Here is a 115,343-nt window from a genome sequence, read left to right as displayed (position 1 = left end):
TGCTCAAACATGAAAATCTCGGCAGTGCGCTAAGCTATATGCTGGCGAATAAACTCGCTTCTCCAATCATGCCCGCCATTGCGATTCGCGAAGTCGTGGAAGAGGCCTATGCCGCCGATCCTGAAATGATTGCCTCAGCGGCCTGTGATATTCAGGCGGTACGTACGCGTGACCCGGCTGTCGATAAATATTCCACCCCACTTCTGTACCTGAAGGGTTTTCATGCGCTTCAGGCCTACCGTATCGGTCACTGGCTGTGGCATCAGGGGCGTCAGGCGCTGGCGATCTTCCTGCAAAATCAGGTGTCCGTTACCTTCCAGGTAGACATTCATCCGGCGGCAAAAATTGGCCGTGGGATTATGCTCGATCACGCAACCGGCATTGTGGTCGGTGAAACGGCAGTGATTGAAAATGATGTCTCTATTCTGCAATCCGTCACGCTCGGCGGGACCGGTAAAGCCGGCGGCGATCGTCATCCGAAAATTCGTGAAGGTGTAATGATTGGCGCGGGAGCAAAAATTCTCGGCAACATTGAAGTCGGGCGCGGCGCGAAGATTGGCGCAGGTTCCGTGGTTTTACAACCGGTACCCCCGCATACCACTGCGGCAGGCGTACCTGCACGCATCGTCGGTAAGCCTGACAGCGATAAACCGTCTATGGATATGGATCAGCATTTCAACGGGATACATCATACTTTCGAATACGGCGATGGCATCTGATTTCGAGCTATGCCCGGCGGCGCAGTGCTTACCGGGCCTACAAATCTCGTAGGTCGGATAAGGCGTCAGCCGCCATCCGACAAAAATCAACTACGCAATACCGCGCCAGGATAACCTAACTGGCGCCAGGCCTCATACACCACCACCGACACCGCATTTGACAGGTTCATGCTGCGGCTGTCCGGCATCATCGGAATTCGAATTTTTTGTTCGGCTGGCAGCGCGTCGAGGATGCTGGATGGCAGACCGCGAGTTTCCGGGCCAAACATCAGATAATCCCCATCCTGATAGCTTACCGCGCTATGCGCTGGCGTACCTTTGGTGGTCAGGGCAAACAGACGTTGCGGGTTTTCTGCGGCGACGAAGCTGGCGTAATCAGGGTGGCGCAGCACGGCGGTAAACTCATGGTAATCCAGCCCCGCGCGACGCAGGCGCTTGTCGTCCCAGGTAAAGCCCATTGGCTCAATAATATGCAGACGAAAGCCGGTGTTGGCGCAAAGACGGATAATATTGCCGGTATTTGGCGGGATTTCTGGTTCGAATAAAACGATGTTAAGCATACTGCCCCCTTGATAACGGGGGGCAGAATAGCAGAAAGAGCGGGTACTATGCGACGGTCAGCGCGTGCGGTTTATAGCGTTGCAGTTTGTAAATCGTTGCGGCAGCCGCAATCAGCGCCGGAAGGCTGAGGAACATTAATATACTGTCTGCCTGCCATTGCAGGGAAAGCAACTGGGCGCTCATCATCGTTCCGGCTACGCCACCGAAGCGGCCCACGCCCTGCATCCAGGCAATGCCCGTCGCGCGACAGTGGGTCGGATAAAAAGTGGCGGCCAGCGTCTGCAGCCCGGACTGCGCGCCGTTCATGGTAATCCCCATCAGGAAGATCAGTGCGCCGAACAGGATGATATGGTTATGTTCAAACCCGAGAGCGAGGGCAAACAGCATCGTCAGAATAAAGCCGAGTGACACCACTTTATGCGCTTCCCAACGGTCCATTAACCAACCGGCCAGCAGGATCCCTGCGGTACCGCCGAAGGTAAACAGTGACGTCAGCCAGGCGGATTCAGCCAGCGGATAGCCCATTCCCAGCATCAGCGTTGGCATCCAGCTCAACAGCACGTAGTAGATAACCAATCCCATAAAGTAGGTCATCCAGAGCATCAGCGTGCCCGGCAGCCAGGGCATACTGAATAGCTGTGCCACGCTGCCTTTTTTGACCGTGACGCGGTCTTCATCCAGATAAAACTGGGTAACCTGTTCCAGACTTCCCGACATAAAGCGTTGAGCAATGCGTTTAACCTGTGCAACCCCTTTACCGCGGTGAACCAGATACTTCACCGACTCCGGCAGGAACAGCACCAACAATACGGTGAGGGCCAGCGGGGCGATCGCACCGGCAAGCAGGACGCTGTGCCAGCCGTAGTTGGGGATAAGCCAGGAGGAGATCACCCCGCCGCCTGCAGCCCCTAACGGAAAGCCGCAGTACATGGTGTTAATCGCCATTGAACGACAGCGTTTTGGTGCAAATTCTGACACCAGGGTGATGGCATTGGGCATTGCCGCGCCAAGACCCAGCCCGGTGAGAAAGCGCCAAAATGTGAGCATATTCAGCGTCTGGGCATAGGCTGTTCCCAGACTGGCGAGGCCAAAAAACAGACAGGAAAAGACCAGCACGCGTTTACGGCCCATACGATCGGAAATCGGCCCGGCCAGCAGTGCACCAAATGACAGGCCCAATAGCGCGGCGCTTAACACCGGTCCGAGATCCTGTTTCTTGATGCCCCAGTCGGCTGAGAGCGTGGGCGCAATATAGCCCATCGCCGCCGTATCGAAGCCGTCGATGGCCAGGACCAGAAAACCCAGGACAATAATGACCCAGTGGAAGCGCGAAAAAGGACTGTCATCTATCGCCTGCTGGATATTCACTTTTCCGGAATAAGCCATGTTACCCTCGCCCGTTATGATGGTTGTTATCTGTATATTTCGCCCTTGTATTAGCTTGTATATACATCTGACAGGTGGATAAAAAGTTGTCAAATATATTGGTTATAAATGTTAACTGGTCGTTATTTTTGGATAAAAAATGGTCGGGCTGAGAACAGACCGACCATGCAGAAAGTGGGTTTTATGGGGATATTGTTACGCCGCGCTACCCTGAACCAGAGGTGCCAGCGCAGCAGGCAGGCTTTTTCCCAGTTCTTGTACCAGCGAATCATGACTGATTTCGCTAATCGATTTTGCACCGGTCAGGGTCATTGCCACCTTCATCTCTTTCTCGATCAGATTCAGCAGATTCGCTACCCCGGCCTGACCGTGGGTTGCCAGCGCGTACAGATAAGCACGTCCCAGCAGAACACTATCCGCGCCCAGCGCAATCATGCGTACGACGTCCAGACCGTTGCGGATCCCGCTGTCTGCCAGAATGGTGATATCGCCTTTTACCGCATCGGCAATAGCGGGTAACGCGCGAGCTGAAGACAGCACGCCGTCTAACTGGCGACCACCGTGGTTAGAGACAACAATGCCATCAGCGCCGAAGCGTACGGCGTCGCGAGCATCTTCAGGATCGAGGATCCCTTTGATCACCATCGGACCATCCCAAAATTCGCGGATCCACTCGAGGTCTTTCCAGGAAATCGACGGATCGAAATTATTCGCCAGCCAGCCGATGTAGTCTTCAAGGCCGGTGGGTTTGCCAAGATAGGTCGAGATATTGCCTAAATCATGCGGGCGACCGTTCAGGCCAACGTCCCATGCCCATTGTGGATGGGTGACTGCCTGCCAGTAGCGGCGCAGTGCCGCATTTGGGCCGCTCATCCCGGAATGGGCGTCACGGTAGCGTGCGCCAGGTGTTGGCATATCGACGGTAAAGACCAGCGTGGAGCAACCTGCCGCTTTGGCTCGTTCCAGGGCGTTACGCATAAAGCCGCGATCGCGCAGAACATACAGCTGAAACCACATCGGACGCTTGATAGTCGGGGCGACTTCTTCAATCGGGCATACGGATACTGTGGAAAGCGTAAACGGAATGCCTTTGGCATCAGCGGCGGCGGCGGCCTGAACTTCGCCCCGACGCGCATACATGCCGCACAGACCGACAGGTGCAAGGGCCACCGGCATGGAGAGCGTTTCGTTGAACAGTTTTGTCTCCAGGCTCAGGTCGGACATATTCTTCAGCACGCGCTGGCGAAGGGCCACCTCCGACAGGTCTGCCACGTTACGGCGCAAAGTGTGCTCTGCATACGCCCCACCGTCAATATAGTGGAACAAGAAGGGGGGTAGGATGCGCTGGGCTGCGGCGCGATAGTCGCTGGCTGCTGAAATAATCATGTGTTGTTCTCCCTGCTATTCTCACCAGGGTCACCGGGCAGGCGGGTGATTCGCGCCTGGCGGGCCTGATCTTCATCAAATCGTTTAATCGTGGTGTGGACAAAACTGAGGTGCGCCATCATCGCTTTACGCGCGCCGTCGGCATCTCCGGTAACAATCGCATCCAGTACGGCCTGATGCTGTGCCGTTAGCTGTGAAAATACGGGCGGCACGAGGTACATTCGCTGGCGGCTCTGTTTCACCGAAGACTGCAATACGTCGAAGAAACCGCGCATGGTCTGTAACAGCACCACGTTGTGTGAGGCCTCCGCAATGGCGAGATGAAAGCGAACGTCTGCCTGCGAGGCGAGATCTGGATCTTCGCTTTGTGTGGCCTCGAAACAGAGCCTGATCTTCTCTTTGTCGGCAGCAGTGGCACGCATAGCTGCGTGCCAGGCGGTGCTGGCTTCGATGGCGTGGCGGGCTTCCAGAATATCGAAACTGTAATCAGGATCGTCCGCCAGCAGGGTTTTCAGCGGCTGCACGATGTTTTGTTCAGACCATGCCTCATGCTGCCAGCGAATAAACGTCCCACCGCCACGACGGCTAATCAGTACGCCTTCACTCACCAGTTTTGCTAACGCCTCGCGCAGCGAGTTGCGCGATACGCCGAGCTGTACGGCCAACTGACGCTCAGCGGGCAACTTCATGCCCGCTTCCAGCTGTTGTTCTTCAATCAGCGCCCGCACACGAGATGCGACTTCGTCTGACAGGCGTCTGGGCATCACTATCATGGAATCATCCAGGTTAAGACATAGGCCTGCAGTGTGGTAATCACACCCACCATGCAGGTGAAAATCAGACTGTGCTTCACGGTAAAGCGGAACAGGTCAGACTCTTTTCCCACTAATCCCACTGCCGCACAGGCGATAGCGATAGATTGCGGAGAGATCATCTTTCCGGTCACGCCGCCGGTGGTATTTGCAGCCACCATCAATACATCCGAAACACCGATTTGCTGAGCGGCCGTAGCCTGTAGGGCGGCAAACAGTGCGTTTGATGAGGTGTCGGATCCAGTCAGGAATACCCCCAGCCAGCCAAGGAACGGCGAGAAGAAGGTAAATGCGCTGCCGGTGTGAGCCAGGGCCAATGCCAGGGTGGATGAAAGCCCGGAGTAGTTAGAGATAAACGCGAATGCCAGCACCATCCCGATGGAGTAGATAGGTAGCGCCAGATCTTTCAGCGTGCTACCAAAGGTCTGAAGCGCAGCAGACGGCTTCATCTTCAGCCAGACGATGGACAGCAGGGCGGCAAACAGTATTGCGGTACCGGTCGCGGAGAACCAGTCAAATTTGTACACCGCCGCGTAGGCTGTGGCTTCGTGTACGACCGGCGGCATACGGGCAACCAGCTTGTCGAGGAACGGAACCGGAATATTGACCACCCAGTGGTACATCGCGCCGCCTGGTGCAAACAGCGCTTTAAACGGCGGTATGCTCCACAGCGTGACGGTAGCTGTCAGGAACAGGAACGGCGACCAGGCTCGGATGATTTGCCCGGCGGTGTAGCGGGTGCGCGACAGATCCATATCGACCTGCGAAGCGCCCATATCACCAAAGCGGAAGATGCGTACCGGCTGCCAGCGCTTCAGGAACAGCGTCAGACAGACCAGGGAAACCAGAGAAGAGATGATGTCCGGCAGTTCCGGTCCGATAAAGTTAGAGCTGAGATACTGCGCGATAGCAAACGAGCCGCCAGCGACCATCACCGCAGGCCAGGTTTCTTTCACGCCACGCCAGCCATCCATAATCGCCATAATCCAGAACAGCACGATAATGGTCAGGAACGGCAGTTGACGGCCCACCATCTGGCCAATCTCGAAGCTGTCCAGCCCGGTAACCTGACCGGCAACCAGAATCGGAATGCCCATTGCCCCAAAAGCGACTGGAGCGGTGTTTACGATTAAGCACAAGCCTGCCGCATACAGTGGGTTAAAGCCAAGGCCAACCAGCAGCGCGGCGGTAATCGCTACCGGAGCACCGAAGCCTGCCGCCCCTTCGAGGAATGCCCCAAAGGAGAAACCGACAATCAGCATTTGCAGACGCTGGTCTGGGGTAATCGAGAGTATCGAGGAGCGGATAATGTCGAACTGCCCAGTCTTCACCGAGATTTTATAGACGAATACCGCAGCGATAATGATCCAGGCAATTGGCCACAGACCGTAGAAGAAACCGTACACTACGGATGCCAGAGCGTGATCGACCGGCATTTTGTAAAACAGCAAGGCGACCGACAAAGCGATCACCACCGTCCATGACGCCGCAACGTAGCCTTTCAGCTTGAGCTTAATCAGGGCGAAGAAAAAGAACAGGATGGGGAGCGATGCGATCAGACTGGAAAGCCAGATGTTACCGGCCGGGTCGTAGTTCTGTTGCCAGAGATTCATTGCAGGTCTCCTGGGGGCCGCCGACATAATGGAATGAGTCTTTGCTCAAATCTTCGTCACATTATGTGTAAAAGTGGCCCTGCCAATATTGTTGTGTAGGGGTAATGACAATGAATGGTTAATCAAATGTTATTTATTGGCAACGGTATTGTACTCACATTTTAATGAAATGTGAGGTACTGGTATGATCTGGCTAAAATTGGTAGGGCCAATTGCGAGGGGAAGTGAAGGACCGGGCAAGCGGATGTTGCCCGGTGGGAGATCAGAACTCGCTCTTCGCGAAGCCTGTCATTTCTTTCAGGCCCATTTCACGGCCAAGCTCGGTCATCGGGTGAACGACAATCAGGCCGCGTACGCTCTTCTTCAGCTTGCCCATGTCGGCCTGTTCTTTTTTGGTGATGGTACGACGGAAAGGGAGTTTCGTCAGCTTTTGCGCTTCTTTGCTCAGCTTCTGACCATGGACTTCACGCAGACGCGCAATCTCGTTTTCCAGAGTTTCTTTCTCTTGCTCTAGCTCGGCATATTTGTCGGCGGCTTCAACCAGAGACAGGTCAGCCTGCTGGTGGCGGATAGCGTCCAGACGATCGCTCAGGCGTTTAATTTCGTTTTTTTCGACTTCTTTCATAGGATAGCTTCTGATAAAAATAGGATGAATATCCTATAGTATGCGCGCAGAGCGGGATTATTCACAACTAATCGAAGATAAATAATCAAATGTTGCAAGTATTATTCAGCTAATGAAAATATTACTATTTTGATTAATAAGGAATTTTAAGCGATAAGATCGACCATGGCGCATTTTGTTGGCGGGTTCATAGTGAAGCACGTTTTCCTTAATGTAATTGCCAAACCGATCCTAAACTTAAATGATCAACCGCGCAGGCTGAGCGCGGTTAATACATGGAGGAGGGAAGATTATGGCGAAAATAGGTGAGAACGTTTCGGCTCTAATTGATAAGACGGTCGATTTTATGGCTTCAAGCCAGGCTTTTCGCGAGTATCTGAATAAAACACCGCCACGCAACGTTGTCCCTTCTGAAATACCGCAGGAGAATGCGCAGTTGTATCTGCAACGTCTGGCGTACTATCGGCAGCTTTATCGACCGCAGCAGGAAGAGAAATAAGCAAGCATCGTCTTATTTTTGAAAGGCTTTTTTTAAGCTGATTTTAGAAATCAGCTCGGTCAGGGAAAGTACCATCGTGGAGCGCACCATCTGCTGGTAGCGCTGGATCTGCATCGCGTGCAGACCTGAGTCTGAGGTATCAAACTGCGGTGGCGGCGGGAGTGCCGTCACGCAGTGGAGTTCGCCAAACGGACCAAGAATTTCATCGTCGGTGAACGCATATTCATTGCCGTCATGGTTTAACTCTTCCCGCAGCGCCATCAGAAGCTCGGCGTCTTCATACTCCGGCCGGCTGAGTACGCCCAGACCGTAGATGAGCTTCAGGCGAACGGAAAGATCGCCCAGCGGACCGTCGCCGTCAAGCAGTGGTTCTACAGCATATTTCACCGCATAGTCGTCTTTGCGAAATACCTGAAGCACAAGAATATTCACCGCCTCGGTGAGCAGTTCTACGGCGGTGATGAGGAAGCTGCGTACGGTTTTGCCAGCATTCAGACGCTCAAGCACACGATTTTCAAAGGCCTGCGTTTGTTCCATTATTGCCTGCATATCTGACAATCTATTATTCAGGCGCAGGATATCCTGCGCCAGGTCCTGCATCATTTCTTTGCGTTATACGCGTTAACAGCCTCAAGCACGACATCGCTGTTGGCATCCAGCCCGGAAACTTGCGCCAGCGCGGCCTGCGGACCTTTTTCGTCAATCAACGCGGCCAGTTCCTGTGCCTGCGGATCTTCTTCGCTGCGATAGTGCATCGCTGCCGCAATGCCGATAACCAGATTTGCATGCGGCAAACCATACTCCAGCGTACCCAGCAGCGGTTTAATCAGACGATCTCCCGCGCTCAGCTTACGCAGCGGCTGACGACCCACGCGCTCAACGTCATCTTTCAGATACGGGTTTTCAAAGCGACCGAGGATTTTCTGAATGTATGCCGCATGTTTTGCTGCATCAAAACCATAGCGTTTGATCAGTACCGCGCCGCTCTCTTCCATCGCACCTTTTACCACTGCGCGGATTTTCTCGTCGAGAATCGCGTCACGGATGGTCTGATGACCGGTCAATTTTCCGAGGTACGCGGTTATAGCATGCCCGGTGTTCAGCGTGAAGAGTTTACGTTCGACAAATGCCATTAGGTTATCAGTTAATTCCATTCCTGGGATATTTGGTAGTTCACCTTTGAACTGTGTTTTGTCGACAATCCACTCACTGAAGGTTTCTACGGTAACTTCCAGCGGGTCATTGGTTGCTGAAGCCGAAGGCGGAACAATGCGGTCCACGGCGGAATCGACGAAGCCAACATGTTCTTCAACCCAGGCTTTGTCTTCATCTGCCAGCGCGTTCATTACATGGCCTTTCAACTGGGTCGTTCCGCGCACCATGTTTTCACAGGCGATGATATTCAGCGGAGTAGCTATGCCCTGTGCCTTGCGTTTAACCAGCCCTTTGGCGATGGCCGGAGCGATACGCTCAAGCACGACCGGACCGACGGCGGTAGTGACTAAATCTACATGGGCAATCAGGTCGACGACATCATCGCCGATGCTGCTCACGGCGTTGACGCCGGAGACGGTATCAACCTGTTCGTTTTCACCTACGACATGAACCTGATAGCTATGACGGGCATTCAGGGCATCGAGCACGACCTGATTTACATCCGCGAACGTCAGCTGTATCCCCGCGTCCGCCAGCAGTTTGCCGATAAAGCCACGACCGATATTACCTGCGCCAAAATGTAATGCTTTCATAGTATTAACCTTCATCAATGTTTTTACCCAAGAGGGCTGGGGTGAGGCTTTTCCCTCAACCTAACCCTCTCCACAAGGGAGAGGATATCGCCTTCATATTTCGAACTGCAGATGCGTTGGCTCTCCTCGCTCACCCCAGTCACGTACTTATGTACGCTCCTGGGGATTCACTGCGTTGCCGCCTTCCTGCAGCTCGAACTATTTTGGAGATACTTAACCGTTAAGCTTTTTTACCCGCCAGCAGCTCCAGAACTTCATCCACGCTGGTGGTATGGGCCAGACGTTCGATCACGGATTCGTCATCCAGCGCGTTGGTCAGGCTGGTAATCACCTGGATGTGCTCGTTGTTACGTGCTGCGATACCAATCACCAGGCGGGCAATATCGTCTTCTTCTTCACCGAAGCGAACGCCTTCCGGGTACTGGCAGAACACCACACCGGTTTTCAGCACACGGTCTTTGGCTTCAACCGTCCCGTGCGGTACTGCGATGGACTCGCCGAGGTAAGTCGGAGTCAGTTTTTCGCGGTCCAGCATCGCCTCGACGTATTCTGGCTCAACGTAACCGCCTTTCACCAGTTGCTCACCAGCAAAGCGAATTGCTTCCTCTTTGTTAGTGGCTTTACGACCGAGGAAGATATTCTCCGCACCCAGTTTGAACAGGTGGGTATCACCCTCTTCAAAGCTGTCTTTCAGGTGATCGCGGACTATCTCTTCGTTCACGTTGTGGCGCTGTGCAGCGACCAGACGTTCGGTCAGGTTGGAGTACAGGCCGCTGTCGAGGAAGTTGGTCAGCGAAATGTGCTGTGCCTGAGGCACCTGGCGCATCGCGCGTTCGGTCAGGTCACGGTGGGTAATGACCAGATCCACATCCGGCGGCAGATTGTTAATCGCGCTGTTAGTGACGGAAATCTGAGACAGACCTGCATCCTGCACTTTCTTACGCAGTACGCCCGCACCCATGGCGCTGGAACCCATACCGGCATCGCAGGCAACAATGATTTTACGCACATGGCTCAGGTCGTTGGTCACGTCGCCAGCCGCCAGCGGAGATGCGCCTTTGGATTCCGCTTTCATGTCGTGCATACGACGGGTTGCGGCATCAATGTCATCATCTTCTTTCACTTTGCTGGTTTTCAGCAGAATGGCTGAAACCACAAAGGAGACTGCCATAGCAGCACAGATAGCAGCGATGTTAGCGAAGTAAGCGCCCTTCGGCGTCATGGCCAGCACGGCCAGGATAGAACCCGGAGAGGCCGGAGAAACCAGACCGCCGTTCAGGATAGTCAGGGTAAATACGCCAGTCATACCGCCGAGGATAACCGCCAGGATCAGACGTGGGTTCATCAGCACGTACGGGAAGTAAATTTCGTGGATACCACCCAGGAAGTGGATGATTGCCGCACCACCCGCAGACTGCTTAGCGCTGCCGCGACCGAAGAACATGTATGCCAGCAGAACGCCCATACCCGGACCCGGGTTAGCTTCAATCAGGAAGAAGATGGATTTGCCCATCTCATGGGACTGCTGAATACCCAGCGGTGAGAAAATACCGTGGTTGATGGCGTTGTTGAGGAACAGGATTTTCGCCGGTTCAACGAAGATAGACGCCAACGGCAGCATGTCATGGACAACCATGAAGTTAACGCCTGCCGCCAGGATTTTGGACAGTGCTTCAACCAATGGGCCAATGCCAAGGAATGCCAGAATGGCGAGGATCATCCCGATGATGCCTGCGGAGAAGTTATTCACCAGCATCTCAAAACCGGACTTGATCTTACCGTCTACCCAGTTGTCGAAATGTTTGATAGCCCAGCCGCCCAGCGGACCTGCGATCATCGCGCCGAGGAACATTGGCATATCTGCACCGACGATAACGCCCATGGTGGTGATAGCACCAACCACGCCGCCACGTTCGCCGCCAACCAGCTTACCACCGGTATAACCGATCAGCAGCGGCAGCAGATAGGTGATCATAGGACCGACAAGCTTCGCCAGCGTTTCGTTCGGCAACCACCCTGTCGGAATGAATAATGCGGTGATAATACCCCACGCGATAAACGCGCCGATATTTGGCATCACCATGTTGCTGAGGAATCGACCAAAGCTTTGCACCTTGATCTTAATATCGGATGACATAAAAACACCCCTTCTTATGTTTGCTATCGCGCAGGCTGAAAGCCCGAGGTTTGTTAATGTAGCGGCAGGAGGTAGCCGGACCCTGTAGATACTGCGAAATCTGGCACTGAATCGTTCAACTGTCCAGTCGACGACCTTTTATGTGATATTTGTCACGTAAATATAGGGTGTATGGCGTTAGTTAATGTGATCTTAATCACAAAATATCGGTACAAAAAAACATCACTGGATCAGGATTCGCCAAAAATGGGGGGTAAATGTGAACTGGTTCACATTTTATTCTTTGCTATTTGTTGAATCTTTGTGATGTAGATCGCAAAGTATTTTCATCTGCATTTACTCGGATGTGATCTACAGCAGGTTCTACCCCCCGATATTTTTATTGCAAAAGAAAGCAACTTCTCACCAGAAAAAATATTTATTTTGTGGTATGGCGAAAACCCCAAACTGCAGTTATGTTCAAAACATCAGCCTGGGTGCATGCGGCTGCCGGCATAAAAAAACTCTAATTAGCGTGAATTCGAGGCAGGTATGTTTCTAAATTATTTCGCACTGGGCGTGCTGATCTTCGTCTTTCTGGTTCTGTTTTACGGAATCATCGCCATTCACGATATTCCCTATAATATGGCTAAAAAACGCAACCATCCTCATGCTGATGCCATTCATACGGCGGGTTGGATTAGCCTGTTTACACTCCATGCAATATGGCCGTTCCTGTGGATTTGGGCGACGCTCTACCAGCCTGAACGTGGGTGGGGCATGCAATCACACATCATGTCGAACGGAAAGGACCCAGACCCCGAGATTGCCGCACTGGCAGCGCGCATCACCCAGTTGGAAAAAAGACTGGATGGGGAGAAGAAAACAGATTACTCCACCTTTCCGGAGATTTAATCATGGATTTGTTGATAGTCCTGACCTATGTGGCCTTTGCCTGGGCCATCTTTAAAATATTCCGTATTCCGGTAAACCAATGGACGCTCGCTACTGCTGCATTAGGTGGGGTATTCATTGTTGCGGGACTGATCTTATTAATGAACTATAACCACCCGTATACCTTTACGGCGCAAAAAGCGGTTATTTCAATTCCGATCACTCCGCAAGTCACAGGAATTGTTAGTGAGGTAACGGATAAAAATAATCAGTTGATTAAAAAAGGCGAAGTGTTATTTAAACTCGATCCAGGCCGCTATCAGGCACGTGTTGACAGACTGCAGGCTGATCTTGTTACCGCCACACACAACATCGACAATCTGAAAGCCCAACTTTCTGAAGCCGTCGCCAACACTACCCGCGTTTCCGCTGAACGCGATCGTCTGTATAAAGATTATCAACGCTATTTGAAGGGCAGCCAGGCGAAGGTTAATCCCTTCTCTGAAAGCGATATCGACAACGCCCGGCAGAACTATCTGGCACAGGACGCGCTGGTAAAAGGTTCCGTTGCCGAACAGACGCAGATTCAGAGTCAGTTAGACAGTATGGTCAACGGGGAGCAATCTCAGGTTGCGTCTTTGCGTGCTCAGCTCGCTGAAGCCAAATACAATCTTGAGCAGACTATTGTCCGTGCCCCCAGCAACGGCTATGTTACGCAGGTGCTTATTCGGCCCGGGACCTACGCCGCCGCACTACCTCTGCGCCCGGTGATGGTATTTATTCCGGAACAGAAACGGCAAATTGTGGCGCAATTCCGCCAGAACTCGTTGCTGCGTCTTAAACCGGGTGATGAAGCGGAAGTGGTCTTCAACGCGCTGCCTGGTCAGGTTTTCTCCGGTAAGTTGACCTCCATTCTTCCGGTTGTGCCGGGCGGTTCTTATCAGGCGCAGGGGGCATTACAGTCCTTAACGGTGGTGCCGGGTACCGATGGCGTGCTGGCTACGATTGAGTTGGATCCTAATGCCGATGTGGATGCGCTGCCGGACGGTATCTATGCTCAGGTGGCGGTCTATTCCGACCATTTCGCTCACGTGTCAGTGATGCGTAAAGTGCTGCTGCGCATGACCAGCTGGATGCATTATCTTTATTTGGATCATTGAGATCGTCATCACCTGCCATTTACGGCGACCTGAGCCATACTGATATTTTTGTTGGCAAAAAGGACCCGGCATGAAACTCATTGGCAGCTATACCAGCCCTTTTGTGCGTAAAATTTCTATTCTGTTACTGGAAAAGGGCATCACCTTCGAATTTGTTAATGAACTTCCCTATAGCGCGGATAGCGGCGTGGCGCGTTATAACCCGCTAGGAAAAGTACCCGCGTTGGTCACCGATGAGGGTGAGTACTGGTTTGACTCTCCGATCATCGCAGAATACATCGAGCTGCTGGATATTGCGCCAGCCATGCTACCGGGGGAACCGTTAGCGGCACTCAAAGTTCGTCAACTGGAAGCGTTGGCCGACGGTATTATGGATGCGGGATTAGTCTCGGTGCGCGAGCAGGCTCGCCCCGCCGCGCAGCAGTCAGAAACCGAACTGTTACGCCAGCGGGAGAAGATCACCCGCAGTCTGGATATGCTGGAAGGCTATCTGGCGGACGGTACGCTGAAAACGGATACGGTTAACCTGGCTACCATCGCGATTGCCTGTGCCGTCGGTTATCTCAATTTCCGTCGGGTCGCGCCCGGCTGGTGTGTGGACCGCCCACGTCTGGTCAAACTGGTGGAAACGCTTTTTCAACGCGAAAGTTTTGCCCGCACAGAACCGCCAAAGGCTTGATGCAGATAATACCTGCCTGAGCAAAGTCACGGTACAATCCTTCCTATATCGATAGCCCTTTCCGCGGTGGAGAGGGCCACCAACAGCCAGGCCTTTTCATGACAACCGACATGCGTTCACTCTACAGCCAGCTTCCCGCTATCGATCGTTTATTGCGCGATAGCGCCTTCCCAGCCTTACGTGAATCTCACGGTCATACCCGGGTGGTTGACCTGCTGCGTCATATGCTTGACGAAGCCAGAGATGCGATTCGCGACACGCACGCGCTCCCGGCATGGTGTGAGGACTGGGCGCAAGAAGCCAGCGCCCGGCTGGAACGAGAATCGCAAAGCGCGCTGCGTCCGGTGATTAACCTGACCGGAACGGTGCTGCATACCAACCTTGGGCGAGCGTCGCAGGCCGAAGAAGCGATCGAGGCGGTGGTGCAAGCAATGCGCACGCCAGTGACGCTGGAATACAGCCTGGATGATGCCGGACGTGGACATCGGGATCGGGCGCTGGCGGATTTACTCTGCCGTCTGACGGGAGCGGAGGACGCCTGTATCGTCAATAACAATGCGGCAGCGGTTTTACTGATGCTGGCCGCCACGGCCAACGGCAAAGAGGTGGTCGTTTCGCGCGGTGAGCTGGTGGAAATTGGCGGCGCGTTTCGTATTCCGGACGTGATGTGCCAGGCCGGATGTGTTCTGCGCGAAGTCGGTACCACCAACCGGACCCATGCGAAAGATTACCGTCAGGCGGTGAATGAAAATACCGCTCTGCTGATGAAAGTCCATACCAGTAATTACAGTATTGAAGGCTTTACGAAGTCGGTGGATGAGGCTGAGCTGGCCGCTATTGGCAAGGAAGTGGATGTGCCAGTGGTGGCGGATCTCGGCAGCGGCTCACTGGTCGATCTCAGCCAGTATGGATTACCGCAGGAGCCGATGCCGCAACAGCTGATTGCCGCTGGCGTCAGTCTGGTGAGCTTCTCTGGCGATAAATTACTGGGTGGGCCGCAGGCCGGGATTATCGTCGGTACAAAAGAGATGATCGCTCGCTTACAGAGCCATCCGCTGAAACGCGCATTACGGGCTGATAAAATGACACTGGCTGCGCTGGAAGCGACGCTGCGGCTCTACCTGCACCCGGAAGCGCTGGCGCAGAAGTTGCCGACGTTACGCCAGCTCACTCGCTCGCAGGAGGCTGTCCACGCGCAGGCCCAACACTTACAGGCACGGCTTGCCGAGCATTACGGTGACGAATTCGCCCTGAACGTCATGCCTTGCCTGTCGCAAATTGGCAGCGGCTCGCTACCGGTTGATAGGCTGCCCAGCGCGGCATTAACCTTTACCCCCCATGACGGGCGCGGTAGCCGCCTCGAAGCACTGGCCGCCCGTTGGCGTGCACTGCCCGTGCCGATCATTGGCCGGATTTATGATGGCCGCATGTGGCTGGATCTGCGCTGCCTTGAAGACGAGACCCGGTTTATGGAGATGATGCTGAAATGATTATTGCAACCGCCGGACACGTTGACCACGGAAAAACAACGTTATTACAGGCGATTACTGGCGTGAATGCCGACCGTCTGCCGGAAGAAAAAAAGCGCGGCATGACCATCGATCTCGGCTATGCCTACTGGCCGCAGCCGGACGGGCGGATACTGGGATTTATCGATGTACCCGGACACGAAAAGTTTCTGTCTAACATGCTGGCGGGTGTTGGCGGGATTGATCACGCGCTGCTGGTGGTGGCATGTGATGACGGCGTGATGGCGCAAACGCGTGAGCATTTGCAAATTCTGCAACTGACGGGTAATCCGCAGATCACCGTGGCGCTTACGAAAGCCGACCGCGTGGACGAAGCAAGAATTGAAGAGGTGCGTGCGGAGATTAAGGCCACGCTGGGGAATTATGGTTTCGCGGAGTCGGTGCTTTTCGTCACTGCCGCCAGTGAAGGCCGTGGCATCGAGGAACTGCGCGAACATTTGCTGCAATTAACGTCGCGCGAGCATGCCCGCGATCACAGCTTCCGCCTGGCGATTGACCGTGCCTTTACGGTCAAAGGCGCGGGACTGGTGGTGACCGGGACGGCGCTCAGCGGTGAAGTGAATGTCGGTGACACACTGTGGCTCACGGGCGTCAACAAACCGATGCGCGTACGTAGCCTGCATGCACAAAATCAGGCCACCGATCGCGCGCAGGCGGGACAACGTATTGCGCTAAATATTGCCGGTGATGCGCAAAAAGAAGAACTTAACCGCGGCGACTGGCTGCTTGCTGATGCGCCGCCAGAGGCGTTTACCCGCGTGATTGTTTCTTTAGAACATGCCGCGCCGCTGATGCAGTGGCAACCTCTGCATATTCACCACGCTGCCAGCCACGTTACCGGGAGAATCTCGCTGCTTGAAGGGACGCTGGCGGAACTGGTGTTTGATACGCCGCTCTGGCTCGCCGATAACGATCGTCTGGTGCTGCGCGATATTTCGGCTCGCACGACGCTGGCCGGTGCGCGCGTGGTCACGCTCAATCCGCCGCGTCGCGGGAAGCGTAAGCCGGAATATTTGCAGTGGCTGTCGGCGTTGGAAAACGCACAGAGTGATGGTGACGCTCTGGCGTTGCACCTGACGCGTGGAGCGGTAAATATTCCCGACTTCGCCTGGGCGCGTCAGCTCAACGGTAACGGCATGCGTCCGTTGATCGAGCAGCATGGTTTTATTCAGGCAGGATACAGTCTGTTGGATGCCACTGTTGCAGCGCGCTGGCAGCGCAAAATCCTCGATACGCTGGCGACTTACCACGACCAGCACCGCGATGAGCCTGGACCTGGGCGCGAACGCCTGCGCCGGATGGCTTTGCCGATGGAAGATGAAGCGCTGGTCCTGCTGCTGATTGAAAAGATGCGCGAGAGCGGCGTCATCCATAGTCATCATGGCTGGCTGCATTTGCCCGATCACAAGGCCGGTTTCAGCGATGAGCAGCAGGCTATCTGGCAAAAAGCAGAACCGCTTTTTGGCGATGAGCCGTGGTGGGTGCGCGACCTGGCAAAACAGACGGGCACGGATGAGCAAATGATGCGTGTGGTGTTACGACAAGCGGCGCAGCAAGGCATCATCACCGCGATCGTGAAAGATCGTTATTACCGTAACGATCGGATAGTGGCCTTTGCCAATATGATCCGCGAACTGGATCAGGAAAGGGGATCGACATGTGCCGCTGATTTTCGCGACAGGCTTAACATCGGGCGCAAATTGGCTATTCAGATTCTGGAATATTTTGACCGCATTGGTTTTACTCGCCGTCGGGGAAATGATCATTTATTACGCGATGCATTGCTGTTCCCCGAAAAGTAATGAAACAATTAATTCAGGAATTAAATGAATTAATACAAAATAGATATTGATTGAAATAAGCACATTAGATTATGAACCTAATGTGCTTTTTAATTGTGGTTGTTATTAAAATAACAACCATGATCATATTCTGTTGGATATTTCACTCGTATGCTTCCTGACTCTTTTAGAGTAATTAAGGATCGTACAATGGCTGCTTCAACATTTTTTATTCCTTCCGTGAATGTAATCGGCGCTGATTCATTAAAAGACGCAATGAATACAATGGCGGAATATGGTTTTCGCCGTACGCTGATTGTCACGGATGCCATGCTGACGAAATTAGGTATGGCTGGCGAGATTCAAAAGGCATTACAGGAACGTGATATATTCAGCGTAATTTACGATGGTACGCATCCTAATCCCACAACCAGCAACGTTGCCGCTGGCCTGCAAATGTTGACTGAAAACGACTGTGATAGCGTTATTTCTCTCGGTGGCGGTTCTCCACACGATTGTGCAAAAGGTATTGCGCTGGTGGCGGCTAACGGTGGCGATATTCGCGATTACGAAGGTGTAGACCGTTCTGCAAAACCGCAGCTGCCGATGATCGCCATCAACACCACGGCGGGTACAGCATCTGAAATGACCCGCTTCTGCATCATCACCGATGAAGTACGCCACATTAAAATGGCGATTGTCGATAAGCACGTTACGCCGCTGCTGTCGGTTAACGACTCCTCGCTGATGGTCGGCATGCCGAAGTCTCTGACGGCGGCTACCGGTATGGATGCGTTAACCCACGCTATCGAAGCCTACGTGTCGATTGCTGCCACGCCGATTACCGATGCATGTGCGCTGAAAGCGGTCACCATGATTGCGCAAAACCTGCCGGTCGCCGTTGAAGAGGGCAGTAATGCTCAGGCGCGCGAAGCCATGGCCTATGCGCAGTTCCTCGCAGGTATGGCCTTTAACAATGCCTCTCTTGGCTACGTGCATGCAATGGCGCACCAGCTGGGTGGCTTCTACGATCTGCCACACGGAGTATGTAATGCCGTACTGCTGCCGCATGTACAGGTATTTAATAGTAAAGTTGCTGCCGCCCGCCTGAGCGATTGCGCCTCGGCAATGGGTGTGAACGTTGCTGGTCTGAGCGAAGAGCAAGGGGCAGAAGCCTGCATCGCGGCGATCCGCGAACTGGCGCAGAAAGTGAATATTCCGGCCGGTCTGCGTGAGCTGAACGTGAAGGAAGAAGATTTTGCCGTTCTGGCGACTAATGCCCTGAAAGATGCCTGTGGTTTCACTAACCCGATTCAGGCGACACATGAAGAAATCATGGCGATTTATCGTGCTGCCATGTAATTCGTGATACCTGTCGTAAAGCAGTAAAAGGCTGGCGAATAATTCGCCAGTCCCGTCTACCCTTGTAGTACCCCTACAGCAAGGAGACGGTCATGACCAATAACCCCCCTTCAACGCGTATTTACCCCGGCGAGTATGGTTACCCCCTGAAGTTAAAAGCCCGATACGATAACTTTATCGGTGGTGACTGGGTCGCCCCGGTGGACGGCGAGTATTACCAAAACCTGACGCCGGTAACCGGGCAATTACTGTGCGAAGTGGCCTCTTCCGGCAAAAAGGACATCGATCTGGCACTGGATGCCGCGCATAAAGTAAAAGATAAATGGGCGCAGACTTCCGTGCAGGACAGGGCGGCGATTTTGTTCAAAATTGCCGATCGTATGGAGCAAAATCTGGAGCTGCTGGCAACGGCTGAAACCTGGGATAACGGTAAACCCATCCGCGAAACCAGCGCGGCCGATGTGCCGCTGGCAATTGACCATTTCCGCTATTTTGCCTCCTGTATTCGTGCGCAGGAAGGGGGAATCAGCGAGGTTGATAGCGAAACCGTGGCTTATCACTTCCATGAACCTCTTGGCGTGGTAGGGCAAATTATCCCGTGGAACTTCCCGCTGCTGATGGCCAGCTGGAAGATGGCACCCGCGCTGGCGGCGGGTAACTGCGTGGTGCTGAAACCCGCGCGCCTGACGCCGCTGTCCGTGCTGTTGCTGATGGAAGTCATCGGCGATCTGCTCCCGCCTGGCGTGGTGAACGTGGTAAACGGCGCGGGTGGGGAGATCGGTGAGTATCTGGCGACGTCAAAACGTATTGCGAAAGTGGCGTTTACCGGCTCAACGGAAGTTGGGCAGCAGATCATGCAGTACGCCACGCAGAACATTATTCCTGTCACGCTGGAACTGGGCGGGAAATCACCCAATATCTTCTTCGCGGACGTGATGGATGAAGAAGATGCGTTCTTTGACAAAGCGCTGGAAGGTTTTGCATTGTTTGCCTTCAACCAGGGCGAAGTGTGTACCTGTCCGAGTCGTGCGCTGGTTCAGGAATCCATTTATGAACGTTTTATGGAAAGAGCCATTCGTCGGGTGGAAAGTATCCGTAGCGGCAACCCGTTAGACAGCGTGACGCAAATGGGCGCGCAGGTGTCGCATGGTCAACTGGAAACTATTCTGAATTACATCGACATTGGTAAGAAAGAAGGAGCAGATGTTCTCACCGGCGGGCGGCGCAAGCAGCTGGATGGCGAGTTAAAAGAGGGGTACTACCTCGAACCAACCATTCTGTTTGGTAAGAACAACATGCGGGTTTTCCAGGAGGAGATCTTCGGGCCGGTGCTGGCTGTCACAACGTTTAAAACCATGGAAGAGGCGCTGGAAATCGCTAATGACACCCAATATGGGCTTGGCGCTGGTGTCTGGAGTCGTAATGGAAATCTGGCGTACAAAATGGGACGTGGGATTCAGGCGGGGCGAGTTTGGACCAACTGTTACCATGCGTATCCGGCACATGCGGCGTTTGGTGGCTATAAGCAGTCGGGCATCGGGCGCGAGACGCATAAGATGATGCTTGAACATTATCAGCAAACCAAGTGCCTGTTGGTGAGCTACTCTGATAAACCACTGGGGCTGTTTTAATATAGTATAAATAGGCAGTATTAATACTGCCTATTATCTATTAGTTATATAATGCAGCTGTAGCTTGTAGCTCAGTGCTGAATTTATAAATGTCATCCAATGATTCAATTGGATGGCGAGTTTCATTTTTCTCTAGATCGAATATTCCAATGTATTTTTGATTTCGATTAAAATGAAGTCGACAAAGTGGTTTTCTATTATTATCATCTATTAAGATACCAAAATAGCTTTTTGTATCTCTGTGCATTATCCTAGGTGCATCAATTACTGTCCGAGTTATTGCTTTAACAATGTGGGTAATGACTCCAACTTATTGATAGTGTTTTATGTTCAGATAATGCCCGATGACTTTGTCATGCAGCTCCACCGATTTTGAGAACGACAGCGACTTCCGTCCCAGCCGTCCCAGCCGTGCCAGGTGCTGCCTCAGATTCAGGTTATGCCGCTCAATTCGCTGCGTATATCGCTTGCTGATTACGTGCAGCTTTCCCTTCAGGCGGGATTCATACAGCGGCCAGCCATCCGTCATCCATATCACCACGTCAAAGGGTGACAGCAGGCTCATAAGACGCCCCAGCGTCGCCATAGTGCGTTCACCGAATACGTGCGCAACAACCGTCTTCCGGAGCCTGTCATACGCGTAAAACAGCCAGCGCTGGCGCGATTTAGCCCCGACGTATCCCCACTGTTCGTCCATTTCCGCGCAGACGATGACGTCACTGCCCGGCTGTATGCGCGAGGTTACCGACTGCGGCCTGAGTTTTTTAAATGGCGGAAAATCGTGTTGAGGCCAACGCCCATAATGCGGGCGGTTGCCCGGCATCCAACGCCATTCATGGCCATATCAATGATTTTCTGGTGCGTACCGGGTTGAGAAGCGGTGTAAGTGAACTGCAGTTGCCATGTTTTACGGCAGTGAGAGCAGAGATAGCGCTGATGTCCGGCGGTGCTTTTGCCGTTACGCACCACCCCGTCAGTAGCTGAACAGGAGGGACAGCTGATAGAAACAGAAGCCACTGGAGCACCTCAAAAACACCATCATACACTAAATCAGTAAGTTGGCAGCATCACCAACAATGTGAAACCCTTCAAGTTCGTCCATTGTTGTAATAATATCACTCTCATCTTTTATAATGTTAGTAGGAGTGTCAGTCTCGTTCGTCGGATTTGTTGATTCCTGAACCTGAATTACATTTCCACCAATGGCTGATTTTAATCTTTCATTTACCTGAGCATTGATATATTGAGTCGCCGCTTTTTTGGTTAGTATCGTAAATGTTTCTCTAACCTTCTGTGTCAACATTCCTTCATATATTCTTGATGCAAAGAATTTTACGAAATCCTCTTCAGGATTATTCAGTTGCGTATGAAGGTGTTTTTTTATTAAACTCACATACTTTAATTCACCAGCGGCATTCAGTATCGACTCGAGGTCAAATGCTGATTTGGTTAGTTTCTTTATTTCAGGGATGACCATTTCATCTAAATCAAGAAGATTGATCTCGAGAAATGGTTTTTCATCCATTTTATTCGGAGCATCTAAGTCAGTGAAAAACTTATACTCCTGCCCATTCGTTAGTATTGAAATTCTGGCGTTAGTTACATGAAAGTAGCGAAAAAGTTGTGAGGCATGATTTATGTTGAGAGGTTCTCCAATTTTCTTGCACTCAATTAGAATTTGAACTTCACCATTTTTTAGGATGGCATAGTCTATTTTTTCGCCTTTTTTAGTACCAACGTCACATACGAATTCTGGAATGACTTCCGTAGGGTCAAAAACATCGTAGCCAAGTACATTATTAATAAATGGCATAACAAAAGCATTCTTTGTTGCTTCCTCAGTTTCAGTAGCTCCAGATTGCTGTTTTATTTTTGAAGCTAGTTGATTTAACTTTTCCATAAACTCAACGGACATAACAAACTCCTTGTACCTATTTGCCGTAAAAAGTAGATAAAACATTGTAGAAAGGTAAGTAGTCTTATATTTGTTATCATGCAAGAACATAAATGTTGAAGGTTTGAAGTTTGTCACATTATTGGTGTAAATGCAGCAAAATATGGAATTAAACATTTTTGATTCTTAATGAAAAAGAAATCATCACTTACATAAATAGTAATATTATATTATTAAATGTTATTTTTATGGTTAAGCCATTTAGATGGATAAATACATTTTAATGGGGAAAAGGTGGAGTAACTTTTATCATTTGAAATATAAATGAAGGGGTTATGTAACACATCAAAAGAGTAAAAAATAGCAGTCATTGCAAGTAAATATAGTTAGTGTGCACATTATTGCTTTGGTTAATAAGATGTGAGTAATGCCGACATTTTTGTTACAAATGAGTTGGTTTCAGGTATAGAAACCAACATTTAGTAAGGTATATCCGTAGAGTAGTTTTGTGCCAAGGGTAGCTGGTCAGGTATTAACGTGCTCTATTCCAGGAAAACATCATCATACTATCAGGCTTTAGATGTTATATATAGAAACCCATATATCGTTATATAAATAAGAAAATTGCATCCAGTCTGGTCATTCCAATACTATTATCAACTCTATTGTTTAAATCAAATTGCATCTGAATTCCTTAATTTAAATCCCTGAGGCAAATATGTTCCTTAATTATTTTGCATTAGGAGTGCTTATTTTTGTATTCCTGGTCATTTTTTACGGGATTATTATTCTGCATGATATTCCCTATCTAATTGCAAAGAAACGTAACCATCCTCATGCCGACGCAATACATGTTGCGGGTTGGGTTAGTTTGTTTACCTTACATGTTATTTGGCCCTTTTTATGGATCTGGGCAACGCTTTATCGTCCGGAGCGCGGATGGGGTATGCAGAGCGCGGATTCTTCCCTGATCCAGCTTCAGGCAAGGGTTGCGGATCTGGAAAAGAAACTGGGTGAGGCCAAGACCTCTCCGGCGGAGTAATATCGATGGATTTACTAATTGTTCTGACCTATGTGGCGTGTGCATGGTCAATATTTAAAATTTTTAAAATTCCTGTAAATAAATGGACAGTTCCTACCGCAGCATTAGGCGGTATATTCATTGTTTGCGGGCTTATATTACTGATGAATTATAACCATCCGTATACATTTAAGGCACAAAAGGCGGTAATTTCTATTCCCGTGGTGCCGCAGGTAACGGGTGTAGTGACAGAAGTGACGGATAAGAAGAATACGCTAATCAAAAAAGGCGAGGTTCTGTTTAAGCTTAATCCAGGGCGTTATCAGGCACGGGTCGATCGCCTGAAAGCTGATATTGTCACCGCACAGCATAAAGAGCAGGCTCTGGTTGCGCAGTTAGACGAAATGATAGCCAACACGCAGCGGGCAAAGGCCACGCGTGACAAACTGGCAAAAGATTACCAGCGCTATGTACAGGGTAGTCAGGCGAAGGTGAATCCTTTTTCTGAACGCGATATCGATGCGGCGCGGCAAAACTATCTGGCGCAGGAAGCGTCGGTGAAATCTTCCGTCGCGGAGCAGCAGCAAATCCAGAGTCAGTTAGACAGCCTGATACTGGGCGAGAATTCGCAAATTGCCAGCCTGAAAGCGCAGTTAGCCGAAGCGGAGTTCAACCTGGACCAGACGGTGGTTCGCGCGCCCAGCGATGGCTATGTGACGCAGGTGCTGATGCGCCCGGGAACCTATGCCGCCGCGCTGCCGATGCGTCCGGTGATGGTATTCATCCCGGATCAAAAAAGGCAAATTATCGCCCAGTTCCGTCAGAACTCGCTGCTGCGTCTGGAACCTGGCGATGAAGCGGAAGTGGTATTTAACGCGCTGCCGGGTAAGGTATTCAGCGGTAAACTGGCTGCAATTAGTCCGGCAGTGCCGGGCGGGACATACCAGTCGAATGGAGCGCTGCAATCCTTAAATTCTACGCCCGGTTCGGAAGGGGTAATCGCCACGATTGAGCTGAATGATAATGCGGAGGTTAGCGCGTTACCTGATGGGATCTACGCGCAGGTCGCGGTTTATTCTGACCACTTCGAACATGTGTCCGTCATGCGCAAAGTCTTGTTGCGCATGACCAGTTGGGTGCATTACCTGTATCTCGATCATTAAACTCAGGCTATTTTGCTTGCTCAGTCTGCTGATCCAGCGACTGAGCAAGTTGCCGGCGAATCTCCGCCAACATCTCATCAAGAATAAACTGTACCCGCCATGGCTGATATTCACGTTTGCGGAAAATCGCCACCAGATCCAGCCACCATTCATGCTGTCCGGAGAAACACGGAACCAGCCCGTTAGGCTGACTTTCTTTTTGTACGCTCGCCTTGGGTGCAAAAACAATGCCCAGATGGTTTCGCGCCAACGACAGCGCAGATTGCGTATTGTCGCAAACATAATTACCCGTTACGCGATAGTCATGCATCTCTTTACCTCCGGGGGAGGAGAATCGCCAAATGTTAGCATCATCAATCATCATGGAATCAATCAGAATACAGGAGTGATGCTCAAGTTCTTCAGGAGTGCTGATGGGATGTTGGGCCAGATATTGATTACTGGCGAAAGCGGTAACTACATATTTGGTAATAAAACTGGCGACCAAAGATTCATCTTTTGGATGTGCATAAGTAATTAAAACATCACAGTCATCAGGAAATTCGACTCCTTCATAAAAGGCTTTACGTTCCAGGTTATAGGTTTTTAGCACCAGACTGATATCGCCAATATCCATAATTTTTGCAATAACATGTTGCGATAAGTAAGCGATAATTCCGGTTGGTGCATATACCGTTACTTTTCCACGTTTCTCGTGCTTATAATCAGCAATGAAATTATTTAACTGCTCGTTTCTGTCTAACATGTCATTGATGTAAGGAAGTAACGCTATACCAAACGGCGTGAGGGTCAGTTGCCGGGTGGTGCGGTCAAACACCTTTAATCCAACTTTTGATTCAAAATCAGCAAGATATTTACTGACGTTGGCCTGTGCGATGCCGAGAACAGTCGCGGCATGACTGATATTTTCACTGGCAGCGATTACCGAAATAATCTTCAGCTCCCGGTGTTTAAGTTGTAATTTATTCATCGCCAAGCCCAATATATATAATTTTTTATATATTACTATATAAATATGAACCTTGCATCGATGAAATTGTAAGCATTATTATGCACCAGTTTTGTAGCTTATTTTAAAATGGAATGTTGGCATGTTAATTAAACACAATATTGTGGCGCTGCTCGCCTTTTCTTTTATGGCGAGTGCAACTGCCGCAGAGTTTTCAATTGGCGCTGGTGCTGTATATAATGAATCACCTTATCGTGGGTATAATGATAATGTTCACGCAGTACCGCTAGTCAGTTACGAAAGTGAATCATTTTATTTTAGGCAAACAACGCTAGGTTATATTTTGTCTAAGAGTGAAAGTAATGAATTTAGTATTACTGCCTCTTATATGCCGCTTGAGTTTGATCCCGGCGATAATGACGATCATGCGATGAAAAAGCTGGATAAGCGTGACGCAACTGCAATGGCGGGTGCCGCGTGGTATCACCATGAAAGATGGGGTAGCGTGAAAGTCTCCGCCGCTGCGGATGTGCTGGACAACAGTAATGGCTGGGTAGGGGAAGTTTCACTGTTCCGTCCAATGCCGATGGGCAAGCTGACGCTGACGCCATCGATTGGCGTGCTCTACTATGACGAAAACTTCAATGAATACTACTACGGCATATCGGGTAATGAGTCCCGTCGTAGTGGCTTATCAAGCTATTCCCCAGGCGATAGCTGGACACCGTATGTTGGCCTGTCCGCTAAATACGCATTGACCACTAACCTGACGCTGCTGGCAAGCGCCAATTATAGCGCACTGCCGGATGACATTAAAAATAGCCCGATGGTTGATCGCGATGACAGCTTTACCTTTATGTCCGGTCTGACCTGGCGTTTCTGATTTAAATACGTGCCTGATGGCGCTTCGCTTATCAGGCCTACGTGGATAGGTGTTGTAGGCCGGATAAGACGTGAAGCGTCGCCATCCGGCACGGTTTAATTACTGCTCGTTTATCCAGATACGCATTTCGCCTTCACCACGGTTTGCCCAGCTAAACCACGGAATAAACGTCAATGTATGCGCCTGACGCGAAGTTGGGGAAACATCGTAGTGCCACAACGATTGTTGTGCTGCATCGGCTGCACTTTGCTTCACACCTTCAGCCTGAATTAACATTTTATGGCTGAACAATCCCTTACCTTCGAATACTCTGAACTCACTCTCTTTTGGCAACCACAGATTATGCAATTCCTCGCCGTTGTCGGCCTGCTCCAGGCAATATACCAGTGGCCCACGCTGAATGGCGACCTTACCGGCGACATGACGCACTAATGGATTTCCGTATACCCGACGCACCGGCATTGGCAGGGTCAAACTGAGCGTATCGCCTTCCTGCCAGGTTCGACTGATGTGCAAATAGCCTTTGCGAATATCCTGCTCAACCGGCTGACCATTCAACAAAACCTGCGGCGCGGAGCACCAGTCTGGCAGGCGCAGAGCCAGAGTGTGATAAACCGACCGCGGTGATTCGATGGTGATTTTTACCTGCTCATGCCATGGGTAATCTCCGCTAATACGCAGTTTAAGCGAGCCGTTTACAACAGGGACCTCCATGCTATTGCCCACGTACATATTGATATACAGCGCGTCCTGACGCGGTGTATAGATGTAGTGGCCAATTGAGGTTAACACGCGGGCGATATTCGGCGGGCAACAGGCGCAGCCAAACCAGCGCTGACGAACGGGTTTCACGTGGTCATAAATATGATTGAATTTTAATGATTTAGGATGTACTTCCAGCGGGTTCACATAGAAGAAGTGCTTGCCATCGAGCGCCATCCCGCCCAATACGGTATTATACAGGGCGCGCTCCATCACGTCGGCATACTGGCTGTCGGCTTCCATTTCCAGCATTCTGCGGGCGAACATCATCAGGCCGATAGAGGCGCAGCTTTCCGCATACACGGAGTCGTTGGGCAGATCGTAATCGCTGCTAAACGCCTCGCCGCTGCTTTGTGAACCGATCCCGCCGGTAATGTACAACTGGCGCTGGGCCATGTTTTTCCACAGACGCAGGCAATCCTGACGCTTGCCTTCGTCCTGGCTTAAGCGTGCCAGATGAGCGACGCCGGTCATCAGGTAGACAAAGCGCACCGCATGCCCGATCGCCGTTTGCTGTTCTGAAATGGGCTGATGAGCCTGGCTATAGGGTTTATCCTTCACCATCCATGCCGGACCGTAAGTATGCCAGTAAGAGGTTTGGCCGCGCTTTTCGTACTCTTCGTCATAGAAATGGGGCTGTGCGCCGCGCTGTTCCACAAAGTAATTTACCAGCGCCATATAGCGTGGTTGCTGGGTCACTTCGTATAAGCGCATTAACGCCAGCTCGATTTCCGGGTGTCCTGGGTAGCCGCGCAGTTGATTCTCCCCGAGTCCAAACACGCTGTCGATGTGATCTGCCAGGCGACACACCACCTCTAACAGACGGCGTTTACCCGTCGCCTGAAAGAACGCGACGCCTGCTTCGATCAAATGACCTGCACAGTACAACTCATGACACTCGGCGAGGTTGCTCCAGCGTTCATCCGGTGCTTTCACTGTGAAGTACGTATTGAGATAGCCATCTTCGCACTGGGCGGCCGCCACCAGTTCAATGACTTCATCGGCCGTTTTTTCAAGTTCCGCATCGGGTTTCTGGCACAGGGACCAGGCAACGGCCTCCAGCCACTTTGCTACGTCGCTATCCTGAAAAACCATGCCGTAAAATTCGCCATCCTGCAGGCCCGCGGCGATACGGAAATTCTCTATCGCATGACTTGGTTCCGCCTCTGCAATGCGGTCATTGAGCGCATCCCATTGATAGGGGATCACCACGTCACGCACCAACTGCTGATATTGTCCGAGGAACGGATCGCTGACGGTGAGCTTATGCAGGTCGACTTCCAGTACGTTCATTTCGTGCTCCTTAAGGCTGTACATGACGCTGACGCAGATCGGTGGCAATGCGCGACATCATCGGATTATTGAGTTTGCAGATGCGGATGGACAGCGCCAACAGCAGGTGGAACAGTGCGGGAAGCAGCGTCTCCATCGCGGTAATTCCTTGCAGCGAGCTGGCGGTTTGGTTACCAGCGCCTGGCTGATAGGCGACAAAAATAAACAGCAGGCTGATGATCCCCGCACTTGAGGCCCAGGCCAGCTTGATGAAAAACAGATTGAAGGCGAAATTCATGCCGGAGGAACGTACGCCGGTTTTCCACTCGCCGTAATCGTCGGCGAAGGCCATCAGTGAGAAGTGCAACGGCAGCGTGAAGCCTAAAATAATGCCGTTACCGAGGATGACTGCCAGCCACAGCGTCTGATAAGCCGGGCCGGTTGGCAGGAACCACATCAGTATCGCCAGGGCCGTCAGCACCAGATTGGTGTAGTAATAGAGTTTGACGGTATCGATGCGGCGGGTCAGGGGGCTGACAATCACTGAACCGATGATGGACGCGAAAGTGACCATGGTGAAAAACAGCGACGTATAGGCGGTGCTGCCTTCCAGCACGTAGGTAATAAAATACATGTACCCGCCGCCGCGAATATTAAAGACGTTGATCAGCAGGAAAGACATTACCAGCATCAACAATAGCTGATCGTTTTTGCGCAGCCCTCCAATGTGTTCACGCAGGGTAAATTTCCCCATCATCGCCAGCGGTACACGCTCGCGAACCCAGAAGAAACAGCACAGGAACATCACCACCGCGATGGCACACAGGATGCCCACGCCAAACTGATAACCCTGTGCGGCATTGCCCTGACCCAGAATATCCACCATCCACGGCAGACCAACGGAAACCAGGAATCCCGCCACGCCGCACAGCACAAAGCGCCAGGACTGACAGGCGATCACCTCGTTATGGCGGGTCGTCATGGTGTTGATCAGCGCACAATACGGTACGTTGATGGCGGTATAGCCGACAGAGAGCAGGAGATAGGTGCCGAATGCCCAGGCGATCTTGACCCCCATACTGGCGTCCGGGACGGTAAAAGTGAGCACGCCAATAATACCGATCGGAATCGCAACCCACAGTTGCCACGGGCGAAAGCGCCCCCAGCGGCTTTGCGTACGGTCGGCTAGCACACCCATGATGGGGTCGGAAATGGCGTCAAATACACGCAGGGCAATAAATAATGTGCCGACCAGCGCAGGCGTTAACCCGAAGACATCGGTGTAGAAAAATGTCAGGAAGTTCATGATCAGGCAGGTAATTACTGTCCCGCCAGCATCGCCTAGTCCATAACCAATTTTTTCACGCAGGGATAATTTGTCGTCTTGGGCACGCTGTGCCAAATCAGATGTTGTAATCGGAGCCGAAGTCATAAATAACTCCCGGAGAGGATGTTCAGAAAGTATCCCGCTACGTTGCGGGTTATTTGTTTGTAATTTGCAAAATACGTTATTTATTCTGCACGAAATGTTTGGGTCAACAAGGGAAGAGAAAAGTATAAAAAGATGACAATTCCGACTTCATTATAAAAATGTGATTTCGATCCGGCGGAAAGCAGGTTTATCGTGAATAATCAATGATAAAGATCGGTTTAAATAATGTAGAAAGCGGGAATTTGAATATATATGCTCGAATTATCCATGTCTCTTCCGATTAAAGTGCAAAATGGTGGGCTATTTATTTCCCGGGGCGTGGGCAGTCATCCTGCGCGACGATTGCAATCCTGGGAAATTATCTTTGTTGAAAAAGGGACATTAACGATTCGCGAAGGCCAGACAGTTTTTTGCGTGAATGCCGGAGAAAGTTTGCTGCTGTGGCCGCAGCGCTTGCATATTGGCGTTGGGCAATTTCCGGCTGATTTGAAATTTTACTGGCTACATTTTGAGGTGACGGCAGAAAACGACGCATCAATAACGGAACCGTTACTTGCTATCCCTCAACATACCCGGGTGGGCGAGCCCCAATATATTATTTCGCTGTTTCGCCAGTTCTTACGCGAGCAGGAAAATATTCATCGCAGCATGGCGCTGGAACTGATCCTGCTGCTGATTTTGCAGCAAATATCCGCAGCCGCCAGCGAGCAACCTGTCGACAGCCCCGGGAATGCGTTGGCCTGGAAAGCGCAGCAAATCATTCACACCCGGTTCCACCTGCCGATTTCCGCCTCAACGTTGGCGAAAGAGCTGCATTGCAATGCGGATTATCTGGGGCGCGTTTTCCGTGGCGCTTTCCGGCTGACGCTAACCGAAGCGTTGCACCGTCAGCGGGTAAGGGCGGCAGAAAAACTGTTAATCAGCGATTCGCTGTCGCTAACCGAGGTGGCGATGAAATGTGGATTTAATGATGTGGGTTATTTTCGCAAAATATTCCACAAGCACACCAGCCTGACGCCCGCGGCGTGGAAACGGCGCTATTGCAAAGAACATATCAATAGCGCCTGACCCGTTATTGTCCGTAATACGCATTCGCCCCGTGTTTGCGCAGATAATGTTTATCCAGCAACTCAGACTGCATATCCGGCAACTGCGGGGCTAACTGGCGAGAGAACAACCCCATGTAGGCGCACTCTTCGAGCACCACCGCGTTATGCACCGCGTCTGCGGCGTCTTTACCCCAGGCGAACGGTCCGTGGGAGTGCACCAAGACCGCCGGAACCTGCAGCGGATTGAGATCGCGCTGCTCGAAGGTCTGAATGATCACCTCTCCGGTTTGATATTCATATTCGCCGTTGATCTCTTCAGCGGTCATCAGACGCGTACACGGAATAGAACCATAGAAATAATCGGCATGCGTGGTGCCCCATGCCGGGAGATCCAGACCCGCCTGCGACCAGATCGTCGCGTGGCGAGAATGGGTATGGACGATCCCGCCGATCTGTGGATAACGACGATACAGCGCCAGATGGGTTGGCGTGTCGGACGACGGTTTTTTGTTGCCTTCCACTACGTTGCCGCTGGCAATATCCACTACCACCATGTCGTCGGCGGTCATCACCTCATATTCCACGCCGGATGGCTTAATCACCATCAGTTTACGTGTTTCATCCACTGCGCTGACGTTGCCCCAGGTAAAGGTGACTAAGCCATGAGCCGGGAGCGCCAGGTTTGCCGCCAGCACCTCGGCTTTCAGTTGTTCTAACATGGAAATCCTCCTTCCTGCATGCGTGCTTCTATCCAGCGCCGTGCCTGGATAATTTCCAGTACCGGCTCTTTCGCTTTTTCAGTCCACATTTCAATCAGAAACGACCCGCGATAGTTCAGCTGATGAAGCGTTTTGAAGATGCCAACAAAGTCCACGCACCCTTCGCCAAACGGCACATCGCGAAACTGGCCCGGGTGAGTTTCGGTTACCGGCAGCGTGTCTTTCAGATGGATAGCAGCGATGCGGTCAATGCCCAGCGTCAATTCGGCAGTGACGTCATTCCCCCATGCGCTGAGGTTGCCCACGTCCGGATAAACGGTGAACCACGGCGATGACAGCATTTCATCCCACTTTTTCCACTTGCTGATCGAGTTCATAAACGCGGTATCCATGATTTCTACCGCCAGCATCACCTGCGCGGCGGCGGCTTGCTCGACTGCCCATGCCAGTCCTTCGGCAAAGCGCTGCTGCGTTCCTGCGTCATGTTCTTCGTAATAGACGTCGTAACCGGCTAACTGAATGGTGCGAATACCCAGGTCGCGCGCCAGACGAATGGCTTTGCTCATTATTTCTCGCGCCCGCTCACGCACGGCTTCATCGCGGCTGCCAAAGGGAAAACGACGGTGGGCGGACAAGCACATTGACGGGATCGCTACGCCGGTTTCCAGCATCGCGCTCACCAGCGATGCGCGCTGAGCCGGACTCCAGTCGAGACGCGACAGACGTTCATCGGTTTCATCCACCGACATCTCGACGAAATCAAAACCGCAGCTTTTTGCCAGCACCAGCCGTTCCGGCCAGGAGAGGTCTTTCGCCAGCGCTTTTTCATAGATACCTAATGGATGATTACGCATGCAGTGTTCCCCAGATGGCGTCGATTTGCGCATGGAATTCGCCAGCAACCTGCGCTGGGTTTTGCGCTCCCGCCAGCGCGCGCCCGGCAATAAAAGCTTTGACGTTAATTTCGCGAAACAACGGCAGATCGGCGGGCGTGATCCCACCGGTAATCGACAGTTCCAGACCAATATCAGAAAGCGCCTTCATGCGCGCCAGGTCTGCTTCTCCCCACTGTTGTCCGCTGGCCTGAGCATCGCGGCCACGATGGTAAATCGCCTGGCGAACGCCAACGCGATACCAGTCGCGGGCATCATCCAGCGTCCAGTTACCGAACAGCTCCATCTGAATTTCGCCGCCGCAGGACTGCGCGACGCCATGACCTTTCTCTACCGTCGCCAGCGGCGCAGCACAGATGATGGTCATCCAGTTGGCACCTGCTCCAAAGGCTTGCTGCGCGAGGGTTTCGCCCGCATCGGCCACTTTCCAGTCGGCGACGATGATTTTATTCGGGCACTGGGCACGCAGTGCTTTCACGGCGCTCAGCCCTTCGGTTAAGCAGAGAATCGTCCCCGCTTCAACGATATCGACGTTCTCTTGTAGCAGCGCGACGTCGCGTTGTGCGGCTTCAAGGCTGGTGTGGTCGAGCGCCAGTTGCAGTAATGGTCGACTCATCATTCGTGCTCCTTAATGCGGGCGTGGTAGCCCTGTAGTGCGGTAATTAAATCCAGGTATTGGCGGTATTTACGCTGGTAGCTCGCCTGCGCGGCGGCGTCCGGCAATAGCGTGCGTACCGGGTGCTGTTGGCTGCGCTGGGCGTCGCTGAAGTTGGAATAAACGCCGGTGCCGACGCGGGCGGCGAGCGCAGCGCCAAAGCAACCGGTCTCTTCAATCTGCGGCAATTCGATACGTAAACCGCTGACGTCTGCCAGCATTTGCATCCAGATGTCGGAGTGCGCCGGACCGCCGGTGACGCGCAGGGTATGCGCCTTCGTAAAACGTTCGCGCATGCGGTTGAGGTGGGTCATGTGGCTAAAAACCACGCCTTCGTAGATGGCCTGTAATAAGTGGGCGCGAGTGTGTATTGCCTGCATGCCATAAAAGCCGCTGGTCATCTCCAGCCCGGCGTTGCTGCCGTACAAAAAGGGCAGGAAGAAAAGCTCGCTACCGGCTTTCGGTAAGCTGGCGACGGCCTGATTGATCTCAGCAAAAGAGAGTTCGCCCCACTGGGCGGTAAACCATTCCAGATTGCCGGAAGAGGTCGGGCTGGCTTCGTGAACGATGTACTGCCCGTCGTTGACATAGCGCCCATAAACATAGGGATGGGCCTCGTGGTCGCGCAGACCGTGAGCGATCCCGCTGGTGACGGCCCAAGTACCCATCACCGCGTTGAGGGTGTATTCATCTTCGATACCGGCGCAGAGTGCGGTGGAAACCACATCAAACAGTCCGCCGACGACGGGCGTGCCCGCCGCCAGACCGGTTATGGCGGCTGTCTGAGCGGTGATTTCCCCGCATATTTCTGCTGAACCGACAATCGGTGGTAGCGCATTGTCGATCTCACTGATGCCCAGCCACTGGGTCAGGCGCGAGTCGTACTGACCCGAAGTCATGTTGTAGAGGTTCGACTCGGAGATATTGCTCTCTTCACAGCCTTTGACGCCGGTTAAGCACCAGCGCAGATAGTCATGGCCCATCATGACGCAGCCAATTTGCGCGTAACGGTGAGGTTGATTCTCTTTCACCCAGCGCAGCAATGATGCCGGATGCCCGGTCCACAATGTCTGGCGGGTGACCGGGTAGAGCTGCTCAGGGATCCCATCCTGCTGCCAGCGCTGAACGATATCCATCGCCCGGCGGTCGGAAGAGAGGATGGCATTGCCCAGCGGTTTATCCTGCTTATCGAGAAGGAACAGGCCTTTGCCCTGAGCGGAAATACCGACGCCTTTGATTTGATCGCCGCAGACGCCGGTGCGCGCTAACAGCCCGGCGATCGTGGCTACACACTGTTGCCACAACTGGTGCATATCGCGTTCGGCGTAACCGGGCAATGGCGATGCGGTCTGCAACGATTGCCGGTTAATGCCATGTTCATGACCTTTGGCGTCATACAACCCGGCTTTCAGATACGTACCGCCACAATCAATACCCAGCCAGAAGGTCTCTTTCTCACTCATCTTGTTATCTCATTTTTGCCGGATGGCGCTGCGCTTATCCGGCCTGGGACGGTTGCTACCTGTAGGCCCGGTAAGCGAAGCGCCACCGGGCATTGTTTTACGCTGTACGTTTATGTGGATTCAGTGTCTTTAGCGGAGCGGCACCGGCGTCGCATTTGGCTGGCAGCAGCAGCGCCATCAGCGCGGCCAGAGCCAGTGAGATAGCCAGGCAGTAAACCCCCGCATCTTTGCTATACAGGGTGATGAGTACGCCGACCGCATAAGGACCGCAGAAGCCGCCGAGGTTGCCCAGCGCGTTGATGACTCCACGCGCGCCACCGGCCATTTCCGCACTGAACAAACGCGCCGGAATGGTCCAGAACACGCCCGCTGCCGATTGCAGGAAGAAGCCGCAGCCGACCAGCGCGGCATAAGCCAGCCAGACGTTATTTTTCAGCGCCACGGAAAGGAACATGCACAGGGCAAAGCCAATCAACGGCAGGCAGACGAACAGCTTACGTTTACCGGTGCGGTCAGAGAGAGAAGAGAACAGGAACATCCCGGCAATGGCCCCGACGTACGGCAGAATGGCGAGCATACCGACCTGTCCCATGCTGCTGTGCGTCAACTCTTTGAGGATGGTCGGCAGCCACAGGGTGTAACCGTAAATCCCGGTCTGATAGAAGAAGTTCAGCGCGATGAGCTGCCACATGGTTTTATCGGAAAGCACCGCGCCCAGAGAGGCATTTTTGACTTCCGTTCCAGCAATGGCTTTTTGCTCGGCGGCCAGCGTTTCGACCAGGTAATTTTTCTCGGCCTCAGAGATCCAGCGCGCCTCCTGCGGACGGTCGTAAACGGTATAGGCCCACAACACCAGTACAACGACGGAAAGCAAACCTTCAATGATGAACAGCCAGCGCCAGTCGAGAACGGTGATAATCCAGCCCGAGAGCGGAGCGGTAATGATCCCGGCAATCGGCACAAACATAATCACAATCGCATTGGCGCGACCACGCTCGGCGTCGGGGAACCAGTTACTGATCATCGTCAGCACCACCGGCAGCATGCCGCCTTCGGCAACGCCGAGTAAAAAGCGCAGAACCAGCAGTTGGTACTGATTAGTGATTAACCCCGTGAGGACGGAAATAACCGCCCAGGCAACCAGCGACCAGCCGATAAATTTCTTGCCGCTGCCGTGAACGGCAATTTTTCCGCCGGGAACCTGTAAAAACAGATAACCGATAAAGAAAATACCGCCAGCCAGTCCTGCCATGGTGGCGGAAATACCTAATTCCTCATCCATTCCGCCCGGCATCGCGAAAGCGATATTGACGCGGTCCATATAAGAAATAATACAGGCGATGAGAATAGGTGGAATAATCCGCAGCCAGCGCTGACGGGGTATATCTTTGAGTGTAGGGCGAGAGGTCATGTTCATATTAATATTCTCGTAGAGTAGTATTTTATTTTTATAGTTTTGCTTTATTTAATGCGGCGATACCGTCGCGCAATATTGCTACGCGATGGTTCACATCTGCATTGGCGTTTATTTCCAGCAATTTAATACCGGCAAATTGCAGTGGTTCGGCTTCTGCGCAGGCGAATAATTCGCGGGCATGGTCGGTGGTCATCAGGCTTTGTGGGCAGAATGGGGCAAACGGCGCGTGTAAGTCCTGCCACTCGCCGTATTCCCCCGCAAGCGTGGTACCGGAGAACATCAGCGCGCCCAGTTTTCCAGCCCGTTTGGCCTGCTGCGTGTGGGCCAGCGCCAGGGCGGGATTCTGCCCTTCAATGGTCGATCGCGCCCAGTTAATGCACACGCTGATGTCATACCCGGCAATGACCTCCAGCACATTGTCTAACGGCAGAAAGCCTTTGCGCGGCGCAATGCCGGTCATGGCATCGCAATGTTCCAGCACCAGATCGCAGGACCAGTCCCAGGAGGTAATCTCTTTCAGCGAACGGGCAAACGCGTCGGTGGCCTGTGCAACATTTGGGTTGCTGGCATTGGGGGCGGCATGCAGTTCCAGCGCAATCACTTTTCCGGCGTGTGCCGTATTGATATGGTTTATTTTCTGCTGCAGATGACGGTAATACGCCACGCAGGCTTTACGCTGTTCTTCGTCGCTGGAGGCCAGCCCAAAAGCGCTGTTTGCGCCGCGACGGCGCATGGTTTCCATAATGGCGGTGACCACGATTTGCCAGTCGCCCGGCGTATGACGTAATAACCATTCGTCGCCTAACGGGTGAAGATGTTCAAGGCAGGGCTGCTCCAGACCGCGAATATCCGGAGTATCGGCGAGCTGTCGCCAGAATTCCTTCTCTTCCTCTTCACTCTTTTGGTGAAATGAGGGTGCACAGGGGTACGCACCGATAATATAACCGGCATTATTAACGCTCATGTTGTGCTCCTTTTATAAAACTGAAATAGCAACCTTCACAACTATTTTGCGGATCGCCGTGGCGACAGTTTTATGACATGCAGGACGGTGAACATCCTGCGGGAAAAATATGGCGTAGCTTCCCGGAATCATTTCAATGAAAGATTCATGTTCGCTGGCGTGATAAAAAATAATATCGCGCTGTTCTAATAACGATTCGCTGATTTGGTTATTCCCGGTATCAATCGCGATCCCGATTTTCTCTTCGCCCCAGGCCAGAAATTGAATATCCAGGTAGCGGCGATGCACCTCCGGGCGATTTTCGGCAACGTCACGCGTGGTTAAATCGATAACCTGCGCGAAGATATTTTTACCGTCGATTTCTACCACGCCCGGTTCCAGATTGCGGAAGTCTGTGCTGCGCAGAAAGTCGAGTGCCCTTTCAATCGCCGCGGGTAAACGACATGGGTTAGGCTGAGCGATATGTCCAAAGATCATACACTGACTCCTTACAACGCCTGAATTTTGGCCCAGACGCTGTCATCAACGGTGATACCGTTGCGGCGGTTTTCTTCCAGCAGCTTTGTAAACTCGTGGCCCGGCAGGCGGACAGGTGTGTTTTCATCGGCGCGTTCGGCGGAGGTGATGAAATCCATAATGCGCTGCAGTTTGGCGTCGCGGGTGGCGCCGTCGATAAGCTTATCCACTTCAATGGCGATGAAAATCTGTGAAACGCCATATTCATCGCTGTTGTCCTGGGTGACCTCGGCCACGGAAGAACCGTCTGAAAGCAGGGTGGCGATCATATCCAGCACAATCGACAGACCTGAACCTTTCCAGTAACCCATTGGCAAAATACGGCGGTTTTTTTCGATAACGCCCGGCTCTTTAGTGAGATTGCCTTCATCATCAAAACCACCATCTACCGGCAGTTCGCGACCGGCCAGGCGATTCACTTCCAGCATGCCGTAGGAGAACATCGACATCGACATATCAACCATGGTGATTGGCGATGAGGGGATCGCGACGATCAACGGGTTAGTACCAATGCGGCACTCTTTCGAACCCCACGGCGGCATGACGGCAATCGAGTTAGTCCAGCAGATACCGATGTAACCTTTCTCCGCCGCCTGCCAGCCATGGCTGCCGCCGCGCATCCAGTGGTTGGCGTTACGCAGTGCGACCAGGCCAATACCGTGATCGGAGGCCAGCTCAATGGCTCTGTCCATCATCTTTTTCGCCGTCAGATTTCCGATCGAACGCTGGGCATCCCATTGTTCAATCGCTCCCAGGCTAGTAATGCGTTGCGGTTTGGCCTCAGGAATGATGTCGCCGTTATCTAATTGCTGAATAAAACGAGGAAAACGATTCACGCCGTGTGAATACACGCCGGACTCGGTGGTGCGCGCAAACATTTCGGCACAGGCATCGGCGGTTTCAACGGCGATACCGCGTGCCAGCAGTACCCGATTGAACGCATCTTTCAACTGCTCAAAAGTGACTTTCATTCCTGTTTCCTTGTTTAAATTTGATCGCTTTTTTATCTCTAAATTTCACTATGCGAAATCTGATTTCAAATATAGCGATCAAATTTTGACAGATCAACGGGGTGGTCTATTTTTTAAAATCATCAAAATCAAATAGTTGTGTTTTTTCGGTTCAGATCGTGAACTGAAACACACTTTGCGCTACCATCAGAGCGCGACGAAAAGGGGAGCGGAAGCGATGGGCACAAAAGAGAGTGAAATGACGCAAGACAAAGAGAGGCCAGCCGGAAGTCAGAGCCTGTTCCGTGGTTTGATGTTGATTGAGATTCTGAGTAACTATCCGAATGGGTGCCCGTTGGCGCATTTGTCTGAACTGGCAGGGCTGAACAAAAGTACTGTGCATCGACTGCTGCAAGGGCTGCAATCCTGTGGGTATGTCACCCCCGCGCCAGCGGCAGGGAGTTATCGCCTGACCACCAAATTTATTGCCGTGGGTCAGAAGGTGTTGTCGTCACTGAACATCATCCATGTTGCTGCGCCGCACCTCGAAGCGCTGAATATCGCCACCGGTGAAACCATCAACTTCTCAAGCCGTGAAGATGACCACGCGATTCTGATTTATAAGCTGGAACCGACGACGGGCATGCTGCGTACCCGCGCTTATATCGGCCAACATATGCCGCTGTATTGCTCGGCGATGGGTAAAATCTACATGGCGTTTGGGCATGCGGATTATGTGGAAGCCTACTGGGAGAGCCATCAGGATCTTATTCAGCCCCTGACCCGCAATACCATTACCGGTTTACCGGCGATGTACGACGAATTGGCGCAGATCCGCGAAAGCAGTATGGCGATGGATCGGGAAGAGAACGAACTGGGCGTTTCCTGTATTGCCGTGCCGGTGTTTGATATTCATGGTCGGGTGCCGTACGCGGTGTCAATTTCACTCTCTACCTCGCGACTTAAGCAGATAGGGGAAAAAAATCTACTCAAGCCACTACGGGAAACCGCGCAGGCGATTTCAAATGAGCTGGGTTTTACCGTTCGCGATTAGGCAGAGATCCATAGTTATTCAGGCACCTGACAAAATTTAACCGTTTCCCCTGTCCGATCAAAGCGACAAGGGCGACCTCTCTGGCACTCTGTGGTTTTTAACGGCGACGGAGAAGGCAATGAACGGGTTTATTATGGCGGATGCGGCGGAATGTATTGGGTGTCGTACCTGCGAAGTTGCCTGCGTCGTCGCGCACCAGCAAAACCAGGACTGTGCGTCAGTCTCTTCTTCTGCGTTTATACCGCGGATTCGGGTAATCAAAGATGACGCCTTTACAACGGCAGTCGCCTGCCATCAATGCGAAGACGCTCCCTGTGCGAATGTTTGCCCAACGCACGCCATTCGTCGTGAACATGGGCATATCTTCGTTGAACAGACACGTTGTATTGGTTGTAAAAGCTGTATGCTGGCCTGCCCGTTTGGGGCAATGAATGTCGTTGCCCGTTCGTCGCGGGTGCAGGCGATAAAATGCGATTTGTGCTGGCATCGTGAGACGGGGCCAGCGTGTGTAGAAGCCTGCCCGACCAGCGCGTTGCAGTGTATTGATGCCGTCAGTATTCAGCGACAGCGTCTGCGTTCACAACCGCTGTGAAGTGAGCCCGACCCGCACTTGGGTCGGGTTTGCGTTAGCCTTCCAGCCAGGCGCGTTCGATCTCTTCAGCCAGAATCTTCACACCAGCTTCGATTTTCTCTGGTTCTGGCACGTAGTTCATCCGCATGCACTGATGGGTATGCGGCCAGGGTTTATCCAGCCCCGGGAAGAAGTAGTCACCGGGAACCATCAGCACTCCACGCGCTTTCAGGCGCTGATACAGCAGTTCAGTCGTGATGGGCAAATCTTTGAACCACAGCCAAAGAAAAATCGCGCCCTCTGGTTTATGGATAAGGCAGCGATCTTCTGACAAGTAGCGGCGAATAATCGCAATCGCCTCCTGAACGCGCTGATAGTAAAACGGTTTAATTACCGTTTCGGACAGGCGCAGTAGATCGTTACGTTTAATCATCTCGCACATCATCGCCGGTCCCATCCCGCCAGGGGCAAGGCTGATGATGCCGTTCATATTGGTAATCGCAGTGATGATTTTTTCATTGGCGATAATGATGCCGCAGCGGGAACCTGGCAGACCCAGTTTGGAAAGGCTCATGCACAGCACAATGTTGGGGTTCCACAGCGGACGCGCTTCGCTAAAGATGATGCCAGGGAATGGTACGCCATAGGCGTTATCAATCACCAGCGGGATCCCATGCTGGTTGGCCAGCCGGTCCAGCTTCATCAGCTCGTCGTCTGTGATCACATTGCCTGTCGGGTTAGTCGGGCGTGACACGCAGATCATCCCCGTCTCTTCACCGATGTGCAGGTGTTCAAAATCAACGTGATACTTAAACTGGCCTTCCGGTAACAGTTCGATGTTCGGACGTGCGGATACGAAAAGATCTTCTTCTAGCCCGGAATCGGCATAGCCAATGTATTCCGGGGCTAATGGGAATAACACTTTTTGCGTTGTTCCGTCAGCGCGGCGTCCGGCGAACAGATTGAATAAGTAGAAAAACGCGCTCTGACTGCCATTTGTCAGTGCAATATTTTGTGGCTCGATATCCCAACCCTGCTTCTCACGTAGCAGTTTCGCCAGCTCAGACAGGAGCTCGGTTTTCCCTTGCGGACCGTCATAATTGCAAAGCGCATCAGTGGCTTTGCCGTTTGCCAGCATATCTGTTAGCAGAGACTGGAAGTAATTTTGCATCTCTGGAATTTGCGCCGGATTACCACCGCCGAGCATGATGGCGCCTGGGGTGCGTAAACCGTCGTTGAGGTCCTCCATCAGGCGGGTGATGCCTGAATGGCGGGTAAATTTGTCGCCAAAAAGTGAGAATGTCATAGCAGGGGGTCTGTCGAACTGAGTAGTAAAGTGGCTAACCATAGCGCTACCCATGGCAGGGTGCAAATCAGGGGAAGCGGACCGGATTGATGTTTTGTGCTGCAGATGTTTGCCTGGCTGGTTTTTTATTTTGTGTTGGGTTTCCCGCCGTATGCACAGCGGGAAGCCTGTTGGGATCAGGGCTGGCCGGCCCACACCACCATCACCTTATCGTCGTCATGCTCGCGGATAAATCCGTATCCCTGCTTCAGGGTAAGCGTAGTCTGTTTACCGGCGCCGATGGCGGGATGTCTGGCTCGGAACTGACTGATGCGCTGCCAGTGTGCGACGCTGGCAGCAGATTTCCCGCTCACATCCTGCCAGTTCATTTCTGAGCGCGTGCCCTGCAATGGGTCTGAACCTGTTGGTCCAAAGGGTCGGGCCGACTCGTCGCCGTAAAAGAGTTGTACCGCGCCAGGCGCCAGCAGCAATAGCTCGGCGGCTTTGTCTCCACCTTCGCGAAACAGACGCGTATCGTGTGAGGAGAGATAGCTCAGGACGTTGAAATCCTGCAGTTTTTCAGCCATTTGTTGCCAGGTGACATCCATATTTGCCAGACAATCGACGGCCTTTGCCGCCTGCTCCTGATAGTCGAAATTGATCATCGCATCAAAGCCGTGTGGGTAATAGTCGCTTTGCATTACGCCGTGACCCCAGGCCTCGCCGGTCATCCAGAAAGGTTTATCATCCAGCGCTTTATCCGGGTTGGCTTTCTTCCATTCAGCCAGCGCTGCGCTGGCCTGTGTTTTTAATTGCTGCCAGGCGGGAAGCTCGACGTGTTTGGCGGTATCAACCCGAAAGCCGTCAATCCCGTAATCACGCACCCACTGGCTGAGCCAGTGCGTCAGATAATCGCGGGGCGTGTAACCGGCAATAGCTTTAGCGTGCGTATCTGGTTTGTGCTGATAAAAGTTTGGCAGCCCGGAAGGTGTGGTGGATTCGGTTTTCAGATCGGGCAGGAAGGCCAGTGACATGGTCAGGTCGTCAAAGCCAGGATTGTCGTAATCGCCAATATCGGTACGGATCCAGTTTTTCCCCCACCATTTTTCCCAACCTGCTTTATCGCTGAAGTTGATGTAATCATTAAAGCTGTGCCAGCTTTGCCCGGCGGCTGGCTTCCAGTCCGTCCAGCGTTCACCGAGCGTGTTTTTCAGTTCATCGCCCGACAAGTACAGCGCTCCAAACTGATACTCCTGCATATCCGCCAGCGTGGCGTAGCCGGTATGATTCATGACGACATCGAACAGGATACGAATGCCGCGCTGGTGCGCACCGTCAACCAGGGCACGCAGGTCAGCTTCATTACCCATATTCGCATCGAGCGTGGTCCAGTCCTGAGTGTAATAGCCGTGATAAGCGTAGTGGGGGAAATCGCCTTTGGTGCCGCCGCCGACCCAACCGTGAATTTGCTCAAACGGTGCGCTGATCCACAAGGCGTTGACGCCCAACTGTTGCAGGTAGTCGAGTTTACTGGTGAGTCCGCGCAAATCGCCACCGTGGAAAGTGCCAATTTCCTGCATGCCGTCGTTGCGACGTCCGTAGCTGTGGTCGTTGCCTGGGTCACCATTTACAAAGCGATCCGTCAGAACGAAATACACCGTAGCGTTATGCCAGTCGAAAGCAGCCGGGGCATCGGTTTCTGCCCGTTCCAGCAGCAACAGCCCGTTACTGGCTGCGGCAGGCTGTAGGGTAATCGACCCATTCTTTACCGTTGCCGTTTGTTTGCTGTAGTAATCGCGCACCACGGCACCTTCCGGAAAGGTCTGGCTCACATCCAGTGTTAACGGCGAACCATCCCATTTCGGGCACTGGCGAATCTGGGTCGTGACAGGGTCTGCGGCGCTTTTTACCGAGAGCATCAACGTTGGCGTTCCGGAGCGGGTATCGACTTCCAGCGTGTAATCGCCGTCTTTGAATAAACGCCACTGCGGCGGCGCGCCTTCACACGGTTTTAGCGATAGCATCTGGTTGAGTTTTATCGCATCAGCAGGCTGCCAGCACTGTTGGTCAAAATTCAGGATTAAAGGACGAGTACCCTTCGTCAACGCTGCATGGCTGACGAATTTACCCGTACCTTCCGCTTCGAAGTTGGGGAGTCCCTGAGAAGTCCATGATGAGGCGATGGCAATGCCGGGTATGAGCGCCAGCGCAACGGCGGCAAGTTTCATAATGCTGTCCTTGGTGCTGCTGTTTTCGCCAGTTTGCCAGTGAAATCAGGCTGGAAACTCATCCTTTGAGTCGATTCCGCCAGGAGGAGAAGTGAGGGTGAGCGATCGCGTTCAAAAAATGAACTAATTTTGCGATAACCTCCACATTTTCTTCGAATTAATGGCACCCTGAACTGTTAATGCGTGACATAGTTTCAGAATTGGACTATTCCTTTGGGTGCTCTTGACGGCTATTTTTGATATGATTTGAGATTCATCTCTCATTTTTGTGAAAAATATAAGGTGTTGGAATGTATAAATCCGACCAGGAGACCTAATGATATTGACTCCCATTCGACGATATGGGGCAATGATTCTTATGTTACTCACCGTTGCATTTTCGGGTGAGGTGCTGGCAAAGACACACACGGCGACAACGAGTCACAAGCCCCAGATAACCAAGGCAAGTAATAAACAGGTTAGCAGTAAACAAGAGTATTCTCGCAATAGTGCAAAGAGTAGTTCACTTCCTGATTTGCGAAAATACCCTTCCGGAACACCAAGGAAAAAAGCGTTTCTCCGGACGGTTATGCCTTATATTACCAGTCAAAATGCTGCCATTACTGCGGACCGTAACTGGCTGATTTCAAAACAGTACCAGAACCGCTGGTCACCGACTGAGCGTACGCGTATGAAAGACATCGCGAAGCGCTACAAGGTGAGCTGGTCTGGCAACACGCGTAAAATTCCGTGGAATACGCTGCTTGAGCGCGTAGACATTATCCCGACCAGTATGGTGGCAACCATGGCTGCGGCCGAAAGCGGCTGGGGTACGTCGAAGCTGGCGCGTAGCAACAACAACCTGTTTGGCATGAAATGTGGCAAAGGTCGTTGTAACAATGCCCCTGGTAAGGTGAAAGGCTACTCACAGTTTGAATCGGTGAAAGAGTCGGTGAATGCTTACGTCATCAACCTGAACACGCACCCGGCTTACTCTTCTTTCCGTAAATCACGTGCGCAGCTGCGTAAAGCCGATCAGGAAGTCACCGCTACCGCGATGATCCATAAGCTGAAGGGTTATTCCACTAAAGGACAGAGCTACAACAACTATCTGTTCGCAATGTATCAGGATAACCAGCGTTTAATCGCCGCGCATATGTAATTCTGTGTGCCGGATGGCGGCTTCGCCGTATCCGGCAATAATCCTCACAGCAACACTTCGCTGTTCACCTCGCGATACTCTTTTGGCGTCGTGTCGTACTCTTTCTTGAAGACCGAATAGAAATACTGCAGAGACGGATAGCCGCACATCTGTGAAATTTCGTTGATTGAAAGCGTGGTAGAAATCAACAGACTGCGCGCTTTTTCCAGCTTTTCGGCATGAATCACGGCGTGGATAGTCTCTCCGACCTCTTCTTTAAAACGCTTCTCCAGATTTGAACGTGAAATCCCTACTGAATCAAGAACTTGCTCAACCTTAATCCCTTTGCAGGCATGATTGCGGATAAAGTGCATCGCCTGAATGACGGCAGGATCGGTCAAGGAGCGGTAATCGGTTGAGCGCCGCTCAACCACGCGCACCGGAGGAACCAGAATGCGTTGCAGCGGCAGCGCCTCATTCGCCAGCAAGCGGTGCAGAAGTTTTGCGGCCTGGTAGCCCATCTGCCGGGCTCCCTGAGCCACGGATGACAGCGCTACCCGTGATAAGTAACGGGTCAGTTCTTCGTTATCTATTCCTATCACGCATAGCTTTTCCGGTACCGGGATATGTAGGTGCTCGCAGACCTGCAGGACGTGTCGTGCCCGCGCGTCGGTGACCGCGATAATGCCGGTTTGCGGCGGCAACGTTTGTAGCCAGTCTGCCAGACGATTTTGCGCGTGCTGCCAGTTTTCCGGCGCAGTTTCCAGCCCCTGGTAGACTACGCCTCGGTACTTTTCTTTAGCCACCAACTGGCAAAAGGCATATTCACGTTCTGCGGCCCAGCGTTTACCGCTTGAGGAAGGCAGGCCGTAAAACGCAAAACGGTTAACCCCTTTCTCTTTCAGATGCAGAAAAGCGCTTTCTACCAGCGCGTGGTTGTCGGTAGCAATGTAATGTACCGGGGGATAATCTTGCTCCCGATGGTAGGAACCCCCAACGCCGATGATCGGAACATCGACATCGGCAAGTAATTGCGCAATGTCATCATCGTCATAATCGGCAATAACGCCATCGCCTAGCCAGTCTTTAATATTATCGATACGGGCGCGGAAATCTTCCTCAATGAATATATCCCACTCGGATTGCGATGCCTGTAAATATTCACCCACTCCTTCTACCACCTGACGGTCATAGGCTTTATTGGCATTGAATAACAGAGTGATGCGGTGACGTTTATCAAACATAAGAACCTGTCCTGGAAAGGTTAACGTGGGCCTGTCGATACTAGCAAAACCGCCGGTACGACTGCTTGATGAAGCGTGACAAATTTCCTGATTGCCTGAGGCCAGGCAAAATTTACATACTGTCAGCGGGATGACAATTGTCATTTTTCATCTGCGCATTACGGTTTTTTGTTTAATGGCTAACCTTCGATCGCGATCGCTTTTTTATTTCGTTTTTCAGCGTGTTTTTTTGGGAGCCAGCGCACGTTTGGGTATTCTCTTAATAGCGGTGTGAAATAACGTAATTGAGCAATAAATCAGGAAATTCCAGTATAGCCATATCGCAGTTTACTTACCGTATTACCTGATTATGGAGCTTATTATGCCGGCTTATTTTGACCAACTCGATCGTGTTCGTTTTGAAGGTACTCAATCCACCAACCCGCTCGCATTTCGCCATTACAATCCTGACGAAATCGTGTTGGGCAAACGTATGGAAGATCATCTGCGTTTTGCTGCCTGCTACTGGCATACCTTCTGCTGGAACGGTGCGGATATGTTCGGTATGGGCGCTTTCGATCGTCCGTGGCAGCAGCCTGGTGAAGCACTGGCGCTGGCGAAACGCAAAGCGGACGTGGCATTTGAGTTCTTCCACAAGCTGAACGTGCCTTACTACTGCTTCCATGATGTGGATGTCTCGCCTGAAGGGGCTTCACTGAAAGAGTACAAAAACAACTTTGCGCAGATGGTTGATGTGCTGGCAGCAAAACAGGAACAGAGCGGCGTGAAGCTGCTGTGGGGAACAGCAAACTGCTTTACCAACCCACGCTACGGCGCGGGTGCGGCAACAAACCCGGATCCAGAAGTGTTCAGCTGGGCCGCCACGCAGGTGGTTACGGCCATGGATGCCACGCACAAGTTAGGCGGTGAAAACTACGTTCTGTGGGGTGGTCGTGAAGGCTATGAGACGCTGCTGAATACCGATCTGCGTCAGGAACGTGAGCAAATTGGTCGCTTCATGCAACTGGTGGTGGAACACAAACACAAAACCGGTTTCCAGGGCACTTTGCTTATCGAGCCGAAACCGCAGGAACCGACCAAGCACCAGTACGACTACGATGCGGCGACCGTCTACGGCTTCCTCAAGCAGTTCGGTCTGGAAAAAGAGATCAAACTGAATATCGAAGCTAACCATGCCACGCTGGCGGGCCACTCGTTCCATCACGAAATCGCCACCGCTATCGCGCTGGGTCTGTTTGGCTCTGTCGATGCCAACCGTGGTGACGCGCAACTGGGCTGGGACACTGATCAGTTCCCGAACAGCGTAGAAGAGAACGCGCTGGTGATGTACGAAATCCTGAAAGCGGGCGGTTTCACCACCGGTGGCCTGAACTTCGATGCCAAAGTGCGTCGTCAGAGTACCGATAAATATGATCTGTTCTATGGTCATATTGGCGCGATGGATACCATGGCACTGTCGTTGAAAATTGCGGCCCGTATGATTGAAGACGGTGGTCTGGATCAGCGCGTGGCAAAACGTTATGCCGGTTGGAATGGTGAGCTGGGCCAGCAAATTCTGAAAGGGCAGATGACGCTGACGGAAATTGCGCAGTACGCTGAACAACATAACCTGGCGCCGGTGCACCAGAGCGGTCATCAGGAATTGCTGGAAAATCTGGTGAACCATTATTTGTTCGACAAATAACGGGGTTCTGAGAACGTCCGTAAGCCCGGTCAGCTCGCGCTACCGGGCCTTTCTTTAAGGAACGATGCCTTATGTATATCGGGATAGATCTTGGCACATCAGGCGTAAAGGCCATCCTGCTCAACGAGCAGGGGGATGTGGTCGCTTCGCACACGGAGAAACTCACCGTCTCGCGCCCGCATCCGTTATGGTCTGAACAAGACCCTGAGCAGTGGTGGTCGGCAACGGATCGGGCTGTGAAAGCATTGGGCCAGCAGCATTCGCTTCGCGAGGTGAAAGCGCTGGGGATTGCCGGACAGATGCACGGCGCGACGCTACTGGATGAGCAACAGAAGGTATTGCGTCCGGCTATTCTGTGGAACGATGGTCGCTGTGGTGAAGAGTGCGTGATGCTGGAGAATCAGGTTCCGCAGTCTCGTGCGATCACCGGCAACCTGATGATGCCTGGCTTTACCGCGCCAAAACTGCTGTGGGTGCAACGCCACGAGCCGGAGATTTTCAACCAGATTGATAAAGTTCTGCTGCCGAAAGATTACCTGCGTTTGCGCATGACCGGTGATTTTGCCAGCGATATGTCTGATGCGGCAGGGACAATGTGGCTGGATGTCGCGAAGCGTGACTGGAGCGATGTCATGCTGGCTGCCTGTAAACTGACTCGCGCACATATGCCTGCGCTCTATGAAGGCAGCGAGATTACCGGAACCTTGTTGCCAGACGTCGCTAAAGCCTGGGGAATGCAGGAGATTGCGGTTGTTGCCGGAGGTGGTGATAACGCGGCGGGAGCGGTTGGCGTAGGCATGATGAATGCCGGTCAGGCGATGCTTTCGCTGGGGACATCCGGTGTCTATTTTGCGGTGAGTGATGGTTTCCTTAGCAAACCGGAAAGTGCGGTTCACAGTTTTTGCCATGCTTTGCCTGAGCGATGGCATCTGATGTCTGTGATGTTAAGTGCGGCATCGTGTCTGGACTGGGCGGCAAAATTAACCGGACTGGCGAGCGTTCCTGCATTGATTGACGCTGCGCAGCAGGCCGATGAACACGCGGAGCCGGTCTGGTTTTTACCTTATCTTTCCGGTGAACGTACGCCGCATAACAATCCGCAGGCCAAGGGCGTATTTTTCGGTCTGACGCATCAGCATGGTCCGGCAGAACTGGCGCAGGCGGTGCTGGAAGGTGTGGGGTTTGCGCTGGCTGACGGTATGGACGTGGTACATGCCTGCGGCGTGCAGCCCGCCAGCATTACGTTGATTGGCGGCGGGGCGCGCAGTGAATACTGGCGTCAGATGCTATCTGACATCAGCGGATTGCAGCTGGATTATCGTACCGGCGGTGATGTCGGCCCTGCACTTGGTGCGGCGCGACTGGCGCAAATTGCCATGAATCCGCAGCGGCCTTTATCAGACCTTCTGCCTCAGCTTACGCTGGAACAAGCGCATTATCCTGACGCCGGGCGCCACGCGCTTTACCAACATCGTCGGGAAACCTTCCGCCGAATCTACCAGCAGTTGCAACCGCTGATGTCCTGATCCTCGTTCCCCTCTGGTAAACAGAGGGGATTTATCAAATGTATATTTCAATCCAATAAATAGTTAGTACGCATGGATTTATTCTGAAAGTCCGGCGTAGTGCCATTTTTCTGTGTTGTCTTTAGCGGGTTATTCATATTGTATCCATGATGGATAAGGAGATCCCAATGAAGACGACAAGGCTGTTGCTATAGATGTTATTCCTCTCTGGCGCACTGATTTACGTTATTGGTTTTTGGCGGGCATGCCCGTTATTGAGTGGCAAAGGCTATTTTTTCGGCGTGCTGATGACGGGAATGTTTGTGACATATGTTTATCAGCGTGCTGAAAATCTCGATCAGAGCGACGAGCGCTTAACCTCTGTATGTCAAATGGTCACACTCATCACGGTAGGGTTGCTGCTGGTGGGCGTCTGGAACGCCCCATTATCGCCCCTTGAAAAGGGGCTTTACCCGATGGCATTCATCGTATGTTTACTGGGGCAAGCTTTATTGCTGCGCCTGCAAAATACGGGGGATTAACTCACCAGCCTGCGCGTATCGATGCGTTGCAGCAGCATGGATAGCAGCAGGCTTCCCGCCAGCGTGGCGCTGAAAATCCACAGCATATCGAGCGGCGGCCAGTTCTTGAGTTCGATGCCATTGGTGCGCAGCGCGTGAATGATCAGCGCATGAAAACCATAAATGCCCAATGAATGGCGAGAAATAAGGCCCAGTAGCGGCAGAGTACGTGTGCTGAGCGTATTTTTGACCAGCGTCAGGAGTGAGACGGCGCAAATAAATACCGCAGGGCCGCAGTAGAGGTACCAGGTGTCGGCAAAATTACCTCGCCAGCGCAGTTCATGCAATGTGCCACGAGAAATAATAAATACTGCGGTAATGAATAACGCCGCACAGAGCCAGCTGAGCGCGCGCTTTTGCGTATCCATCATGCCAATCGCCCGGCCCAGCATGCCGTACAGGATGTAATAGAAGGTGTCGCCGCTGATGTACAGGTTAATGGGTAGCCATTCAAAACCGCCAATTTTTTGCGAGACGGTATTGGGATTGGCAATCACGCCTATCACCACCATCAACGCCAGCAGCATCTTGCCGCTGATATTTTTCACCTGTATCAGCGGAGAAACCAGGTAGATGACGGCGATCGCGAAGAAAAACCACAGATGATAGAACACCGGCTTTTGCAGCAGGTTCTTCAGCGACAGCTCAGCGTTGATCGAGGTAAACAGCAGGATATAGGCCAGCGCCACGCTGCTGTAAAACAGAATGCAGAGCGTGATGCGCAGGAAATGGCGCGGTTTGGCGCTACGCTCGCCAAAAAACAGATAACCCGAAATCATAAAGAACAGCGGGACGCTGACGCGAGAGGCTGAATTGAGCACGTTAGCCAGATCCCAATTCAACGGGCTGACGCTTTGCGCATTGGTGATGTACCAGGTCGTGGTGTGGATCATCACGACCATTAAACAGGCTATCCCGCGCAGGTTATCAATCCAGAAAATTTTGGGCTGCATCAGTTCCTCTGTGTCCATTAAAAAAAGTCTGACCGATATTTTGCGAACGTAGCTCACTGGAATAATCCGAGTTCTTACGCTAAAGCTTGAGATGGTCTGATGAGATTCTCAAAATAGGATCTGTTTCCAGACACTAATAATAAGACTGACCAGCAAACCAGGTGGTAATAAAATGATGATGAAGTATTTCTTTCCCACAATCGCTACCCTTTTGCTGGTAGCGTGCGCTGACACACAACCGTCTGCACCCGCGCAGAAAGCGCAAAAGGTTAAGGTCAGTGCCACACGTTCGCTGGATATGGAGTCATTGTGCAAAAATGAGGCGGCGCAACGCTACAACACTGGCGCGCAGAAAATTGATATCTCCGGCCTGGAGCAATTCCAGGGCAGCTATGAGATGCGTGGTTCTACCTTCCGTAAAGAGAGTTTTGTCTGTTCTTTTGATGCAGACGGGCAGTTTTTGCACCTTTCCATGCGCTAAGTTCCCCCTTTTTCCCGTTTCGTACTGTATATCTTGCAGCCAGCGGGTATACTGATCGCTTCCTTTAAATCCACACGTATCCAGCACGAAATAATATGCAAAAGTTTGATACCAGGACCTTCCAGGGCTTGATCCTGACCTTACAGGATTACTGGGCTCGCCAGGGCTGCACCATTGTTCAACCATTGGACATGGAAGTCGGCGCGGGAACATCTCACCCAATGACCTGCCTGCGTGCGCTGGGGCCGGAACCGATGGCGACTGCTTATGTGCAGCCTTCCCGTCGTCCGACCGATGGCCGCTATGGCGAAAACCCGAACCGCTTACAGCACTACTATCAGTTCCAGGTAGTGATTAAGCCGTCACCGGACAACATTCAGGAGCTGTACCTGGGTTCTCTGAAAGAGCTGGGTATGGACCCGACCATTCACGATATTCGTTTCGTGGAAGATAACTGGGAAAACCCGACGCTGGGTGCCTGGGGTCTGGGTTGGGAAGTGTGGCTGAACGGCATGGAAGTGACTCAGTTCACCTACTTCCAGCAGGTTGGTGGTCTGGAATGTAAACCAGTAACCGGGGAAATTACCTACGGTCTGGAACGTCTGGCCATGTACATTCAGGGCGTAGACAGCGTTTACGACCTGGTCTGGAGCGACGGCCCGCTGGGTAAAACCACTTACGGTGACGTGTTCCATCAGAACGAAGTGGAGCAATCCACCTACAACTTTGAATACGCCGACGTGGACTTCCTGTTCACCTGCTTCGAGCAGTACGAGAAAGAAGCGCAGCAGCTGCTGGCGCTGGAAAATCCGCTGCCGCTGCCTGCGTATGAACGTATTCTGAAAGCCGCCCATAGCTTCAACCTGCTGGATGCGCGTAAAGCCATCTCCGTCACCGAGCGTCAGCGCTATATCCTGCGCATTCGCACCCTGACCAAAGCAGTGGCAGAAGCTTACTACGCTTCCCGTGAAGCCCTTGGCTTCCCGATGTGCAACAAAGACAAATAAGAGGCGGCCATGTCTGAGAAAACTTTTCTGGTGGAAATCGGCACTGAAGAGCTGCCACCAAAAGCACTGCGCAGCCTGGCTGAGTCCTTTGCTGCAAACTTTACCGCGGAGCTGGACAACGCTGGCATCGCGCACGGCAACGTTGAGTGGTTTGCTGCACCGCGTCGCCTGGCGCTGAAAGTCGCGAATCTGGCGGAATCTCAACCCGATCGTGAAGTTGAAAAACGTGGTCCGGCCATTGCCCAGGCGTTTGACGCTGAAGGCAAACCGAGCAAAGCGGCAGAAGGTTGGGCACGTGGCTGCGGCATCACGGTTGATCAGGCTGAGCGTCTGACTACCGACAAAGGCGAATGGCTGCTGTATCGCGCGCATGTGAAAGGCGAAAGCGCTGAAACGCTGCTGCCAAACATGATTGCCACTTCGCTGGCGAAGCTGCCGATCCCGAAACTGATGCGCTGGGGCGCGTCTGACGTTCACTTCGTGCGTCCGGTTCACACCGTGACTCTGCTGCTGGGCGACAAAGTTATTCCGGCAACGATTCTGGGCATTCAGTCCGATCGCGTGATCCGTGGACACCGCTTTATGGGCGAGCCGGAATTCACTATCGATTCTGCCGATCAGTATCCGGAAATCCTGCGTGAGCACGGCAAAGTCATTGCGGATTACGCTGAGCGTAAAGCGAAAATCAAAGCCGATGCTGAAGAAGCGGCCCGTAAGATTGGCGGTAACGCTGACCTGAGCGAAAGCCTGCTGGAAGAAGTCACCTCGCTGGTAGAATGGCCGGTAGTGCTTACCGCTAAATTCGAAGAGAAATTCCTCGCTGTTCCGTCTGAAGCGCTGGTACACACCATGAAAGGTGACCAGAAGTACTTCCCGGTATACGCGAATGACGGCAAACTGCTGCCGAACTTTATCTTCGTTGCCAACATCGAATCGAAAGATCCGACCCAGATTATCTCCGGTAACGAGAAAGTCGTTCGTCCGCGTCTTGCGGATGCTGAGTTCTTCTTCAATACCGACCGTAAAAAACGCCTTGAAGACCATCTGCCGCGTCTGCAAACCGTGCTGTTCCAACAGCAACTGGGTACGCTGCGCGACAAGACTGACCGTATCCAGGCGCTGGCGGGCTGGATTGCTGGTCAAATTGGCGCTGACGTTAACCACGCAACGCGTGCTGGCCTGCTGTCCAAGTGCGATCTGATGACCAACATGGTCTTCGAGTTCACCGACACCCAGGGCGTGATGGGAATGCACTACGCGCGTCACGATGGCGAAGCGGAAGATGTCGCGGTGGCGCTGAACGAGCAGTATCAGCCGCGTTTTGCCGGTGATGACCTGCCGTCTAACCCGGTGGCTTGTGCCGTGGCGATTGCTGACAAGATGGACACCCTGGCGGGTATCTTCGGTATTGGTCAGCATCCGAAAGGCGATAAAGACCCGTTTGCGCTGCGTCGTGCTGCGCTGGGCGTGCTGCGTATCATTGTTGAGAAGAACCTGAATCTGGATCTGCAAACGCTGACGGAAGAGGCTGTTCGTCTGTATGGCGACAAGCTGACCAACGCCAACGTGGTGGATGACGTTATCGACTTTATGCTTGGTCGCTTCCGCGCCTGGTATCAGGACGAAGGTTATACCGTCGATACCATTCAGGCCGTGCTGGCGCGTCGTCCGACTCGTCCGGCTGATTTCGACGCACGTATGAAGGCGGTTTCGCACTTCCGTACACTGGAGGCCGCGTCCGCGCTGGCTGCCGCGAACAAACGTGTATCGAACATCCTGGCGAAGTCTGAAGAAACGCTGAATGACCGTGTGAATGCGGCAACGCTGAAAGAGCCGGAAGAAATTGCGCTGGCGATGCAGGTTGTGGTGCTGCGCGATAAGCTGGAGCCAGTTTTCGCCGCTGGCCATTACCAGGAAGCGCTGGTTGAGTTAGCGGAACTGCGTGAGCCAGTTGATGCGTTCTTCGAGAAAGTGATGGTCAACGTAGAAGATAAAGATCTGCGTATCAACCGTCTCTCCATGCTCGAAAAACTGCGCGAACTGTTCCTGCGCGTGGCGGATATTTCGCTGCTGCAGTAACGGTCCTGAGCTGACTTAGAAAATGCCGGATGGCGGCTTCGCCTTATCCGGCCTACGAGATAAACACCAGTAGGCCGGATAAGCATTGCGCCATCCGGCATTTTTTTATGTTGTTAGCGCAGCTGTAATTTAGTCAGACAGGTCTGGCTGTCTTCCATGGTCTTAATGGGATACTCCGCTTTTTTGCCGTTGTAGCTTACTGCGATGGTGCCTGCCATATTGCGCGGTAGCCAAACCCCGACGAAGCCATTTCGACCGCTCTTCATCTCTTTTTGTAGCACAACATCACCCTTGTTATCCGTCACTTTGACATTGAATGTCTTCTCCGGCATTTCGCCCTGGCAACCGGAAAGGCTGTGGTTGAAGCAAGGATGTGTTTGCCATTCATAAGGGGCAAATGACAGATAGAACTTGTCACCGAGCGGCAGGGTATAGATCTGATCGCCTGAAGAGAGCTTCAGTTCAGTGCTGGTGACGGATGCCGAGTAGGGCAGTGGGCGGCTCTGGGGAGACTGGTCAATGGCCTCGACGATTTGCTCGACGGATTTTCCGCTGAGCCCGTGTTCCGCCAAAAAAGTGGCTTCAGGGGTTGCGGCGAACGCGCTACCGGTGGTGAGTAAACCTAAAACCAGCAGCAATGAGGATTTCGACATAGCTTCAATTCCTTGTGAACATTGTGGAATACAGACTGGCTCACTATAAAGCTTGCCCTTAGGGAAAGGTCAAAGGGGCGGCGGGTAAAGTAATGCAAAGAAGCGTGTGGCCGGGGCGTTTTAAGAAGTACAGATAAAAAAAATCCCCGCCGTTTGGCAGGGATTCAGAATCTTGAGCTTTTTAAGCTTACAGGCTGGTTACGTTGCCAGCTGCCGGGCCTTTAGCGCCGCTTTCGATGGTGAAGGAAACTTTCTGACCTTCGTCCAGAGATTTGTAGCCATCGTTCTGGATAGCAGAGAAGTGTACGAACACGTCTTTAGAGCCATCGTCAGGAGTGATGAAGCCGAAACCTTTGTCAGCGTTGAACCATTTTACGATACCAGTCATTTTACCGGACATAGTGTATTACCTTTTAAAAAATAAGTGTGCCTTTCGGCGATATGGCGTGCTTTACAGATTTTTTAACAGTAAAGGAAATGCTCACTACGAAGGGTATCAACGATAACTCTTGAAGGGACTTGCCTTACTAACTGCTGTAATGGTCTGTACGTCAAACCGTTGAGGGCATTAACTCATTTTACGCATGTGGATGCAACTACTATTTTCTTTTTTGTGGATAACCTTCGTAAGGGAACGGCCCCGTTACAGGACCGTTCTTAAGCAAAATTGAAAAATAGTTCAATCCATCAGTTGCTTACTTAATCTTGGATCTGCCTGGATCAGGCGCATTAACTTCAATTCGGTAGTGGAAGGCTTTACGCGTTTAGACTCCCATTCATGAACCATCGCGACTGTCACGCCCATTACTCGGGCAAAATCATCTGTTTTTAAACCCGTCCCTCGTCGTAACTGTTCAAATTCGGTGAAAGGGTTGGTTTTTTGCGTCAGAGTGACCGTCTGCGATACATCTTTAAAAACAATCTGCTCCAGACTGCTCAGCAGTTCAAACATAGGATCTTTGTATTCCATTGAGAACTCCTACAAATCACACAGCGGGATCGTGAATTTCTTCGAAGCTCATTAAGAGTAGTCGGAAAAAATGAAGTCGGATTCGGGGTTTGAGAGATGGATTCGTTTCAGCAAACGGTGGGCAACAATCTTTCGCAGGCTAACAAACTGATAAAGGTCGGGATCTCCGAACGATCGATTCCGATTGTAAAGATGACTAAAATATGACGCCGAGTAGTAAATGCAGCATTGTTTAGCAAAACGAACGGTGGTGGGAACGGTTATTTTCCCCCACAAGATTATGCGGAAAGGGTATCTTGCGGGGCTGACCTGGACTATCCTTGTTAACGTCAGGCACGCGGGTGTCGTTGTGCGCATTTTTGGGTGAAAGGAGTATTAAAATGGCGACAGGTAAGTCCTGCTCTCGCTGGTTTGCGCCTGTTTTGGCGCTCTTAATGGTAGTTGGCCTGAGTGGGTGTTTTGATAAAGAAGGCGATCAACGCAAAGCGTTTATCGATTTTCTGCAGAATACTGCAATGCGTAGCGGAGAGCGTTTACCAACGCTGACCGCCGATCAGAAAAAACAGTTTGGCCCGTTTGTGTCCGATTACGCGATTCTGTATGGCTATTCGCAGCAGGTTAATCAGGCGATGGACTCCGGTCTGCGTCCGGTGGTTGATAGCGTAAATGCGATTCGTGTTCCTCAGGATTATGTGACTCAGCGTGAGCCGCTGCGTCAGGCAAATGGTGCGCTAGGTGTATTAGGGCAACAGTTGCAGAATGCGAAACTACAGGCAGATGCTGCGCATGGCGCGCTGAAGCAGGGCGAAGATCTGAAGCCGGTCTTTGACCAGGTTTACAATAAAGTCGTCACTGTACCTGCAGAGGCGTTACAGCCGCTGATCCCTGCAGCGCAAATCTTCACGCAGCAGTTAGTGCAGGTTGGTGATTTTGTGGCGCAGCAGGATACGCAGGTGAGCTTTGTCGCCAACGGTATCCAGTTCCCAACGTCACAGCAGGCAAGTCAGTACAACACGCTGATTGGCCCGTTGGCTTCTCAACATCAGGCATTTAACCAGGCCTGGACTGCTGCGGTGAATGCCGCTCAGTAATTAAGCCGCTGTAAGATATGAAGGGCCGGGTGAGCGTAAGCGCTACCCGGCCTTTTGTTTATCGCGCGACCTGCGGGTTTACGCAGTTCTTCTCAACGCGTCCTTGCAGCGCATCGATTAAGTTATCCACCGCACAGGCCGCCATGTTATAGCGTGTTTCGTGCGTGGCTGAACCAATGTGCGGCACAGCAACCACGTTTGGCAGCGACAGCAGCGGTGAGTCTGCCGGTAATGGCTCCTGCTCAAACACATCCAGGCCAGCGGCATGAATTTCGCCGTTTTGCAGGGCGGCAATCAGTGCTTTTTCATCGACCACCGGCCCACGTCCGGCGTTAATGAAAATGGCGGAAGACTTCATTTTGGCAAACTGTTCGGTGCTGAACAGATGATGCGTTTCGTCGGTTAACGGCAGGATCAGGCAGACAAAATCGGATTCTTGTAACAGCGTATCAAGATCGCAGTAGCGCGCGTTGAAACGTTCTTCTGCTTCCTGATGATGACGGCGCGCATTATAGAGAATCGGCATGCTAAAGCCGAAATGCGCACGTTGTGCCAGCGCCAGCCCAATGCGGCCCATGCCGACAATCCCCAGCGTTTTGTGGTGCACATCCGTACCGAACCAGTCCGGCCCGATACTTTTGGTCCATTCACCGACCTTCACCCGTTCAGCCACTTCTACCACGCGGCGAGCGGTGCTTAACACCAGCGCCATCACCGTATCGGCGACGGTTTCTGTCAGTACGGTTGGCGTGTGCATCAACAGTACCTTACGCGCGTTAAGGGCATCGACGTCGAAGTTGTCATAGCCGACGGAAATCGTGGAGGTCGCACGCAGTTTCGGCATTTTCTCCAGTAGAGCGGTATTGACGGCTTCACTGGAGCCCAGCAGACCTTCCGCATTGGCAAACGCTTCGGCGTGCTGTGCGACCGTTTCCGGGCGCAGGTTAGGCACACGAGTCACAGTAAAATGCTCTTCCAAGCGATGCAGTAAATCGTCAGGTAACGCTTTATAGAGAATAATGGACGGCTTCATGCGAATCTCCGTAAGTTAAAATTTAAGCGTGGCGTGCGCCAATAGGTAGCTGTTGATTATTAGCAGGCTCAGGCCGAGTCCTGCCGTTGCACACGCACGTCGCTGGCGGTTATTTTTGCCCAGTGCAAGGCACGAGCAGAGAAGTTTGGTGAACCAAACGAGCTGGGAGTAACGCCGCAATGGGCAAAAATAGCCCCAGCCCTTCGGGACACGCGTCAGAACCACGAACTCTTCGTTGTCTGGCTTGGGCATAGTTCACTATGCCCAGCGCCCTCCGCCTTGATTACGCGGTTCTGCCACAGTGTCGACGGTGTGTTCAATGGCAGGACTCGGCCTCACAATGAGAGTTAGCCATACTGAGACAAAAAGCGCTACCCCCATAAAAATGTACGAGGCGGACGGGCTGCCGGTAGCGCCATTGAGGTAGCCGACAAACCATGAACCAAAGAATGAGCCTAGCGCGCCCATACTGTTAATCAGCGCCATTGCACCCCCGGCAACGTTACGCGGCAGCATTTCCGGAATGATGGCAAAGAAAGGACCATAAGGGGCATACATTGCCGCACCCGCAATAACCAACAGCGTGTAAGAAATCCAGAAGTGGTCTGCGCCCACGGCCCAGGAGCCGATAAAAGCGAAAGCAGCTATCAGTAACAGTGGCCAGACAAACAGCTTACGATTTTGCAGTTTATCGGAGGCCCAGGAAACGAGGATCATCGCCGCAGTCGCCGCCAGATAAGGTACGGATGACAGCCAGCCAACCTCAACCATCCCCAGATTTGCACCGCCGTTGCGGATAATCGACGGCAGCCACAGGACAAAACCATAGACGCCAATACTCCAGGTGAAATACTGCATACACAGCAGGATGACGTTACGTGAGCGGAAAGCCTCGCTATAGTTCCGTACGGCTTTGATTCCTTGCTGCTCTTTTTCCAGTTGTGCCTGAAGGGCGGCTTTTTCAGATTCTGACAGCCAACCGACCTGAGACGGTTTGTCTTTTACCAGCACCCACCAGCAGAACGCCCAGATGATGGCCGGGAAGCCCTCGATGATGAACATTTCCCGCCAGCCCAGCGCCTGGATCAGATACCCGGAAACCACGGACATCCACAGCACGGTGACCGGGTTGCCAAGGATCAGGAAGGTGTTGGCGCGTGAACGTTCGGATTTGGTAAACCAGTTGCTGATATAAATCAGCATTGCGGGCATCACGGCAGCTTCAACGACACCGAGAATAAAGCGAATGGCGGCGAGCATGGGAATGTTACTGACCATGCCGGTCAGTGATGCGCATCCACCCCAGAGGATCAGACAGACAAAAATCAGTTTTCTTACGCTGCGACGCTCGGCGTAAATCGCGCCTGGGATCTGGAAGAAGAAATAACCGAGGAAAAACAGCGCGCCCAGCAGGGAAGAGATCCCTTTAGTAATGCCGAGATCCTCGTTGATACCGGCGGCGGAGGCGAAGCTGAAGTTCGCGCGGTCGAGATACGCCAGGCTGTACGTGATAAACACGATTGGCATGATGTACCACCAGCGTTTTGCTGCATTTGTTGAGCTATTCATAGACTGCCCTCTGATTATGCTGTTACGCCGCCTCTGAATGTAGGGTACAGAGACAGAGTTGACCGGGAATTTATTCCCCTAATTGTTCACGTGTGGGTAATCCTTCGCTGTCGCCCTGAACCTGAATGGCCAGAGCGCCAATTTTATTGCCGCGGGTCACCGCCTGATGCAGCGAGCGACCTTCCAGCAGGGCGCTGATAACGCCGACCGCAAAGCCATCGCCTGCGCCGACGGTGTCGACCACGTTGTCGACTTTTACCGGTGCGACGCAGCCCTGCTCGCCGTTGGCGGCTTTATACCAGGCGCCATCGGCCCCGGTTTTGATGATCACGGCCTTCACCCCGTGGCGCAGATAAAAGTCGGCGATGGCTTCAGGCGTCTGCTGACCGGTTAAAATCATGCCCTCTTTTAATCCAGGCAAAACCCAGTCGGCCTGGAATGCCAAACGGTTCAGTTTTTCCACCATCTCGGCTTCGCTTTTCCACAGCACAGGGCGTAAATTCGGGTCGAACGAGATGGTCTTCCCTTGTGCTTTCAGTGTGCGGGCGGTATGGGCTAACAGTTCATAAGAGCTGGCAGAAAGTGCCGCCGCTACGCCGCTCAGGTGCAGGTGGCGCGCGCTGGCGAAGTAGGCTTCGTGATAATCCTCAATGCTGAGGTGGCTGGCAGCGGAACCTTTGCGGAAGTATTCCACAATGGGATCGGTTCCATTTTCGACCTTAGATTTAAGCTGAAAGCCGGTAGCGTAACGCTCGTCCTGGGTGACTCCCTGCGCATCAATCCCTTCTTTTTCCAGCGACTTAACGATAAAACGGCCAAAACTGTCGTTGCCTACACGGCTTACCCAACCGACCTTCAGGCCCAGCCGGGCAAGACCGGTCGCCACATTGAGTTCAGCGCCAGCAACGCGCTTGATAAACTGCTCCACATCCGCCAGTTCGCCGGTTTGCGTGGCGACAAACATCGCCATCGCTTCACCAATCGTTACCACATCCAGTGACTTTTTCATGCGTTACTCCTCGCGTAACAACTCGACGTAACGGCGGGTAACCGCCGCCAAATCCTGCCCTTCCAGGGGAAACTCAATGCCGCGTGGAACATCGCCCGGCAGCGTTTTCAACAGCGTCAGCCAGCGCGGATCGGCTGCATCAGGCGGTACGGCACGGTAGCTGTCGCGATGTGCAACGGCGGCTTTGACATGGATATACCCAACGGTTGACGCCAGTTTCTGCGCCGCCTGTTCCGGGGAGTCGCCCACCCACAGCCAGTTGCCCATATCGAAGGTCAGAGATATCGGCAGATTTTGCGTCTGGCAGGCTTCGTTAAAGCGCTGCATCGGCTTCAGGCGTCCGCAGGCGGTCTGATCGTTTTCGACAACCAGTTCCATTCCGCTGTTGTCCAGCCATTCACGTAACACGTTGAACTGTTCTGTATGGGAGAAATGGCCGAGGGAGACTTTTAGCCATAGCGCCTGCAGGGCCTGTGCTTCTTCAAGTAGCGCAGGAAGTCGGGGATTGAGGCTACCGTCCTCAAGGAACAACGGCTCAGGCGCTGAGTAACAGGCCAGCAGGCCGAAGATTTCGATAGCAGATGCCACCGTGGACAGCGTGTGCAGCTCGGCGTCGGTCAGCAATTCGCGGCGGATTTCGACGCCGTCAGCACCGGCTTCAGCGATAATGGGCAGCATTGCCGTTTGCCCGCCAGCGGCCCGTACCTGGTCGTGGCCGTAAGCGGCGGTGACCACCATAATTTTTCTTTTCATGGAAACTCCAGACTAGCGTTCTTGCTATAACGCTAGATGGAACCGGTTCCAAAGAAAAGCTTATGATGTTGAATTTATGATCACCATCACGAAGGAAATTTAACGGGCGGTAGAGCCGCGAACGATCAGTTCGCCGGAGAAGACCTGTTCCTGAATGGCAGCAGAGCCGCCATCGATCCGGCGTACAACCTGCTCAACGGCGGTGTAGCCAATCTGCCAGGTAGGTTGTTTCAACGTGGTAATACCAACGCCCGCCAGTTCGGCCCATTCCAGTTCGTCAAAACCGAGCAGGCCGATATCGCTGCCCCAGTTAAGGCCAATGCGTTTCAGGGCGCGGGCAACCTGTAGTGTGAGAGCGCCATTGGCTGAGATAACGGCTTTGCGCATTCCCCGGTGCTGCTGGTGGAACTGGCGCAGGGTTTCGTCCAACTGCGTATTGTCCGTGAGCGGGACTTCGGCATTTTGTGCGATAACGCCGGGGTACTGTGCGAGGGTGGCGCGAAAAGCGCTCAGGCGTTCGCGGCGGGTATTCACCATGCCGAGCGGTTCGCTGAGGAACAGGATGGCTTCAAAACCTTGTTCGACCAGATGTTCCGTGGCAACCGTTGCCGCCTGGGTGTTATCCAGCCCGACCATATCACAGGCGAAATCGGGAATTTTACGGTCAATCAGCACCATCGGCAGCGCAGACTGCTGCAGGCGGTTCAGCCCCTCTTCGCGCATCCCGACGGCGTTGACCACAATCCCTTCGACCTGGTAGCTGCGCAGCAGGTCAAGATAATGCAGTTCCTGATCCACTTCGTTGTTGGTGTTACACACCAGCGGGGTAAAGCCTTTATCGCGGCAGGCGGCTTCAATGCCGCTTAACACGTTGACGGAGTAGGGATTGGTAATATCGGCGATGATCAGGCCAATCAGGCGGGTACGACCGTGTTTCAGTCCTCTTGCCATCAGGCTGGGACGGTAGTCGAGATCGGCAATGGCTTGTTCAATGCGGGCCAGTAGCGCGTCGGAAAGCAGGTGCTTTTCACCGTTGAGATAGCGTGAAATGCTGGTCTTGCCGGTTTTTGCGGCTTTCGCCACATCGCTGATGGTTGCCCGTGTTGATTTGCTCATCGCTGATTTCCCTGAATTTCGTGTGAATACCTTAGCGGGAAAATCTGACGAAGCAAGTAATTTGCCCGGTGGCGCTGCGCTTACCGGGCCTACTTGTCGAACGTAGGCCGGGTAAGGCGAAGCCGCCACCCGGCTCAACGATTACTGCATAGGACTCAACGTAATCTCTACGCGACGGTTCTGCGCTTTACCTTCCGCCGTGCTGTTGCTGGCGATCGGATTTGACGGACCCATGCCCTGAGTGCGGATACGATTAGCGGCAACCCCTTGCGTGATTAAGGCGCTGGCCACGGAGTCCGCGCGTTGCTGAGACAGACGCATATTCAGATCCTGGCTGCCGGTGCTGTCGGTGAAGCCCAGCACGTTGACGGCGGTTTTATTGTACTCTTTCAGTACCATTGCCACGCCGGTCAGGGTGTTGGCACCAGCAGGTTTCAGGTTGGCGCTACTGCTGTCGAAGGTGACGTTATTCGGCATATTCAGAATGATGTTATCGCCACTACGCGTCACGCTGACGCCCGTTCCCTGCATTTTGTCGCGCAGTTTGGCTTCCTGCACGTCCATGTAATAACCGACACCGCCGCCAACGGCCGCACCCGCCGCTGCGCCAATCAGTGCACCTTTACCGCGATCTTTCTTCGAAGAAGAGAGTGCGCCAATGCCCGCGCCGACCAGAGAGCCAATACCCGCGCCAATGCCGGATTTACCTGCTTCGCGTTCGCCGGTGTAAGGGTTTGTTGTGCAGCCAGAAACCGCCAGGGCGCCGCTCACAATGGCAGCAATAACAAAAACACGTTTCTTCATCTTAATTCCTTAATGACTTTTTCTTCTTTGCCACAGCGACCGTGGCGGTTGATTATGACGTGTGAACATGAAGAAAATTCCAGGGAAGACTCTGAAATTTGTAAGTAACATTGAACGGCATAATAAATAAGCCGTCACATCGCATTCAGGAGCGCCATCTTGGCTAATTCACCCGCACATTACTCGGTGTTAACCGCCGCCCACTGGGGACCAATTCTCGTCGACACCGATGGTGAGACGGTTTTCTCCTCGCGTGGCGCGCTGCCCACTTCCCATCCCAACTCTTTGCAAACCGTGGTGCGCGACCAGGTTCACAGTAAAACGCGGGTACGTTTTCCAATGGTGCGTAAAGGCTTTCTCGCCTCGCCGGAGAATCCCCAGGGCGTGCGTGGGCAGGATGAATTTGTTCGCGTAAGTTGGGACGACGCGCTGAATCTTATCCATACGCAGCATAAACGCATCCGTGACAGCAACGGCCCGGCCTCGATTTTTGCCGGTTCCTACGGCTGGCGCTCTAACGGCGTGTTACACAAAGCGGCAACCCTGCTACAACGCTATATGGCGCTGGCAGGCGGTTATACCGGGCATCTGGGAGATTATTCGACGGGGGCTGCGCAGGCGATCATGCCGTACGTGGTGGGCGGTAACGAAGTTTACCAGCAGCAAACCAGCTGGCCAGTGGTGCTTGAGAACAGCGAGGTGGTGGTGTTATGGAGCGCTAATCCGCTGAATACACTGAAGATTGCCTGGAACGCGTCCGATGAGCAGGGGCTTGCTTACTTTGAGGCTTTGCGCGACAGCGGTAAACGGTTGATCTGTATCGATCCGATGCGATCGGAAAGCGTCGAATTCTTTGGCGAAAAGATGGAATGGATTGCCCCGCATATGGGGACCGACGTGGCGCTGATGCTGGGCATCGCGCATACGCTGGTGGAAAACGGCTGGCATGACGAGGATTTTCTCGCGCGGTGTACCACCGGCTATGACCGTTTTGCAAACTATCTGTTGGGTAAATCTGATGATGTTGTGAAAACGGCAGAGTGGGCTGCGGAGATTTGCGGTATACCCGCAACAAAAATACGCGAACTTGCGGCGATATTTCACCAAAATACCACCATGCTGATGGCCGGATGGGGGATGCAGCGCCAACAGTATGGTGAGCAGAAACACTGGATGATCGTCACCCTGGCCGCCATGCTCGGGCAAATCGGGACGCCAGGCGGCGGTTTTGGGCTGTCGTACCATTTTGCCAACGGTGGCAACCCAACGCGCCGGGCTGCGGTGCTGGCTTCAATGCAGGGCAGCGTTAAAGGTGGTACCGACGCAGTAGATAAAATCCCGGTGGCGCGAATTGTTGAAGCGCTGGAAAATCCCGGTGGTTTTTACCAGCACAACGGCATGGACCGCCATTTCCCGGACATCCGCATGTTGTGGTGGGCTGGTGGCGCTAACTTCACCCATCATCAGGACACTAACCGTTTAATTCGCGCCTGGCAAAAACCGGAGCTGGTGGTTATCTCGGAGTGTTTCTGGACCGCCGCAGCGAAGCATGCCGATATCGTACTGCCGGCGACCACCTCCTTTGAGCGCAATGATTTGACCATGACCGGCGACTACAGCAACCAGCACCTGGTGCCGATGAAGCAGGTTGTGCCGCCGCAGGACGAAGCGCGAAATGATTATGATGTTTTTGCCGAGCTGAGTGAACGCTGGGAAGAGGGCGGTTACGAGCGATTCACCGAAGGCAAAAGCGAGCTGGAATGGCTGGAGACGTTTTACAATATTGCCGGGCAACGTGGGGCCAGTCAGCAGGTGACATTGCCGCCTTTCGCCGAGTTTTGGCAGCGCAACGCCCTGATCGAAATGCCGGAAAATGCCGCCAGCGCGCAGTTTATCCGTTTTGCGGATTTTCGCCGCGACCCGCAGGCTCATCCGCTGAAAACGGACAGCGGAAAAATTGAAATCTACTCCGCGAGGATTGCTGGTTACGGCTACGCGGACTGTGCGGGGCACCCGATGTGGCTGGAGCCGGATGAGTGGTTCGGTAACGCCGAACCGGACCAGCTACAGCTGCTTTCCGCCCATCCGGCGCACCGTTTGCATAGTCAGCTTAACTACAGTGCGCTACGTGAGCAGTACGCGGTAGCGGATCGTGAGCCGGTAACGATTCATCCGCAGGATGCCCACGCACGCGGCATTGCGGATGGCGATACGGTCAGGGTGTGGAACCAGCGTGGTCAAGTTCTGGCGGGCGCGGTGGTGACGGCGGGTATTAAACCCGGCGTTATCTGTATTCATGAAGGCGCCTGGCCTGATTTGGATCTCGCAGCGAACGGTATTTGTAAAAATGGCGCCGTCAACGTGCTGACCAAAGATCTCCCCAGCTCGAAGCTGGGGAATGGCTGCGCGGGCAACACCGCGCTGGCGTGGCTTGAAAAATACAGCGGACCCACGTTGACGCTTACGGCGTTTGATCCGCCTGCCAGCCCATAATCCACGTGGGATGGTGAGTCTCTTCCTGCCATGCGCCGTCTTCAATGCGAAAACCCAGCGCATGGTAGAAGTTCACCGCGGATTGATTCTTCTGGTAGACCTCCAGGCTGAGTAACGAAAAGCGCTGCTGCACATGCTGCACCAGCGCTTTGCCGATCCCGCTTCTGATGGCGGCAGGCGCGACAAACAGCGCGCCGAGGAAGCGGTCATCAATGACGCTGACAAAACCTTTGAGCTCGCCTTCTTCTTCCCACACCCAGGTTTGCGCGGCTGGCAGATAAACATCCCGCACCACTGATTCACTTTCGCGCCAGTAGCGCTCTTCGATAAACGGATGGGCATGGATTGTGCTTTCCATCCACAGCGTCAGAATCGCTGGTAGATCTTCAGCCTTTGATTCACGAATCATGTTGTTCTCCCGGATAACAGATGCAACTGGTGACATGATCGTTGACCAGGCCGCATGCCTGCATAAAGGAGTAACAAATGGTGGTGCCGACAAACTTAAAACCGCGTTTTTTTAACGCTTTAGACAGCGCGTCTGACGCAGGCGTGGAGGTGGGAATATCGCTCAGGTTGGCGGCGCAGGTCACTTGTGGTTGGTTATCAACAAATGACCAGACGAACTCGCTAAACGACTCTCCGTTTTGTGCCATCGTCAGAAAGGCACGAGCGTTGCCGATAATGGCCTGAATTTTTCCGCGATGGCGAATTATGCCGGCATCCAGTACCAGCCTTTCCACATCCTCTTCGGTCATGGTCGCCACTTTTTCCGGGTCAAAATGGTGGAAAGCGTGGCGATAATTTTCCCGTTTCTTGAGTACGGTAATCCACGATAACCCGGCCTGCTGGCCTTCGAGGCAGATCATTTCGAACAGCTTTTTGCCATCGGTTTCGGGGACGCCCCATTCCTTGTCGTGGTAGGCAATGTAAAGTGGATCCTGACTGACCCATCCGCAACGCTGCATATTCTTCCTCGCTGTTTTTACTGGCGTAAAAATTTCATTCGGCCCGCCTTGACGCGCCAGCTAAAAAGACAATATTTAATACAAGGCCTGCTGGCCCAAATACTTCACACAATGACAATAATATCGCCGAATACGGCTCTTTTCTGGAGTCGCGTTGATGCTTATAAGAAACAGTAGTGGTCGCCAAAGGTTAACTCTGGCGAGCGTCATAGTTTGTGCGCTGTCCATCAATACAGCATATGGCTGGCAACAAGAATATATCGTTGATGCGCTGTCAGGGCATACGGCTGAACGTTATACATGGGACAGCGATCACCAACCACGTTATAACGACATTCTGGAAGAACGTATTCGTTCCACTCAGAACGTGGCGGGGCCCGTGGTGAATCTGGCGGATGAGACGCCAATGGATGCCACCAGCGGCATGAGTATGGGCTGGAACTTCCCGCTTTCAAGGCAGGTGACAACCGGTCCGGTTGCCGCGCTGCATTATGACGGTTCCACCACATCTACTTACAACGAATTTGGCGATAGCGCGACGTCGGTAACGCAGAACGATCCGCTGTGGCATGCCAGCGTGAGCTCGTTGGGCTGGCGAGTCAATTCGCAGTTCGGTGATGTGCGACCGTGGGCGCAAATCAGCTATAACCAGCAGTTTGGCGAAAATATCTGGAAGGCGCAGTCGGGTCTCAGTCGCATGACGGCGGCGGGTCAGGATGGTAACTGGGTAGATGTTACCATCGGTGCGGATATGCTGTTGAACCCGCACATGGCGGCTTATGCGGCGCTGTCGCAGGCGGAAAATAGCACCAACAACAGCGACTATATGTACACCATGGGAGTGAGCGCCAAATTTTAACGTAAACAATCATCACATAAACATCTTGATTACATGTTGAGATCAACAATCACACGCACTCCAGCGATAGCGTGTACTAACTCATGCGATAAAATTCAGTAACCCGACTTTTTGTCTCGTCATTCATTCCGCATTCCAGGCATTTCATTCCGTCCTGGCGGCATTTCATGCCGTTTTCCCCTGCTCATAAAAACGCTTCGGTATGGTTGTTGGCAGAGAATTTCCCCTTTTGTTTATGCAGGAAGACTGCCATGAAAACTTCTGATTATCAGCGTACCCGCTGGCTGACACTGATCGGCACCATCATTACCCAATTTGCTTTAGGTTCTGTTTATACCTGGAGCCTGTTTAACGGTGCGCTTTCTTCTAAGCTTGATGCGCCGGTGAGTCAGGTTGCCTTTTCCTTTGGCCTGCTGAGCCTCGGGCTGGCAATTTCTTCTTCCGTCGCCGGGAAACTGCAGGAACGTTTTGGCGTGAAACGCGTCACCATGGCCTCCGGTATTTTACTCGGTGTGGGCTTCTTCTTAACCGCCCACTCTGACAGCCTGATTATGCTGTGGCTGAGCGCTGGTGTGTTGGTTGGTCTGGCGGATGGCGCAGGCTACCTGTTAACACTTTCCAACTGTGTAAAATGGTTCCCGGAGCGTAAAGGGCTGATTTCCGCCTTCGCTATCGGTTCTTACGGTCTTGGCAGCCTCGGTTTTAAATTCATCGATAGCCAACTGTTGAGCACCGTGGGTCTGGAAAAAACCTTCATGATCTGGGGCGCGATTGTGCTGGTAATGATCGTTTTTGGCTCCACGCTGATGAAAGACGCGCCGAATCAGGAAGTGAAAACGAAAAATGGCGTGGTTGAGAATGACTACACCCTGGCGCAGTCCATGCGTAAACCGCAGTACTGGATGCTGGCGGTCATGTTCCTGACGGCATGTATGAGCGGGCTGTACGTAATTGGCGTGGCGAAAGATATCGCACAAAGTCTGGCACATATGGATGTGGCAACGGCGGCAAACGCGGTGACCGTGATTTCTATCGCTAACCTGTCCGGTCGTCTGGTTCTGGGGATTCTGTCCGACAAAATCTCTCGTATTCGCGTTATCACCATTGGTCAGGTCGTTTCGCTGGTGGGTATGGCCGCACTGCTGTTCGCGCCGTTGAATGATGTGACCTTCTTTACGGCGATTGCCTGTGTGGCATTTAACTTTGGCGGCACCATCACCGTGTTCCCGTCACTGGTGAGTGAGTTCTTCGGTTTGAACAACCTGGCTAAAAACTACGGTGTCATTTACTTAGGTTTCGGTATCGGCAGCATTTGTGGTTCCATTATCGCCTCGCTGTTCGGCGGATTCTATGTGACCTTCTGCGTTATCTTTGCGCTGTTAATTATCTCGCTGGCGCTTTCTACCACTATTCGTCAGCCGCAGCGTAGCGTCTATACCGAGGCACACGCCTGAATCTATTAGTGGTCTGATTAATGCCCGGCGCATATATTTACAAAAATATATGCGCCGTTTGCATTCTCTATAAGCACTTTTCTTCCCTCCTGTGGTCTACTTACCTGCGCTGTAGAATTTTCTTATTATCTGCACTTGTCGCACTTTTCCCCTGTATGGCCTGACAGGCTTTTGCGCAGGGTGTTTTTATCCCTTCCTCCAGGGTTTGTTTGCATGAGATATATCAAATCGATGACGCAGCAGAAGCTGAGTTTCTTGCTGGCGATCTATATCGGTCTTTTTATGAATTGCGCTGTGTTTTTCCGTCGCTTTAGCGGATATGCGCACGAGTTTACCGTCTGGAAAGGACTCTCTGCGGTTGTTGAATTAGCTGGCACTGTGCTGGTGACCTTCTTTTTACTCCGTGTTCTCTCTTTATTTGGCCGACGCGCCTGGCGTGTACTGGCAACGTTTGTGGTGCTCTGTTCTGCCGGCGCCAGCTATTACATGACCTTCCTGAACGTGGTCATTGGCTACGGTATTATTGCCTCGGTCATGACCACCGATATTGATTTATCAAAAGAAGTCGTCGGCTGGCATTTTATCGTTTGGCTGGTTTCAGTCAGTATTATCCCATTGGTGTTGATTTGGAGTAACCGCTGTCGTTATACCCTGATGAAACAGATTCGTACGCCTGGCATGAGATGGCGTAGCGTAGCGGCGGTTTTATTGGCTGGCCTGATGGTGTGGGCGCCCATTCGTCTGCTCAGCATGCAACAAAAAAGCGTTGAGCGTGAAACAGGGATTGATTTACCCAGCTACGGCGGAGTCGTTGCGAACTCCTATTTGCCGTCAAACTGGCTCTCTGCGCTGGGTTTATACGCCTGGGCGCAGGTGGATGAATCTTCAGACAACAAATCGCTGATGAACCCGGCGAAGAAGTTCACCTACGTTGCCCCCAACAATCTCGACGACACCTATGTCGTGTTTATTATCGGTGAAACCACGCGCTGGGATCATATGGGGATTTTTGGCTATGAGCGAAACACCACGCCAAGGCTGGCTCAGGAGAAAAACCTGGCGGCTTTCCGTGGATATTCCTGTGATACCGCGACCAAGCTTTCGCTACGCTGCATGTTCGTTCGTGAAGGTGGGGCAGAGGAAAACCCACAGCGTACGCTGAAAGAACAAAACGTCTTTTCTGTGCTCGGCCAGTTAGGATTTAAAACCGATCTGTACGCGATGCAAAGCGAGATGTGGTTCTACAGCAATACCATGGCGGAAAACATTGCCTATCGTGAACAGATTGGCGCAGAGCCGCGTAACCGTGGCAAAAACGTTGACGATATGCTGCTGATTAATGAGATGCAGCAATCTTTACAGAAGACTGATGATGGCGAAAAGCGTCTGATTATTCTGCACACCAAGGGCTCGCATTTTAACTACACCCAGCGCTACACCCGCGAATATGCACAGTGGAAGCCGGAGTGTGTCAATGTTGATAGTGGCTGCTCGAAAGCTGAGATGATTAATTCATTTGATAATTCGGTAACCTACGTTGATCACTTTATTACCCAGGTGTTTGATCAGCTGCGCGATAAGAAAGCGATCGTGTTTTACGCCGCCGATCACGGTGAGTCAATTAACGAACGTGAGCACTTGCACGGTACGCCGCGTAAAATGGCGCCGCCTGAGCAGTTCCGCGTTCCTATGATGGTGTGGATGTCAGACAAATATCTGGAAGACCCTGACCATGCGAAGGCATTTGCGCACCTGAAGCAAGAAGCTGAGATGAAGGTGCCGCGTCGTCATGTGGAACTGTACGATACCGTTCTGGGTTGCCTTGGTTATACCTCGCCAAATGGGGGGATTAACGAGAATAACAACTGGTGTCGTATCCCGGACGCGAAGAAGGTTACAGCCCAGTAACAGAGCTGCTGACTTTCTCGCCGATCAAATGGCATTTTGATACTAAGGGATTGACGGGCGCGCGGCTGAGCAGTAAGATGCGCCCCGCATTCGGTGATTGGCGCAGCCTGGTAGCGCACTTCGTTCGGGACGAAGGGGTCGGAGGTTCGAATCCTCTATCACCGACCAAATTTAAAACCCTGCTCAACGAGCAGGGTTTTTTGTTTTGTAGGCCTGATAAGCGAAGCGCCATCAGGCAATATTGGAGACATTGCCGGATGGCGGCGCAAGCGCCTTATGCGGCCTACAGACTCAGTTTCATCCCGGCGTGTATGGCGTTATTCCAACCCCACCTTTGACCTTCCTTTTATCTGCAAAAATTGTGCATCACTTCCCACTGACAGTTAACGATTCTGTGACATATTCCATTGCCTTTTTTTATGTTTGCTTGAAACTTTTTTTGCGCTACTTATGGCTGGCGCTGGCATTTTCCGCTGTGCGTTTTAACGTTCATGGCATTAATCGCTCAGATATGCAGCATTCATTGGGAAAATTTGAATAAATTGCATAAATGTTAATCTCCAAATGTTGCGAAGTATGAAGATGTTTATTCTGGCATAGTGCGCGTAGCACAAATTTCCCTGCTGAAAATACCCGCTTGCACTTTTTTTAATCTTTGTTTGCCAATTCTCACCGTTGGTGTAAATCGCGGTTACCTGTATTGACGTTTTCACATTCTGTTGACAGATTGTAGGGTATGAGGGGCATTTCATGGAGAATCCGCACTGCAACTCAGTCGCTTATGTGAACGGAATCCCCATCCTCTTAACGCTGACCCGGCCGGGTAAAAAACAAAAAAGGCCAGGCGGTGCAAACCCATTGCAAAGGGTAAAACAACAAACATCACATTTGGAGCAGAAGAATGAGTATTTCCTTGAAGAAGTCAGGGATGCTGAAGCTTGGTCTGAGCCTGGTGGCTATGACCGTCGCAGCAAGCGTACAGGCTAAAACTCTGGTTTATTGTTCAGAAGGATCTCCTGAAGGCTTTAACCCGCAGCTTTTCACCTCTGGTACCACCTATGATGCCAGCTCCGTGCCGATCTATAACCGCCTGGTCGAGTTCAAAACCGGCACAACTGAAGTGATCCCGGGACTTGCTGAGAAGTGGGAAATCAGCGAAGACGGTAAAACCTATACCTTCCACCTTCGCCCTGGCGTGAAGTGGCAGGACAACAAAGATTTCAAACCGACGCGCGATTTAAACGCCGATGACGTGGTGTTCTCTTTCGATCGTCAGAAAAATGCCCAGAACCCGTACCATAAAGTTTCTGGCGGCAGCTATGAATACTTCGAAGGGATGGGTCTGCCAGACCTGATCTCCGAAGTGAAAAAAGTGGATGATAAAACCGTTCAGTTCGTGCTGACTCGCCCGGAAGCACCGTTCCTGGCTGACCTGGCGATGGACTTCGCTTCTATTCTTTCCAAAGAATATGCGGACAACATGCTGAAAGCCGGTTCCCCGGAGAAAGTGGATCTGAACCCAATCGGTACCGGTCCGTTCCAGCTGCAGCAGTACCAGAAAGACTCTCGTATTCTGTATAAAGCATTCGAAGGTTACTGGGGCACTAAGCCGCAGATCGACCGTCTGGTCTTCTCCATTACGCCTGACGCTTCTGTGCGTTACGCCAAACTGCAGAAGAACGAGTGCCAGGTGATGCCGTACCCGAACCCGGCTGACATCGCACGCATGAAGCAGGATAAAAATATCAACCTGATGGAGCAGGCCGGTCTGAACGTTGGCTACCTCTCTTTCAACACCGAGAAGAAACCGTTTGATGATGTGAAAGTCCGTCAGGCGCTGACCTACGCGGTAAACAAAGAAGCGATCATCAAAGCGGTTTATCAGGGTGCTGGCGTTGCCGCGAAAAACCTGATCCCACCGACCATGTGGGGCTATAACGACGACGTTAAAGACTACACCTACGATCCTGAGAAGGCCAAAGCGCTGTTGAAGGAAGCCGGTCAGGACAAAGGCTTTACCGTTGAACTGTGGGCCATGCCGGTACAGCGTCCTTACAACCCGAACGCTCGTCGTATGGCGGAAATGGTTCAGGCTGACTGGGCGAAAATTGGCGTTCAGGCCAAGATTGTGACCTACGAGTGGGGCGAGTATCTGAAACGCGCCAAAGCGGGTGAACATCAGGCGGTGATGATGGGTTGGACCGGTGACAACGGGGATCCGGACAACTTCTTCGCCACCCTGTTCAGCTGTGCGGCAGCGAAAGACGGCTCCAACTACTCTCGCTGGTGCTACAAGCCGTTTGAAGACCTGATCCAACCGGCGCGTGCGACCGACGATCACAACAAACGTATTGAACTGTACAAGCAAGCTCAGGTTGTTATGCACGATCAGGCCCCGGCTCTGATTGTTGCTCACTCCACCGTGTATGAACCAGTGCGTAAAGAAGTAAAAGGCTATGTGGTTGATCCATTAGGCAAACACCACTTCGAAAACGTCTCTGTCGAATAATTAAAAGCAATCAAGGAAGCGCTGCGCCCCGGTATTGTGTAGGCCGGATAAGCGCAGCGCCATCCGGCGTAATGCTTTACCCACGATGCAGTTTGCGTGGGATAAGATTTGTGAGCAATGCAGACTCACGGTTCCAGGCCGTGCGTCATTAGAGAGAATCCGGGTTATGTTGCAGTTCATTCTCCGACGTTTGGGACTCGTCATCCCCACGTTTATCGGTATCACTCTTCTCACCTTTGCCTTCGTCCATATGATCCCCGGCGATCCGGTTATGATCATGGCAGGTGAACGTGGGATCTCCCCTGAGCGTCATGCTCAACTGCTGGCTGAACTCGGTCTGGATAAGCCTATGTGGCAGCAGTACCTCCACTATATCTGGGGGGTTATGCATGGCGATTTAGGTATCTCACTGAAAAGCCGCTTACCGGTGTGGGAAGAGTTCGTACCTCGATTCAAAGCCACGCTGGAACTCGGCGTCTGCGCGATGATTTTCGCCGTCGCAGTGGGTATCCCGGTGGGTGTACTTGCTGCCGTTAAGCGCGGCTCCATTTTCGATCACACCGCCGTTGGCCTGGCGCTGACCGGTTACTCCATGCCGATTTTCTGGTGGGGCATGATGCTGATCATGCTGGTTTCCGTGCAGTGGAACCTGACGCCAGTTTCTGGGCGGGTGAGCGACATGGTGTTCCTTGATGATTCCAATCCGCTGACCGGTTTTATGTTGATAGACACCGCCATCTGGGGTGAAGAGGGCAACTTTATCGATGCGTTGGCGCATATGGTCTTGCCTGCGATGGTGCTGGGTACCATTCCTCTGGCGGTCATTGTGCGTATGACACGTTCGTCGATGCTGGAAGTACTGGGCGAGGATTACATTCGTACCGCGCGCGCTAAAGGTTTGACCCGTATGCGCGTCATCATCATTCACGCTCTGCGTAACGCGATGCTGCCCGTTGTAACCGTTATCGGCCTGCAGGTTGGTACGTTGCTGGCTGGGGCAATCCTGACCGAGACTATCTTCTCGTGGCCGGGGCTGGGACGCTGGCTGATCGATGCGCTGCAACGCCGTGATTATCCGGTAGTGCAGGGCGGGGTACTGCTGGTCGCGACGATGATTATCCTCGTCAACTTGCTGGTAGACCTGCTGTATGGCGTGGTGAACCCGCGTATTCGGCATAAGAAGTAAGGGGCCATCATGTCACAGGTTACTGAAAACAAAGTTATTGCTGCACCGGTGCCGATGACGCCGCTGCAGGAGTTCTGGCACTATTTTAAACGCAACAAAGGCGCGGTTGTTGGGCTGGTGTATGTGGTGGTAATGATCCTGATTGCGGTCTTTGCCAACGTCCTTGCACCCTACAACCCGGCAGACCAGTTCCGCGATACGCTACTAGCTCCTCCTGCGTGGCAGGAAGGCGGTTCCATGGCGCATCTGTTTGGTACTGATGATGTGGGCCGCGACGTGCTGTCCCGCCTGATGTACGGTGCGCGTCTGTCGCTGTTGGTTGGCTGTCTGGTGGTTGTACTCTCCCTGCTGATGGGCGTGGTTCTTGGGCTGATCGCCGGCTACTTTGGTGGAATTGTCGATAACGTCATCATGCGTGTGGTCGATATCATGCTGGCATTGCCGAGCCTGTTACTGGCGCTGGTGCTGGTGGCGGTATTTGGCCCCTCGATAGGCAACGCTGCGCTGGCGCTGACGTTTGTGGCATTGCCGCACTATGTGCGTCTGACGCGCGCCGCTGTGTTGGTGGAAGTTAACCGCGACTACGTCACCGCATCCCGCGTGGCGGGAGCCGGCGCGATGCGCCAGATGTTCGTCAATATTCTGCCTAACTGTCTTGCGCCGCTGATTGTTCAGGCGTCGCTTGGCTTCTCTAACGCCATTCTCGATATGGCTGCCCTCGGCTTCCTGGGGATGGGCGCACAGCCGCCTACGCCGGAATGGGGCACCATGCTCTCTGACGTTCTGCAGTTTGCCCAAAGCGCCTGGTGGGTTGTGACCTTCCCGGGGCTGGCGATCCTGTTGACGGTGCTGGCATTTAACCTGATGGGTGACGGTCTGCGTGACGCGCTCGATCCCAAACTGAAGCAGTAAGAGGTTCGAGATGGCGTTATTAAATGTAGATAAATTATCGGTGCATTTCGGCGACGTAGGTTCCGAATTCCGCGCCGTAGACCGCATTAGCTACAGTGTGAATCAGGGTGAGGTGGTTGGCATTGTTGGGGAGTCTGGTTCTGGTAAGTCCGTCAGCTCGCTGGCGATTATGGGACTGATTGACTACCCTGGCCGCGTTATGGCCGAAAATCTGGAGTTTAATGGTCGCGACCTGAAGCGCATCTCTGAGAAAGAGCGTCGCCAACTGGTGGGTGCGGAAGTGGCAATGATCTTTCAGGACCCGATGACCAGCCTTAACCCCTGCTACACCGTCGGCTACCAGATTATGGAAGCCATCAAGGTGCACCAGGGCGGCAACAAAAAAACGCGTATTCAGCGGGCAATTGACCTGCTGACGCTGGTGGGGATCCCCGATCCGGCCTCGCGTCTGGATGTCTATCCGCACCAGTTGTCCGGTGGGATGAGTCAGCGCGTGATGATCGCGATGGCGATTGCCTGTCGTCCGAAGCTGCTGATTGCCGATGAACCGACAACGGCGCTGGATGTGACCATTCAGGCGCAGATCATCGAGCTACTGCTGGAATTGCAGCAAAAAGAGAACATGGCGCTGGTCTTAATTACGCACGATCTGGCGCTGGTGGCTGAAGCGGCGCACAAAATCATCGTGATGTACGCTGGGCAGGTAGTGGAAACCGGGGCCGCGCAGGATATCTTCCGCGCGCCGCGTCATCCTTACACCCAGGCGTTGCTGCGCGCGCTGCCGGAGTTTGCTCAGGACAAAGCGCGTCTGGCCTCACTGCCGGGCGTGGTTCCCGGTAAATATGACCGCCCGAGCGGCTGTTTGCTGAATCCACGCTGCCCCTATGCGACCGACAAATGCCGCACTGAAGAACCTGAACTGAACCTGCTGGAAGGCGGTCGTCAGTCGAAATGCCACTACCCACTTGATGATGCCGGGAGGCCTGGGCTATGAGTACGCAAAAGGCCGCCGCGCAACAGCCGCTGTTGCAGGCAATTGACTTGAAAAAACACTACCCGGTGAAGAAGGGCATGTTCGCCCCGGAACGCCTGGTGAAAGCGCTGGATGGCGTTTCCTTTACTCTGGAGCGCGGTAAAACGCTGGCGGTGGTAGGTGAGTCGGGCTGTGGGAAATCCACCCTTGGCCGTCTGCTGACGATGATTGAAATCCCGACTGGCGGTGAGCTGTATTACCATGGACAGGATTTACTCAAGCATGACCCGCAGGCGCAGAAGCTGCGTCGGCAGAAAATCCAGATAGTGTTCCAGAACCCCTATGGTTCCCTGAACCCGCGTAAAAAAGTAGGGCAGATTCTGGAAGAGCCGTTGCTAATCAACTCCACGCTAAGCAAAGAGGAGCGTCGTGAAAAAGCGCTGGCGATGATGGCGAAAGTGGGGCTGAAAACCGAGCACTACGACCGCTATCCGCATATGTTCTCCGGCGGCCAGCGTCAGCGTATCGCCATTGCCCGCGGTCTGATGCTTGACCCGGATGTGGTGATTGCTGACGAACCGGTCTCGGCGCTGGACGTTTCCGTACGTGCGCAGGTGCTGAACCTGATGATGGACTTGCAACAGGAACTGGGGCTGTCATACGTCTTTATCTCGCACGACCTGTCGGTGGTAGAGCACATTGCCGATGAAGTGATGGTGATGTATTTAGGCCGCTGTGTGGAAAAAGGAACCAAGGATCAGATCTTCAATAATCCACGGCATCCGTACACTCAGGCGCTGCTCTCCGCAACGCCGCGCCTGAACCCGGACGATCGCCGCGAGCGTATCAAGCTGACCGGTGAGCTGCCAAGCCCGCTGAATCCGCCACCAGGCTGCGCATTCAACGCCCGTTGCCGTCGTCGATTTGGTCCGTGTACTCAGCTTCAGCCACAGTTAAAAGACTATGGCGGTCAGCTGGTGGCCTGTTTCGCCGTTGACCAGGACGAAAACCCACAGCAATAAACGTGGGTTATGACCCGATAACCGGAGCCTTGTGCTCCGGTTTTTTTATATTTTGTTTTTCCGTCCACAATGTGAGTCCTCTGGCAGAACATTATTCCACAGCGTCTAAAATGTAGTCAGGTTTCCTCTCGCCACAGAAATATCTATTTCGCAGTTGCTAACTATCAGGAGCAAATGTGGTCACGATACGCTGGGATATTAAAACAATTGATCGTCTGTCGATGGTTGAGGATGTCCTGAAGGAATTTTCCTGCTGCGATATCAATATCATCTCCATGAAAGTCACACCTGGACGGATCCTGATTAAATCCTGGTGCCGCCAGCTACAGGATATTTCCTGTGTGCAATCCTGTTTAAGCCAGCGCGCCGATATTATTAATGTCGCCTACCTCTGTGAGGAGATAAGCGAGCTGTCAACGCCGGAGCCGGAACGCCCGCGTTATTTCTCTGACATTATTTGCAGCAGCCAGAGCATGCACGCGCTTATCGAAAAGGCGATAAAAATTGCTGACAGCAAATATACCGTTCTGATCCGTGGCGATACGGGTACCGGCAAAGAGCTGCTGGCCCGGGCTATCCATAATTCCGGGCAGCGACGTTTTTATCCGTTTATTCCGGTCAACTGCTCTGCACTACCTGAGTCGCTTATGGAGAGTGAATTCTTTGGCTATGAGAAAGGGGCTTTTAGCGGCGCGGATTGTAAAGGCAAAAAAGGGCTGTTTGAAATGGCCGATAAAGGCACCCTTTTTCTCGATGAATTTGGTGAAATGTCGCTGGGCTTACAGGCTAAATTATTGCGCGTCCTGCAGGATGGCGGGATCCGTCGCGTTGGTGGGGCGCAAATTATTCCGGTTAATGTACGCATTATTGTGGCAACCAACGCCAATCTGGAAGATATGGTGGAACAACGTCTGTTGCGCGCCGATCTCTATTACCGCATCAATGTACTTTCCCTGACTATTCCGCCTTTGCGGGAGCGTCCGCAGGATATCAGTCTGTTGATTCGCCACTTTGTGCAGAAATACGCAAAGGAATTCCAGCGGCGGATCATTCTGGATAAAGCTTGTTTTGATGCCTTGCACCATCACAGCTGGCCGGGAAACGTGCGCGAACTGGAAAATACCATTATTCGTCTGATGCTAATGGCGGAATCCGATGTCATTACGCCCGAAGAATTAGGGATGGTGAATTTGCCCGCCGCTGAGCAAGGCCCGACAGAACGTCCTTTTAAAGAGCAGGTTTTGTATGCGGAACGCCAGCTTATTGAACAAATGATGGAAGAGAATGTGTCGTCGCGGCATATCGCCAAAGCGCTGGGGGTATCACATACCACGGTACTGAATAAAATTCGCAGCTATCAACTGGAGAGTGTGAGCTAAGCGCCGCCAGGAGCTGACGGCGCAGTTTACGCGGGTTATTCAATCAGCTTCAGTAATGGCGACAGGCACAGCAGGATCCCGTACAGCAGGATTAGCCAGGTTTTCAGCCCGCGTAGTTTTTCCAGTTGTGTGACTTTATAGATCAGGAAAAACGGAATAATACACGACACAATCCCGTACAGCGGGCTGCCTAACTGGAAGAACACCAGTACTGATACGCGAAACGATACCCAAATCACCAGGGTGATAACAATAAAGGTACAAATACCCAGCGTAAGCACCAGAGGATTAATTTTTTCCACGTCAATAACGCGGCTCAGTACGTTAAGAATAATTCCTTTGATCGCCTCGTGGAATCCCAAATAAATACCAAAGAACGCGGTTAATACGGCGAAGATATTTAATACCGTTGAGGTGATATGAATAATCTGTCCCGGAATGACCTGTGCCGCCAGCGCCAGTGCGGAAATATTTTGTTCGAAGGCCGAAACGGCTTCTTCATGGCTAATGGAAAAGGTAAAAGAAAAAGAGAAAAACAGGATGACCGCAATCAGCGTAATGTAACTGATCCGATGCGTGCGTATAGCCATACGTGTGGCCAGTACCCGGTCCGCCACCCGTTTGCGGTAAGCGATGTTCATAGGGTTCAACACCTGAATAAACACCGCGGAGAAGAAGCAGAACGGGATAGTCAGCAGCACATCGCGAAAGAACACCGAGGCTTCAGGGAAGGCGCTGATATTAGCGAAGTTCCAGTGCGGAACCATCGCAAAACCAAATACGATGATGATACCCACTTTGACCACTACCATCGGGCCGGAGATTTTGAACAGCAGTTTTTCTCCCCCGGAAGCAATGGCGACCAGCACGGCAAAAATGGCCACTTTGTAGATTATCGACTGTGAAAGATCGGTCTCGGTCAAGCCGAAGGTTTTGATGTATGAGGCGCTGTCAAAAACTACGGATAAGGAATAAATAAATATGCCGTGAATAATCATCAGAAAATAGATGACGCCAAGAAATACGCCCCAGTTTTTTCCCAGATAATGACTTATAATATCCGTGTAGTCATTACAGGTTTCACTTTCTGATAATGTTTTTAAATAAATATCCTGCACAATATAAGTTGCCGGATAAGCAATAATAAAGGCGACAATAAATACCCAAATTCCGGTTAAGCCAATTTGTACCGGCATCAGTACCGTTCCGGCACCAATGGCCATGCCTATACACAGTAATACCCAGCCAAAATCGTATTTCGTAAACGGTATTTTTTTTGAGAATGGTACGGCGGTTGCTGTATTGTTGCTTAATTGTAATGTGTTGTCCTGCATAGAACCCCCTGCCCAAAATACACGTTCTCCCCGAAAGAGGATTGCGCGTATTGCCAGACTGTTGTGCCTTGATTCTCAACAACCTGAACCGAACGGCGTCGGTTCAGGCCATATTGGTCAGAATGTTGCCTTTCTGATGGCGTGTTCAAGGTCGTTAATAATATCTTCTGGATCTTCAAGACCCACAGAAAGACGGATAAGCCCGTCGGTAATACCTGCTTTAAGCCGTTCCTCTGGCGCAACGGGCGAATGTGTCATAGACGCTGGGTGCTGAATGAGGGTTTCGGTATCACCGAGACTGACCGCGAGGAGGCATAATTCTACAGAATTGATCATCCGTCTGCCAGCCTCGAGGCCGCCGGCGATTTCGAAGCTGATAATTCCACCTGGCAGGCTCATTTGTCGCTGGCCCAGCTCATACTGCGGATGCGATGACAGGCCTGGATAATACACCCGAGTAATGGACGGATGCCCTTCGAGGAAGCGGGCGATTTTCAGCGCATTTTCACAGTGACGCTCCATACGAATGCCCAGCGTTTTAACGCCGCGCAGCGTCAACCACGCATTGAAAGGACTCATGCAGCCGCCGGTGATATCTTTCAGGCCAACAAACCGCGCCTGGTCGATAAACTCCTGCTTACCAACAATGATGCCGCCAATCACATCCCCGTGACCGTTGATATATTTGGTGACGCTGTGCACCACAATATCCGCGCCCAGTTGCAAAGGCTGCTGACAGTACGGCGACATAAAGGTGTTATCCACTACCAGCAATGCGCCTTGCTGATGGGCGATACCGGCTACCGTTTCAATGTCGACCAGCGACAGCGTCGGGTTAGCGGGCGTTTCGATATATACAACTTTGGTTTCCGGGCGCATGGCGGCGCGGATTTCTTCAGGCTTTGCCGCGTCGACAAAGCTGACGTTAATCCCAAACTTTGGCATGCTGTGCGACAAAAACGCGTGGGTACAACCGTAAATCGCGCTGGCGGAAACGATATGGTCACCCTGCTGACAAAGCGTCAACAGCGTTGTGGTGATAGCTGAAATACCGGACGCGGTTGCCAGTCCGGCTTCACCTCGTTCCAGTACCGCCAGCTTTTTCTCCAGCGCATCGGTGGTGGGGTTACCCAAACGGGTGTAAATGTACCCGGACTCTTCGAGCGCAAAGCGGGCGGCACCTTGTTCGGCGCTGTCAAAAACAAACGTTGAAGTCTGGAAAATAGGCGTACTGAGCGCGCCAGTTGAAGGGTCGGGTTGTTGCCCCGCGTGAACGATCTGGGTGTTGAATCCGTAAGTACGACAGTCAGACATGATATCTCCTTTGATTCGGAACAGAACAGCTCACAGTCATATAGCAATCGCTGTGCCAGAAAATAAACCAATAGATATCAATGCGTTAGTGGTTTTATCGTGCGGGTAGCCGTCAGGAAAGTTGCCAGTTGGCAAGAAACTTTCCAGCGCTTGGCGGATTTATTAAGCCGTAATTGCGAGGCTTTACGCAGACTGGATCACTCCGGGGTGATGAGACGGAAGTGTTACCGTAGAATCAGCGGCAAGCCGGGTTTACCCGGTGAGGCGCGATGTTGCGGGGGCTTGATCCCCGGCGGCATAGGTTGCTGGAAAGAGAAAACCCCCGCACGTTGTTCGGTATAAACCTGGCAACAAAACGGGGGCTAACCTTAATCCTCAACAGTTCAAGAATAGCCGCGAACAGTTGCCATTGCAACACAGGCGGCTATATGACGCTCGCACAGTTAGGCGTGGCTTTCTGGCACGATTTAGCGGCTCCAATTATCGCTGGCATTATTGCCAGCTTGATTGTGAACTGGCTGCGTAACAGGAAGTAATGCACTTTGCGGGCGTCTGCCTGCCGTAATGGCAACATGCGCCCGAACCAGGCCGCAGGGGGTAACCTTGCGGCCTTTTTCGGCTTAAATGCAGATAAATCTCGTCGCCAGGTATCTATCCTGTCGCGATAATGCACGCTGGGAAGTTTTCAGATACCGCCTCTCTTAATACCGCTACGATCGGGTATACTCTGACGGCAGTTTCGTCTATCCGTGGAGAGTCAGTTTGCGTGTCAGTCGCTCGTTAACAATTAAGCAGATGGCAATGGTTGCGGCCGTTGTTATGGTGTTCGTTTTTATTTTTTGCACCGTTTTGTTGTTCCATCTGGTCCAGCAAAACCGCTATAACACGGCTACGCAACTGGAAAGTATCGCTCGCTCCGTTCGTGAACCTCTGTCGAACACTATCCTGAAAGGGGATATTCCCGAAGCGGAAGCTATTTTAAGAAGTATTCGGCCAGCAGGCGTGGTAAGTCGCGCCGATGTGGTGCTGCCTAATCAGTTTCAGGCGCTGCGGATGAGCTTTATACCTGAACGTCCGGTTCCGGTTACGGTGACTCGCCTGTTTGAGCTTCCGGTACAAATTTCGCTGCCTATCTATTCTCTTGAACGTTCCGCTAACCCACAACCGCTGGCGTATCTGGTGCTGCAGGCGGATTCGTACCGCATGTACAAATTCGTGATGAGTACGCTCTCGACGTTAGTGACCATTTACTTACTTTTGTCGCTAATACTGACCGTCGCTATCTCCTGGTGCATTAACCGCTTGATTGTGCACCCCTTACGTAAAATTGCCCGTGAGCTGAACGACATTCAACAGCAGGACCTGATTGGTTATCAACTGGCATTGCCGCGTCTACATCAGGATGATGAGATTGGTATGCTGGTGCGTAGCTACAATCTTAATCAGCAGTTGATTCAGCGACATAGCGAAGATCAAAGCGACTTAGCAATGCGTTTCCCGGTTTCCGAACTACCCAATAAGTCGTTTTTAATGGGGCTGCTGGAGCAGGTTGTTACCCGCCAACAGACGACGGCGCTGATGATTGTCACCTGCGAAACCCTACGTGACACCGCGGGTGTGTTAACCGAAACCCAGCGAGAAATCCTGTTACTTACGCTGGTCGAAAAACTGAAGTCTGTATTGTCTCCCAGGATGGTGCTTACCCAGGTGAGTGGCTATGACTTTGCCATTATCGCCCATGGTGTAAAAGAACCCTGGCACGCTATTACGCTAGGTCAGCAAGTACTCACTATCGTTAATGAGCGGTTACCGATTCAGGGTATTCAACTACGTCCTACCTGCAACATTGGGGTGGCGATGTTTTATGGTGATTTAACCGCAGAGCAGCTCTACCGCCGCGCCCTGTCAGCCGTGTTAACGTCGCGTCATAAAGGTAAAAACCAAATTCAGTTCTTTGATCCGTTGCAGATGGAAGAGGCGCAGCAGCGTTTAACCCAAGAGAACGATATTTTAACCGCCATGGATAACCGGCAATTTGCGCTCTGGATGCAGCCCCAGGTTGAGATGTCCAGCGGCAAGGTATTGAGCGCAGAAGCATTGTTGCGGATGCAGCAGCCGGACGGTAGCTGGGAGCTGCCGGAAGGGTTAATCGACAGAATTGAGTCTTGTGGTCTGATGGTGACCGTCGGTTATTGGGTGCTGGAAGAAACATGCCGCCAGCTGTCAGCCTGGCAAGAACGCGGTCTCATGCTGCCGCTCTCGGTGAATTTATCCGCTCTCCAGTTGATGCACCCAAGTATGGTGTCTGATCTGCTGGAGTTGTTAACGCGCTATCGCATTAAGCCTGGCACATTGATTCTGGAAGTGACTGAAAGCCGGCATATTGACGATCCCCACGCCGCAGTGGCCATTTTGCGACCGCTGCGCAACGCGGGCGTGCGCATCGCCCTGGATGACTTTGGCATGGGGTATGCGGGTCTGCGACAGCTACAGCATATGAAGTCGCTGCCGGTGGATGTACTCAAAATCGATAAGATGTTTGTCGATGGCGTGCCCGAAGATTGCAGCATGATCTCCGCCATCATTCAGCTGGCACATAGCCTCAACTTGCAGATGATCGCCGAAGGCGTTGAAACCGAAGCGCAACGCGAATGGTTATCAAAAGCCGGGGTGGAAGTGGCGCAAGGATTCCTGTTTGCTCGACCCGTTCCGGCAAATATCTTTGAAGAACGTTATCTGGCACCGGAAAGCGCTGATTACAAAAGTTAAAAAAGGTCTCGCTTGTGCGAGCCAGCTCAAAATTTTTAACATTTTTGTATCAATTATGATCCAGGTGCATTTCTGTCATGTTGAGTGGGTGTTACTTTAAGGCCGCAGGTTAAACAAAACCTTACAAGACCTGTGGTTTTTACTTTAAGGACACCCTATGAAGACCTCTATATTCAAAAGCCTTTACTTTCAGGTCCTGACAGCAATTGCCATTGGTATTCTCCTTGGCCATTACTACCCTGAATTAGGCGCCCAAATGAAGCCGCTTGGTGATGCTTTCGTTAAGCTCATCAAGATGGTCATCGCACCTGTCATCTTCTGTACTGTCGTGACCGGCATTGCAGGCATGGAAAGTATGAAAGCAGTAGGCCGCACCGGTGCGGTTGCACTGCTCTATTTTGAAATTGTCAGTACGATTGCGCTGATCATCGGCCTTATCATCGTCAACGTGGTGCAACCCGGTGCCGGAATGAACGTCGATCCGGCGACGCTGGACGCTAAAGCGGTTGCCATTTACGCTGAACAGGCAAAAGACCAGGGGATCGTAGGCTTCCTGATGGATATTATCCCGGGTAGCGTCATTGGCGCGTTCGCCAGTGGTAACATCCTGCAGGTATTACTGTTTGCGGTAATGTTTGGTTTTGCGCTGCACCGTCTGGGCAGCAAAGGCCAGATGATTTTCAACGTGATTGAAAGCTTCTCGCAGGTTATTTTCGGCATCATCAATATGATCATGCGCCTTGCGCCGATCGGTGCTTTCGGTGCCATGGCCTTTACCATCGGTAAATATGGCGTCGGAACGCTGGTGCAACTGGGTCAGCTGATAATCTGTTTCTACATCACCTGTATTCTGTTTGTGGTTGTGGTTCTGGGCTCCATTGCTCGCGCAACCGGCTTCAGCATTTTCAAATTCATCCGCTATATCCGTGAAGAACTGCTGATCGTACTGGGTACGTCTTCTTCTGAATCCGCGCTGCCGCGTATGCTCGATAAGATGGAAAAACTGGGCTGCCGGAAGTCGGTTGTCGGGTTGGTTATACCCACGGGCTACTCGTTTAACCTTGATGGGACATCAATCTATCTGACGATGGCGGCGGTGTTTATCGCTCAGGCAACCAACAGCCATATGGATATCTTCCATCAGATAACCCTGTTGGTGGTGCTCCTGCTCTCCTCAAAAGGTGCAGCGGGTGTGACCGGCAGTGGCTTCATTGTTCTGGCCGCGACGATCTCTGCTGTGGGCCATTTGCCGGTTGCGGGTCTGGCACTGATTCTTGGTATTGACCGCTTTATGTCTGAAGCACGTGCGCTGACTAACCTGGTCGGCAACGGTGTGGCAACTGTCGTCGTCGCTAAATGGGTCAAAGAACTGGACCATAAAAAGTTGGACGATGTGCTGAATAATCGTGCGCCGGATGGCAAAACGCACGATTTATCCTCTTAATCTCGTCACTTATGCCCGTAGTCCCTTCCAGGACTGCGGGCGTTTGCGCATAATTACCCCCTGTGCCTGAAACCGTCGATTCGGCGGCTCGGGATTTTTTCACTTCTTCCGTGACATTTTTATGTTCTCGCGGTCTAACACGAAGTGTTTTTAACGTCATATTCAGAGAGTCCTTTCGAGGGCTGTCTTTTTATTTCCAGGATAGTTGATCAGGGGTTCACATGCAGGGCACAAAAATTCGACTTTTAGCGGGCGGCTTGCTGATGATGGCCACTGCCGGCTATGTGCAGGCAGATGCGCTCCAGCCTGACCCGGCGTGGCAACAGGGCACGCTGGCAAATGGTCTACAGTGGCAAGTGTTAGCCACTCCCCAGCGCCCCAGCGACCGTATTGAGGTCCGCCTGCTGGTTAATACCGGTTCACTCACCGAAAGTACGCAACAGAGTGGTTTCAGCCATGCGATCCCACGTATCGCGCTGACGCAAAGCGGTGGCCTCGATGCCACGCAAGCCCGTTCATTGTGGCAGCAGGGGTTCGATCCCAAACGTCCCATGCCGCCGGTTATCGTTTCCTATGATTCCACGTTGTATAACCTTAGTCTGCCAAACAGCCGTAACGATCTACTGAAAGAGTCACTTTCTTACCTGGCGAATATCTCCGGCAATCTGAGCATCACCTCTGAAACGGTCAATCATGCGCTGAGCAGCGAAGATATGGTTGCAACCTGGCCGTCAGATACCAAAGAAGGGTGGTGGCGTTACCGTCTGAAGGGATCGACTCTGCTGGGACACGATCCCGCCGATCCGCTGAAAACGCCTGTAGATGCGGCGAAAATTCAGTCTTTCTACCAGAAATGGTATACCCCGGACGCGATGACGCTGATCATCGTCGGTAACGTTGATGCACGCAGCGTAGCTGAGCAAATCAATAAAACCTTTGGCGAGTTAAAAGGAAAACGCGAAACGCCTGCACCGGTACCTACGCTCTCTCCGCTGCGAGCAGAAGCCGTAAGCATTATGACCGATGCGGTACGCCAGGATCGCCTGTCTATTATGTGGGATACGCCGTGGCAACCGATCCGTGAATCTGCCGCGTTGTTACGATACTGGCGCGCTGATTTAGCTCGTGAGGCGCTGTTCTGGCACATTCAGCAAGAGCTAACCAAAAACAATGCCAAAGACATTGGCCTCGGATTTGACTGCCGGGTGCTGTTCCTGCGCGCGCAGTGTGCGATTAACGTTGAGTCGCCAAACGATAAGCTGAACGCCAATCTGGGTACGGTTGCGCGTGAACTGGCGAAAGTGCGTGATAAGGGACTTCCGGAAGAAGAGTTCAATGCGCTGGTCGCGCAAAAGAATCTGGAACTGCAGAAGCTGTTTGCCACCTATGGTCGTACTGATACCGATATTTTGATCAGCCAGCGTTTGCGCTCGCTGCAAAATCAGGTGGTGGATATTGCGCCTGAACAGTATCAGCGTTTACGCCAGAGCTTCCTCAACAGCCTGAGTGTTGAGATGCTGAATCAGGACCTGCGACAGCAGCTGTCGCAAGATATGGCGTTAATTCTGCTGCAACCGAAGGGTGAACCTGAATTCAATATGAAGGATCTGCAGGCGACGTGGGATAGCATTATGGCGCCCGTTACCGCAGCGGCAACATCTGTTGAAACGGATGAATCACACCCTGAAGTGACGGATATCCCGCCGGTACAATAACCTGTAGGCCGGATAAGACGATTACGCCGCCATCCGGCATTGGAGATGCCGGGGGCGCTTCGCTTGCCCGGCCTACGGTATGCAGACCGGATAATCGACGTTATTGCGGCATAGCGTCGCGTGGGATAATCGCCCCGCGATGCTGAATCACGGTGCTTGCTGTCAGGTGGCCGCGTTTTGCGGCCTCAGCAGCATCGCCACCGGTCAGACGTACCGCCAGATATCCGGCGCTGAAGGAGTCTCCGGCCGCAGTGGTATCGATCACCTTCTCTTTCGGCAATTTAACGGCCGGAACGTCGATGAGCGCTTCGCCCGCGATGGAAACCAGGCAAGAGTCTGCGCCACGCTTCACAACCACTTCCTGTACACCAGCTGCGTGAGTACGGGCAATCACCTCAGCAACGGGTTTTTCACCCCACAGCGCGTCTTCATCGTCCAGCGTCAGGAATGCGATATTGGTGCATTCCAGCATCTGCTGATACACCTGCTGGGTTTCTTCTTTGCTGCTCCACAGACGTGGGCGGTAGTTATTATCAAAAATGACCTTTCCACCGTTGGCACGGCATTCACGCAGCAACGACAGCAGCTTGTCACGACTTGCCGGGCTTAAAATCGCCAGGCTGATTCCGCTCAGATACAAGTAATCAAATGTCGCCAGCTCTTCGCAAATCGCGGCAGACTGCTCGCTCTCCAGCCAGAATTTTGCGGCGGCTTCATTACGCCAGTAATAGAAGGTGCGCTCGCCAGTGCTGTCGGTCTCAATGTAGTAGAGACCCGGCAGGCGGTTTTCCATGCGCTGGGTTAATGAGGTATCCACGTTTTCACCCTGCCAGGACTCCAGCATTTGTTGGCTAAAACTGTCGGTACCCAGTGCAGTCACATAGTGTACGGAAAGTGCCGTAGCATCGACCTGACGGGCGATATAAACGGATGTATTCAACGTGTCGCCACCGAATCCGCGCTGAACGTCAGCGCCTTTCTGTGACAGCTCAATCATGCATTCGCCAATCACGGCAATCTTTCTGGACATAGTCGTAACCTGCTCTGAAAAAAATTAGCGTTAGTGTGCGCTGTGGGTGTTAAGTGGTCAACTATATTAAAACAACGTTCCATTATTTTTTTGAGCCAGCACGTGTTCTGCGTTGTTTTTGCCGCTTAGTTTTTATTTTTGCGCACAGCTGAACGTAAAGTTCTGCGTCTGAGCGCCGATAACCTTTGACGAGTCCGGTCAGTCACACTCTTATTTACAGGACATCTCAGATGATAAAGCAGGTTACCCAGCAGCTCATTACGCTCGATGCGAGTATTGAAAACTTGCAGGAGAGACGCTATTGGCTGCAGTGCGAGCGTGCTTACACCTACCAGCCAATTTACCAGACCAACGGACGACTGATGGCCGTTGAACTGCTGACTGTCGTGAGCCATCCTGATAATCCATCCCAACGTATTGCGCCAGACCGCTATTTTGCCGAAGTAACCGTCCGACATCGTGTTGATGTGGTGATAGAGCAACTTCTTCAACTTGAGCTGAAAGGGGACTTTTTCAGAGCCAACAACCTGCTGGCTTCCGTGAACGTCGACGGACCAACGCTCATAGCGATGCGCCAGGATCCCGAAATCCTGAAAATCATTGAAGGCCTGCCGTGGCTGCGTTTTGAGCTAGTGGAACATATCCGCTTACCGAAGGGGTCGTCCTTCGCCTCAATGTGCGAGTTTGGCCCGCTCTGGCTGGATGATTTTGGTACCGGAATGGCGAACTTCTCGGCGCTTAGTGAAGTGAATTATGACTATATCAAAGTGGCGCGAGACCTGTTCGTCATGCTGCGCAAGACGCCGGAGGGACGTAATCTCTTCACACTACTATTACAGCTGATGAACCGCTATTGCCGCGGCGTGATTGTCGAAGGCGTTGAAACGCTGGAAGAGTGGCGTGATGTGCAAAACTCACCGGCTTTTGCCGCGCAAGGCTATTTTCTCTCTCGTCCAGTGCCTCTGGACACGCTTGAAGAGGTGATCCTGTCGCTTTGATGAGGACGTAGCACACCTCCTTTTCATCCTGCTGGACTATCTTTAGGACAGGCAAGGAAGGAAGTAGAGAGGTTAGACATGACGAAAACAGGTAAAATAACCACTTCAGTAATAGGGGTTTTCTTGTTGTTGATCGTCGTACTCATCATTGTGATTGCGACATTTGACTGGAACCGGCTCAAACCGACCATCAACCAGAAAGTCTCTACAGAACTCAACCGGCCCTTTGCTATACGGGGTGACCTGGGCGTGGTTTGGGAACGCCAGAAGCAGGAAACCGGCTGGCGTAGCTGGGTTCCGTGGCCGCATGTTCATGCTGAAGATATCATCCTCGGCAACCCGCCAGACATTCCTGACGTTACCATGGTGCATCTCCCGCGTGTTGAAGCTACGCTCGCCCCACTGGCACTGCTGACAAAAAACGTCTGGCTCCCGTGGGTCAAGCTGGTCAAACCCGATGCGCGGCTGATCCGCCTGTCGGAGAAAAACAATAACTGGACCTTTAACTTAGCTGGGGACGAAAACCGCGATCCTAATGCGCCGCCATCCGCGTGGTCGTTCCGGCTGGATAACATTCTGTTTGACCAGGGACGCATCGCCATTAACGATAAGGTGACGAAGTCGGAGATTGAGATCCTGGTCGATCCGCTGGGCAAACCGTTGCCCTTTAGCGAAGTGACCGGCGCAAAAGGTAAAGAGAGCAACGCCCGCGTCGAGGACTACGTGTTTGGTCTGAAAGTGCAAGGGCGATATAACGGCGAACCGCTAAGCGGTAGCGGAAAAATTGGCGGAATGCTGGCGCTGCGTGGTGAAGATACGCCTTTCCCGATTCAGGCTGATTTCCGTTCGGGCAATACGCGCGTAGCGTTTATCGGCACGATAAACGATCCGATGAACATGGGCGGGGCGGATCTGCGACTTAAATTCTCGGGAGATTCGCTAGGGGATTTATACGATTTGACCGGCGTGCTGCTCCCGGATACGCCGCCGTTTGAAACCGACGGACGTCTGGTAGCGAAAATTGACCCGGAAAAATCCTCTGTTTTTGATTATCGCGATTTCAATGGCCGCATTGGCGACAGCGATATTCACGGAACGCTGGTCTACACCACCGGCAAGCCGCGACCCATGCTGAAGGGCGATGTGGAATCACGCCAGCTGAGGCTGGCCGATTTGGGGCCGCTGATCGGGGTGGATTCAGGCAAAGGGGCGGAACGGGCAAAACAATCTGAACAGCGCAAAGGTGAGAAGAGCGTTCAGCCTGCGGACAAGGTGTTGCCGTATGACCGTTTTGAAACAGACAAATGGAACGTAATGGACGCTGACGTGCGTTTCAAAGGACGGCGTATTGAGCATGGCAGTAGTCTGCCGATCAGCGATCTCTCCACTCATATCATCCTGAAAAATGCCGATCTGCGTCTGCAACCGCTGAAATTTGGTCTTGCGGGAGGCAGCATTGTTTCCAGCATCCATCTGGAAGGGGATAAAAAGCCGATGCGGGGGCAGGCGGATATCCAGGCTCGCCGCCTGAAGCTTAAAGCGCTGATGCCGGATGTGGAACTGATGCAGAAAACGCTGGGTGAAATGAACGGTGACGCCGAGTTTCGCGGGAGCGGGAATTCGGTGGCCGCGCTGCTCGGCAACAGTAATGGCAACCTGAAGTTGTTGATGAACGACGGGTTGATCAGCCGAAATCTGATGGAGATTGTGGGGCTGAATCTGGGTAACTATATCGTTGGGCAGATATTTGGTGATGATGAAGTGCGGGTGAACTGCGCGGCGGCGAATCTGGATATTGTTAACGGCGTGGTGCGTCCGCAGATTTTTGCTTTTGATACAGAAAACGCAGTCATTAATGTCACCGGTACGGCAAGTTTTGCGTCGGAGCAACTGGATTTAACCATCGATCCGGAGAGCAAAGGGATTCGTATTATTACTCTGCGTTCGCCGTTGTATGTTCGCGGCACCTTTAAGAATCCGCAGGCAGGCGTGAAGGCCGGGCCGCTGATTGCGCGCGGTGCGGTTGCTGCTGCGCTGGCAACGCTGGTGACGCCAGCGGCAGCCCTGCTGGCGCTGATTTCACCTTCTGAAGGGGATGCTAATCAGTGCCGGACAATCCTGTCGCAGATGAAGAAGTGATGAGAGCGCCGGATACGGTGTAAACACCTTATCCGGCCTACGGGGGATTGCAGTCAGTAGGCCTGATAAGCATAGCGCCATCAGGCAATCAAATTACAGCGATTGATGCCGTGTCTCATGGGTTAACAGCAGCGCAATCAGCGTTAACGCCGCCATCGATGCCAGATACGTACCGACCGCCGCCAGGCCGTAATTCGCCTGCAGCCATGCGGCAATGTAAGGGGCAACGGACGCACCAAGAATCGACGAAACGTTGTACGAGAACGACGCTCCCGTATAGCGCACTTCAGTCGGGAACAGCTCCGGCAGCAGCGCACCCATCGGACCAAATGTCAGCCCCATCAGGCTTAAGCCCAGCAACAGGAAGGCGAAAACCAGCACCGGATTGCCAGAGCCGAGCAGTGGTTTAAAGGCAAACAGCGCAAACAGAATGATAAGCGTGGTGATGATGAGCATGCTCTTGCGACGACCAAATGCGTCGGCCAGCAGGCCCGCCACCGGCACCATGACGCCAAAGCCAATCACCGCCATCATCAGCATCCACAACACTTCATTACGCGGCAGGCCAAGTCCTACAGGCGCGGCTGCGGTACTGAACGTCATCGAATAGACGGTCATGATATAGAACAGCGTATAGGTCGCCAGCATGATGAACGTGCCGAGGATCGTCACGCGAACATGTTTGGTCAGCAGGGTACCCAGCGGGATTTTCACCTGCTTTTTCGCCGCGGCTACTTTGGCGAAGACCGGGGATTCATGCAGCGAAACGCGAACGTACAGACCGATAATCACCAGTACCGCAGAGAAGATGAACGGTACGCGCCAACCCCAGCTCATGAACTGCTCGTCGGTCAGCAGCCAGGAGAGCAGCAGAAAGGTACCATTGGCGAAGAAGAAGCCGATAGGCGCGCCCAACTGCGGAAATGATCCGTACAGAGCGCGTTTGCGCGGTGGTGCGTTTTCCGTTGCCAGCAGCGCAGCACCGCCCCATTCACCGCCCAGACCTAACCCCTGGCCAAAACGCGCCAGCGCCAGCAGCAGTGGGGCGAAAATGCCGATCGTTTCATAGCCCGGCAGCAGACCAATGACGACCGTCGAAATCCCCATGGTGAGCAGTGAGGCAACCAGCGTGACTTTACGGCCGACGCGATCGCCGAAATGCCCGAATACAGCAGAACCGATCGGTCGTGCCACAAAGGCGATAGCAAAAGTCGCCAGGGACTGTAGCGTCGCGGCAGTCGGATCCCCCTGCGGGAAGAAGATGTGCGGGAACACGATCACCGCGGCGGTGGCGTAAATATAGAAGTCGAAGAACTCAATGGCGGTGCCAATGAGCGAGGCGACGACGACTTTATTGCGCGAGTTGACCGGGGTGTGTTCCTGTTCGTTGTCGAGTGTTGTGGCTGTTGCTTGCATAATATTTTCTTATTTTTGGCCGAACGAAAGGCCATATTACGCACAGCAAAAGAGACATTTCAATCTGTAACAAACTTTGAGAATGGTCAAAAATAGAGCAAAAAGGGGATAATTTTCAGGCTTGAGATTTCACTTCCATGAAATGCTTCACATAATTTAAAACTTAGATGATAAAACTAGTTTTTGGTTAAATAAAAGTTACGGGTTGGATTTATTCACTAAATCGGTGAGATTGGGCGGCATTATAATTGCCGGATGGCGCTGCGCTTATCCAGCCTACAAAACTCACCCGTAGGCCGGATAAGACGCGTGCGTCGCCATCCGGCAATTAACAACTAATCCGGCGGTGGCTACTGCGTTTTCCCCGGCATACGCGGGTCGTCTTTGTATTCCGCCGTGGCAATCCAGGCAGCGCAAAACAGAGTCAGACGAGCGAAGAAGTAGAAGAACGCCATCAATCCAAGCACGGAACCAAACGCCGCGCCTGACGGCGATTGCACCAGTGACGGCAGGGTATATGTCATGATCATTTTGATGACTTCAAACCCCAGAGCCGCGATAAATGTGCCGCGTATGAGCGCTTTCTTACGCGGTCGGTGACGCGGTAGCCGCCAGAAAATCCAGAAGAACAGCAAGTAGTTGGCGAAAATAGAGATGGTCAGGCCGATCAGCCGCCAGGCGGGCTTCAGCCATTCGATACCGTCGAGATACAACGCAGAGATAATCATCTGCTGGGCGGAGCCGGCAATGGAGGTAATGGACAGAGTAACAATCAGCGCAATCAGTAAGCCAATCAATGAGATAAAATCACGCAGATATTTGACCCAAATTTTTTCCTGATCCTGCGGGGTACGCTCCCAGACATCCCGCGACTGGGCACGAATTGCTTCGCGCAGGTTTCCCATCCAGTTAATGCCGGAATAGAGCGCGATGCCAAGCCCCACCAGACCGACGGTGGTACGTTGCTGTACGGCAGTATTAATGGTGTTTTTCAGCGTAGAGGCGAGCGTCGGATCGCTGACGTTGAGCAGAATTTTGCCGAAGATATCCTGTAACAGCGTAGGATGCGAAGCGAGAATAAAACCCGCGGCGGCAAACGACACCATCAGAATAGGGATCATCGACAGAAACGAGAAGTAGGTAATCGCGGCGCCAAACTGATTTCCCATGCGATCGTTAAACCGCTCCGCAGCCCGAATCAGATGGGCAATCATGGGCTGGCGTTGAACTTTTTCAGCGAAGGTCAGGGCAGTTTTCAACGCCTGGTTGGTCTTACCATTGGTTTCTGTATTTTCCTGCTCCAGGGGCTCAATTTTTAGGATGGGGGCGTGCTCAAGTTCCTGAATGGGGCGTTTAATCTCTTTTTCCTGCGTCATCAGGGCAATAATCCTTGTTCTGTTCATTCTCAGGACAGTATAGCTTGTCAGTCCACATAGTCTTTCATCACGCCAGTCAGCCATTCCATAAACAGATGTACCCGGCGAGAGAGGTTGCGTCGATGCGGATAAAGCAAAGAGACCGGCATTGGCTCGGCGCGATATTGCGGCAACACTTCGACCAGCGTACCGGCGCGCAGGGCATCACGCACGCCAACGCGCGGTACCTGAATAATGCCCAGACCGGCAAGGCATGCCGCGTGATAGGTTTCGGTACTGTTTACCGTTAGCATGCCGCCGGTTTTAACCCATTGCGTGCCGTTTTCTGTCGCCACTTCGAAGCCTTGCGCACGCGTTCCCAAATTGACCGAGTAGTGCACCACTGCATGTGAAGCTAAATCCTCCAGGCTTTCCGGATAACCAAAGCGGGCGAGGTACTGCGGGCTGGCGCAGTTAATCTGCGTGAGTTTCCCCAGTGGGCGCGCAATCAGCCCTGAATCTTTCAGCGTGCCTACGCGTACCACACAGTCGAAACCTTCGCGGACCAGATCCACCAGGCGGTCGCTGCTGCTGAGTTCGAGCTCAAGGCCGGGATACTGATGCAAGAAAGTGGGTAAGCGGGGCATCACCAGATTTCTCGCCACGCCAACCGGCATATCGACGCGCAGCTTGCCGCTGATGCTGGACGGATCGTGATGAAATAGTCCATCCAGCTCATCCAGATTGCTCAACAAATCTTTTGCGCGTTCGTAATAGATCATACCGTCTTGTGTGAGCTGAACGCGGCGGGTAGTGCGGTGCAACAACTGCGTGCCCAGATGATTTTCTAGGGCCTGGATTTGGCGAGATACGCTACCTTTAGGAAGACCAAGGGTGTCTGCCGCACGCGAAAAGCTCTCCAGTTCTGCGACGCGGATGAACAACTGCATTGCGTGAATTTTATCCATTCTTATGCCCTATTGTTGTTCCAAATGAAACAGTAATGCGCAACAGACGACATTTATTGTTTTTCTATCACCTAATAAGCTTTATCTCAATCATCACAACGTCGGAAATGAGGTTTCTTATGACGCAACGTATCGCATTAGTGACTGGTGGTAGTCGTGGGCTCGGTAAAAACGCCGCACTTAAGCTGGCTGACAGAGGAACGGACATTATCTTTACCTACAACAGCCAGCAGCAGGCGGCGCTGGATGTGGTTGCTGAAATTGAGCAAAAAGGCAGAAAAGCTGCGGCAATACAACTGAATGTCAGCGATGTGGCTGGCTTTGAGTCCTTTACCCATGAGGTACAAGCGCAGCTGAAGAGCATGTGGAATCGTGAGGCGTTTGATTATTTAGTGAACAATGCCGGAATTGGTCTGTATGGCGCTTTTGCCGATACCTCCGAAGCGATGTTTGATCAATTAGTGAACATTCACTTTAAGGGCCCCTTCTTCCTGACCCAACGTCTGTTGCCGTTGATCCAGAATGGCGGCAGGATCCTGAATGTTTCATCGGGACTGGCGCGTTTTGCACTGCCAGGGTATGCCGCCTATGCCTCAATGAAAGGGGCGATGGAAGTACTGACGCGTTATCAGGCGAAAGAACTGGGAGAGCGGGGTATTTCAGTAAATATCATCGCGCCTGGGGCGATTGAAACCGATTTTGGCGGCGGTCGACTGCGGGATAATAAAGAGCTGAATGCATATGTGGCATCGCAAACGGCGCTGGGACGCGCGGGCTTGCCGGATGATATTGGCGACGCGATTGCCGCGTTGCTCAGCGATGAGCTGGCCTGGATGACAGCGCAGCGTATCGAAGTATCGGGCGGAATGTTCCTGTAAATCGCTCGTATCTTATTCAGCTTTTGAACAATAGAAAACCGGTGCGCCACTCCAGGTAAAAATATAGCTGGTGGCGTTTACCGGTATTATCTGCAATCTAATTCAGCGATCGCGGTGCCGAAAGAAATCCGGGATAAACTTTCTGAATAACTCATTTTTCTTCGACAGCGGATTTGTCTCAGAAGAAACCATGATCACTTCCCCATCCTCCACGGATTCAGAATTTAATTCTTTAAAATGTTAAAGATTCGACATTAAAAATTGAGCGTTCGATCGCGTATGTGAAAACATGGCCTATGTGCTAAAAATTTCGCATAGGAAGAATAATAAATCGTGAATTTCATTTATAACCTTAAATCTACCATAAACGAATACTAAACGACCGCTTCCTCATAGTAGATTGGGATGAAGATTGGAAAGCATTTATAGCAGTCATATAATCCACCATACAAACGGTATGGATTATCTCAACGCTTATATGTAGAGGTGCATGTTCGTCTTCATTTAACGTGGGTATAAGATATGGGCTATCGTCTATATGGATTTATGATTGGTGCTGAAATTCATTTTGACATTTCTAATCGCCGACTGTATCGGCTTACGGGTAGCCATACCGAGAAAAACATCGTTTTTGCGTCAATTTACTTTAATGAAACAATGCTCAGGCTTTTCCTGTATTTATTAATAAATGCCAGGAGCCAGCCGGTACCGAAAGAAGAATTATTTGAGAAAATCTGGGAAGCGCATAATCTGAGCCCCTCTGCGCAAAGATTATGGCAAGTCCTGCACAATCTTAATAATAAACTTGGCCTGCTGGGGTTACCCAGGGATTTTATCCTTAATATAAGAGGTCAGGGTTATGTCATCAATTATCCTGATGTCATTCCCGTTTATTACAAAGTGAGCGAACTCCCAACTCATGCTGTCAAAAAAAGGGAGAAAATAGATAACCTGAGTGAGTGATGTCAACCCAGGTATTTGCCCTGAGCATGCAGTGCGAGGGGCTTTTTTTATCGTTATCTTTACTTTTTATTTTCAATGTATTTTCGCTAAATAGCGTTATTGTTCGATAGATACCAATAACGGCCAGGGCGATTGGGTCAGGTTCTGATGATTGCTGTGCGGTTGCCCTCAATAGGCCGCCGCACGCTTGAGGCTCGTGATGATTACCACAACCAGGCAACTCCCGATATTATTCTCTGACGCCAGCGAATTACTGGCCCGTTTCCTCACCTGTGCACCGGTAAAAACGTTGAATGCAGCCATTATTCAACGGCAGTTCCAACCGGTGTATCAACCCATTTTTAACAGCCAGACGGGTGAAATTGCAGGTATTGAGGTACTCGCCAGGTGGACGCATCCCCAGTATGGCGCTATTCCCCCTGATATATTTATTCCCCTTGCGGAAGAGCATGGTCTTATCGCCTCGCTGACGCATCAACTTATTCAGCAAGTCATTGCCGACCTGCAGTCGCGGCTCCCCCTTTTCCCAAATGGACTTTACCTTAACCTAAATCTGAGCCCCGAAAACTGCCTCGATCCGCGCTTTGAGTCGGACGTCGTGGCGCTCATGCAAAAGCTTGCCCCGGTTCAGGTTCAACTGGTTATCGAAATTACCGAAAGACGCCCTCTGCACTTTACCCCTCAGCTAAGCGAGTGGTTTGCCGCGTTGAGAAAATCCAATATCGCCGTAGCGTTAGATGATTTCGGGACGGGATACTCGAATCTGTGTTACCTCCACGCGCTGGAACCGGAGTTTATTAAGATAGATAAACTGTTTGTCAGCCAGATTGGTGAGGGGGGCGATACCCGCATTGTCGATACGCTTATTGAGCTGGCGCAGAAGATGGGTCTGCGAATGATTGCCGAGGGCGTTGAGACTCAGGCTCAGGCCGATTATCTGCGCATGAAACGCTGTGATTTTTTACAAGGGTATTATTTATGCAGACCCGTTCCACTTGAAGATCTGATCGGAGTGATGCAATCGCCTGCAACCTTTAGTGTCGATTGATACAGCAATACTGCCTGGGGAAACCACAGGTGATGATCAATTGATGCGACATTTTATTTTGTAACATATTTGTCTGTTACTGTGAGTTCCTTATTTTTATTAGAAAATATAGACTCCAAAAAATTAATATTAATAAGCTGATTTTGAACATTGGATATTAAGGATTTCCTTAATATTTAGCGCCGTTTTTGTCCATTTGTGTGATTATTTGGTTTTAGCTGTAACTATTTTCGATTTCTTCTTCTTTCTTCTCCGTCTATCGGTAAAATGGCCCCCGCCAAATGGTGACTTCTTATTTTACCCCTCGGGTAATACCCTTCCGCGTGTTAAGGCTAGTATCTTATTCAGACGGAGATAAGTAATGCAGGTAATAATGTTTGACAGGCAGTCGATATTTATTCATGGAATGAATGTAAGTTTACAAGAGCGTATTCCAGGAGTGGATGTTCAGGGTGTCAGTCAGGCAGATGACCTTTGGCAGAAACTGGAAGACACCCCTGATGCACTGATAATGCTGGATGGCGACCAGGACGCCGAGTTCTGCCGTAACTTGCTACAGCAGATAGCGCAACGCTTTTCGACAGTAAAAGTGCTGGTAACAGCAACGGACTGCCGTAAAAAATGGCTGCATGAGGTTACGCAATTGAATGTGCTGGCCATTGTTCCACGCGACTCTGACGCGGAAACCTTCACGCTGGCTCTCAATAGCATTGCGATGGGAATGGTATTTATCCCCAGAGATTGTATGATAACCCCCGAGAGCAGCGGGCAAAATATCAGATCGCTTAGTGCGCGTCAGCGAGAGATTCTGACTATGCTTGCCGCCGGAGAATCAAATAAACAAATTGGTCGATTGTTAAATATCAGCACCGGAACGGTCAAAGCCCATCTTGAATCGCTGTATCAGCGCCTCGAGGTAAAAAACCGTACGCAGGCGGCAATGATGTTAAACGACGCAATTTAACGGGCGAATATTTCACAGTCAGAACGATTCTGGCTGTGAAATAACCCCCGAGCAGAATTCTGCAGCACAAAACCGGCTTATCCCCACGCTGAGCATCCACGCAATTAACGCTTCCTGTTGAAACCTTTCTTTTATTTGCGGCATTTTCTGGTGTATGAATTCCTCGCAGATTTCCAGATCCGCGAGCAGTAGTGTTTCTGCCTGCGTTACCGAAACAGGCGCAGGAAAGCTTTCATCGGATGTGATTTCGTGCCCGTAGCCAATCACCCAGACACCATTTTTGTCCTGATACTTTTCCAGTGACAGGCCTTGCCATTGTTTAATAAATGCAACACAGGCGGGCGTGAAATACGTTGAATGGAGTGGCATATTCATCTCTGTACAAAGAGACCTATTTTAAGAAACCGCCTCCGTTACGCCAGTTGTCATACAGCCAGTTTTTTCAGCAAAACGTCTTATTCTGCGGGTGGCTGATAGTCGTGTTTTAACAGGCCGAAAATCCAGTCATCATTCCAGGTTTGATGCAGCCAGTAGCTTTCCCGCAGCGTGCCTTCGTGAATGAACCCGACCTTTTCCAACAGACGCCGTGAGGCTTCGTTTCCTGCGGTGACGCAAGCCGTAAGCCGGCGTAGCCCTCCGGTGGTAAATGTAAAATCGCAAACTGCATGCAGAGATTCAGTACCATAACCTTTCCCCTGCGCTTCAGGGGCGAGCAGAAAACCGACCTCGGCACATTCATTGTTTTCATGAATATATCCAGTCACTCCAAGCGGTGCTCCCGATGCCTTATCGCACAGGACCAGACATAGCCAGTGCGGGCTGCCGGGAGACCATTCAGGCAGGCGGGAGTTGAAGGCTGTCCGTATCTCCTCTTCAGTACGCGTGTCAGCGACAAAGCGCATCACATCTGGATTCTGCTGTAGCGTTAAGAAGAACGTCCAGTCATTTTCTGTCAGTGGGCGGCAGAGCAGACGTGATGTTTGCAATACAGGCACAGGCTTATCTCCAGAATAATTTTCAATGATTGTGCGGAAGTCACTGTAAAACTTATTTATTTGCTATATGAATGTGTTTTAGTCTACATCGGCACAACGTTGCGTTTAAAAAAGATAATTACATACCATGATGAGGCCGCACGTTTTGGGTCCTTTTAGGGAAGATGATGACCAATAGCGCGTTACAAGCGACATGTACACCCTTTGAACATTGTCTGGGGATTATCCGTCAGGCGTCGATAGAAATATTATTGCTGTTAGGCGTACATGTCACAGAAGGCAAAGACCCTCGGTGGTTTCTCGAACAACTGGATCAGGCACGACTGAATCTGGGCGGTTGGGGGGCTGTCGCCAGACGGTTGCAGATGAATGATGCGCAATTGAGCCAGTTCACTCTGCGGCTACGCCATCTTCAACAGAGTGTACCCCAATATGAAAATGGCCAGGACGTCAGTGAAAACCAGCTGATTTCAGCGCTGCGCTTTGTGGCCTCTCTGGAACAATTGCGCCAGCAACAGCCCATCCTGAAGTATCAAACCGAAATTGCACCTGTAGAGCCGGATGCTCAGATGCGGGCGCAGCGTCAACTTCGCGCAATAGAATTAACCCTCAAATCCTTGATTGCGCGGGTATGGCCGGATCAACATCCTCTCAACAGCTTCCTGAAACAGCACTTTGGCGGTGAACGTCTGCGTCGCTGGCTAAAGTTAGGCGAAGGACGAGATGCGCTGGACGGTATGATGTTTAGCGAGCTGGCACTGATGGTCGTCGATAAGAAATTATTCGTTCGCCACTTTACGCAGATTTTTAACGATACCTCGGTGCTGATGTCGTTTGTTGAGCCGCGCATCACGCTACGCATGTTTTTGGATGATTGCCGCCTGGCTCGTAACTGCGTTATCGCGCAGCAGCCGCTGACGTCAGTACAATTGCTGTTGCTGGACTACCAGTACCGGCAGATAACTCATCCTGTGCAACGGGCATTTGAAGAACGGCGTACGCGCATTAATCCTGCGTCGTATCTGGAATCTGATGAGTCCATGGTCCGCCAGTTTTGGGAAACGGCAAAGCAAAAAGACGAGCAAGCGGGAGGCGATAAGCATGAAATCGCAGACAGTATTGATCCGCCGGAGAAGCGGGCCAAACGCTCGGCGGAAGAACGTGAACAGCTGATTTCCGGCATGTTGTGGGTAGCAGTCGGCGTGATGGTGCTGGCGATTTCGCTGGGTGCGTTCTGGTTATTCACTTCGCCAGCGCCACAGGCGTCATCCGGACAATCCGTTGAAATTGTGCAGGAGGAACCGCGACGTGACGCCCCCAGCGCACGGGAGGCGGTGACCCGAATGGGTATCACCTGGGATGCCTTTAACATGCGGGCGGCTATCGATCGCAATGACACCCGCGTGACGTCACTGTTCCTGCAGGGTGGGATGGACTGGAAGCTGGCGTGGACGGAGCAGGCGTTCTCAGCGGGCAATACCGAGGTGTTGAGACTACTGCTGCGTTACCCTTCGCAGATGGATGAAAGCAAACCATGCCGACAGTTTATGACTACGCTCAGCCATGCGATGTCGAATGGGGCGTCACTCACATCGCTGCATAAAAGTTATCTGCAAAGTTTTTGTTCCGTGCCTGCGGTCGTTGCGCGTCAGCAATATGATCTTGAGCAGGCCGAGCTGCGTGTTCGCGCCCAGCCAAGCCCTGAGAACAAGAAATGGCAGAAAATTCACGCCGAGTTGTACGATGCGATTAACTGACATCCTGATGACTCAGACCGTCAGCCGCTAGGGTTCGCCATACAAACCGATGAGTCGGCGCACCACGCCATTGGTCCAGCCAAAGCCGTCCTGCAACGGATATTCCCCGCCGCCGCCTTCGCGCGGCGCTGCGTCGGCTATGTGGTATTTTTCGATAAGCTTGTGGTGTTCCTGATAAAATAGATTCACCGTTTTCAACCAGTTACGGGCGATTTCATCCCCGAGATGGTCGTCACCGTACAGTTTGAAGCCCTGGATCGCCATCCACTGCAGCGGCGCCCAGCCGTTCGGTTTATCCCACTGTTCACCCGTTTCATGCTCGGTTGCTAAAATCCCACCGGGCGTGAGCAGGCGACTGCGAACCGCGTTAGCAAGCCGGTCGGCTTGTTCATGTGTTGCCATACCGACATATAGCGGCACAATACTGGCGGCAGAGAACAGGGCCATTTGTTCGCGCCGCCAGTCGTAATCGCGATAGCAGCCGTTTTCATCGTCCCACAGATAGCGGTTTACCGCATCGCGACGGTCACTGGCTTTCTGGCGAAACTGCGCTTCCGTTTCTTTGTCGCCTTTCAGCGCGGAAATATTGGCGATAGTGCTTTCCAGCTTGTAGAGGAAGGCGTTCAGATCAATCGGGATGAACTGCGTGGTGCGTATGCTGGCAAGGCGGCCTGCATCGCGTAGCCAGCGCGAGGAATAATCCCAGCCGGAGGCCGCGCCCGCGCGCAAATCCCGATACACCTCATTGGGTGGACGACCCGAATGCTTGGCGGTCTCGACGTCTTCAAGCCATGATTCATCACGCGGCGTATCACGATCGTCCCAATAGCGGTTGAGCAGAGAGCCGTCCGACATTCTGATCACGTGACGGTAGGCCTGGTTGAGCACCAGGGAATCGGCGCCATCCATCCAGAATGCGTATTCCATTTTCAGATGTTCAAGGTAACGACGTGCGCCGCGTACGCCATCCTCTTCAAACAGTTCCACCATCAGCGCAAAGACCGGCGGCTGCGAACGGCTTAGATAGTAAGTACGGTTACCGTTGGGGATGTGGCCATAGTTTTCAATCATCCAGGCAAAGTTATCCGCCATACACTTCAGCAGATCTTCGCGGCCGCTCTCTGCCAGACCCAGCATGGTAAAGTAGGAATCCCAGTAGTAGGTTTCGCTAAAACGTCCGCCGGGCACAATATATGACTGCGGTAACGCCAGCAGCGAGGACCAGGGAATGTGATCCTGCGGCTCGCGCGTCAGCACAGGCCACAATTGATCGATATGCTCTTTCAGCGAGCTTGCCGGATCGGACACATATTCACTGGAGGGCGTTTCCGGTAGCCAGAAATGGTTCTCGACGAAACGTCGCAGATCAAAGTCGCGGTGGCGTTTAACTTTGCGATAGCGGATCAAAATGTCCAGTGGGTCCATTTTGGGCGCACAATCAGGGAAGGTTTTGCTATCAGCGAATAGTTTGGATGACTGGACGTGTTCAAACAGCTCGAGGTAACGATCGGCGGGGGTTAACGCATCTGACGCGGGTAACCCTGCAATCATCTCCGGCTCTGGCTCTGCCTCAATCATTTCATCCAGCTTTAACTCGCACGGATCCATTTCATAAAGCAGATCGATATCGATCGTCATTTCTTCTGAAGGGGCGTGGGGTAGTTTCTGGTTGAGCATAATGAGAAAGACCTCCGATGGACGTTGAAAGATTAAGGCTATTGCCCGGTCGTCAGTTAAGCGTAGACATTCGCTTCGGTGTCTGGTGAGTAAAGCGTGCGGTTGATCACGTTTTAGTGCTGCATATTATTTAGAAAATAAGACTATCCCAATGAATATAATGAAGAATTCATAATTCTGCGTGACCTGAAGATATTTCATTTTCAGAACATTCGATTGCAACGAGGTGTGAACGGAAAACCATAACGGCTTATCTCCGTAATAGGCACAGGCTATTCTATCGATAGTTATCCCCCATGTAATTGCTTGATACTTATCAAAATAATAAATCCCTTACTTTCTATGATGGTTAAGTCTGATAAAGACTATGCACTCATTATTCTAATTTTTCTGGGTCACAATAACTCACAACGGTGAGGGTAAAATAATGAAAATTATTACCCGTCTTACCGCGATAGCCATAGCTGGCGTCGTGATTTGTTATTTTGGATTATCCGGTTATGTGTGGTATCACGATAATCAACGTAGTAAACAGGCAGATGTTCAGGCCTCTACGCTGGAAGAAAATAATAAAGTATTAGGTTTTTTACGCGAAAAAGGATGCGATTATTGTCACACGCCTTCAGCTGAATTACCTTTCTATTCTTCTTTTCCTGTCGCTAAGCAGTTGATGAATTACGATATTCAACTGGGATACAAATCATTCAATCTTGAGGCCGTTCGTGCGGCGCTGGTCGCAGATAAACCCGTTTCGCAAAGCGACCTGAATAAAATTGAATGGGTGATGCAGTACGACACCATGCCGCCGACGCGTTATACCGCACTGCACTGGGCTGGCAAGGTAAGCGATACGGAGCGAGCAGAGATCCTGGGCTGGATTGCGAAACAGCGCGAGCAGTATTACGCCAGTAACGATACCGCCGCGCAGCATCGTAACGAGCCTGTGCAGCCGATACCGGAAAGCATTCCGACCGATGCCCGCAAAGTGGCGCTAGGCTTTACGCTTTACCACGACCCGCGTATTTCCGGTGACAGCACGATTTCTTGCGCGCACTGCCATGCCCTGAATGCGGGCGGCGTAGATGGTCGCAAAACGTCAATCGGCGTAGGCGGCGCGGTTGGTCCTATCAACGCGCCGACGGTATTTAACTCTGTCTTCAACGTGGAACAATTCTGGGATGGTCGAGCACCAACATTGCAGGCGCAGGCAGGCGGCCCGCCGTTGAACCCTATCGAGATGGCGTCTAAATCCTGGGATGAAATTATTCAGAAACTGGATAAAGATCCGCAACTCAAACAAGAGTTTATCGCGGTTTATCCGCAGGGATTCAGCGGAGATAATATTACCGATGCGATTGCTGAGTTTGAGAAAACGCTAATTACGCCAAATTCGCCGTTTGATAAATGGCTACGCGGCGATGAAGCGGCGTTAACTGCCCAGCAGAAACATGGCTATCAGTTGTTTAAAGATAATAAGTGCGCGACCTGTCATGGCGGTATTATTTTAGGCGGGCGTTCATTTGAGCCATTGGGTTTGAAAAAGGACTTTAATTTCGGCGAGGTCACTGCTGCAGATATTGGCCGCATGAACGTCACTAATGAATTACGTGACAAGCTGCGTCAAAAAGTCCCTGGCTTGCGTAACGTTGCGCTGACCGCGCCTTATTTCCATCGAGGTGATGTGCCTACGCTCGACGGTGCGGTAAAACTGATGCTGCGTTATCAGGTGGGTAAAGAACTGCCGCAGGAAGATATCGACGATATTGTGGCGTTCCTCGAAAGCTTAAACGGCGTGTATACGCCGTATATGCAGGGTAAATAGATTTTGCCCTGGTCCTGATTCGGACGTAAAAAAACCGACTTCACGTCGGTTTTTTTACGCTTCAGCCCGAGTTGGTGGCTCTGGCCGAAGTGAGATAGTTATCATCTAACGCTTCAATCCTATTACCTTAACGGTACTATTGCAAGAATGCGCTGGCAGTTACGATTAAAAGAACTGTATACTTATCCAGTTAGCTCTGTAACTTATCCCTTCCGGACGCGCGCTAAACGCTTTCTAAGTCCTGATCGGCGAAACGGGTGGTGCCGTTGACCGATGCTCTGGCCGGGGTGAGATAGTTATCATCTAACAATGGAGCATGCCCCGTGACAGGCAATGGATGAGTAAGCGGGTGCATTCTCACTCCATCTGATGGAGAAAACGGGTGATTGATAAAGCAATCATCGTTCTGGGAGCGTTAATCGCGTTGCTGGAGCTGATCCGCTATCTGCTGCAACTTTTGAACTGATAGCGGAAACGTAACTAAGGGCAAAGAGCTAACCCCTCTTTGCCCTTTAACACTCATGAAGTGCGATTAACGCATGGTAACGAACTCTTCTGCTGCCGTTGGGTGAATCGCAACGGTGTTATCAAAGTCTTTCTTGGTTGCGCCCATTTTCAGTGCGACCGCGAAGCCTTGCAGCATTTCATCCATTCCAAAACCAATACCGTGAATACCGACAATCTTCTCTTCCGGACCGACGCAAACCAGCTTCATGCGGCACGGCTGACGGTGCGTGGTGACAGCGGTATACATCGCGGTAAACGATGATTTATACACTTTTACCTGGTCATCGCCGTGCTGTTCGCGAGCCTGCTGCTCGGTCAGGCCGACGGTGCCAATTGGCGGATGGCTGAAGACCACGGTCGGGATGTTGCTGTAGTCCAGATGTTCGTCCGGTTTGTTGTTAAACAGACGCTCGGACAGGCGACGGCCCGCGGCAACAGCAACCGGCGTCAGCTCTACGGCGCCGGTATTATCGCCGACGGCATAAATACCCGGCACGCTGGTGTTCTGGAATTTATCAACGACGATGTAGCCTTTTTCGTTGGTTTTCACGCCAGTAACTGCCAGGTTGAAGTTATCGGTGGCTGGTTCACGACCAATTGCCCAAATCAGGCAATCTACCGTTTCGCTACGACCATCTTCCAGTTGCAGGGTCAGGCTGCCGTCAGCGTTTTTAACGACCGCTTTCGGAATCGCGTGAGTATGCAGAGTCGGGCCTTCGGCGTTCATCACCTCAACCAGCGTGTCGACGATCATCGGGTCGAAGCTGCGTAGCGGCGCGTGTTTACGCACGAACAGATGCGTTTGGGCACCCAGGCCGTTAATCACGCCTGCCAGCTCAACGGCGATGTAACCTGCGCCGACGACCGCAACGCGCTTCGGCAGTGCGGGCAGCTCAAAGAAGCCATCGGAGTCGATCCCGTATTCCACACCCGGAATGTTCGGATGGCTCGGGCGACCGCCGGTAGCAATCAAAATATGATCGGCAGTAATGGTTTCACCGTTCACTTCAATGGTTTTGGCATCCACAAAGCGGGCAAAACCTTTAATCACATCGACATTATTTTTGCCCAGCACATTGTCGTACGAGGTATGAATACGATCGATATAAGCGGTACGCGTGGCGATCAGTTTATCCCAGTCGAACTTATTGATGGTGGTGTCGAAACCGTAATCCGGGCCGTACATGTGGATCGCTTCGCGAACCTGGGCGGCATGCCACATCACTTTCTTTGGTACGCAGCCCACGTTAACGCAGGTGCCGCCTAACTCTTTGGCTTCAATCAGTGCGCATTTCTGGCCGTACATTGCTGCACGGTTAATGGAGGCAATACCGCCGCTGCCGCCGCCAATAGCGATGTAATCATAGTGCTTGGTCATGACCGCTCCTTCATGTTCATTGTAGGGCGGAGACGCGTTACGCCATCCGCCAAAATATTCGCGATTGTATACCTGATATTAAAAGGTTCCACCGATGGCTGCGATTACTCCGGCACGATCCAGCTTACCGAGGTATGACCGGTTCCTGCCGGAACCAGTTTGCTGTGCAACCACGGCAAAACGTTGTTCATCTGCTGCTCCAGCTTCCACGGTGGGTTAATCACAATCATGCCAGACGCTGTCATACCGCGCTGATCGCTGTCCGGGCGCACCGCCAGTTCAATTTGCAGAATTTTGCGGATGCCGGTGTCTTCGAGATCGTGGATCATGCGCTTGATTTGCTGGCGCAGAACCACCGGATACCACAGCGCATAGGTGCCGGTCGCGAAACGCTTGTAGCCTTCGTTAATACCGGTGACCACCGCCTGGTAGTCGCTTTTGATTTCGTAGGGTGGATCGATAAGGATCAGCCCACGACGTGAAACCGGCGGCAATTTTGCTTTCAGCTGCTGATAACCATCTGCTTTGGCCACGCGTGCGCGCTCATCTTTCTGAAATTCGCCGCGCAGCAGGGGAAAGTCGCTCGGGTGCAGTTCAGTTAATTGCAGGCTATCCTGTTCGCGCAGCAGCTGGCGAGCAATTAACGGAGAGCCCGGGTAGTAGCGCAACTGACCGCTACGGTTGAAGTGTTGCACTACGCCAATGTAGGGTTCCAGTTCGGCAGGCAAATCGTCCTGCTGCCAGATACGGGCGATCCCTTCCAGATATTCACCGGTACGTTCGGCATGCTCACTGCTCAGCTGATAACGGCCAGCGCCAGCATGGGTGTCCAGATAGAGAAACGGTTTTTCTTTCTCTTTGAGCGATTCAATGATCAGGCTCTGGACGGTGTGTTTCAGGACGTCGGCGTGGTTGCCTGCGTGATAACTGTGGCGATAACTGAGCATGGGTAATGAAATTCCGCTGAAATGACGATTTGCCACAGTTTACAGCAGATCGGCACAGATTACCCGTAGGCCCGGTAAGCGCAGCACCACCGGGCGTCTTTCCGTCACGGTTAGCATTGAAATCCTCTACACTTAACCCCATTGTACAAATTAATATGCACAGCGCCGGATACGCGCTTCATTCACTCTTTTCAACAGGACCGCGCTAATGACCAATCCATTGCTGACTCCCTTCGAACTGCCGCCGTTTTCTAAAATTCAGCCTGAGCATGTCGTGCCTGCCGTCACTAAGGCGCTGAACGATTGCCGCGAAAATGTTGAACGTGTGGTTGCGCAGGGCGCGCCGTACACCTGGGAAAATCTCTGCCAGCCGTTGGCGGAAGTTGACGATGTGCTGGGGCGTATTTTCTCTCCTGTTAGCCACCTGAACTCGGTGAAAAACAGCCCGGAACTGCGTGAAGCCTACGAACAAACGCTGCCGCTGCTGTCTGAATACAGCACCTGGGTTGGACAACATGAAGGCCTGTACAAAGCGTACCGCGACCTGCGTGATGGCGATCATTACGCCACCCTGAACACCGCGCAGAAAAAAGCGGTCGATAACGCGCTGCGCGATTTTGAGCTTTCTGGTATTGGTCTGCCGAAGGAAAAACAGCAGCGCTATGGTGAAATCGCCACCCGTCTGTCTGAGCTCGGCAACTTGTACAGCAATAACGTCCTTGATGCCACGATGGGCTGGACGAAGTTAGTCACCGATGAAGCTGAGCTGGCTGGTATGCCGGAAAGCGCGCTGGCTGCGGCGAAGGCCCAGGCGGAAGCCAAAGAGCAGGAAGGCTATCTGTTAACGCTGGATATCCCAAGCTACCTGCCGGTGATGACCTACTGTGACAACCAGGGACTGCGTGAAGAGATGTATCGCGCTTACTCCACGCGCGCGTCTGACCAGGGGCCGAACGCTGGCAAATGGGACAACAGCCCGATAATGGAAGAGATCCTCGCGCTGCGCCACGAACTGGCGCAACTGCTGGGCTTTGAAAGCTACGCCTTTAAATCTCTGGCTACCAAAATGGCGGAAAACCCGCAGCAGGTCCTCGACTTCCTGACCGATCTGGCGAAACGTGCCCGTCCGCAGGGGGAGAAAGAGCTGGCTCAACTGCGCGCCTTTGCGAAAGCGGAATTTGGCGTTGATGAGCTTCAGCCGTGGGACATCGCTTACTACAGCGAGAAACAAAAACAGCACCTCTACAGCATCAGCGACGAGCAGCTTCGTCCTTATTTCCCGGAGAACAAAGCCGTTAACGGTCTGTTTGAAGTGGTTAAACGTATTTATGGCATCACTGCCAAAGAGCGCACCGATGTTGACGTCTGGCACCCGGAAGTTCGTTTCTTCGAGCTGTACGACGAAAACAACGAGCTGCGCGGCAGCTTCTACCTCGACCTGTATGCCCGTGAACATAAACGCGGCGGGGCGTGGATGGACGACTGCGTCGGCCAGATGCGTAAAACCGACGGCACGTTGCAAAAACCGGTCGCCTACCTGACCTGTAACTTTAACCGTCCGGTGAACGGCAAACCCGCTCTGTTTACCCACGATGAAGTGATTACCCTGTTCCACGAGTTCGGCCACGGTCTGCACCATATGCTGACCCGTATCGAAACCGCGGGCGTTTCCGGTATCAACGGTGTGCCATGGGATGCGGTCGAACTGCCGAGCCAGTTTATGGAAAACTGGTGCTGGGAGCCACAAGCGTTGGCGTTTATCTCCGGCCATTATGAAACCGGCGAACCGCTGCCGAAGGAACTGCTGGATAAAATGCTGGCGGCGAAAAACTACCAGGCGGCGCTGTTTATTCTGCGTCAACTGGAGTTCGGTCTGTTTGATTTCCGTCTGCACGCGGAATTTAACCCGCAGCAAGGGGCGAAAATCCTCGATACGCTGGCGGAAATCAAGAAACAGGTCGCCGTGGTGCCGGGCCCAACCTGGGGCCGCTTCCCGCATGCCTTCAGCCATATTTTTGCAGGGGGCTACGCGGCGGGTTACTACAGCTATCTGTGGGCCGACGTGCTGGCGGCGGATGCCTTCTCTCGCTTCGAAGATGAAGGGATTTTCAACCGTCAAACCGGACAATCGTTCCTCGATAACATCCTCACCCGTGGCGGTTCTGAAGAACCGATGGAACTGTTCAAACGCTTCCGTGGCCGCGAGCCACAGCTGGATGCGATGCTGGAGCATTACGGGATTAAAGGCTGATTTACCCGTCATACTTCAAGCTGCCTCTTCGGCAACTGCGCTCACTCACCCTGGTCACGTACTATTTGTACGTTCCCAGGGATTCCTTCACTTGTTGTCTTGATGCAACTCGAATTATTTAGGGTAAAGCGGAATTGAAAATCTGCTTAATTGATGAAACAGGCGCCGGAGACGGCGCCTTATCTGTTCTGGCCGCCCGCTGGGGACTGGAACACGATGAAGATAACCTGATGGCGCTGGTGATGACGACAGCACATCTGGAACTGCGCAAACGTGACGAACCTAAACTCGGCGGTATCTTCGTGGATTTCGTGGGCGGTGCGATGGCCCATCGGCGCAAATTTGGCGGTGGCCGCGGTGAAGCGGTGGCGAAGGCGGTCGGCATTAAAGGCGATTACCTGCCGGATGTGGTCGATGCAACCGCAGGGCTGGGGCGCGATGCGTTTGTACTGGCCTCGGTAGGCTGTCGCGTACGAATGCTGGAACGAAACCCGGTGGTTGCTGCGCTGCTTGACGATGGCCTGGCGCGCGGGTATGCCGACCCGGAAATCGGTCCGTGGCTGCAGGAGCGTTTGCAGTTGATTCACGCGTCGAGCCTGACGGCGTTAACCGATATCACGCCGCGCCCGCAGGTGGTGTACCTCGACCCGATGTTCCCACATAAGCAGAAAAGCGCGCTGGTGAAAAAAGAGATGCGCGTGTTTCAGTCGCTGGTGGGGCCGGATCTGGATGCGGATGGGCTGCTGGAGCCTGCTCGTCAGTTAGCCACCAAACGAGTGGTGGTGAAGCGTCCGGACTACGCGCCGCCGCTGGCGGATGTCGCCACGCCGAACGCGGTAGTTACAAAAGGGCATCGGTTCGATATTTATGCGGGAACGGCATAGGCCAGATGGTCAGCTATAGTGCCCGATGGCGCTACGCTTATCGGGTCTACAGTTCGGTGCCGTTAGTAGGCCGGATAAGGCGGTAGCCGCATCCGGCATCACGGGTTAAACAAACGGTGCCAGCGGATCGGCAATCTCAAACGCTACCGCGCGGTCCGCCTTCGGCGGGTAAATCAGCTCGCTGACAATCGACACCTTCAGCTTTTTCGCTTCTGCGCGCGTCAGTTTCACCTGCTGATCCCATCCTTCGCTATACACCGCACCCCAGGCACCAAGATCCAGGCAGGTGACGTAGTTTTCCTGACGATATGGCAGTGGTGTTATGTTTAACAGGTCTGCCGCGGCATTATTACCGGCGAATTTACCCAGCAAGATGGCGTGCTGGCAGGTCATCAGCGCATGATTGCCTTTGTCGTCGGTGGCGGCGTAGGCTACATCGCCAGTGGCGTAGATATCATCGTGACCCACAACCTGTAGATTGGCATTGACATGCAGACGGCCCTGGCGATCGCGCGGGGCGTTAATCTGTGCTATCAGGCTATTAGCCTGAACGCCGACGGTCCAGATAACTGTCTGGGAAGAAATCACCTGTCCATCTTTTAGCGTGACGCCAGAGGCATCCACGCACTCTACTTCCGCATTGACCAGCCACTCGACGCCCAGTTCAGCAGAGGCTTCGATAATCACGTCACGTAATTCCTGGCTCCAGCGTCCACCCGGCTGAGCGCCGCGTTCAACTACGACAACTCTGGTCTTAGCATCAGCGCCCAATATTTCGCGCAAACGACCTGGTAATTCCAGCGCCATTTCAATGCCGGTAAAGCCGCCGCCGCAGACCACTACCGTATTGCGAGCCTCACTTTCCGGTTGTAATGCCAGATCGTTAATGTGCTGCTCCAGTACGGCGGCGCTCTCAAGTTGGTCGAGGTCAAACGCGTGCTCGGCGGCACCGGTGACGGTGTCGCGGTTTACGTGACTTCCGCTGGCAAGCACCAGGCGGTCGTAGCGGCGCAGATGAATGTCACCGTTGGCATCTTTCCAGCTCACCTCTTTAGAGTCCGGGAGGATTTGCTCGACGTGACCTTGCAGGAAGTTGACGCCGGTAACGTCAAACAGCGGTTGCAGTGGTGCGACCAGCGTATGAACGGCGCTTTCATAAAAACGTGGGCGGACACGCAGCTCTGGCTGTGGCGCAATTACTGTAATATCAATGGCCTGCTGATGTTTATCCGCCAGTCGTGCGGCGCTTAATGCTGCCCACATACCGGCAAAGCCGGCGCCCACGATCAGAATTTGTTTACGCATTGGAGTTTTCTCACTGGTGACTACGAGTTATTTACTCGGATTTTATTTGTCGTAGTTATGAATTGCAATGCGATTGAGCTCCTTTCTGCCTCAAAGGGTGAGGATTTTTTATTATCTATTTGATAAATATGTATTTAAAGTTTTATTGTGAAGAGGGGTTACTTTGCTGTCTGGAATGAGTGAAACGAAAAAGCTACAATAAACTCAGATTAATTTTGACTGAGATAAGAGAATGGCATTCTACAGTTCTGGGGTTGAGTACGGCATTCATAGCCTGATGTGTATGGTCGACAGTAAGGGCGACGCGAGGGATATGAGCGTGCGGGAAATTGCCGAACTGCAAAGTGTGCCATATGACTATCTGGCAAAAATTTTCACCCGTCTGTCCAAAGCGGGTCTGGTGCGCAGCATTGAAGGCAAGGGCGGTGGTTTCCAGTTAGCTAAACCTGCTGAACACATCACTGTGCTGGATGTGGTGAATGCTATTGATGGTGATAAGCGCATCTTTGAATGTCGTGAAATTCGCCAGCGGTTGGCGGTATTTGAGGAGCATCCACCAGAGTGGGCCTGTGAAGGCATTTGTGGTGTGCGTTCGGTAATGGACATGGCCCAGCAGCGGATGGAAGAAGCGCTCGGTCAGCATACGATTCTGGACTTGGCGCGCAAAATGTACCGCAAAGCGCCGGACACCTTTGTGGTGGAAGTGCAGGAGTGGATAGACGCGCGTAAAGGGTAGTGAGTGAAAATGCCGGATAGGGCAATAGCTGCCATCCGGCACTGAAGGTTATTGCTCGGTGCTCGGCGTATTAATCATGCGGTTCAGCCATGGCACCATAATCGCCATCACCACCGTTACGGCCAGGGTCACCAGACCAATCTTACTGAAGACGTTGGTATAGATAGGCAGCGTTTGCAGCGGGTCGGTGATGTTCTCTGGTACGGCGGTGAACGTCGCGACATAACCCCCCATCAGGAAGGCTGCTGCCTGGGTCAGGAACCACATCCCGAGAATAAAGCCCATCAGGTGTTGTGGCACGAGAGCAGCGACCATAGCCAGCCCCAGGGCGCTAATCAGCAGTTCACCCAGGCTCTGGAACAGATACACCAGCACGATAAACCACGGCGACGTCAGCCCCTGCGCATCGGCAAACCACATTCCGGCTGCAGCGGCGGTCAGGAAACCCAGCGAGCACAGGAACATACCGAGCGTAAACTTCATCGGCATGGTCAGGTCTTTACCTTTGTTGCCCAGGCGGGTATAGATTGCAGCCAGTACCGGACTCGCCAGTACCACCCAGAACGGGTTCAGCGCCTGGAAGCTTACCGGGTTGATGGCGAAACCAAGAATTTCATGGTGCACGTTATTGATAGCAAAGAAGTTCAGTGAAGTTGGCATCTGCGCGTACAGGACGTAGAACACCACCGCTTCCAGCATCAGGATAAAGGCCACGAACATTTTGTTGCGCCCGGTTTTATCCAGTTTGAAGGCCTGACGGAAGAAGATGATCGTCACGGCAATTGACAGGACGATCAGCACCAGGTTGGCAATCTGCACGTTGTGCATCAGCCAGGCGCAGATAAATACCATCACTACCGTTCCAGCCAGCACGCAGAATAGATTACGGAAATTCAGCGGCTTATGGTCCGGCTCTGAACCGATATTCTTCACCATTCCACGGCAGGCAAAGTAGACCAACAGCGCGACAATAAGCCCGGCCCCGCACAGATTATAGGTCACCGCGTAGCCAAACTTATCGGCAATCACCGGTGCCAGCGACAACGACAGCAGTGAACCGATGTTAATCGACATATAAAACAGGGTGAAAGCACCGTCCAGACGGGCGTCTTTCGGTGGATAGCATTTTGACAGCAGGCTTGCCGGGTTGGCTTTAAACAGCCCATTACCGACGGCAATGGTACCCAAAGCAATAAAAATCAGGTCGGGCTTAAGCAGTGACATCCCGGTCATGAAGTAGCCGATCGCCAGCACAATGGCGCCGAGTACCAGCGTGCGCTTGGTACCTAACAGATAGTCGCCGACGTAGCCGCCGATCGAGATCAGGCCGTAGACCAGCGCGGCAAATGCACCAAAGGTGACAAATGCCTGTTCCTGCGAAAAGCCGAGCTGCTTAACAAAAAATACCGCCAGGATGCCCTGAACGCCGTAATAGCCAAATCGTTCCCATAATTCCACAAAGAAGATCATGAAGAACGGACGAGGTTGCTGCAGCAAGCCCGTAGGTGCAGTTTTATTCATATTCCATCGCCTTTCAAAGCCATCCCGAAAAGTATGAACGCGTATGCTTAAACGCGCCGAAAAAGTCTTATTTTGTTATAGACTGCGGTTATTGGCCGCAGGCGTAGAGTATTATAGAGATAGTTTTCGATCCAATTAGTTGATCACACTAATTATGATTTATTTGTTGGATTGATGTACTAATTGTGTCTGAATGATAAAAACAAAAACGCCCGCAAAGGCGGGCGTTTACAGGCTTAACGACTTGTAGCGCGTCGGGTTATCTCCCGACG

General features: G+C 52.4%; 102 protein-coding genes, 1 tRNA gene and 2 pseudogenes (1 of these 105 cut by a window edge). 52 read left to right on the top strand and 53 right to left on the bottom strand.

The genetic code is table 11. The features are described 5' to 3' along the window. Positions 1-719: the 3' portion of a serine O-acetyltransferase gene (cysE, locus tag C2U41_RS21685; RefSeq protein ID WP_003024160.1), read on the top strand. Its footprint begins 103 nt before the window's first position; the window shows 719 of its 822 coding nt (coding positions 104-822); its start codon lies off the left edge, out of view; the stop codon is at positions 717-719. An 86-nt stretch (positions 720-805) separates the two neighbouring features. Here the strand turns inward: cysE and trmL are convergent, their stop codons facing one another. The 6 genes from trmL to C2U41_RS21655 form a co-directional block, all read right to left on the bottom strand. Beyond that, the gene (trmL, locus tag C2U41_RS21680; protein WP_016151165.1) at positions 806-1,279 is read right to left on the bottom strand and encodes a tRNA (uridine(34)/cytosine(34)/5-carboxymethylaminomethyluridine(34)-2'-O)-methyltransferase TrmL; all 474 of its coding nucleotides are present in this window, start codon (positions 1,277-1,279) and stop codon (positions 806-808) included. A 46-nt stretch (positions 1,280-1,325) separates the two neighbouring features. Next, positions 1,326-2,666, bottom strand: a complete 1,341-nt coding sequence (locus C2U41_RS21675; RefSeq protein ID WP_003837645.1) for an MFS transporter — start codon at positions 2,664-2,666, stop codon at positions 1,326-1,328. Positions 2,667-2,861: 195 nt separating this feature from the next. Then, entirely contained in the window at positions 2,862-4,052 is a 1,191-nt protein-coding gene (gene lldD, locus C2U41_RS21670; RefSeq protein ID WP_003837647.1) for an FMN-dependent L-lactate dehydrogenase LldD, read from the bottom strand. Then, on the bottom strand, positions 4,049-4,825 hold the full coding sequence (gene lldR / locus C2U41_RS21665) for a transcriptional regulator LldR (RefSeq protein ID WP_103848221.1): 777 nt from the start codon (positions 4,823-4,825) through the stop codon (positions 4,049-4,051). The genes lldD and lldR overlap by 4 nt, the downstream gene beginning before the upstream one ends. Beyond that, entirely contained in the window at positions 4,822-6,477 is a 1,656-nt protein-coding gene (lldP, locus tag C2U41_RS21660) for an L-lactate permease (RefSeq protein ID WP_003837651.1), read from the bottom strand. Before lldP ends, lldR begins: the two co-directional genes overlap by 4 nt. A gap of 262 nt (positions 6,478-6,739) precedes the next feature. Further along, positions 6,740-7,102, bottom strand: coding sequence for a YibL family ribosome-associated protein (locus C2U41_RS21655; protein WP_003024174.1), 363 nt, complete (start codon positions 7,100-7,102; stop codon positions 6,740-6,742). Between the two features lie 292 nt (positions 7,103-7,394). On the opposite strand from C2U41_RS21655, the gene C2U41_RS21650 reads away from it, so the two are divergent. Next, positions 7,395-7,601 carry a hypothetical protein gene (locus C2U41_RS21650; RefSeq protein ID WP_003024176.1) on the top strand — a complete coding sequence of 69 codons (207 nt, stop codon included), beginning with the start codon at positions 7,395-7,397 and terminating at the stop codon, positions 7,599-7,601. Positions 7,602-7,613: 12 nt separating this feature from the next. On the opposite strand, the gene mtlR is transcribed toward C2U41_RS21650, so the two are convergent. The 3 genes from mtlR to mtlA all read right to left on the bottom strand — a co-directional run bounded on the left by mtlR (position 7,614) and on the right by mtlA (position 11,486). Then, positions 7,614-8,201 (bottom strand): mannitol operon repressor MtlR, encoded by a 588-nt coding sequence (gene mtlR / locus C2U41_RS21645; protein WP_003024179.1) that lies wholly within the window; start codon positions 8,199-8,201, stop codon positions 7,614-7,616. Then, positions 8,201-9,349, bottom strand: coding sequence for a mannitol-1-phosphate 5-dehydrogenase (gene mtlD / locus C2U41_RS21640; RefSeq protein WP_003024180.1), 1,149 nt, complete (start codon positions 9,347-9,349; stop codon positions 8,201-8,203). Before mtlD ends, mtlR begins: the two co-directional genes overlap by 1 nt. A gap of 220 nt (positions 9,350-9,569) precedes the next feature. Beyond that, positions 9,570-11,486 (bottom strand): PTS mannitol transporter subunit IICBA, encoded by a 1,917-nt coding sequence (mtlA, locus tag C2U41_RS21635; RefSeq protein WP_103848222.1) that lies wholly within the window; start codon positions 11,484-11,486, stop codon positions 9,570-9,572. Between the two features lie 531 nt (positions 11,487-12,017). Here mtlA and C2U41_RS21625 point away from each other — a divergent pair. The 7 genes from C2U41_RS21625 (at position 12,018) to aldB (ending at position 20,501) form a co-directional block, all read left to right on the top strand. Further along, positions 12,018-12,380: a DUF3302 domain-containing protein gene (locus C2U41_RS21625; RefSeq protein ID WP_003024186.1), complete on the top strand. Its 363-nt coding sequence runs from the start codon at positions 12,018-12,020 to the stop codon at positions 12,378-12,380. Positions 12,381-12,382: 2 nt separating this feature from the next. After that, the gene (locus C2U41_RS21620) at positions 12,383-13,519 is read left to right on the top strand and encodes an HlyD family secretion protein (RefSeq protein ID WP_003024188.1); all 1,137 of its coding nucleotides are present in this window, start codon (positions 12,383-12,385) and stop codon (positions 13,517-13,519) included. Between the two features lie 70 nt (positions 13,520-13,589). Next, entirely contained in the window at positions 13,590-14,198 is a 609-nt protein-coding gene (locus C2U41_RS21615) for a glutathione S-transferase (RefSeq protein ID WP_003024191.1), read from the top strand. A 98-nt stretch (positions 14,199-14,296) separates the two neighbouring features. Further along, positions 14,297-15,688: an L-seryl-tRNA(Sec) selenium transferase gene (gene selA / locus C2U41_RS21610; protein WP_103848223.1), complete on the top strand. Its 1,392-nt coding sequence runs from the start codon at positions 14,297-14,299 to the stop codon at positions 15,686-15,688. Next, positions 15,685-17,529 carry a selenocysteine-specific translation elongation factor gene (selB, locus tag C2U41_RS21605; RefSeq protein WP_003024195.1) on the top strand — a complete coding sequence of 615 codons (1,845 nt, stop codon included), beginning with the start codon at positions 15,685-15,687 and terminating at the stop codon, positions 17,527-17,529. The genes selA and selB overlap by 4 nt, the downstream gene beginning before the upstream one ends. 189 nt (positions 17,530-17,718) lie before the next feature. Further along, the gene (yiaY, locus tag C2U41_RS21600) at positions 17,719-18,870 is read left to right on the top strand and encodes an L-threonine dehydrogenase (RefSeq protein ID WP_057063679.1); all 1,152 of its coding nucleotides are present in this window, start codon (positions 17,719-17,721) and stop codon (positions 18,868-18,870) included. Positions 18,871-18,962: 92 nt separating this feature from the next. After that, positions 18,963-20,501, top strand: a complete 1,539-nt coding sequence (gene aldB / locus C2U41_RS21595) for an aldehyde dehydrogenase AldB (protein ID WP_003837670.1) — start codon at positions 18,963-18,965, stop codon at positions 20,499-20,501. A gap of 40 nt (positions 20,502-20,541) precedes the next feature. Here aldB and C2U41_RS29795 read toward each other — a convergent pair. From C2U41_RS29795 to C2U41_RS21575, 3 genes and pseudogenes are all read right to left on the bottom strand, one after another. Beyond that, positions 20,542-20,796, bottom strand: a pseudogene (locus C2U41_RS29795) (restriction endonuclease); the annotation flags it as partial. Between the two features lie 15 nt (positions 20,797-20,811). Continuing rightward, positions 20,812-21,518, bottom strand: a protein-coding gene (locus tag C2U41_RS21585; RefSeq protein ID WP_228719446.1) for an IS1 family transposase whose coding sequence is annotated in 2 segments (ribosomal slippage) — positions 20,812-21,269 and positions 21,269-21,518 — 708 coding nt in all. Because the reading frame shifts where the segments join, the coding sequence is not laid out codon by codon here. Between the two features lie 55 nt (positions 21,519-21,573). Next, positions 21,574-22,416, bottom strand: a pseudogene (locus C2U41_RS21575) (type I restriction endonuclease); the annotation flags it as partial. A 697-nt stretch (positions 22,417-23,113) separates the two neighbouring features. Here C2U41_RS21575 and C2U41_RS21570 point away from each other — a divergent pair. Together C2U41_RS21570 and C2U41_RS21565 are read left to right on the top strand one after the other, a co-directional pair. Next, positions 23,114-23,437, top strand: a complete 324-nt coding sequence (locus C2U41_RS21570; protein ID WP_003024200.1) for a DUF3302 domain-containing protein — start codon at positions 23,114-23,116, stop codon at positions 23,435-23,437. Between the two features lie 5 nt (positions 23,438-23,442). After that, positions 23,443-24,579 (top strand): HlyD family secretion protein, encoded by a 1,137-nt coding sequence (locus C2U41_RS21565; protein ID WP_103848224.1) that lies wholly within the window; start codon positions 23,443-23,445, stop codon positions 24,577-24,579. 7 nt (positions 24,580-24,586) lie between these two features. Here C2U41_RS21565 and C2U41_RS21560 read toward each other — a convergent pair whose 3' ends face one another. Next, positions 24,587-25,549, bottom strand: coding sequence for a LysR family transcriptional regulator (locus tag C2U41_RS21560; RefSeq protein WP_003844559.1), 963 nt, complete (start codon positions 25,547-25,549; stop codon positions 24,587-24,589). Positions 25,550-25,670: 121 nt separating this feature from the next. Between C2U41_RS21560 and C2U41_RS21555 the strand changes: the two genes are divergently transcribed. Next, the gene (locus C2U41_RS21555; protein WP_003024206.1) at positions 25,671-26,411 is read left to right on the top strand and encodes a MipA/OmpV family protein; all 741 of its coding nucleotides are present in this window, start codon (positions 25,671-25,673) and stop codon (positions 26,409-26,411) included. 99 nt (positions 26,412-26,510) lie between these two features. Here the strand turns inward: C2U41_RS21555 and C2U41_RS21550 are convergent, their stop codons facing one another. Together C2U41_RS21550 and C2U41_RS21545 are read right to left on the bottom strand one after the other, a co-directional pair. Further along, complete coding sequence (locus tag C2U41_RS21550; RefSeq protein WP_087879302.1) at positions 26,511-28,466, bottom strand: glycoside hydrolase family 127 protein; 1,956 nt, start codon at positions 28,464-28,466, stop codon at positions 26,511-26,513. Positions 28,467-28,476: 10 nt separating this feature from the next. Beyond that, a complete protein-coding gene (locus C2U41_RS21545; RefSeq protein ID WP_003837680.1) occupies positions 28,477-29,877 on the bottom strand; it encodes an MFS transporter in 1,401 nt (466 codons plus the stop codon). 252 nt (positions 29,878-30,129) lie between these two features. On the opposite strand from C2U41_RS21545, the gene C2U41_RS21540 reads away from it, so the two are divergent. Further along, positions 30,130-30,945: a helix-turn-helix domain-containing protein gene (locus tag C2U41_RS21540; RefSeq protein ID WP_003844563.1), complete on the top strand. Its 816-nt coding sequence runs from the start codon at positions 30,130-30,132 to the stop codon at positions 30,943-30,945. Between the two features lie 4 nt (positions 30,946-30,949). Here the strand turns inward: C2U41_RS21540 and araD are convergent, their stop codons facing one another. From araD to yiaK, 8 genes are all read right to left on the bottom strand, one after another. Continuing rightward, positions 30,950-31,645 carry an L-ribulose-5-phosphate 4-epimerase gene (gene araD, locus C2U41_RS21535; protein WP_003024215.1) on the bottom strand — a complete coding sequence of 232 codons (696 nt, stop codon included), beginning with the start codon at positions 31,643-31,645 and terminating at the stop codon, positions 30,950-30,952. Next, positions 31,639-32,499 carry an L-ribulose-5-phosphate 3-epimerase gene (locus C2U41_RS21530; RefSeq protein ID WP_003024218.1) on the bottom strand — a complete coding sequence of 287 codons (861 nt, stop codon included), beginning with the start codon at positions 32,497-32,499 and terminating at the stop codon, positions 31,639-31,641. The genes araD and C2U41_RS21530 overlap by 7 nt, the downstream gene beginning before the upstream one ends. Next, a complete protein-coding gene (ulaD, locus tag C2U41_RS21525) occupies positions 32,492-33,154 on the bottom strand; it encodes a 3-keto-L-gulonate-6-phosphate decarboxylase UlaD (RefSeq protein WP_103848269.1) in 663 nt (220 codons plus the stop codon). The genes C2U41_RS21530 and ulaD overlap by 8 nt, the downstream gene beginning before the upstream one ends. Continuing rightward, entirely contained in the window at positions 33,154-34,656 is a 1,503-nt protein-coding gene (locus C2U41_RS21520; protein ID WP_049014528.1) for an FGGY-family carbohydrate kinase, read from the bottom strand. The genes ulaD and C2U41_RS21520 overlap by 1 nt, the downstream gene beginning before the upstream one ends. Before the next feature lie 97 nt (positions 34,657-34,753). After that, a complete protein-coding gene (locus C2U41_RS21515; RefSeq protein WP_003837687.1) occupies positions 34,754-36,073 on the bottom strand; it encodes an MFS transporter in 1,320 nt (439 codons plus the stop codon). Between the two features lie 31 nt (positions 36,074-36,104). Continuing rightward, on the bottom strand, positions 36,105-37,037 hold the full coding sequence (locus tag C2U41_RS21510) for a DUF4862 family protein (RefSeq protein WP_048233002.1): 933 nt from the start codon (positions 37,035-37,037) through the stop codon (positions 36,105-36,107). Positions 37,038-37,049: 12 nt separating this feature from the next. After that, on the bottom strand, positions 37,050-37,514 hold the full coding sequence (locus tag C2U41_RS21505) for a YhcH/YjgK/YiaL family protein (RefSeq protein ID WP_016151153.1): 465 nt from the start codon (positions 37,512-37,514) through the stop codon (positions 37,050-37,052). A gap of 11 nt (positions 37,515-37,525) precedes the next feature. Then, complete coding sequence (gene yiaK / locus C2U41_RS21500; RefSeq protein ID WP_103848225.1) at positions 37,526-38,524, bottom strand: 3-dehydro-L-gulonate 2-dehydrogenase; 999 nt, start codon at positions 38,522-38,524, stop codon at positions 37,526-37,528. A gap of 217 nt (positions 38,525-38,741) precedes the next feature. Between yiaK and yiaJ the strand changes: the two genes are divergently transcribed. Next, on the top strand, positions 38,742-39,557 hold the full coding sequence (gene yiaJ, locus C2U41_RS21495) for an IclR family transcriptional regulator YiaJ (RefSeq protein ID WP_103848226.1): 816 nt from the start codon (positions 38,742-38,744) through the stop codon (positions 39,555-39,557). Between the two features lie 118 nt (positions 39,558-39,675). Then, a complete protein-coding gene (locus C2U41_RS21490; RefSeq protein ID WP_032937199.1) occupies positions 39,676-40,149 on the top strand; it encodes a 4Fe-4S dicluster domain-containing protein in 474 nt (157 codons plus the stop codon). A 34-nt stretch (positions 40,150-40,183) separates the two neighbouring features. Here C2U41_RS21490 and avtA read toward each other — a convergent pair whose 3' ends face one another. Together avtA and malS are read right to left on the bottom strand one after the other, a co-directional pair. Then, positions 40,184-41,434, bottom strand: a complete 1,251-nt coding sequence (gene avtA, locus C2U41_RS21485) for a valine--pyruvate transaminase (RefSeq protein WP_103848227.1) — start codon at positions 41,432-41,434, stop codon at positions 40,184-40,186. Between the two features lie 176 nt (positions 41,435-41,610). Then, a complete protein-coding gene (gene malS, locus C2U41_RS21480; protein ID WP_103848228.1) occupies positions 41,611-43,641 on the bottom strand; it encodes an alpha-amylase in 2,031 nt (676 codons plus the stop codon). A gap of 316 nt (positions 43,642-43,957) precedes the next feature. On the opposite strand from malS, the gene C2U41_RS21475 reads away from it, so the two are divergent. Next, positions 43,958-44,782, top strand: coding sequence for a protein bax (locus tag C2U41_RS21475; RefSeq protein ID WP_003024247.1), 825 nt, complete (start codon positions 43,958-43,960; stop codon positions 44,780-44,782). Between the two features lie 44 nt (positions 44,783-44,826). Here C2U41_RS21475 and xylR read toward each other — a convergent pair whose 3' ends face one another. Further along, positions 44,827-46,005, bottom strand: coding sequence for a D-xylose utilization transcriptional activator XylR (gene xylR / locus C2U41_RS21470; RefSeq protein WP_044700406.1), 1,179 nt, complete (start codon positions 46,003-46,005; stop codon positions 44,827-44,829). 361 nt (positions 46,006-46,366) lie between these two features. Between xylR and xylA the strand changes: the two genes are divergently transcribed. The 3 genes from xylA (at position 46,367) to yiaB (ending at position 49,736) form a co-directional block, all read left to right on the top strand. Further along, complete coding sequence (gene xylA, locus C2U41_RS21465) at positions 46,367-47,689, top strand: xylose isomerase (protein WP_003024252.1); 1,323 nt, start codon at positions 46,367-46,369, stop codon at positions 47,687-47,689. Positions 47,690-47,760: 71 nt separating this feature from the next. Continuing rightward, positions 47,761-49,215, top strand: coding sequence for a xylulokinase (gene xylB, locus C2U41_RS21460; RefSeq protein ID WP_103848229.1), 1,455 nt, complete (start codon positions 47,761-47,763; stop codon positions 49,213-49,215). A gap of 194 nt (positions 49,216-49,409) precedes the next feature. Further along, positions 49,410-49,736: an inner membrane protein YiaB gene (gene yiaB / locus C2U41_RS21455; protein ID WP_103848230.1), complete on the top strand. Its 327-nt coding sequence runs from the start codon at positions 49,410-49,412 to the stop codon at positions 49,734-49,736. On the opposite strand, the gene C2U41_RS21450 is transcribed toward yiaB, so the two are convergent. Further along, a complete protein-coding gene (locus tag C2U41_RS21450; protein ID WP_048218932.1) occupies positions 49,733-50,728 on the bottom strand; it encodes an acyltransferase in 996 nt (331 codons plus the stop codon). The genes yiaB and C2U41_RS21450 overlap by 4 nt on opposite strands. Positions 50,729-50,900: 172 nt before the next feature. Between C2U41_RS21450 and C2U41_RS21445 the strand changes: the two genes are divergently transcribed. The 3 genes from C2U41_RS21445 (at position 50,901) to glyS (ending at position 54,295) form a co-directional block, all read left to right on the top strand. Further along, entirely contained in the window at positions 50,901-51,209 is a 309-nt protein-coding gene (locus tag C2U41_RS21445; protein WP_003024259.1) for a YsaB family lipoprotein, read from the top strand. 95 nt (positions 51,210-51,304) lie between these two features. Further along, positions 51,305-52,216: a glycine--tRNA ligase subunit alpha gene (glyQ, locus tag C2U41_RS21440; RefSeq protein ID WP_001168551.1), complete on the top strand. Its 912-nt coding sequence runs from the start codon at positions 51,305-51,307 to the stop codon at positions 52,214-52,216. A gap of 9 nt (positions 52,217-52,225) precedes the next feature. Then, a complete protein-coding gene (gene glyS / locus C2U41_RS21435) occupies positions 52,226-54,295 on the top strand; it encodes a glycine--tRNA ligase subunit beta (protein WP_103848231.1) in 2,070 nt (689 codons plus the stop codon). A 113-nt stretch (positions 54,296-54,408) separates the two neighbouring features. On the opposite strand, the gene cueP is transcribed toward glyS, so the two are convergent. The 3 genes from cueP to C2U41_RS21420 form a co-directional block, all read right to left on the bottom strand. Beyond that, complete coding sequence (gene cueP / locus C2U41_RS21430) at positions 54,409-54,948, bottom strand: copper-binding periplasmic metallochaperone CueP (RefSeq protein ID WP_003024269.1); 540 nt, start codon at positions 54,946-54,948, stop codon at positions 54,409-54,411. A 187-nt stretch (positions 54,949-55,135) separates the two neighbouring features. After that, positions 55,136-55,348, bottom strand: a complete 213-nt coding sequence (cspE, locus tag C2U41_RS21425; protein WP_000014594.1) for a transcription antiterminator/RNA stability regulator CspE — start codon at positions 55,346-55,348, stop codon at positions 55,136-55,138. Positions 55,349-55,627: 279 nt separating this feature from the next. Continuing rightward, positions 55,628-55,918, bottom strand: a complete 291-nt coding sequence (locus tag C2U41_RS21420) for an HTH-type transcriptional regulator (protein WP_003024273.1) — start codon at positions 55,916-55,918, stop codon at positions 55,628-55,630. 380 nt (positions 55,919-56,298) lie between these two features. Here C2U41_RS21420 and C2U41_RS21415 point away from each other — a divergent pair, with 380 nt between their 5' ends. Further along, positions 56,299-57,009 carry a DUF3053 domain-containing protein gene (locus C2U41_RS21415; protein WP_003837709.1) on the top strand — a complete coding sequence of 237 codons (711 nt, stop codon included), beginning with the start codon at positions 56,299-56,301 and terminating at the stop codon, positions 57,007-57,009. A gap of 58 nt (positions 57,010-57,067) precedes the next feature. On the opposite strand, the gene ghrB is transcribed toward C2U41_RS21415, so the two are convergent. From ghrB to C2U41_RS21385, 7 genes are all read right to left on the bottom strand, one after another. Further along, positions 57,068-58,042: a glyoxylate/hydroxypyruvate reductase GhrB gene (gene ghrB / locus C2U41_RS21410; RefSeq protein ID WP_016151146.1), complete on the bottom strand. Its 975-nt coding sequence runs from the start codon at positions 58,040-58,042 to the stop codon at positions 57,068-57,070. Positions 58,043-58,057: 15 nt separating this feature from the next. Continuing rightward, positions 58,058-58,294 carry a hypothetical protein gene (locus C2U41_RS29375; RefSeq protein WP_127790525.1) on the bottom strand — a complete coding sequence of 79 codons (237 nt, stop codon included), beginning with the start codon at positions 58,292-58,294 and terminating at the stop codon, positions 58,058-58,060. A gap of 6 nt (positions 58,295-58,300) precedes the next feature. Next, positions 58,301-59,611, bottom strand: a complete 1,311-nt coding sequence (locus tag C2U41_RS21405) for an MFS transporter (RefSeq protein ID WP_044700397.1) — start codon at positions 59,609-59,611, stop codon at positions 58,301-58,303. A gap of 70 nt (positions 59,612-59,681) precedes the next feature. After that, positions 59,682-60,620, bottom strand: a complete 939-nt coding sequence (locus C2U41_RS21400) for a sugar kinase (protein WP_003837715.1) — start codon at positions 60,618-60,620, stop codon at positions 59,682-59,684. Between the two features lie 3 nt (positions 60,621-60,623). Continuing rightward, positions 60,624-61,373 carry a sugar phosphate isomerase/epimerase family protein gene (locus C2U41_RS21395; protein WP_003024284.1) on the bottom strand — a complete coding sequence of 250 codons (750 nt, stop codon included), beginning with the start codon at positions 61,371-61,373 and terminating at the stop codon, positions 60,624-60,626. Between the two features lie 99 nt (positions 61,374-61,472). Continuing rightward, positions 61,473-62,489, bottom strand: coding sequence for a LacI family DNA-binding transcriptional regulator (locus tag C2U41_RS21390; RefSeq protein WP_003837718.1), 1,017 nt, complete (start codon positions 62,487-62,489; stop codon positions 61,473-61,475). A gap of 141 nt (positions 62,490-62,630) precedes the next feature. Then, positions 62,631-63,293 carry an OmpA family lipoprotein gene (locus C2U41_RS21385; RefSeq protein WP_003837719.1) on the bottom strand — a complete coding sequence of 221 codons (663 nt, stop codon included), beginning with the start codon at positions 63,291-63,293 and terminating at the stop codon, positions 62,631-62,633. 159 nt (positions 63,294-63,452) lie between these two features. Here C2U41_RS21385 and C2U41_RS21380 point away from each other — a divergent pair, with 159 nt between their 5' ends. Beyond that, the gene (locus C2U41_RS21380) at positions 63,453-65,786 is read left to right on the top strand and encodes a molybdopterin guanine dinucleotide-containing S/N-oxide reductase (protein WP_060855201.1); all 2,334 of its coding nucleotides are present in this window, start codon (positions 63,453-63,455) and stop codon (positions 65,784-65,786) included. Here the strand turns inward: C2U41_RS21380 and C2U41_RS21375 are convergent. Together C2U41_RS21375 and tag are read right to left on the bottom strand one after the other, a co-directional pair. Beyond that, complete coding sequence (locus C2U41_RS21375; protein WP_016151144.1) at positions 65,755-66,195, bottom strand: N-acetyltransferase; 441 nt, start codon at positions 66,193-66,195, stop codon at positions 65,755-65,757. The genes C2U41_RS21380 and C2U41_RS21375 overlap by 32 nt on opposite strands. Then, positions 66,185-66,754, bottom strand: coding sequence for a DNA-3-methyladenine glycosylase I (tag, locus tag C2U41_RS21370; RefSeq protein ID WP_071697733.1), 570 nt, complete (start codon positions 66,752-66,754; stop codon positions 66,185-66,187). Before tag ends, C2U41_RS21375 begins: the two co-directional genes overlap by 11 nt. 157 nt (positions 66,755-66,911) lie before the next feature. Here tag and C2U41_RS21365 point away from each other — a divergent pair, with 157 nt between their 5' ends. The 12 genes from C2U41_RS21365 (at position 66,912) to C2U41_RS21305 (ending at position 78,956) form a co-directional block, all read left to right on the top strand. Further along, positions 66,912-67,613, top strand: a complete 702-nt coding sequence (locus tag C2U41_RS21365) for an autotransporter outer membrane beta-barrel domain-containing protein (RefSeq protein WP_061549536.1) — start codon at positions 66,912-66,914, stop codon at positions 67,611-67,613. A gap of 251 nt (positions 67,614-67,864) precedes the next feature. Continuing rightward, a complete protein-coding gene (locus C2U41_RS21360; RefSeq protein WP_003024301.1) occupies positions 67,865-69,067 on the top strand; it encodes an L-lactate MFS transporter in 1,203 nt (400 codons plus the stop codon). A 213-nt stretch (positions 69,068-69,280) separates the two neighbouring features. Beyond that, positions 69,281-70,975, top strand: coding sequence for a kdo(2)-lipid A phosphoethanolamine 7''-transferase (gene eptB / locus C2U41_RS21355; protein ID WP_046670991.1), 1,695 nt, complete (start codon positions 69,281-69,283; stop codon positions 70,973-70,975). A gap of 91 nt (positions 70,976-71,066) precedes the next feature. Next, positions 71,067-71,143, top strand: a tRNA-Pro gene (locus C2U41_RS21350). 73 nt (positions 71,144-71,216) lie between these two features. After that, positions 71,217-71,516 (top strand): hypothetical protein, encoded by a 300-nt coding sequence (locus C2U41_RS21345; protein ID WP_141110492.1) that lies wholly within the window; start codon positions 71,217-71,219, stop codon positions 71,514-71,516. Positions 71,517-71,725: 209 nt separating this feature from the next. Next, the gene (locus C2U41_RS29370) at positions 71,726-71,962 is read left to right on the top strand and encodes a hypothetical protein (protein WP_127674029.1); all 237 of its coding nucleotides are present in this window, start codon (positions 71,726-71,728) and stop codon (positions 71,960-71,962) included. After that, on the top strand, positions 71,877-73,484 hold the full coding sequence (dppA, locus tag C2U41_RS21335; RefSeq protein WP_032937213.1) for a dipeptide ABC transporter periplasmic-binding protein DppA: 1,608 nt from the start codon (positions 71,877-71,879) through the stop codon (positions 73,482-73,484). Before C2U41_RS29370 ends, dppA begins: the two co-directional genes overlap by 86 nt. A gap of 166 nt (positions 73,485-73,650) precedes the next feature. After that, on the top strand, positions 73,651-74,670 hold the full coding sequence (gene dppB / locus C2U41_RS21325; protein ID WP_003837733.1) for a dipeptide ABC transporter permease DppB: 1,020 nt from the start codon (positions 73,651-73,653) through the stop codon (positions 74,668-74,670). 9 nt (positions 74,671-74,679) lie between these two features. After that, the gene (dppC, locus tag C2U41_RS21320) at positions 74,680-75,582 is read left to right on the top strand and encodes a dipeptide ABC transporter permease DppC (RefSeq protein ID WP_003837734.1); all 903 of its coding nucleotides are present in this window, start codon (positions 74,680-74,682) and stop codon (positions 75,580-75,582) included. 10 nt (positions 75,583-75,592) lie between these two features. Beyond that, positions 75,593-76,576, top strand: a complete 984-nt coding sequence (gene dppD / locus C2U41_RS21315) for a dipeptide ABC transporter ATP-binding protein (protein ID WP_003846117.1) — start codon at positions 75,593-75,595, stop codon at positions 76,574-76,576. Then, the gene (gene dppF / locus C2U41_RS21310; RefSeq protein ID WP_003846120.1) at positions 76,573-77,577 is read left to right on the top strand and encodes a dipeptide ABC transporter ATP-binding subunit DppF; all 1,005 of its coding nucleotides are present in this window, start codon (positions 76,573-76,575) and stop codon (positions 77,575-77,577) included. Before dppD ends, dppF begins: the two co-directional genes overlap by 4 nt. A 176-nt stretch (positions 77,578-77,753) precedes the next feature. Then, a complete protein-coding gene (locus tag C2U41_RS21305) occupies positions 77,754-78,956 on the top strand; it encodes a sigma-54 interaction domain-containing protein (RefSeq protein WP_003024321.1) in 1,203 nt (400 codons plus the stop codon). A 35-nt stretch (positions 78,957-78,991) separates the two neighbouring features. Here the strand turns inward: C2U41_RS21305 and C2U41_RS21300 are convergent, their stop codons facing one another. Both C2U41_RS21300 and megL read right to left on the bottom strand, forming a co-directional pair. Further along, on the bottom strand, positions 78,992-80,290 hold the full coding sequence (locus C2U41_RS21300; RefSeq protein WP_003837738.1) for an aromatic amino acid transport family protein: 1,299 nt from the start codon (positions 80,288-80,290) through the stop codon (positions 78,992-78,994). Positions 80,291-80,407: 117 nt separating this feature from the next. Beyond that, positions 80,408-81,604, bottom strand: coding sequence for a methionine gamma-lyase (megL, locus tag C2U41_RS21295; RefSeq protein ID WP_003023295.1), 1,197 nt, complete (start codon positions 81,602-81,604; stop codon positions 80,408-80,410). 428 nt (positions 81,605-82,032) lie between these two features. On the opposite strand from megL, the gene C2U41_RS29365 reads away from it, so the two are divergent. From C2U41_RS29365 to C2U41_RS21265, 4 genes are all read left to right on the top strand, one after another. Next, entirely contained in the window at positions 82,033-82,140 is a 108-nt protein-coding gene (locus C2U41_RS29365) for a type I toxin-antitoxin system toxin Ldr family protein (RefSeq protein ID WP_003023297.1), read from the top strand. 226 nt (positions 82,141-82,366) lie between these two features. Beyond that, positions 82,367-84,373, top strand: coding sequence for a biofilm formation regulator HmsP (gene hmsP, locus C2U41_RS21285; RefSeq protein WP_071681698.1), 2,007 nt, complete (start codon positions 82,367-82,369; stop codon positions 84,371-84,373). 157 nt (positions 84,374-84,530) lie between these two features. Further along, a complete protein-coding gene (gene dctA / locus C2U41_RS21275) occupies positions 84,531-85,817 on the top strand; it encodes a C4-dicarboxylate transporter DctC (RefSeq protein ID WP_003837746.1) in 1,287 nt (428 codons plus the stop codon). A 221-nt stretch (positions 85,818-86,038) separates the two neighbouring features. Next, positions 86,039-87,532, top strand: coding sequence for a M16 family metallopeptidase (locus tag C2U41_RS21265; protein ID WP_044713960.1), 1,494 nt, complete (start codon positions 86,039-86,041; stop codon positions 87,530-87,532). Positions 87,533-87,632: 100 nt separating this feature from the next. Here C2U41_RS21265 and C2U41_RS21260 read toward each other — a convergent pair whose 3' ends face one another. Beyond that, the gene (locus C2U41_RS21260) at positions 87,633-88,562 is read right to left on the bottom strand and encodes a sugar kinase (protein ID WP_016151138.1); all 930 of its coding nucleotides are present in this window, start codon (positions 88,560-88,562) and stop codon (positions 87,633-87,635) included. Positions 88,563-88,792: 230 nt separating this feature from the next. Here C2U41_RS21260 and pdeH point away from each other — a divergent pair, with 230 nt between their 5' ends. Continuing rightward, positions 88,793-89,560, top strand: coding sequence for a cyclic-guanylate-specific phosphodiesterase (gene pdeH / locus C2U41_RS21255; protein ID WP_003023308.1), 768 nt, complete (start codon positions 88,793-88,795; stop codon positions 89,558-89,560). Positions 89,561-89,638: 78 nt separating this feature from the next. After that, positions 89,639-91,699 (top strand): AsmA family protein, encoded by a 2,061-nt coding sequence (locus tag C2U41_RS21250; RefSeq protein WP_103848232.1) that lies wholly within the window; start codon positions 89,639-89,641, stop codon positions 91,697-91,699. Between the two features lie 93 nt (positions 91,700-91,792). Here the strand turns inward: C2U41_RS21250 and C2U41_RS21245 are convergent, their stop codons facing one another. The 3 genes from C2U41_RS21245 to C2U41_RS21235 all read right to left on the bottom strand — a co-directional run bounded on the left by C2U41_RS21245 (position 91,793) and on the right by C2U41_RS21235 (position 95,438). Further along, on the bottom strand, positions 91,793-93,115 hold the full coding sequence (locus tag C2U41_RS21245) for an MFS transporter (protein ID WP_003023312.1): 1,323 nt from the start codon (positions 93,113-93,115) through the stop codon (positions 91,793-91,795). A gap of 350 nt (positions 93,116-93,465) precedes the next feature. Continuing rightward, complete coding sequence (gene yhjD, locus C2U41_RS21240) at positions 93,466-94,491, bottom strand: inner membrane protein YhjD (RefSeq protein WP_016151136.1); 1,026 nt, start codon at positions 94,489-94,491, stop codon at positions 93,466-93,468. Between the two features lie 47 nt (positions 94,492-94,538). After that, the gene (locus C2U41_RS21235; RefSeq protein ID WP_003837759.1) at positions 94,539-95,438 is read right to left on the bottom strand and encodes a LysR family transcriptional regulator; all 900 of its coding nucleotides are present in this window, start codon (positions 95,436-95,438) and stop codon (positions 94,539-94,541) included. A gap of 119 nt (positions 95,439-95,557) precedes the next feature. Here C2U41_RS21235 and C2U41_RS21230 point away from each other — a divergent pair, with 119 nt between their 5' ends. From C2U41_RS21230 to C2U41_RS21215, 4 genes are all read left to right on the top strand, one after another. Then, positions 95,558-96,316, top strand: a complete 759-nt coding sequence (locus C2U41_RS21230; protein ID WP_003023319.1) for an SDR family NAD(P)-dependent oxidoreductase — start codon at positions 95,558-95,560, stop codon at positions 96,314-96,316. Between the two features lie 522 nt (positions 96,317-96,838). Next, complete coding sequence (locus tag C2U41_RS21225; RefSeq protein WP_032937221.1) at positions 96,839-97,279, top strand: winged helix-turn-helix domain-containing protein; 441 nt, start codon at positions 96,839-96,841, stop codon at positions 97,277-97,279. Positions 97,280-97,478: 199 nt separating this feature from the next. Next, positions 97,479-98,327, top strand: a complete 849-nt coding sequence (locus tag C2U41_RS21220) for an EAL domain-containing protein (protein WP_044713953.1) — start codon at positions 97,479-97,481, stop codon at positions 98,325-98,327. Positions 98,328-98,688: 361 nt separating this feature from the next. Next, positions 98,689-99,291: a response regulator transcription factor gene (locus C2U41_RS21215; RefSeq protein ID WP_087879314.1), complete on the top strand. Its 603-nt coding sequence runs from the start codon at positions 98,689-98,691 to the stop codon at positions 99,289-99,291. A gap of 18 nt (positions 99,292-99,309) precedes the next feature. On the opposite strand, the gene C2U41_RS21210 is transcribed toward C2U41_RS21215, so the two are convergent. Next, on the bottom strand, positions 99,310-99,660 hold the full coding sequence (locus C2U41_RS21210; RefSeq protein WP_003837768.1) for a glycoside hydrolase family protein: 351 nt from the start codon (positions 99,658-99,660) through the stop codon (positions 99,310-99,312). 86 nt (positions 99,661-99,746) lie between these two features. Then, positions 99,747-100,286: a GNAT family N-acetyltransferase gene (locus C2U41_RS21205; RefSeq protein WP_103848234.1), complete on the bottom strand. Its 540-nt coding sequence runs from the start codon at positions 100,284-100,286 to the stop codon at positions 99,747-99,749. 167 nt (positions 100,287-100,453) lie between these two features. Between C2U41_RS21205 and C2U41_RS21200 the strand changes: the two genes are divergently transcribed. Next, complete coding sequence (locus tag C2U41_RS21200; protein ID WP_032950457.1) at positions 100,454-102,043, top strand: STY4199 family HEPN domain-containing protein; 1,590 nt, start codon at positions 100,454-100,456, stop codon at positions 102,041-102,043. Positions 102,044-102,070: 27 nt separating this feature from the next. Here the strand turns inward: C2U41_RS21200 and C2U41_RS21195 are convergent, their stop codons facing one another. Continuing rightward, positions 102,071-103,720: an alpha,alpha-trehalase gene (locus C2U41_RS21195; RefSeq protein ID WP_003837772.1), complete on the bottom strand. Its 1,650-nt coding sequence runs from the start codon at positions 103,718-103,720 to the stop codon at positions 102,071-102,073. A 427-nt stretch (positions 103,721-104,147) separates the two neighbouring features. Between C2U41_RS21195 and C2U41_RS21190 the strand changes: the two genes are divergently transcribed. Continuing rightward, positions 104,148-105,542 carry a cytochrome-c peroxidase gene (locus tag C2U41_RS21190; RefSeq protein WP_003837773.1) on the top strand — a complete coding sequence of 465 codons (1,395 nt, stop codon included), beginning with the start codon at positions 104,148-104,150 and terminating at the stop codon, positions 105,540-105,542. A gap of 223 nt (positions 105,543-105,765) precedes the next feature. Here the strand turns inward: C2U41_RS21190 and C2U41_RS30025 are convergent, their stop codons facing one another. Further along, positions 105,766-105,897 carry a hypothetical protein gene (locus C2U41_RS30025; protein ID WP_256376312.1) on the bottom strand — a complete coding sequence of 44 codons (132 nt, stop codon included), beginning with the start codon at positions 105,895-105,897 and terminating at the stop codon, positions 105,766-105,768. A gap of 27 nt (positions 105,898-105,924) precedes the next feature. Between C2U41_RS30025 and dinQ the strand changes: the two genes are divergently transcribed. Beyond that, on the top strand, positions 105,925-106,008 hold the full coding sequence (gene dinQ / locus C2U41_RS21180) for a damage-inducible type I toxin DinQ (protein ID WP_003837776.1): 84 nt from the start codon (positions 105,925-105,927) through the stop codon (positions 106,006-106,008). 66 nt (positions 106,009-106,074) lie between these two features. Here dinQ and gorA read toward each other — a convergent pair whose 3' ends face one another. Together gorA and C2U41_RS21170 are read right to left on the bottom strand one after the other, a co-directional pair. Continuing rightward, entirely contained in the window at positions 106,075-107,427 is a 1,353-nt protein-coding gene (gene gorA, locus C2U41_RS21175) for a glutathione-disulfide reductase (RefSeq protein WP_003846150.1), read from the bottom strand. Positions 107,428-107,531: 104 nt separating this feature from the next. After that, positions 107,532-108,374, bottom strand: coding sequence for a 23S rRNA (adenine(2030)-N(6))-methyltransferase RlmJ (locus C2U41_RS21170; protein ID WP_003023347.1), 843 nt, complete (start codon positions 108,372-108,374; stop codon positions 107,532-107,534). A gap of 208 nt (positions 108,375-108,582) precedes the next feature. Between C2U41_RS21170 and prlC the strand changes: the two genes are divergently transcribed. Continuing rightward, the gene (gene prlC / locus C2U41_RS21165) at positions 108,583-110,625 is read left to right on the top strand and encodes an oligopeptidase A (RefSeq protein ID WP_016151129.1); all 2,043 of its coding nucleotides are present in this window, start codon (positions 108,583-108,585) and stop codon (positions 110,623-110,625) included. A gap of 134 nt (positions 110,626-110,759) precedes the next feature. Further along, on the top strand, positions 110,760-111,509 hold the full coding sequence (rsmJ, locus tag C2U41_RS21160; protein ID WP_003837787.1) for a 16S rRNA (guanine(1516)-N(2))-methyltransferase RsmJ: 750 nt from the start codon (positions 110,760-110,762) through the stop codon (positions 111,507-111,509). A gap of 105 nt (positions 111,510-111,614) precedes the next feature. Here rsmJ and C2U41_RS21155 read toward each other — a convergent pair whose 3' ends face one another. After that, positions 111,615-112,814: an NAD(P)/FAD-dependent oxidoreductase gene (locus C2U41_RS21155; RefSeq protein ID WP_103848236.1), complete on the bottom strand. Its 1,200-nt coding sequence runs from the start codon at positions 112,812-112,814 to the stop codon at positions 111,615-111,617. 232 nt (positions 112,815-113,046) lie between these two features. On the opposite strand from C2U41_RS21155, the gene C2U41_RS21150 reads away from it, so the two are divergent. Next, positions 113,047-113,550: an RrF2 family transcriptional regulator gene (locus C2U41_RS21150; RefSeq protein WP_003023361.1), complete on the top strand. Its 504-nt coding sequence runs from the start codon at positions 113,047-113,049 to the stop codon at positions 113,548-113,550. Between the two features lie 48 nt (positions 113,551-113,598). On the opposite strand, the gene dtpB is transcribed toward C2U41_RS21150, so the two are convergent. Then, entirely contained in the window at positions 113,599-115,071 is a 1,473-nt protein-coding gene (dtpB, locus tag C2U41_RS21145) for a dipeptide/tripeptide permease DtpB (protein ID WP_103848237.1), read from the bottom strand. Between the last annotated feature and the right edge of the window lie 272 nt (positions 115,072-115,343).

Source organism: Citrobacter freundii complex sp. CFNIH4, from assembly GCF_002934505.1.
Taxonomy (GTDB): Bacteria; Pseudomonadota; Gammaproteobacteria; order Enterobacterales; family Enterobacteriaceae; genus Citrobacter; species Citrobacter freundii.
The sequence above is the reverse complement of the archived record's forward strand: the minus strand, read 5'-3'. Positions and strand labels throughout refer to the sequence as shown.

Coding starts and splice junctions, on each gene's coding strand:
- trmL (WP_016151165.1), bottom strand. CDS start 1,279: ATGCTTAACATCGTTTTATTCGAACCAGAAATCCCGCCAAATACCGGC.
- C2U41_RS21675 (WP_003837645.1), bottom strand. CDS start 2,666: ATGGCTTATTCCGGAAAAGTGAATATCCAGCAGGCGATAGATGACAGT.
- lldD (WP_003837647.1), bottom strand. CDS start 4,052: ATGATTATTTCAGCAGCCAGCGACTATCGCGCCGCAGCCCAGCGCATC.
- lldR (WP_103848221.1), bottom strand. CDS start 4,825: ATGATAGTGATGCCCAGACGCCTGTCAGACGAAGTCGCATCTCGTGTG.
- lldP (WP_003837651.1), bottom strand. CDS start 6,477: ATGAATCTCTGGCAACAGAACTACGACCCGGCCGGTAACATCTGGCTT.
- C2U41_RS21655 (WP_003024174.1), bottom strand. CDS start 7,102: ATGAAAGAAGTCGAAAAAAACGAAATTAAACGCCTGAGCGATCGTCTG.
- C2U41_RS21650 (WP_003024176.1), top strand. CDS start 7,395: ATGGCGAAAATAGGTGAGAACGTTTCGGCTCTAATTGATAAGACGGTC.
- mtlR (WP_003024179.1), bottom strand. CDS start 8,201: ATGCAGGACCTGGCGCAGGATATCCTGCGCCTGAATAATAGATTGTCA.
- mtlD (WP_003024180.1), bottom strand. CDS start 9,349: ATGAAAGCATTACATTTTGGCGCAGGTAATATCGGTCGTGGCTTTATC.
- mtlA (WP_103848222.1), bottom strand. CDS start 11,486: ATGTCATCCGATATTAAGATCAAGGTGCAAAGCTTTGGTCGATTCCTC.
- C2U41_RS21625 (WP_003024186.1), top strand. CDS start 12,018: ATGTTTCTAAATTATTTCGCACTGGGCGTGCTGATCTTCGTCTTTCTG.
- C2U41_RS21620 (WP_003024188.1), top strand. CDS start 12,383: ATGGATTTGTTGATAGTCCTGACCTATGTGGCCTTTGCCTGGGCCATC.
- C2U41_RS21615 (WP_003024191.1), top strand. CDS start 13,590: ATGAAACTCATTGGCAGCTATACCAGCCCTTTTGTGCGTAAAATTTCT.
- selA (WP_103848223.1), top strand. CDS start 14,297: ATGACAACCGACATGCGTTCACTCTACAGCCAGCTTCCCGCTATCGAT.
- selB (WP_003024195.1), top strand. CDS start 15,685: ATGATTATTGCAACCGCCGGACACGTTGACCACGGAAAAACAACGTTA.
- yiaY (WP_057063679.1), top strand. CDS start 17,719: ATGGCTGCTTCAACATTTTTTATTCCTTCCGTGAATGTAATCGGCGCT.
- aldB (WP_003837670.1), top strand. CDS start 18,963: ATGACCAATAACCCCCCTTCAACGCGTATTTACCCCGGCGAGTATGGT.
- C2U41_RS21570 (WP_003024200.1), top strand. CDS start 23,114: ATGTTCCTTAATTATTTTGCATTAGGAGTGCTTATTTTTGTATTCCTG.
- C2U41_RS21565 (WP_103848224.1), top strand. CDS start 23,443: ATGGATTTACTAATTGTTCTGACCTATGTGGCGTGTGCATGGTCAATA.
- C2U41_RS21560 (WP_003844559.1), bottom strand. CDS start 25,549: ATGAATAAATTACAACTTAAACACCGGGAGCTGAAGATTATTTCGGTA.
- C2U41_RS21555 (WP_003024206.1), top strand. CDS start 25,671: ATGTTAATTAAACACAATATTGTGGCGCTGCTCGCCTTTTCTTTTATG.
- C2U41_RS21550 (WP_087879302.1), bottom strand. CDS start 28,466: ATGAACGTACTGGAAGTCGACCTGCATAAGCTCACCGTCAGCGATCCG.
- C2U41_RS21545 (WP_003837680.1), bottom strand. CDS start 29,877: ATGACTTCGGCTCCGATTACAACATCTGATTTGGCACAGCGTGCCCAA.
- C2U41_RS21540 (WP_003844563.1), top strand. CDS start 30,130: ATGCTCGAATTATCCATGTCTCTTCCGATTAAAGTGCAAAATGGTGGG.
- araD (WP_003024215.1), bottom strand. CDS start 31,645: ATGTTAGAACAACTGAAAGCCGAGGTGCTGGCGGCAAACCTGGCGCTC.
- C2U41_RS21530 (WP_003024218.1), bottom strand. CDS start 32,499: ATGCGTAATCATCCATTAGGTATCTATGAAAAAGCGCTGGCGAAAGAC.
- ulaD (WP_103848269.1), bottom strand. CDS start 33,154: ATGAGTCGACCATTACTGCAACTGGCGCTCGACCACACCAGCCTTGAA.
- C2U41_RS21520 (WP_049014528.1), bottom strand. CDS start 34,656: ATGAGTGAGAAAGAGACCTTCTGGCTGGGTATTGATTGTGGCGGTACG.
- C2U41_RS21515 (WP_003837687.1), bottom strand. CDS start 36,073: ATGAACATGACCTCTCGCCCTACACTCAAAGATATACCCCGTCAGCGC.
- C2U41_RS21510 (WP_048233002.1), bottom strand. CDS start 37,037: ATGAGCGTTAATAATGCCGGTTATATTATCGGTGCGTACCCCTGTGCA.
- C2U41_RS21505 (WP_016151153.1), bottom strand. CDS start 37,514: ATGATCTTTGGACATATCGCTCAGCCTAACCCATGTCGTTTACCCGCG.
- yiaK (WP_103848225.1), bottom strand. CDS start 38,524: ATGAAAGTCACTTTTGAGCAGTTGAAAGATGCGTTCAATCGGGTACTG.
- yiaJ (WP_103848226.1), top strand. CDS start 38,742: ATGGGCACAAAAGAGAGTGAAATGACGCAAGACAAAGAGAGGCCAGCC.
- C2U41_RS21490 (WP_032937199.1), top strand. CDS start 39,676: ATGAACGGGTTTATTATGGCGGATGCGGCGGAATGTATTGGGTGTCGT.
- avtA (WP_103848227.1), bottom strand. CDS start 41,434: ATGACATTCTCACTTTTTGGCGACAAATTTACCCGCCATTCAGGCATC.
- malS (WP_103848228.1), bottom strand. CDS start 43,641: ATGAAACTTGCCGCCGTTGCGCTGGCGCTCATACCCGGCATTGCCATC.
- C2U41_RS21475 (WP_003024247.1), top strand. CDS start 43,958: ATGATATTGACTCCCATTCGACGATATGGGGCAATGATTCTTATGTTA.
- xylR (WP_044700406.1), bottom strand. CDS start 46,005: ATGTTTGATAAACGTCACCGCATCACTCTGTTATTCAATGCCAATAAA.
- xylA (WP_003024252.1), top strand. CDS start 46,367: ATGCCGGCTTATTTTGACCAACTCGATCGTGTTCGTTTTGAAGGTACT.
- xylB (WP_103848229.1), top strand. CDS start 47,761: ATGTATATCGGGATAGATCTTGGCACATCAGGCGTAAAGGCCATCCTG.
- yiaB (WP_103848230.1), top strand. CDS start 49,410: ATGTTATTCCTCTCTGGCGCACTGATTTACGTTATTGGTTTTTGGCGG.
- C2U41_RS21450 (WP_048218932.1), bottom strand. CDS start 50,728: ATGCAGCCCAAAATTTTCTGGATTGATAACCTGCGCGGGATAGCCTGT.
- C2U41_RS21445 (WP_003024259.1), top strand. CDS start 50,901: ATGATGATGAAGTATTTCTTTCCCACAATCGCTACCCTTTTGCTGGTA.
- glyQ (WP_001168551.1), top strand. CDS start 51,305: ATGCAAAAGTTTGATACCAGGACCTTCCAGGGCTTGATCCTGACCTTA.
- glyS (WP_103848231.1), top strand. CDS start 52,226: ATGTCTGAGAAAACTTTTCTGGTGGAAATCGGCACTGAAGAGCTGCCA.
- cueP (WP_003024269.1), bottom strand. CDS start 54,948: ATGTCGAAATCCTCATTGCTGCTGGTTTTAGGTTTACTCACCACCGGT.
- cspE (WP_000014594.1), bottom strand. CDS start 55,348: ATGTCCGGTAAAATGACTGGTATCGTAAAATGGTTCAACGCTGACAAA.
- C2U41_RS21420 (WP_003024273.1), bottom strand. CDS start 55,918: ATGGAATACAAAGATCCTATGTTTGAACTGCTGAGCAGTCTGGAGCAG.
- C2U41_RS21415 (WP_003837709.1), top strand. CDS start 56,299: ATGGCGACAGGTAAGTCCTGCTCTCGCTGGTTTGCGCCTGTTTTGGCG.
- ghrB (WP_016151146.1), bottom strand. CDS start 58,042: ATGAAGCCGTCCATTATTCTCTATAAAGCGTTACCTGACGATTTACTG.
- C2U41_RS29375 (WP_127790525.1), bottom strand. CDS start 58,294: ATGCCCAAGCCAGACAACGAAGAGTTCGTGGTTCTGACGCGTGTCCCG.
- C2U41_RS21405 (WP_044700397.1), bottom strand. CDS start 59,611: ATGAATAGCTCAACAAATGCAGCAAAACGCTGGTGGTACATCATGCCA.
- C2U41_RS21400 (WP_003837715.1), bottom strand. CDS start 60,620: ATGAAAAAGTCACTGGATGTGGTAACGATTGGTGAAGCGATGGCGATG.
- C2U41_RS21395 (WP_003024284.1), bottom strand. CDS start 61,373: ATGAAAAGAAAAATTATGGTGGTCACCGCCGCTTACGGCCACGACCAG.
- C2U41_RS21390 (WP_003837718.1), bottom strand. CDS start 62,489: ATGAGCAAATCAACACGGGCAACCATCAGCGATGTGGCGAAAGCCGCA.
- C2U41_RS21385 (WP_003837719.1), bottom strand. CDS start 63,293: ATGAAGAAACGTGTTTTTGTTATTGCTGCCATTGTGAGCGGCGCCCTG.
- C2U41_RS21375 (WP_016151144.1), bottom strand. CDS start 66,195: ATGATTCGTGAATCAAAGGCTGAAGATCTACCAGCGATTCTGACGCTG.
- tag (WP_071697733.1), bottom strand. CDS start 66,754: ATGCAGCGTTGCGGATGGGTCAGTCAGGATCCACTTTACATTGCCTAC.
- C2U41_RS21365 (WP_061549536.1), top strand. CDS start 66,912: ATGCTTATAAGAAACAGTAGTGGTCGCCAAAGGTTAACTCTGGCGAGC.
- C2U41_RS21360 (WP_003024301.1), top strand. CDS start 67,865: ATGAAAACTTCTGATTATCAGCGTACCCGCTGGCTGACACTGATCGGC.
- eptB (WP_046670991.1), top strand. CDS start 69,281: ATGAGATATATCAAATCGATGACGCAGCAGAAGCTGAGTTTCTTGCTG.
- C2U41_RS29370 (WP_127674029.1), top strand. CDS start 71,726: ATGGAGAATCCGCACTGCAACTCAGTCGCTTATGTGAACGGAATCCCC.
- dppA (WP_032937213.1), top strand. CDS start 71,877: ATGAGTATTTCCTTGAAGAAGTCAGGGATGCTGAAGCTTGGTCTGAGC.
- dppB (WP_003837733.1), top strand. CDS start 73,651: ATGTTGCAGTTCATTCTCCGACGTTTGGGACTCGTCATCCCCACGTTT.
- dppC (WP_003837734.1), top strand. CDS start 74,680: ATGTCACAGGTTACTGAAAACAAAGTTATTGCTGCACCGGTGCCGATG.
- dppD (WP_003846117.1), top strand. CDS start 75,593: ATGGCGTTATTAAATGTAGATAAATTATCGGTGCATTTCGGCGACGTA.
- dppF (WP_003846120.1), top strand. CDS start 76,573: ATGAGTACGCAAAAGGCCGCCGCGCAACAGCCGCTGTTGCAGGCAATT.
- C2U41_RS21300 (WP_003837738.1), bottom strand. CDS start 80,290: ATGCAGGACAACACATTACAATTAAGCAACAATACAGCAACCGCCGTA.
- megL (WP_003023295.1), bottom strand. CDS start 81,604: ATGTCTGACTGTCGTACTTACGGATTCAACACCCAGATCGTTCACGCG.
- C2U41_RS29365 (WP_003023297.1), top strand. CDS start 82,033: ATGACGCTCGCACAGTTAGGCGTGGCTTTCTGGCACGATTTAGCGGCT.
- dctA (WP_003837746.1), top strand. CDS start 84,531: ATGAAGACCTCTATATTCAAAAGCCTTTACTTTCAGGTCCTGACAGCA.
- C2U41_RS21265 (WP_044713960.1), top strand. CDS start 86,039: ATGCAGGGCACAAAAATTCGACTTTTAGCGGGCGGCTTGCTGATGATG.
- C2U41_RS21260 (WP_016151138.1), bottom strand. CDS start 88,562: ATGTCCAGAAAGATTGCCGTGATTGGCGAATGCATGATTGAGCTGTCA.
- pdeH (WP_003023308.1), top strand. CDS start 88,793: ATGATAAAGCAGGTTACCCAGCAGCTCATTACGCTCGATGCGAGTATT.
- C2U41_RS21250 (WP_103848232.1), top strand. CDS start 89,639: ATGACGAAAACAGGTAAAATAACCACTTCAGTAATAGGGGTTTTCTTG.
- C2U41_RS21245 (WP_003023312.1), bottom strand. CDS start 93,115: ATGCAAGCAACAGCCACAACACTCGACAACGAACAGGAACACACCCCG.
- yhjD (WP_016151136.1), bottom strand. CDS start 94,491: ATGACGCAGGAAAAAGAGATTAAACGCCCCATTCAGGAACTTGAGCAC.
- C2U41_RS21235 (WP_003837759.1), bottom strand. CDS start 95,438: ATGGATAAAATTCACGCAATGCAGTTGTTCATCCGCGTCGCAGAACTG.
- C2U41_RS21230 (WP_003023319.1), top strand. CDS start 95,558: ATGACGCAACGTATCGCATTAGTGACTGGTGGTAGTCGTGGGCTCGGT.
- C2U41_RS21225 (WP_032937221.1), top strand. CDS start 96,839: ATGGGCTATCGTCTATATGGATTTATGATTGGTGCTGAAATTCATTTT.
- C2U41_RS21220 (WP_044713953.1), top strand. CDS start 97,479: ATGATTACCACAACCAGGCAACTCCCGATATTATTCTCTGACGCCAGC.
- C2U41_RS21215 (WP_087879314.1), top strand. CDS start 98,689: ATGCAGGTAATAATGTTTGACAGGCAGTCGATATTTATTCATGGAATG.
- C2U41_RS21210 (WP_003837768.1), bottom strand. CDS start 99,660: ATGCCACTCCATTCAACGTATTTCACGCCCGCCTGTGTTGCATTTATT.
- C2U41_RS21200 (WP_032950457.1), top strand. CDS start 100,454: ATGACCAATAGCGCGTTACAAGCGACATGTACACCCTTTGAACATTGT.
- C2U41_RS21195 (WP_003837772.1), bottom strand. CDS start 103,720: ATGCTCAACCAGAAACTACCCCACGCCCCTTCAGAAGAAATGACGATC.
- C2U41_RS21190 (WP_003837773.1), top strand. CDS start 104,148: ATGAAAATTATTACCCGTCTTACCGCGATAGCCATAGCTGGCGTCGTG.
- C2U41_RS30025 (WP_256376312.1), bottom strand. CDS start 105,897: ATGCACCCGCTTACTCATCCATTGCCTGTCACGGGGCATGCTCCATTG.
- gorA (WP_003846150.1), bottom strand. CDS start 107,427: ATGACCAAGCACTATGATTACATCGCTATTGGCGGCGGCAGCGGCGGT.
- C2U41_RS21170 (WP_003023347.1), bottom strand. CDS start 108,374: ATGCTCAGTTATCGCCACAGTTATCACGCAGGCAACCACGCCGACGTC.
- prlC (WP_016151129.1), top strand. CDS start 108,583: ATGACCAATCCATTGCTGACTCCCTTCGAACTGCCGCCGTTTTCTAAA.
- C2U41_RS21155 (WP_103848236.1), bottom strand. CDS start 112,814: ATGCGTAAACAAATTCTGATCGTGGGCGCCGGCTTTGCCGGTATGTGG.
- C2U41_RS21150 (WP_003023361.1), top strand. CDS start 113,047: ATGGCATTCTACAGTTCTGGGGTTGAGTACGGCATTCATAGCCTGATG.
- dtpB (WP_103848237.1), bottom strand. CDS start 115,071: ATGAATAAAACTGCACCTACGGGCTTGCTGCAGCAACCTCGTCCGTTC.